Genomic DNA, 115,343 nt, shown 5'->3' on the forward strand with positions numbered 1-115,343 from the left:
AAAACATATATTCATATAATCCATTCTCATTCACATCATCAGGTTCAAACTCGCTAAAGTCGTACTGGTATAGTTCCATGAGATTCCGTAAAGTTGATTTTTGTTGATATGGAGCGGGTTGAATCGTAATCATCTTGTTGTCATCCTTTCCTTACTCTGATAGGCCTAGAATTCACGTCCCACGATTGGATCGCATCCTTTAAAAGCTGCACACCCCAAATAGATGTCCATTCAGATCAACAAACTCCATACCTTTTAAAGGCCCGTATTCATTGATCTCACTTACTTCTACGCCATTTGCTTTCAATTGGCTATGCGTATAGTAAATATCGCTTGTATAGAAATTAATAACAGGATGCTCGCGATGATCAAATGAGAATGTTAATGGAACAACTTCATCAACTTGAACCAGCGTGATCATCGCTTGGCCTAAAACAATATTCCCTTGTCCTTCTTTGGGTTGATTCATGGTTACGTTTAATGCAGCATAACCACCATCATGCCACATGAACTTACAGCCGAGTTTATTTACATACCAATCTATGGATTCTGATATATTATTCACCGGAATAAAGTTACAGTCAATGCGACTTAAGATATCAGGCATAACCAGTCTCCTTCTATTCATGGATATGACACAAGTTCACGCATCTGCTTATCGCTTGGTATACTTCATAATGTCTTGGGGTTGGTCAAATCTATATTTGGCCTTGATCCCCTCATGAGCCTTACATCCCCAGAGCGCTAATCCAAAATCTATTCCCGCTTCCCTCGCGCATTCATAATCATACCGAGTGTCTCCAATATAAATAGCTCTATTTGGTTCAGCATTCGAGATTTCCATAAATTTCAGCAACGGTTCAGGATGAGGCTTATGCCTTACCGTGTCATCCGCACATACCATATGCGATAAGTATTTGGATAATCCAAAAGGGATAAAATCAGCGATTAATTCTTCTCTAGTTTTTGAGGTTACAATTCCTAAATTAATATTATTGGAGTTCAACTCCTCTACTAATTCATGAATCCCATGAAATACGTGAATAGATTCAAAGTAATCCTTCATCAAATCATTCCAGCGATCATTGGCATGTTCAATATCCGATATTCCCAATTGGTGCAACGCGTCAGCTCCTGGGATTCCCAGGACGAATCGCAGATCCTCCATAGCATATTCTTGGTGATAGTCAGCTTTTAACATAGTTTGGAGCGAACTTAAAACCGCCATTTCTGTATCAATTAAAGTGCCATCCACATCAAAAATAATAGTAGAATACATTCTGTTATCCTCCCTCGGTAAAAAATGCAGGAATCGGCTCTGGGCTAGGCTATGGAGTTAATCTCCTATATCTACAAAACGACCCAGCCCTCAATAGCTCTTATCTTAGGCTGGGTCGTTTCTGTCTGGCTTTCTCCCATAATTATACACTTAATTACCGAAGGACGATAGCTTTAATCCTTTACATTCTTAATATCCTATCATCTCTTCTCATTGGCCGGATCTGTTTCTGATGGGAAATACTGATCGTCTAATATCACGATCCTACCAGTAACTACACCTTGCTCGTCCCTGTGAAATATCAGCGCATCATAGGTATTGCCGTCTCCACTGAAGGAGATGCCTCTATCCGTAAATCCAGTTTGCCCTTCATTGAACATGTCCTCAAAGGACATCATTGCTTTCCGGTCACCATAAGTATAAATCAAATTTTTCCCCGAATCGTCATAGGTCACTTCTTTTACGGATTCGGCGATGGTCTCACCGATTGTCTCGCCGTCGCGTATTTTGGCGCGTATATTATCCATCCAGTTTCCCCATTCATCTTCCTCTGCTTCTGCCGAATCTTCTCCTGCTGACGATGGAGCTGACAAGGATTTCAAATATGCTTCTGCCTTTTCATGATCTGCTTTTGTTACGTCGAGTGGGAGATCGAATAACAGCGAGGCGCCAGGATAGTCTTCTCTAGCCTGGATCTCCCCCGTATTTTCATCATATGCAAATGCATCATTGCTATAGAAAGAGGAGCCGCTGCTGATCGCTAAATACACACCTTGGTCCGAAAATATCTCCACATCATCGCATGCAATGAGTCTGTACATGACACCATCTATCACAGTCTCACTGTAGCCTCCGTTCATTGAAAGGATATTAACCTGCCATGGCTTCTGTCCTTTGATCAAGGGCGATATAAAAAACGAGTCTTCTCCATACTCTGGGTCTGATGTTGCCGGCATTGGCTTGCCATCTTGTCTGGTAATAGATACGACCGCATAGGTTCTGTCGGGATATATCTCCTCTGAGGAGAATTTAAACTCACTAAGGCCTGCTCCGGAAACGAGGCCATGCAATGTAAAGTGATAGTCACCTGAGGTTTTGGTTTGATTAATCTGAACCGCATCCTTGCTCTCGAATGCCTCTGCTAACAACTGATCACTTAAATGCTCAGCGACCTGCTTGGCACTGAAATGCTGAACCGCCGCATAAGCGGATACAGACAGCACTAATAGAAATACAACTGCTAAAAGTCCGACGGACAACCTTTTTCTATACCTAGTCTTCAATTGACGACGCTCCCTTATGTGATCTATTAACATCTGATTCAACTTGTCTTCGGGTTCTGCATCAGAAGCCAAAGATTTCCTGAGTAAACTTTCCCAGTCCATGTCCTTCATGGGGAATCAACCTCCAATACGCTTCTCATTGTTTGGCGAGCCTTATGAAGCCTGCTCTTTACCGTTCCCTGCGGAATTCTCAGTGCCGAAGCAATCTCCTCAACGGTCATATCCGCTGTATAAAACATATAAAGAGGAAGCTTCAGCTTGTCGTCCAGATGATGCGCAGCATCCTGAATCATGGTGCGAAGTTCGAGCGACAGCACTGCTTCTTCCGGCGTCGCTTCCCTTGAGATCGAAGCGGTCTTGTTAGCCGCCGCATCATCAAGTACAACCGTCGGCGCAATTCTTTGTCTCCAAGCATGCTTGCGACGATGATTTTTGTGCAGACGAACGGCGATCGCTATGAGAAAAGCTTTGGGATTACGTGACCCGTCCATCTTATGTCGAAGTTCCACGGCCTTGAGAAATGTTTCTTGATATAAATCGTCCGTTTCTTCCTTGGTCCCTGTTAACTTGTAGCAAAAACCATAGATCGACTTGCCATGCAGCTGCACAAGCTCAATTAACTCATCAATATCCAAGTAACTTCTCCTTCCTGAATGGCCATTCAACTATATATTGTCATGACTAGAGAATTGGTTCATCACTTGAGGGAATATTAGGAACTTTCCTCCCTAGACATGAAGAAGACTCGCTATCGGTAGATAACGAGTCTCGCGTTCTATGTATTCCTGATTGGCTAACCTCTTTGAAAACCGCCTTCTGAATGGATGATTTGCCCGGTGATCCACTCAGCCCCAAGGCATCTCTTGATCGTAAGCAGTCCAATATGTAAACAAGACGTCTATTCCTTTACTCGCTAAAGTAGTACATATGGCTGCACCGATGCCATCAAGGCGGGAAGCACCCGTTACGATGGCTATTCTTCTATCTGAAGATACATGTTTCCCCTGCATGGATTACACCTCATTTTTTGTTGTTTCATCGTTCTTTAAATGATTTGACCCAAGCTTTCTTATTTTTCTCAGCATGAGAGCAAATCCTTCTGCCTTAAACAATAAGATAAGACCTAACAGAAATCGAATCACCTGTTCAACTAAGGAATAAATAGAGCCCAGTCTATCCGAAACAATTCCCTGGTTCATCAGGTTTATATAGTTCAGAACCATTCTGGCAATACTAGTAAAGGATAGTACGAAGAGAATGAGTCCTATGACTGATAATATAAACCCCTCTATTTCTTCGGATTTCAAAGATATCCCTTTAGAATCGCTGGAGCTTTTGGGTATGATAAATCTTGAGAGCTTGTCCGCTAGAAACCATAAAACAACACTGCTTATCAGCAAAATAAACGTAGGAATCCCAATAACAAAGAATACTTCTGTATACGTTGTCTCATAATCAATTACTTGCATATATGTAGGTAATACAAATTCAAGAATGTTCACAAGATGATTAAGCCCCAAAATAAATAGATAGATCGACAGAATTCTTACAGCCATAAAGGCTAAATCCCTTATTTTCATAACCTTTCCCCTCACTTTCCATGCAACGCCGCTTCAATACACCGGTTTCATAAATGCATTGTTATGATGCAACAAGCCTCCAACACTTCCTAACATTATAGTTTATTACCCACATTATTCCAAACTTACGAGCTAGTGTTATACCTTTATGAACGGAATCGTATGGTTAGGAATTCTCTGTATCAGATAATAAAAAGGCCTTAGTCCGGTATCTTCTACCGAACTAAGACCTTGATCGCTATTTATATCCTTATTGATTGATTTGACCTCCATCCACGGTATAAATGGATTGAGATACATAGGATGCATCGTCGGATAACAAGAAGACTGCTACATTTGCGACTTCATCCGCTTCTCCATATCTTCCTAGCGGTACGGCCGCACCAAATGCTTTTCTTGCGCCTTCTGCATCTTCAGGAACCGTATTTTTTTCAATTTGACGCATCATGCGGGTATTGATCACGCCGGGAGCTACCGCGTTCACTCTCACGCCAAACGGAGCTGCTTCCAATGCCACTACTTTCGTCATACCAATTACGGCATGCTTGGAACTATTGTATCCAACAAATCCCGGGGAACCGATAAGGCCTGCACCAGAAGAAGTATTCACGATACTGCCATACCCTTGTTTCTTCATCACAGGGACAACATATTTCAGCCCAAGGAATGCACCCTTCACATTGACATTCAAGACCATCTCAAATGTTTCCGTTGGATAATCTTCTACATTCGCCGTGATTCCTTCGATACCGGCATTATTGAAAAAGCCATCGATTTTGCCGAATTTCTCAACTGTAGCATCTACATAGGCTTTAACTTCTTCTTCTTTCGCAACATTGGCTTGCAGTGCAATCGCTCTGGTATCATCCAGCCCCAAATCGGAGATTACTCCCTTGACGGCCTCCAGATTCAAATCGACCAGGGCAAGCTTGGCCCCCTGTTCTGCCAGCTTTCTTGCTGTAGCTGTTCCGATTCCACCTGCTGCACCAGTAATCACAATTACTTTTCCATCAAATTTGCTCATTGTAAATGCCTCCCGATCTCAGTTAAGATTCTCTAGATGCTTAAGTTCTACTATTACTGGGCAGTATATCCACCGTCAACCGTTAGGGTATTTCCTGTCATAAATGAAGAGTCTTCCGAAGCCATAAACAGAACGGCTTTTGCCATTTCCTCTGCTTGTCCCAGACGTTTCATTGGAGTGACTGCTGCCAAAGCTTGTTTGCTCTCCTCCGGAATAATCGGTGTATCAATGAAGCCAGGGCAAAGTGCATTGATGCGGATATTTTGCTCGGCATACTCCAGTGCCAGGGAACGGGTTAGGTTGATTACCCCACCTTTAGCCGCGTTATACGCAGCGGAACCTGGTGAGCCGACCCAGCCGTACATCGATGCAGTATTGACAATGGTCCCACCGCCTCCTTTTAACATTTCACGGATGGCTTCACGTGCCACTAAGAATACGCCGTCCAAGTCCACGTTTACGGTATTGCGCCACTCAGAATACTCCAGATCATGCGAAGAATGCACACGTCCGATACCAGCGTTGTTAAATACAACATCAACTTTGCCAAAGACGTCAATCGCTTGCTTGAAGATGCTCGCCACTTCTTCTTCGCTCGTTATATTTGCTTTAATGAATAGCGCTTCGTGATGAAGCTCCTTCAATTCAGCCTCAAATGCCTTTCCTTTTTCTTCATTTAAATCAACAAGTACGACTTTAGCTCCCTCTTCAACGAAAAGACGTGCTGTCGCAGCTCCAATGCCGGATGCTCCACCAGTAATTACAGCAACCTTATTTTGTAATTTGCCCATCTTGGATACCCCCGTTATAGTGATTAAAATAGCACTATATTAATAGAAATCAATTTAAGATATTTAATTTAGTACTATTTTGTCTACAATTCAATTGTACTATTCTGTTCACATTTAACAATCATTAACCTGTTATGAAGTGTCGATCTAGTCAACACTTACAACAATTCTGTCTATTTAGGGGGCGTTTTTTTAGTGAATCATGAACAAAACGTGACAACTGGAAGAAAAAACCGTACTAAAGAACATTTAAAATCAGCCTTTATTAAGCTTGTAAAAGAGAAGGGATATCATGCCGTAACAGTGAAGGACATTGTCGATACAGCTGCTTACAATCGCAGCACCTTTTACGTCCATTATCAAGATAAAATTGAGTTAGCAGAGGATCTGCGGTGTTCCATGCTTCAGGGTCTGGAGGAGTCGGTGGGCAAGCCGTACACACCCGGGCACAAAGTATACACAGCGAATCTTCATGCACCATCTTTCAATATCGTTTCCTACATTTATGAACACCGAGATTTCTTCGAGCTTATAAAATATGAGGATACTTTACCGGGATTACATACAGAATTCCCACAGACCATCTTGAAAATTTATAAAGAACAGTTTATTTTTGAGACCATTAACGACATGCCGGTCAACATGGATTATTTTAAAAGGTACACAGCTTATGGTTTCCATGGATTGCTTATTCATTGGATCCGTCAGGGTTTCAGGGAATCTCAGGAGGATTTTATTAAAGAGGTCATTGAATTAACGAGAACACATATTTACTCGGTACAGTACGTAAAGGAATAAAGCAGTTCGCAGAGTAAGTATTATTGAGCCGAATACTCATAAAAAAGACTGCTCCTAAGAGCAGTCTATATTTGTAGTTATATATTTATTTGCTGGCAGAAAGAATAAACTTCTCCAGAGATGCTGTGTCTGTAATACTCTGATTGCACCCTTGGCTGTCCAGACAAACGTAATGACTAATGGCAGAGAGATTATCAATTGAAGCGCCGGCCGGCTTGGTTTTCACGGAGAACAACGCAAGCTCTTGATGCCGATTGCAGAACAGACAATATCCCTTCTTGTGGATCGGAGTCAATCTTCCCTCAATCCCGATGAAGCGTCCCTCATACGGATATACGATAAATAACTTGTTGCTGGCGATGTCAATCCAGCCTAAATACGTCATATATCGAAAATCGATCGATGAAAGATCTGGCATTTTCAGCTTCTTATTTTTAGGAAATAACTTCTGAATCTGTTTCGGCGTAATCGTCGGGAAAGGCTCCATATAAGGTTCCATGGTGTTAAGATATCTCTGGAAATCTTCTGCCTTCTCCATGGATGCAATTTCCCCCAGCATCTGTTTCTGATCTTCCGTCAGAGATGAGAATGCCTCCACAATATTCGCACCTGCACGGTATCTAACAGTCTCCACGACTTTTCTGTCCGCGACGGTTCGCAGTGTTTTCAGAAGGAATTCCGATTGTTTTTTAATTACGTTAAACTGGTGGTTTCTAATAAATGTTGTACTCATAGCTTTCAGCCCCTTATATATATTGAAAATCCATAACATAAGGTGCAAAGCCTGTTATTAGAAACGATAATGTTAAGTTTGGGCGATCGAATTCATCCTATCGCACCCCACGCAAAGTATCGCCCCAGATCAGGCTTTGCATGAGGAAATCCTAGCTAATGAGCAATTCAGCGTTGCCATCGATAAAACCTCCAATCATCATATCCTAAGCAAAATTATATCAGCTAGTTCATGAGGTGGCAATTTCCTTCTGCTAATATATCCCCGTTCGTTTGTTTCTCCAGCACAATGATTTTATAACTCCCATTCAAAACTGAGCTTGCCTGGCGACTTAGTTTCAGTTGTTCTTATGGGTTGTTGTTAGTGATCTAATTAGAGTGAATCCACTAACGATTCCAAGTAACATGCTCCCCTGACGTGTAGTAGCAAATATATAGAGTTTTACATTTTCGATACGAAAATACATGACTAAGATTGGATAAATAAACAGTAAAAAACAAGGTAGAAACACTAGCAACAGTAAGGGCCATTTGACTTTGAAGGCTTTTGGGAAGCCTTCCAATAAAGAGAGATGTAATCCATAGGTAAAGGGAACCAAGGCCGATACCCATAATATGGAATCTATATCAAATCTCCTCTGTGCTTCCTTCGTGTAATACTCCATGATCAAGTTTCCATAACGTAATAAGAGCCACCCTATGATCATCCAAACCAAATAATATATAAACTTCGAATATTTCAACTTCATGGTACCCCTCCATTCATTTCACGATCAGTCTTGTGCGACAAAATGTTGTTAGCTGATGTCTATGTCGGCAGGTTGATTCTTTAGTTCGTCTTGTTCGTAATCCATTGCTCCACATTCTTTGTATTCGTCTTCTGTTCGACTGTACCATGTGTGGACTCTAAATTTATGATATCCGCATATGATACTCCATCCACATTCCCCCACGTTTTCCATGGGATTAAGTCATATAGATTATGCTTGTAATATTTGATGGGATTTAATGAGCCAGGGGCGTAATTGTAAGTTCCCATATTAACCGGATCTGTGACAATTGCTGCAGTCTCTGTATTGTAAACAGCCTCAAATCTACCATCTGCCGAGATAAACTTGACATTGTAGGCCGAATTTATTCCCTCATAATTATAACGATGAAATTTCGCACTGAATAACTTCCACTTATGCTCTGAAGCTAAGGTAATCATCTCGTCCATACTTTCAGGGGCACCACTGTATGAGTTCAATGTGTTTCTAAAATAGTGCATTTCCTTCGTAATTCGATTTAGCTTTCTAATGTTATGATCAAATGTCTCAAAATAACGATCATAATTTTCATGATGGAATAAAGCCTCCGGGTTATTTTCCAAGTCTTTCATCATTTTGTTTATGACGGCTTTGGCTGCAATTTTGCTAGAACCATCAAATACATACCACTTTTCATTTTCCCATTTCACTCGTCTATATATGTTATCAAGTTCATGGAAATATGGTTCAGATAAAAATACCGTATGACATTCGTCCAAATTTTCAAGCCACGCTTGATTCGATATTGTCTTGTAATGATGGCAGCCTACTAACAAGATCGTAATAACCAGGCCTATACAAGTGGCTATAATTCTCTTCTTTTTCATCAGATGCCCTCCTTGAACGAGATGCACTATGATCTCCTTCTGCCAATTAAAAAACCGTATCAACAATCTACCATTTCCTTGAACCCACTACGGCTCCATAACCAAAGTGGTGTATGAAGGTCAATTAATGATAGCTCAGTTTCGCTTAAAATATTTTTCCAAATCTTATTTACAAGGAGTTGAATATTAGTCTCGTTCATATGCTTTTCTTCAATCAATCCGAAACGAGCCGTTGCTTGTATTACATGGGTATCTGGTGCAATGGATAATTCTTCTTTCCCAGACAGTTTAGCAGCAGTATAGTTACTGATCACATAAAGCCAGTAGTTACAGATCTTAGGGCCGCATAGATACGGAAAGTCCTTCTTGTACCTCTTTTGCACATAATTGAGGATGTTCGGTATATTCCAGTCACAGTCTATGAACAAGTTTCGGATATCACCTTCAAAATGTGTATTTATCGTCAAACATAATGTTCTCCAGGTAGCCGTATGTTTATTGGGCTGGAGCGCTACCTTATACTTTAATAGTAGTTCTCTCAATCTATCCTCATGTAGCGCTGCTACAAATCCCGGATGAAATATCCCCACCGTTTCAACATCCGCATATGCTTGTTGAGCAGACATCCATAATGTGTATGAATTACGCTGGTAATTCAATGCCATTGGTAAAGTGAAATAGAGATAATTCATTGCAGAATCCGGTGGCAAACTGGGGTTTGCATCTTCCGGCATGACTTCTCCACCCAACAGACCCGTCAAATACATTTGTCTCAGGACTCTGACTTTATGTAAAACTTCACTTGTGTCTATTAAATTTAGTGGCAATATACTCACTTCTTTTCATCTTAAGATCTCTTTAGTCTGGTAGGTTTGTCTGATGCAATTTCGAAAACATAAGCGCATCTATAAATCTATTATTCTTATAATAGTATCCTTTTAGGATTCCTTCTTCACAAAATCCAGTCTTCTCAAGAAGCCGTCTGGAGGCCGCATTATCAGGAAAAATTACAGCACCGATTCGATTTAGTCCCATTTCTTCCGTTCCATAACTAATGATTTTATTGAGTGCTTCCGTCATCATTCCATGCCCCCAATATTCAAGGGATAATTCATACCCAACTTCAGCCTTTCGGTGTTTCTTAGACCAATTATGGAAACCACATGTGCCAATTATTCGATCTTCCTCTTGAAAGGATATTGCCCATCTTATTCCCTGTTGGTTGTTATATCTTTCTTGCCAGCTAATAATAAGACTTTCAGCTTGGGCGGGGTCTGTAAAAGTATCAAGGTCATAATATTTAGTAACTTCATCCGTTGAGAAGTAACTAAAAATATGCTCCGAGTCCTGTGTTTGTAATTGTCGCAGAACTAATCTTTCGGTTCTAAGTGTTGGAAATGTCTGCATTGTTTGTGCTACCTCTCTTTCGGTACCTCGCATGTTCATGGTTGGTTATCATATATATCATCTTCTTCTCTGCGAAGCCCACTCCTCTTTCCCCATCTAATATCTTTTAACTTCTTTATTAAACCACTGTATATAACCACAGCGTTCACATGTTAATATACTCGCGGATTTGTTTGCAAAATCTAAATTCAAAAAAGTCATAAGTGACGTATTTAATTGAGCATATCCATGTTCAAACTTATCATGCCTGCAATGAACACAAGTAATGCTCAAGCCGTTGGAATGATATCTACCTGGTCCCATTGATTCCTTAAATTTTTTTACAAATAATTTCAATAATCCTCTTCGTTTTTGCAATTGTTTTTCTCCTTACTTATTAAGCAATGGAGACTGCATTTCGCAGTCCCATGATGATTTTGTTTCTGTAATTCACTTATTACATCCAGTCATTAAAATGCTGTTCAAGAAATTCAAGCTCTCTCATGTAATGAGATAAATGCCCTTCTTCAACAAGCTTTATAAATGCAGGTTCACCAGATGCAGCACGATCGGTCAGTGTCGTACACATAAATTGAATACGTGAAATGACCCACTGCTTAAGGTCACTCGGCATATCGATCCCGTAGGCGTTAAAAAATATCTCAATACGTTTTTTACGAGTGGCTGCATGACTCTCTTTGTTATAGTCTATAATAACTCGATCCTCTTCACCTGGAGAGAAGGCTGTAAGTGGAACGCATGTATACAATGTGTAAACAATATCCCATATGCGAGGTCCCGGCCCTGCCATGTCAAAGTCAATGATGCCAACAGGGCGCTGGTTTTTAAACACAATGTTATACAATGCAGCGTCATTATGGCATATCACTTCATGAAGAGAAGACTTCGGATACTGATTACTTGATGCCACAGATGGAGTGAACCCTATGGTCGCATCATGATAACTTCTTAAGAGCTTAGCTAGCTGAGCCAACACCTCATCTGACCACATATACCTATCAACCTCAGGATAATCATTTCCTGGCACGATGCCATCAAGATAAGAAAGGATTTCTCGCCCCTTCTCATCGATTCCAATGAATCTAGGTGAGTAGGCGAAACCAACCTCTTCTAGATGTTTAAGTAACTCATGTACATAAGGATTGGATTCAGCTTTACGTCGAACCGTCTCTCCCACTTTAACTACATCGTTTATATTTCCTCCAGACAGGATTGTTTCCTCATGTTCTGACATGGTTTCTTCACCTCTCTTACATATGTTTCTCAAACCAATCCCAGCCGGTACCTACGTCTTCAGGTTTATGAGCATCCGAGCCATAGACGCAGGAAATCCCTCTTTTCGTGCATTCAGCTAAAAACCAATCGGGAACATAAGGCTTTCCACAAGTACTGACTCGTAGCCCTGCTGTGTTCACGTCAACTCCTACATTGGTTTTTATTAGAAGTGGAATTATTCCTTCCAGACGACTTCTAACCTGGTTTTCATCTATTGGGGGCAATTCACTTGCAAATTTTTCTATTAGATTGATATGCCCAATTCGTTTTCGAATAGGAAGCTGAGCGATCCAAATAATAGCTGCTTCTACGTAATCATAGTATTCGTTCACGACATTCTCCATGGAGCCGTAATAACCCATGATATTTTCTCTAAAGCTTTCTACTGAGTTATCTATACAATGCATTCCTCCATCACCCGGCAAATAGTGCACAGAGTAAATAACATCCTCCAATTCCCCATACCAGTCATTTAGGATATGCTCAGTGAATATCATGTGGGTTGGCAAGTAATCAAGTTCAAGACCAACCGTAATATCTACTTTATCTGCATATTGTGACTTTATCCTCTTCGCATACTGAATATAAAATGGCAATTCCTCTATGGGCATAGCTAGTCTCTTAAACAGATCAGCATCTTTAATCAAACCAGTAGGTAAAGGAGAATGCTCGCTAAGTGTATATCTATCAAATCCTAGCTCGATCGCCTGATCTATATATCTTTCGAGAGGTTCATCGCTTCCATGGTAACAATAAGGAGTATGCGTATGTCCGTCCCATTTCAATAACTCTTTCACTCCCTTCTGTGTTTTACAACCGGGCATTATGAAAATTATAAGGATACTATTCAATTCTTTGAACGAAGTAAAGATATAAGTTCTTCATAAATACCAGGATTAGCGCAGACTATTTCTTCTCCATATATTTCAGGTGGATGACCCTTAGGTACCTCCCCCACATGGCCCGTAATGGCTCCAGCTTCACGAGCGATGAGTCCTGCTGCTGCAACATCCCAGGGAGCCAAACTTTCCGTATGCGCATCCAGAAGTCCAGATGCTACATAACAGATATCTACTGAAGGAGCAGCAAAACGCCGGATGTCTCTGCAGTGGCTAGTTAAGAGATTGACTCTGGCGAGAGCCGGTTGCACTTTTTCTTTATCGTGTGGGAAACCAGTACCAATTATCGAATCTGACAAGGAAGCGCAACGGGGAACTTGAAGCTTTTCACCATTACAAAAAGCACCTTCTCCTCGGATACCTATGTAGGTAACACCCAAAGCAGGAGCGTGCACAACTCCCGCCCAAACCATGCCATCAACTACAATGGCCATGGATATAGCAAAATGCGGAAGGCTGTGTGCATAATTTACCGTTCCATCCAAAGGGTCAATAATCCAAAGAGGACCTTTAAAGATTTCATTGGACCATAATCCATCGGTCGCTTCTTCCGAGAGAATACTATGTTCTGGGTAAGTATTTGCAATGGCCTCACGAATGAACTGGTCAGAGGCATAATCAGCGGAAGTTACAAGTTCTCCAGCGTCTTTATATGTAACTGTTATATGAGACTCTCTACGTAATTCGGTGATTTTTTCGCCTGCCAGACGCACTACCTTTTCGGCGAAAAGGGCCCATTCACGAGCTTTATCTTTCATTCGCTGATAGCCTCCTCTTTCCAAGCAATTTCCGGCGGTAAATCAGTGTTTTATGAAGGAAATGCTAACACCAAGCTACTAAAAAGTCATTGTTTCTTTCATCGTTGTCCAATGAACCAGTGCTTCTGCTTCATGGTTAGCCGTTACTGTGGCAACTAGAATATCATCATGATCTGGATTCTCTAAATATTGTTCAATCGTAAATGTAATGAGCTTTGAAGTATGTAAATCTAACAGTTCACTTTTATGTATCCAAAATAATTCCCCTTCATCAGAAGAAATAAAGTTCATATGCTTCGTTTCTCCAAAATATACATACTGCTGTCGTATTTCCCCGCTGTTATTCTCAATCAGTATGTACTTCAGTTTAAAGTTTTCAATCTCACTCTGTTTAAACCCTGTTTCCTCTTCAATCTCCCGATAGCTGGCCTGCATTGGAAAATTCAGCTCTTCACATTCAAGATGCCCTCCAATGCCTCCCCAAAATTCAAAATCAAAGATTTTACTCCTTGCTTTTTTCATCATCAATACTTTGTCACCATGACATAAAAATGCTGTTGCCATTTGTCTGACTTCCATGAATCCCCCTCCTTGCGATCATTAGCAGTTAAGTTATTATCAGCTGTTCTTATTTCAATACTTCTCTGTATATATCTACAACAACTTTTAAATGGTTAAGGTTCTCTTCCACATCCCCTGTTTCTAAGCCGTGATCTGCTCTAGCGATTTCAACAACCTTTCGACTACTTTCAATTTGCGCTGCATCCTCTTTTGTAAATGCCGGATCGTTTGAGCCGTAGATGATCGTTCCTTCTGATGAATTAATATAAGGAATGGTTTTCACCAAAGGGGTTAGGAAGACATGTTTAATATTCGATTGGAGTCTTCTATGTACTTCGCCAGCAACAATCGTTCCCAAGCTTTTACTAATAAAAATGACTTGTTCATAATTGTTTATTACCTTTTGTACTGATTCACAGCATTCATCTATGACACTGGGTAACTGATTTATGTCTAAGTCGGTTCTTGCAGCTTGATAACCGTACTCTAATTTTAATACATCATAGTTATGTTGAATTGCCGTATTACCAGCATAGTAGAGCAGCGGAAGGTCACAAGGATAATTTTTACCCGGAAAAAGTACGACTAACTTATGATTCTGTTCCCGAACTGTGATGTGTTTTTGTTTTAATTCCGTTCCCCATACCGATGGGACAGGAATAACATCCATTTTCTTTGTCATGTTCATTTCATCCTCTCCTGTTTCAGGTGAACGCATTGTTCTTCATGGGAATAGCAAGACAGTCCCTGACTGTCCTACCCATGATTTCAACAACTTCTTCAAAATCCAGAATTTCTAGCTCTTGTTCTTTCGCTTCATCTTTCATTATAAAATCAACTTCTAAATCCTTTATCAATTCCGGCAAGTATCTATAATCAATCTCTTCGACTTCTATTGGGGTGACTTTCATCGGTTGATATTCAATGGAATAATAATCAATTAGCTTTCCATTCAATCTCCAAAAATCTCGATAATACTTTAGATGGGCTTCTTTTATCTTGGACTGAGGTAATCCCTTTATTTTCTTTGTGTACCTCTTTGAATGTTACATATCAGTTTAACTCATGAATGTCTTTTGGAGGAGTTGTTCGTCATCCTTAAAATAGCTTAATCTTTCATATGTTTTGATGGCTGCTCCATTCTTCTTACCTGTTAGCACTTTCACCGACTTTACGCCTTGTCTTATAAGTTCTTCTTCAATAAATCTTACTAACATTGTTGCTATGCCTTTTCTTCGTGCATCATGCCTAATATATAATTCAGTAAGTTCAGCATACGGATCAGGATAGCATATGGATCTATAAATCTGAGCACATGCAAATCCTACTGGGTATTCCTCTATTAAAGCCAGAGCAACAAGCTCTTTGGGATTAGATAGATTTTTTCTAACTTCTTCTTCAGTGATTCCTACTCCATTAAATTCATCATTCAGTGTAACCAGAGCTTGAGCATCATTGCCCACTGCCCATCGATAATCTACATTTGATCCGATCAAGATATTCCCTCCATTGATAGGCAACTAAAGTCATTCATCATCTAATTTGATTTCATCAATAACTTCAAGATCTATGGTTTCAGTGTGCATTTCTCCATCGTTATCATTCCATGTAATGGTCATTGTTGTGCTCTCAAATGAAGTCTTATCCTTATTTACCTCTCCATCTGAGTATGAACTTGAAATGGCACCTGTACTATTTAAGTTACTTAATAATGACACCGATCCGTTGTTTGAGCTGCCTGCAGTAGTGTATACTACTTCATCCTTATTATTGATTCTTTCTTTAAATTGCAGTGAATAATATGTGCTATTATCAATTTCGCTTGGGTCTCCTCTGAATATTAATTTTGCATCCCCCCGTAAAATTTTGTGTGGAGAAATTAATATTTTATACCCTACAACGTCCCATTGTTTTCCCGAACCATCCAGTGTGAATAAGTGAACATCTGTGTTTACGTTTAGCTTATTAAAATACATGTAACTCCAAATTCCATTCGACAGTATGATTATCCCTAAGCAGATTACAATAATCTTTTTCATTTCTATTCCTTTCTTTGGTTACCCATTTGACAATTATCATCTATGGCATAAGATGTTTCTGCATCAATTTGTTATTTCTATATCGATTTTCTTCCTGAACTTTTCGTTATTATTCTCTCGATAAAATAATCCAACACTTGAAACAGAGAAAACGTGCTCTGAGCGGAAGTAGGGGGATATAGCTTTTCTTATTTCTTCAATTGCACTTTCTGACAGCCTTGATTTTCTTGCGATTGTAATATGAGGCTTATAATACTGTAGTTCAAAACACTTCTTAATCTGCTCCTCATCCGCGTCAAATACAGAGACTAGACCTTTATGAAGCTCTATCAATTCCTCAGATATGATTTCTAAGTATAATACATCTTTATTTCCAAAATAATTCGGTAACCCAACTGTTATTTGGAAATTCCCAAAACTAGATATTATGCTCTGGCATGCAGGTAACCACTTCATATCATCTGAAATACCACAAGACGCCTTCACCGTTATGTGAGGTTCAGAGCTACTTACATACTGATATTTTTCCCTTACCGCTATAATCTTTTCGCAAATATCAAAGGATGGAACAATAGCAAATGTATACTCCTCCATCTGTCATTCCTCCTAAAATGATAGCCATTTTTTGTATCCAAGCGGATCTTCAGCATGAATATGTCATTATAAAAGGTACCTGCCTAAACAAACTGAACTCATCTTAGTCTCACTTCAGTTTACCTTTTTGTCTGCAACTTTTTTGATAATGTAATAAGTAATATTAATTATTATCCCTATAAAGATTAAGATCATTGGATGACAAAATTGACTAACTACTCCCGAGTCGGTATGTATTTCGAAAGACAGTTTATTAAATTCAACATCTTTAATAATCGATCCCTTAAGTTGTATAAGTTTAAAATCACTAGTAATATTATTAACAAAGTTGTAGGTCATATTTATAAGACTAATAAACGTTATAAAATTAAGAGTAATAATATATGTATTTATAGCATTAATATTAATTTTCATAGCTTACTCCTTATCGGAAATAACGTTTTGTATAACTGATTCCACATACTTTTTAGAAAATAGCTATATCAGTGTTCCTTTGTAGGGTAAACCCTAACTATAATCTTCTATCATAATTAGCTTGTTATTTTTCATTCGAAAGATAGATTTGCCCTTAAGCTTTATTGTTTCACCAGCCTTCAAACCATTAGGTAGGTCTGTTGCCAAAGTCCCTTCATAATCGACTTCAATTTCTGTTCTATCATCATGAGTTATAATTTGCGTGATCGTTTGGCGCCTTTGTGTGAAAATCTTTAACGATTGTTTTGCTAACTCGCGAAATTGATCAATGCCCTTTGTTTCAGTATCAACTATTCCTTTGGAGATATTTAGAAATTCAACTTCTTCATCCAGGAGTTTTATCATTCCATCAACATCAAAAGTGTTATATGCATCTATGTAATTTCTAATCAGCGTATTAATTTCAATGTCCTTCATAAATGCCTTTCTCCCCTTGTGGATCTTTTTAAAATCTGTGATACCAGAATACTGCTTTTTCATGTGCTGATGGAAACTTCGAGTACAACATAGTATCTACCGCTCCAATAACAAAGTTGTGCTTCGCATAAAATCGGCAGGCCAATAAATTAACATCTTGCGTTTCAAGCATCAGACCAATTAACTGATTTTGCTTTGCCCACTCTTCAGCTTGGTTTAATAAAGCAGTCCCAATCCCCTTATGTCTACTACCTTTTGCCACATAAATTTCTTCTATAAGTCCAAAGCCGTTCCAATTTGTATTAAGCCTAATCTGACCAGTACATCTATTATCTTCGTAGTAAAAGTAAACTGCTCTATCCTTATCTTCTATGTAGCTGTCATCCATGTCGTCTAGTTCATATTGTTTGGTATAGTGTTCTTTAAATATCTCTTCAGTATATGACCAGATACCATCATCATACCTGGGTACAATCCTTCCAATTATTGCGAATTCGTCGCTTGATTTGTTGTAATCGGTAATATTTGCTTTGGTCATTTTTCTTATCATAGTAACTCCCTATTGTTGTTGAATTATTTATACATAGCCTTCTTTATTGAGTTTTTATATCCTTCTGCAGCATTCAGTTGCTCGATCTCAGCTAAACTAAACCACCCCATATCTATATGTTCTTCATTCAATCGAATTACTTCTGCTGACTCATACGCTACCTCAAAGGTTATAATCAATATGTACCGTTCTTTCTGTACTTCATAAATCCATGTATCATTTAGCCTCTTTATAGTTACTTCAATCCCAAGTTCCTCTTGTACTTCTCGTTTTAATGCATCCTCTGGTTGTTCCCCTTCTTCAATTCTACCTCCAGGTAGTTCCCATAACTCTCTTTCATTCTTAAGAAGTAAAATCTTACCTTGTGAATCAACCATGATCCCTTTAACTGAAATAGGAATTTCTAAAACCATGAAACAAGCTCCTTTTCTGCTATTCACGAAACGACCCTACCTTAGATAGTTTTTATCCAATGCTGGGTCGTTTGTTAATTCATTGTTATGCTATTTTTCTATTATTACTAATGAAATCGATGCATTATTCTGCCCGTTACTCATGGGATTTTGGCTAATTACTTTCCATCCTTCGGCTAACAGATGATTTAATTCTTCCAGATTATTTTTCTTTTCTGATAGAAAATATAGGATTACTGCTTTTTGCATTGTAGTTATCCTCCATTATTCGTAAAATTGTTGTTACCAGACGTTAAGCACATCTCAAAAAAAGCTAGCCTTTAATTTTCCTTACTGGAAACATTAAATCCATGTATTGCGTCCCCGGTTCATCACTACCTAGATATTGTTCGATTCCGTATGTATCTGCTAATTCATAACCTTCCGATTCATTAACCCATTTGTACAAAAAATCATAAGCACGGTAGGTTGCATCCTTAGTACCTTTGTATGTTGTACTTGCATACGTATTAGCTGAAAATGTAAAAAGCTCCATCCCATCAGGAATATCATTACTATTCAGAACTTCTACACCTGCAATCCATCTAAACTTATCTGTCTCATGATTGTAGTTCGGCGGGTCAATAAATATGCCTATAGAATGGTCGCTACTTCTGTTTTTGACTTCTTCTATCCTGTCTTCAAATGTTTGAAATAACTTTGGTATATTCCTTTGTTCCCGCTCATCTTTAAGCAGTGTTTCTAAAGTCATTCCTACTACATGAAATGCTTGTTTCTCAATGATTCTTGCCTCCATAATTTCACGCTCCTAATTCATTATTTGCCTTATCAACTATCTGTCAATTTTCAAACTCATATACTTTATACTTGCCATTGTTTGACGAGTACTTAAGTAAATCCCCATCTTGTGGTTCGCCAAGAAAATAAGCACCCATGCATCCTGTTGTACACCGATGTCCAGAGATCAATATATTTATTTGTTCTTTAGGATATCTCCTCTCTTCAAGTTCAGACATAAAATGAAATACCCTCTTTATAAAATCTTTCATGTTCTCTACACCTTTATATATGGTGGGATCAGGTACCGGACCTTTCATTATCACTTCTTCTCTTCGTAATCGATCTGCTTCGCCTAAGTCAAATACATCAAGTCTTACATCCGGGATTGCTTCTAATCCACTCACAATCTCGGCGGTTTGAATAGCCCTCTCTTGTGGAGATGAAAAGACATAGTCGAATTTAACTTCCTTGAGCTCTTCTCTTAGAATCTCGGCCTGTTTAATCCCTTCTTCATTTAAAGGCATTCCTTGTCTACCTTGTAATCTTTTTTCCTTATTCAAATCCGTTTGTCCATGTCTGACCACATAGATCATTCAAGTTCCCTCCTTTGACTTATAGTCATTCTTAAGAATCGCATATATCTCCAAATCAACAATTCCCTTGCCGGACCAGATATTTGCTTGTCTTAAGGTTCCTTCCTTAGAGAATCCATTCTTAAGTAAAACACGTTTAGAAGCATCGTTTCCTGGCATCACTTCAGCTTGGATTCTATTGATATTTATTGTTTCAAAGAAATAGGAAGTTAGAAGTCTTACAGCTTCTGAGGCAACACCTCTCCCCCAGTATGATTGCTCTAAGAAGTATCCAATGGTAACCATATTTACTTTCTGGTTAAAAGCACATGCTTCAATTATCCCAACAAGTTTATTGGATGAATCATTTAACAAGATGCCCCACTTTACCCGTGACCGCTTATTATAATCGCGTTCAAAATGACCTATCATATTCTTTACAGTTACTTTATTGTGTTTAGGGATAATCCCACAGTACTCAAATACTAGATCGTTATCATAAATAGAAAACACATCGTCAAGATGGGTTGTCTCAATTTTACTTAAACTAATTGTGTCTCCATTGATAATAGGGAATTTTTCAAACAATACATCTATGCTCATGTTACTGACTCCTTTTTAGTCCGATGACGACTTGATTTAAACCTAATTGCCAGGTAATTGAATGCCATGCCAGCTGCTTACATCACATTGGCCAGATTTATTATCGCCCACAGCAACCACTGTTCCATCCGTTTTAAGGCCGATGGTATGAGTGCAACCTGCAGAAATCGCCACTATATTACGCCAGCCACTTACATTACATTGACCATGCTCATTACAACCCACAGCTGTCACCGTTCCGTTAGATCTGAGGCCGATGGTATGATAACTACCTGCCGATATCGCAACTATATCGTACCAACTAGTTACATCGCATTGTTCGTGTTTATTCCCGCCTACAGCCACTACCGTACCATTCGATTTAAGACCGACAGTATGAAGATAACCAGCCGAAACCGCTACAATACTGTACCAGTTCTTTACATCGCATAGACCATATCGATTATTACCTGCAAATGTCACCTTGCCGTTTGATTTAAGCCCAACGGTATGCCAGTCACCCGCTGAAACAGCCACGATATCACGCCAACCGCTTACATTGCATTGGCCTTCATTATTTCGGCCCACAGCCACCACCGTGCCATCTGATTTAACCCCGAGAGTATAACGCCACCCAGCCGAAACTGCCACGATATCGCTCCAGTTTTGTACATCGCATTGGCCATTTGTATTCCAACCCAGAGCCACCACGGTTCCATCCGATTTAAGACCGATGGTATGAGCATTTCCCGTATTCGTCGCCATATGAACATTTCCGACCGAAACCGCAACAATATTTTTCCAGCTGTTTACATCACATTGGCCAGATTTATTATCACCTACAGCAACCGCTGTTCCGTCCGATTTAAGAGCAACGGTATGACGGCGTCCCGCCGCAATAATATATCTAGACTGCGGTTTAACCTTGAACCCTGCTTCAATCTCTGAAGTGTAATCCATGTATTACCTCCTTGAAAATTAACCAGTTTTCAGAGTGCTCCTCTTGGATCAAGTTCTCCGAGTAAATAATTATTTTCTTCATTCGCCTGCATCAATGTTCTAATTTCATATGATTTGTACCCTGATGCAATAAATGGATCAGAATTTGCAATGTTGGTTGCTTCATTTAAATCTTCTGCTAAACAATAACCATCCCTCCAGGATAATCAGTAAAAGGACCACAGAGAATTAGTTCGCCTTGAGTTTCTAGACCTCTTAGGTACTCCACATGACTCGAGATTATTTCTTCATTTAAAGGTTTCTGGTTATTCATTAAATAAACGAAAATCATCTGTCCCCTCTCCTCATTTACATAGCAATTGAGCAAAATACTTCCTTCTAACATTAAGTTCTTAATAATGTGTTATGACCATTCTTTAAATCTTCAAATACACCTCTTTGTACAGTACTTATATCTTCTATTTCTATTTCTTCTATTGATTTAAATTCTAATCTTAATGATTCTTGGTTTTCATCTTTGTAAATTAGAGTTTTATTATCATCAGCAATTCTTCCTTCTAAATCTGCTCTGGCATTAAATATAAACATTACAAATACAACTTCATTTCCATCTGGATATCTATACTTCATTCGTGATCCACTATAGACAGTATAAAGTTCATATTGTGTTACCTCTAACCCTGTCTCCTCATACACTTCTCGTATCATCGTTTCTTCAATAGATTCACCCGCGTTCATTCCCCCTCCAGGAAGTCCCCAATCACCATAATCTGATCTCCGTTGGAGTAGTATCCTGCCTTCATTGTCTCGTATGATCGCCCCACCAGTTACTATTATTTTCATCACTATAAACAACCTTTCCTTATGACCAAAGTATTTATGAATAGGTATAGCCAAAATACCCCAGCCTTAGATGCTCTTATCTTAGGGCTGGGGTGTATGTTGTCTGAGCTCCTTCCATGATTATACATCTAAAACCAATGTTGATAACCATGAATCTTTAATATAGTAGCTCTACTCATCGAATTATTAATTCGTTTGTTTTATACCAGTCATCTTCTCCTATATAGCTTAATATGGTTGACCGATCTTTTTCTTGGAACGTATCAAAACGATTTAATTTTCTTAAAGTTTCAGCTGAAATCTGATGAATCAACACATCATTATTTTGGTCTGTCACATATGCTAGTATTTTTTGTTCTTCTGTATTATTTAATCCTTGATAAATGAACTTATAAAGAAATATTGAATTGGTTGATGAGGGAATGGATGTCGTCGCATTTGTTGTATTCATAATCCAACTTTTTATAATATCGATATCAGATTGCTCATAATATACATTTATTAACTCGGGTTGACCTCTTACAGAATTGGTTACATACATACTGACCTCAACTGATTTTATGGAATTGTTACTGTAACTTATAATTGAATTATGATTCTGATCATTGTTTGTATGACTGACATCCGAGTTACTATTACTACATAGAAAAGAAATCAACAATAACATAAAAGTGATTTGTTTCAAAAGCTATACCTTCCTCCTATTCATTTTAAGAGTTTCCTCGGTATCTAATAATGTCCTTATTTATGATGAGCCGACCATAGATAGCTCCTATCTGAGGCCGACTCATATATTCCGTAATCATACATCGCACTACCAAGGGGTGTAAGCCCGGCAGCAAGAGTATGAGTGTTATGTTATGTGATCTCACTATGGCATTCTTGACTCACCTTCATATTCCTAAGGTCTTCCGGTATCTGCTATGTACGTTCGGCAACTTTAGTTTATATATAATCTCGCCATCTTGATTATCTTTATCTTGATTGACAAATCCTAACTTCTCGTAAAGCTTTCTAGCATGATTATTACTTTTTTCAACTGTTAAAGAGATTACTTCGCATTCTCTGTGTCTTTTCTGAATAAACTCTAATATTCTTTTAAGCGATTGTGTTCCTAATCCCAACCCTTGATATTCTTTGTCTATTTGGAAACCACCGATCCAGTAATTATTGGTACTATTAGGTGTATAGGAAAGATAAAAAAATCCGAAAGTTTTACCATCCTTGCGCAATATATATGGATCAAAAGCCTCGTCCCACGGTTTTATATAAGCCCAGGCTAGAGATTCGATTACAGAAGGCACTATCTTCTCTTGTGATTTGAGTAAAGATATCGAGTAAGCTTCTTCCCAGTTATTTTTATCAATGGGTTCTATGTTGATTAGGTTCATTATGGATATTCCTTTCGATTTTGCATTATAAATTCGTTTCCTCTTAATAATATTTCAATAATTCCTCATCAATTTCACATATGTAACCAATATCATCTGTTCCATCCCAAAATACGATCTTATTAGCTTCCTCGTTTATTTTAAATGCTCTTTCATCATTTATATCCGAACTGTAAAGGCCACCATATTCGATTTTTCTGCTTTTGAGCTTAATTTTCATAAGCCCTTTAAATTCAATCCTATCGGGTATTTGATTTGTTTCCTCAAGCAGCTCCCGCAATGCACACTCTCTTAATGATTCTCCATTCTCTCTAATCCACCAGGTACCTCCCAATGATTCTTCCAAGTATTATATAGAAGCAGAAATCCATTCTTATTCTTTGCTACTACTAATGCATGTGTAATTTGATAATCTAATTGGATTTGGTTCGCCTCATCTTCAGAGATGGTTAGTAATTCTTCAAAAATATCACCATTTCGGTTTATACAAATTGTCATCACTGAATACTCCTTCAATATAGAGCATATTGTTTCTATCTTATAACGTCCCCGTAATCACGACGTCCTACCAAATAAAAAGAACACTAACTAAAACAAGTACAAATCATTAATAAATTCCCATCTGGATCTTTAAATGTGAACTCCGATAAATCAGAGTAGGTTTGAATGTTAGTTACAAGCTCTGCGTTCAAATCCTTTACAAACTGAAACGCTGCATCGATATCAACGGCACTCAAATTAAATAATGGTTGATTCGAGGTTTTCAATTCGTAATCCTCATCAAAACAATGATTATCAAGTGTTATTCCTGGACGTCCAGGTCCCATGTCGAATGTATAAATTGGTCCTTGGATTTCACTTTTCACTTCGATTCCAAGAAGCTTGCTGTACCAGTGCACAGACTTCTCTAAATCTCGTACATGAATAAAGATGGTATCTACCCTGTTTGCAATTGGACTTTGCATTAATACGCCCTCCTACCTTCTATTGAATTATCATCCAAGAGCGAGGGAACGGTGTGACCGATCCGTTGAGTGAACATTTTGTTATCTGATATCGTCTCGTCTGCTCTTCAAAAATTGCTATGCTCTTAACTCATTATTTATTCTGTTTTAATCCCAAGCATATCCCCACTGGATCTACAATGTAAGCAAGGTAAAAGTTATCAAAATCCATCTTTTCTCTAATAATCTGCGCACCATTTTCTTTGGCTTTTTCTAAGGCGTCATCGATAGAATCAACTTCTAATATTAATCTTGTACCATGAGGGTAGTCTGCTGGACCCTTGCTAATTCCTCCATCAATTCCACCTGGCTCTTCTTCTTTACTCGTCTTTACTGGCCAGTAACCCCAATTTGGTTCAAATATTTCCCATCCAAATACATTCGTATAAAATTCATTTGCCTTCTCTGGGTTTTGACTACTCATTTCAAAAGATACCACTCGTCCCATTGCTAACCCTCCTACTTATATATTTAGTTTTGTGCTTTGATCTCGCCGATTTTCTGATAGCCAGATGCACGTATATCCTATGTTATCTGATGTTTGAAACTCTTCTGATTTACAAGTGTTTAGCTTTTCTTAGAGTTGGTTTAATGTTTTTATTATTTCATTATGCAAGCCCTCAGTTCCACTGATATCCAATAATCTGAAGTATACACTTCGCAAAAGATTCTTAATATTGCCTCTCATGATGTCATATTGAGGATATGCAAATCTTTCAATACATCCAAGCTGCTGCACCCATTTAATTAATATATCTTCCTCTAGAATATTACGCTTTACAATTTGAATAACTACTGCTGCCATTCTCTCGTCTTCATCATTTATAAAATAATAATTACTAACACAAGCCTTTTCCCTTATTAACTCTAAAATAACTAATAAATGTTCTTGAGAATAATAGAATGATGATGAAATAGAATGTAGACCATCAGCTGCATGTGCGATCGAATGGGCCCATCCCTTTTCTAATACATATCCTCTAAAATCTTTCTCAAGTTCAAAATACAATCTCATCCTAGAGTAGATATATTCATATTCCTGTTCAGTAAGATAATTAAAGATATCATTATAATGAAAAGCAAGCGGAATGAATAGGGCAGAAAATGATCGTGTAAATACTGTATCTTGGTCAACATCTCCTATTCCATAGAATAAGTGATCATCATCTAAGGTCAGGTGCAATACTTGTCTGACTAATTCTATACTTAGTTCTTGATTCATTATCCATCGATGTAAAGTTCCATAAATCAGCTTATCCCTTAATTCGTTATCAATCGATCCAATGTTTATGATCATTTCATGAACGACCTGATCAATGTCGGTCTTCAGGAATTTTATAATTATTATCTCTTACATCTCTCAAAAAACCTTTAAGATTGTTCATTTATTCCTCCTTATATTCCCCCTGAACGTGCTATCTGAAGATAGTATTATCGCATCCAACTGTCGGATATCTGAAAGAACAGGGAATTCACTTTGTATATTCTCCAAGTAAGTCTATTTTCCTTTGAAAAAGTGATGTCAAAAGAACAGCTTCCCTCTTGGAGCAAGCTCCAGGCATCAGCACCATGTTCCCAACCTTCCGGGTAACGCTGGACTCGAACAGCTGAAGCATCGTAGTCTAGGGGGACGCACAAAAAAATCCGCAAGGAGAGGAATTCCTCCCTGCGGAACATGATCTATCTTATAAATTACTTGGAAGTTCTATCGAATTAACGTCCATTGCCTGTACATAGTATCAACTACATGTGATCCAACACAACGACCTGATTCTTTCCTCCATTTTTGGCCAGCCTGAGAGCTCTCTCAGCATGTCGGACCAGCTCATCTGGATTTCCATGCTCCGGAACTGCGGCCGTAGCCACACCCACACTGGCGGTAATAAATTCTCCAATCTCCGGCATATTCAGCGGGATTTGCACATCCAGCACCCCTTGGCGGATCTGCTCTGCCAACGCCCCGGTGCCAGCAGCCAGATCCCCAAATGCATACATGGAAAAGCTTCCTCCAATATACCGTGCTGTGAAGGCACCATGCTGGGCTCCGTATGCTTTCACAACCTCCGCTACCCACTGAAGGCATATATCGCCTGTCTGAAGGCCAAACATTGCATTATACAGCTTGAAATTATCAATGTCTATAATTAACAGTGATGCCGCCTCTCCAACTGGAGCCTTGGCCCATTCTTCGGTGAGCACATCTTTGAAATAGTCACGGTTCGGCAGCTCTGTCACAGGGTCTGTCGTCAGGAAACTCTGCAGCTGCTTCGTAACCTCCAAGTAGCTGCTGCCCCCTGACACCTGGTCTTCCCGCTCACGCGCAATGACATACAGCGCGTCATTACCCTGAAAAATCACCTGAGCAATGGTCATTTCCAGCATCTGTAGAGAGCCATCCAGGAGGTGGAATCTCGCTTGTACAGAGATTAAAGGGGTTTTGAAATTGTCTGCACCGCTGAGATAGGAGCAAACCTCATCCCGGGATTCCTCATGCACCAAACTCATGAAATCCACTCTTTCGAGCCCTGCTGCATTCTCATCGCTAGCGCGGAATAATACAGATGCCTGCTGGTTATTGAACACAATCTGTCCACCAGTCACAACAAGAAAGGCTACGGGCGACGTCTCCATCAGCTGCAGATAACGCTTCTCATTTTCTCGGGAAATGCGAAGGTTAATCAGTGCCTTCTCCTCCGTCTGACGGAGCTGGTTCTTGGTCTCTTTCAGCACGATGGTCTTCAGGTCTGACAGAGCCCTTAGCTCCCTTGTTTTCCAAGGCTGTGAAGTGCACTCCACAATTTGCTTCCATTTTTCAAAGGACTTTCGAGGCGAGATACGAAGCCCATCCTCTTCCTGCGTAACCGGCTTGTTGGGATCCCCGCCCCATTCCACCACCTGCACAGCTTCAGGTCTGAACCACATGATATAGCTCTCGTGATTCTGGGATAATCCCAGATATACAACTCCGGAGGCTGTATCCTTGTACAGCTTGGCCGGCTCATATTCAAGGCTGAGTTTTGAGGTATGGTAGTTGAGATCAACGGCCTTTCCTGACATCCATGCAGCCAGATCCTGTACCTGGTCCTGGGTTGGCGTTCGTCCGAACAGAACCAGCCTGTCCTGATACAGGACAGCAGCCCCCTTCGCATCCATTACTTCCAGCAGGGATTGCTGCTCTTCATGCAGCTGTTCAAGGATCTGGGAAGCCGCGGAGTTGCCGATGAAAATCCCAACGATCCGATTAAGATGTTCCTTGGCCTGCAGCTCGGCATCATAATCGTCAAGCCGCTGGCGCTGATAAAGCTCGCTCGAGAAGAAGGACCCCAGGAAATTGCACAAATTCCTTAGACGATGGGGTACATATTTAGGCACGGAATGATGACAGGCAATTAACCCCCACAGCTGATTGTCATGAATGAGAGAGATGGTCATCGATGCGCCAACTCCCATATTCCTCATATATTCCAGATGTACGGGAGATACACTGCGAAGGATCGACAGGCTCAAATTCAGAGGCTTGTTTGTAAGCGGATTGAGAGGAGGCACGATATCCACGGGGATATAGTTCGCATTCACAATCGTACGCAGCCAGTTACGAAGGTACAGTTCCCTTGCCTGTTTGGGAATATCGCTTGCCGGGTAATGCTGACCCACATAAGCTGTAATCTCTGGATTTTTAGCCTCCGCGATCACCTTTCCGTTCCACTCTTCATCAAATTCATAAATCATGACCCGGTCATAACCTAGAATATCCCTGACCTGCTCGGCCGCGATCTGACTGGCCTCCTTGCGGTTTCCCGTCAACTTAACCCTGCTGAAGAAAGACTGCATCCACTCAAAATCGTTAATGTTGGGCCCCTCCTCTGCAAAGACAGGCTCCAGCTCCAGAATAACCATACCCTCACTCTCATGCACAATACTGCAGAAGGGCTTGGGTTCCCCCCGTACCTCAATGCTAAGATCCACATAATGGAGCTTCAGAGGATCCTCCTTAAATTCTGCTCCGAACACAAGTGCAACCTGTTCTCCTCCAAGCAGAGATTCAAGAGGACGACCCAACAGATCTTCTGGCGGGATACCCAGAAGATCCTCTGTATTCCGGCTGCACTGCGCCACCGAGTTGATGTCATCTTGAAATACAGATAACAACACACCATGAGGCTGAATCATGCCGGGAATATGAATCGGTTCTTTCTCACAATTGGTAAGATCCGCTTTGCCACTAATGTAATCATCTTGTGTAGGTAGAAGCGATCGGTCCAGCAGATCATTAGATTTTGGTTCCTTATTATTTCCCATGATGCAGATTCCCCCTAGTTAACATATTCATGTTCCAGGTGTATTTTTATCTTGCCTATCCGTCAATTAAGGCTTGAACCATTGATCCAGCTTTCTAAAAGTTTCCTTCGCAGCTTCAATGATCTGGTCTTCCCGGGTTGTTGAGTCTGCTGCTGTCTCCACAAGCAGCTGCTGAAACGCCTTCCATCGGTCTCGCACCTTGTCACCATAACTATTAAAGTAATGGCCATTTATGTCTGGTTGAACGCCGAGAGCCCGATTCAACATGCGGATCACCATCTGTCCGCCAAGGATCGAGCCCTCAAGCACATACATTACCCCTGCAGCCTGTGTAAAAATTTTCTGTTCCGGCAGATCAGGGCACTCGGAAAGCTCCCCAATCTCCTGCATGGACAGACCCAGGCTTAGAAGATCTTTCTCCAGCAAGCCGGTCTTTTGGGTAGTCTCATAGTCGAAATTGTAGACTTTCCACTCAGCGTGCTGCGCCAGTCGAGCTTCCACTGGTCTGACAAACCCGTAGAATTTCTCAAGATAATTCTTATATTGCGACAATGTTATTGTTCCGTCTGTGATAGCAGCAGCATAAGGATTCTGCTCTGTCTGAATATGATATGGTGCCGTCTCTTCCCTCAACCGGGTCAATATAGATACTTTCACGTAACGAGAACCTCCACCCACGGAATCTAGGACTCTATTGCTTTCCCACATCTACCAGCATAACACTTCTTAATACTGTGTCCTAATTTTTTTCAATGTTTCCCTATAATATGCCTTGCAGAAATGTGCATCAAAGAGCCTGTTTATCCTTGTATATCCGCTCCATACCAATAGTTTTAGTTCATATTCAAGTGCCTGTGCCCTGGAAAGTGACTCACCATGTCGCCTGATCTCGAATATCTCTCAAAAAACTAAACCAACACTATTTATTTCATAGACTCCATCGCTAATCTTATCTTTCATCAATTTATGTAAATTATTCTCTTTCTTCATCAAATACTCCTCGAAATAAGTAGAAATGTACTTAGTAATAGTCGAATGCTTTAGTTTAATCCCAGCTTCCTTGTAATGTATTGGGATATCGCTAAATGTCATATGGTGAGCTCCTTGCAGCTTAATAAATGTACTATTTATATCACTCGATTTATACAGAGCGTTATAACCACTCAAAAACATAGATAACAAATCTGGGGAAAGTTCGTTTTCTAATTCTTCAATTGAACATTTCTCTTGTCGAACTACCAATAATGGAACCGATACTTTTTCTTCTAAACCTGCCTTTAATAAGTGGAAACTAGGATCTAATAGGACACTAGCTGTAACTACTTTTTCTCTTTTTAGTACTTCATACGCAGCAGCGCCACCTAATGAATGACCAATTATCCCTATTTCATTGTCATCAACTACTGCCATGAGGTCCTTATCGGAATTCAGGACTTCCTCAAGATTACTCATAACATACCTAATATCATCAACTCTAAGTTCTAATAATTGATTCCAATAATGTATATCCAAACTGTCAATTTCGGATATCTCTCTCGATTGTTGAATAAAACGACCATCTGGGAAAATTGAAAATATCGATTCATGAGTGGCACCAATCGTAATAACAATAAAACCTTGCTTTACTAAGTGTTCCACACAAAAGGAATACATATCTCTAACTACACCAAAAGCAGGAGTTATAAAAATAATGGGACAGTTCCTAACGCTCATATTAACATTTGCATTATTATATATTACTGTTTCTAGATTACTAATATATTCTTTGTTTACTCCCATACTACTGAGCATATCAACAGCCAACAGGGCACAAGGTTCAAATAAAGTAGTGTACTTCTCCTTATTCCCCGTGGGTTCTGAAGGATAATATATGCTGGTGAGAATTTCTCTTGGCTCTTTACTTATTGGATCGATACGAGTTTTATCTGTAAATGTTAAGACCCTTCTCCCAATTGTCATTACTCTCATCCTTATACTCTTACTGTTAATTGAATCCTTTTATCTTGCTCCAATAACTAACTTTCACCTATTGCTATTTAATCCATATCCTAAGTTTCAATTAAATTATGTATGAGCCAGAATGTTTACAAGCTTACAAAATGGATCGCGGACAAAAAAACGCCGAACTCCCCAAGGCTCATCTACAGGACCATATTCAATTGAAAATCCGGCACTCTTCATCCGATCATAACAAATATCCACATTATCAACTTCAATCGAGAGATCAGGTGTAGGAGTATGTGAGCCGCCTTCTGAAGCGAAACTAATTTGGACACTCATTTCATCACTTGATCCATAAGTTACTATCCAGCCGTGGTCCATCAATAAATCGAGTCCTAGTACATCCTGATAGAATAATTTAGCCGCACTTATATTCCTTGTATCTATATTCGGAACAATTCGCTTAACCTTCATTTGCTACCTCCACAACTAAATGTTTTTGATTTGAATGTAGGAATCGAACTCACTTTCAGGATCTTCCCCCTTAAATCTTTCATCATAAACTTCAAAACATACGATATCGTACTGTTCATAATTACTTGATGCTAACCAATTTATCAGTGTCTGAAATGATTCATTTATTTTACTAATTGGTCCTTTATGAGTCATGCCAACATACATTCCAGCAGGTATTACATATGAAAACATCCCATCTGGAACCTCTGCCATTTGATCTACTTCAACTCCAGCCATATAACCATGTTCATTCCTCTTGATAACACCAAGGGTTTCAGAGCTAACCTTACGGTTTTTAATTTCTTCAATTCTAGTAAATAGTTCGCCCCATACTTCTTGCGGATTTGTTTGCTTTCCTATACAACCGGCCCCTACTACTTTTTTTGCTTGGAACTCGAAAATCTCTGGTTTCACCTTTGCTCCTCCCATAATTTTCAAATTTCAAATATCTTTTTTTAAATAGTAATGTGTATGCCTTCCAGCATTCTCAATAGTTCCATAAATCTGAAACCCTTCCTTCGAATAAAAATCCAGTGCTTGAAAACTCAATGTATCCAGTTTAATAAAATCACATTTTCTTTCTATAGCTATCTTTTCTGCTTCCCTTAGAAGTGCTCTTCCATACCCAAATTTCCGATACTCTTCTTCAACGAATAGATAATGAATTTCAAGCCAATTCCAGCAAAACTCCCCCACAACACCTCCAATTATCGCCCCACCATCATAAACTAAATGTAGTTTCAATTCTTGATAACGACCTTTCAGATCATCTGGAAAGTGTTTAAGATTAAACTCGATCATCTTGTTCCTTACATAATCCTTATTATCAGTATCAATATTAGTAGTGATCTCAATCGACAACATCATCACTCCGATCCCTCAATAAACAAGATCTTCTCGCACTTCTATTCCCATCTCGTGACAATGATCTCTATATTTCTTAAGTACTGTATAAATATCATCTTGACCAATAACTACGTTATCTTTATCGAAGTACTGCAATGCTCCTGCAAGAATGAATAAAGTAATTACCTCTTCATCCTCAGTAATTAGAGTATGGATATCCCCAGGCGGTTCAAAAATAAAACTTCCTGGTTTCGCGATCCAATCACGTCCTTCATATCTCCATTGCCCTTTAATGTTATATCCTATAACAGATCCACCAGTATGTCGGTGGCGCGTCAACACTTGATTACTCTTTATCTTAAAAAGGTATATCCAGGTACCCGTTGCAAGATCAAATCTAAGAGGTTTGAAATAACAATTGGCCTCTTCTCCGTCGTCAAAAGGAACCCATGGTAAATCATCGATATCAATCACCCTTTCGGGTAGTTGAAGATCTTCGGCTAGTTTTACTACAGAATCTTTAATCAATCTATTCATGCTATAGTCTCCTCTTCAATACACAGTTTGGTGAAGCTATCTGTGTTGATTACAATAATCTTTCAAGCACCATTGCAACCCCGTCATTATCATTTGTATCTGTAACTTCCTTAGAAATCTCTTTTAAAGGGTTTACAGCATTCCCCATTGCTACTGGCCAACCACAGATTTTAAATAATCCAATATCATTATAATCGTCACCAAACACAATTACTTTTTCGAGGGGAACTCCAAGTTTCTCACACAATAATGTTACTGCCTTTTCTTTAGAAGCCTTTTCTGATGAAATTTGAACAAGTTCTCCGTTATCAGTAATGACAATATTCATTTTGCTTGAAAATCTTTCTCTCAAAGATTCCAAATCTATCTTCCCGGAAAAAAGGACCTTTGTTGCTTCTTGACTCTTAAGCTCGTCTAATGATTTAACAACAGGGAACTCTTTAACCTTCGTTATCGATGCATATTCATATTCCCTCAGACTCATCCACTCATCTTTCACTTCAAGATTTATATCCAGCTCTGGATTGCAAGTTAAACAGTAATCTAATAATTCAGCAGTAAGCTCAGAACTAATCAGCTCATGATGATTTATACCTGTTAGTGGACACGCGAGATAAGCTCCGTTGTAATAAATGAAGGAGCCTATATTTCTCAAGTCTTCTGATAAAAAGTGATTTACTGACCTTGGTGGTCGTGCTGTAGCAAATATAATTTTCATCCCTTGCTGATAGCACTTCAAAACAGCATTGTAATTTCTTTCTGATACCTGCTTTTCTGAATTTAAAAAGGTTCCATCCAGGTCTAAAACAACGATTGAATACATCATCCATTTCTCCTTATCTATTTGATTCCGCTCTACTATACACACCACCAATTAATGATTATCCATTTATAGCTTAAACCTATCAACACTATCATTTCCAAATATTAGTTTTTAACTTGTCATTAATATATCATTTAATTATGAAATTAATAGGGGGAGGATTATTAAAATGGAGTTTAACCGTCTTGATATCAAAGAACAATTTAATGAAGTTGCTCAAAAATATGACAAACAAAGAGCAATGCTTATTCCTTGTTTTGACGATTTTTATAAAATAGCTACTGATTTAGCTTCCTTGGAGACTGATTCTCCCAATGTCTTAGATTTAGGTGCAGGCACTGGATTATTCTCGAGCTATATCCTTACCAAATATCCCAAAGCAACATTAACACTGATTGATTTATCCGAGAATATGCTGGATATTGCGAAGACCCGTTTTCAAAACAATCCAAATATTCAATACATAGCAGGTGATTACACCCAATTCGAATATCATGAACAATTTGATTTAGTCATATCGTCTCTCTCTATCCATCACTTAAATGATTCCGAGAAGAAATATCTATATCAGAAGGTTTATTCAATAATGAAAAGCAACGGTATATTTATAAATGCTGATCAAATCCTAGGGAATACCGAATTCTTAGATTCCTTGTACAAATCAGATTGGAGAAACTACATAGAGCATAGTGGGCTGGATCAAGTTGAAATCTCTTCCGCAATTGAGAGAACTAAACTGGATAAGATGACTACCCTAGACCAGCAATTAAGATGGCTAAATGAAACTGGATTTACTGATGTGGATTGTATTTATAAGTACTACAATTTTGTTGTCATGTTTGCTAGGAAAAGAGATAACTAGATTATCATTATGTATTATGTGAATTCTTGTTCCATGGAAAAATCCCGGGGACCTTTATTAACATCATGGTTTCTGTTTATTTCCTTCTCCAGCTGTAAAAGGTCCCCAAAAACAACTGTAACTTGTACAGTGTTATGCGATATATATCCATCTCAAAATTGCTATTAATATGTTTTTTGCACTACCAATGTGAGCACTTCGCTTTCGAGAAGGATTCTTCGGTCATCTCTCTTTATTTCTACAGCGTAAGGTTTTATTGTATGTTTCAATAACTTCCAGCCTTCATACATCGATTCAAACTTATCTATTAAATAATGAGTGTCAAATATCAACTCGTACATTGGATCAAGACTTTCACCGGTATCAAGTATCGTCTCCTTGATTTTATTTCTTTTCCTCTTCTCTAATCATCGTCAGACGATCCACGGTATCAACTCTCTTTCAAGAATAATGGCAGCGCAGACTTTGAAAGGGGATGTGCTCGCAGTCCATACCATAAAATTCATTCTATTACTAACTCCATAGGCTCTTTACAGAGTTTATAGCCACTACGTTCGTAGAATTCAATGCTCCAATCACTCGGCCAAACGATTATAAATTCATATTTATTGGTCTTGGACCACTCTTCTAATTCCTTTAGTAACCGACTCCCTATTCCCTTCCCCCTATGAATCGGCGATGTGTAAACATTTGTCATGTACGCAAACGGTGACGTCTTCTTACCTGGTCTGGGGACTTTTGTTATAAGTTCTATGTATATATGGGATATAATTCTACCTTCCGCTTCAGCAACCCAGATGAACCAGCGATCTCCGCTTAAAGCCTCTTGAAGAAATGACTGACATTCTAAAAAGAAATCTTGATACTGATCTTCATCAATCTTTTTATCATTATATTCATTTGTAAAATCCCATCTCATCCTTACGAGTTGCTCAATATCAGTTTTATTAGCTAGTCGAATATGCATGACGTCACCTCACTTATATAAAAAAAGAAACAGACCACCCTGCTTAAGGGAACGGTCTGTTTCACACACCACTTAACGGTAGACTGCTCTTTATGCTGATAATGTACACTGGTTTCGTGTTCCCTTACGAACTCTAACCACTTCTCACCTCAGTATATCTCATTATATAACGCTTTTATAGAGATTATTTCTTTGCTGTTCATTGTTAGTTTGATTAGGTTTTATTCATCAGTTATCCGATATTGGGCTGGTCCAAGAAAGTTACCGCGGCGTCTGAAGTGCCATGCAGCTCAAAAATCATAATTTCATTATCACCTTGCTTCAATAAAGGACCGGGCACATACAATGTTTTCTGCGGTCCGATATTCCAATAACGTCCGAGGTTAAATCCATTGATGAATACAACCCCTTTTGTCCACCCTTCCAGGCTTAAGAATGTATCAGAAGGTTCATCAACAACCAAAGTTGCGCGGAAAAAGCTAGGTTCTGTTTGTTCGGATAATCCTTCGAAATTCAGGCCAGTTAAATCCGTTAATGGCAGCGGGTGCATCGTCCATTCCGATAGAAACTGTCGTCCGAAACGAACGCCCTCGGTAATGCCTTTACATTCTCTCATAAAAGGTCCGTAGTTAATGCGCCCTAAATTCTCCACAAGTATACTGACATGTAACCCTTCGTTTGGTACCCCGAACTCCAGTTTAACGTCTGGGTTGATCCGATCCAGCGTTGCTGCCAGCTGCCCATTCAGATAAACTTGTGCACGGTCACGCACATCCTGGATGACCAGTTCATCTTTTGGTCTCGGTCCTGAAATATACGTACTATAATGAATAAACCCATAAGCTTGACCCAGTTTCTCCATGGTTTCAGGGTATGCAGAGGCAATTGGGGCTGAGATCCGGTCCAAATTAGCCTTTAGTGAAGCTTGCTCCATCATCTGTAGTTTTCCGTACGCTTTCTTAGGGATCGGAGATGGCAGCTCGCAGGGTCCAAGATCCACATATTTTGAGATAACCTCACGAATAGCGAAATATTTCTCTGTGGGCTCCCCTGATTCATTTAATGGTGAGTCATAGTCATAGCTCGTAATGGTTGGTTCATACGCGTCAAGTGAATGAGCATTGGCCCCATTATAGAATCCAAAGTTGGTGCCTCCATGAAACATATAAAAATTTACGGATCCGTTCAGGCTTAATATTTCATCCAATACATGCGCAGCATCCTCCGCAGAACGCGTATGATGCTCCTCACCCCAGTGATCAAACCATCCGTTCCAATATTCCATACACATAACCGGCGCATCGGGTTGGTATTCAAGCAGTTTATCGAAGGCCTCTTTTGTCCGGGAGCCAAAGTTTACGGTTGCCAAGACACCAGGGACCATTCCCCCCTGCAGCATGGCGTCTTCAGGACCATCAGACGTGAATAAGAGAACATCCATACCGCGGGATATCATGCTTTCTTTCAAGTGATTCAAATAGCGTTTATCGTTACCGTAACTTCCGTATTCGTTCTCAATCTGCAATGCAATGATCGGGCCACCTTCTGTACATAACAATGGCTTTAATTTAGGAAGCAATACATCATAATAAGCATCCACATGATCGAGAAACGGCTGATGGTAGCATCTCAAACGCATATCCGGATCAAATAACAGCCAGTAAGGCAGACCTCCAAATTCCCATTCAGCGCAAATATAAGGCGAAGGACGAACGATTACATACAGCTCTAATTCCGCTGCAAGTTCAATAAACCGAACGATATCCGCTATACCCTCAAAACAAAACTCTCCTTTTTGCGGCTCGTGTAAATTCCATGGCACATAGGTTTCTACCGTGTTTAGGCCGCAGGCTTTCAATTTTAAGAGACGGTCCCGCCAGTACTCCGGTACAACCCGGAAATAATGGATGGCTCCCGAAATAATGGTTACAGGCTGATCATTGTAATAAAATGTGGATCCTGAATAATGAAAAGTCGCCATGTTCTCTGCTCCCCACGATAATGTGTTTTAAGTATCTTGATTTGCTAAAACCTGGTTACGGCTCTCTTGCTGTTCATCGTCATGCGTCCATACAACATTAAAACCACAGCTATAAACTACTGCGGCTTTAGTGTTTATTGCTTCGCAAAACTATACATTAGAAATACGGTCCACCGAACCAGAGCTCCTGTTCTAACAGCGGAATTCTCATCGGAGAGACATTCATCGTTCAACTCACCACTTCATCATGGAATACACTTTGGGCAAAATCTTTCAGGTCAATAATCTTACCTTCAATACGGGATTGCTCCGCTGCAAATGCAATAAGATGACTTTGAACGGAATGATGGGCCGAAGTAAGGCCTTGAAGCTTCCCATCCGCTCGGACCAGCTTAACGAAATCTTTAATTAACCCCATATCGCCGCCGCCATGACCAACATGACCTCCCGCATTTTCGAAAGAGATTCTCTCCACCTTACCGCTGCCAAAATGAAGAACCTCAATTTCATTCTTCTCCATAGCGCCGCGGATTTCACCTTTGGTACCCATAAGCTTGATTGTGCGGCTTACATCTTTGGTAAATGCACTCATCGTAAAAGATATCGTTACGGAATTAGCGAATTCCAGATTCACAACCTGGTGATCAACGACATCATTGTCACAATGATAGACGCATCTTCCATATGGACCCTCTTGCAGAGCCTTCAAACGAGCTTCGTAACTAGGGGCATCACTAATTGCCGAAGTAGGCCAATCCGTATTTTCTGTTAAATATATATTGGGAGCATAATAGAGACATTGATCAGCAACCGGACATCCGTCTGTGCAGCGTAGAGGCGCTCCCACTGGTGCCTCGCTTGATTTAAAATGAGATAGTGAACCGAAAGAGGACACACGTTCACATTCCGAATCGGCTAACCAAGATAGAATATCAAGGTCATGACAAGACTTGGCGAGGATCATGGGACTGGATTCATCCTTTCTCCGCCAGTTCCCTCTTACAAAGCTGTGGGCTTGATGCCAGTAACCTACATTCTCATTATGTTGAATAGACATTAATTGCCCGATTGCTCCGCGATCCAGCAGTTCTTTAATCGTAGTGAAGAAATTGGTGTATCTTAGTACGTGACAGATCGAGAAGACGCGATTGGATTCTTTAGCCATTTGTCCCATGAGTACGCATTCTTTGGCATCAGGGGACATGGGTTTTTCCAGGAGCACATGATATCCCGCTTCCAGCGCCTTCATGGTCGGTTCGTAATGCTGATTATCCTGCGTGCAGATGAATACGGCATCCGCTACTTTAGGTGAGGCAAAAAAATCATCCCAACTAGCGAAACATGCCTCTTCCCCCAGTTCATGTCTTTCTTTAAATTTATTTCGTCGTTCTAAGTTCGGCTCCGCAACCGCTACAACTTGAAGTTCATTGGGATGCTGAATCGCATACTCAGAATAATTTATGCCTCGCAGACCCGCTCCAATTAATGCAACAGTAACTTTCTTCATCTCACTCTGCCCCTTCGCGCATGCTTGTTTTTGATGGAAGAATCTTCGTTCTACTCTTTTACACTTCCAACTGTCATCCCTTTAACAAAATACTTTTGCAAGAACGGGTACACGACCATGATCGGTAATGCCCCCATAAAAATCTGCGCCATACGAATCGTCTTCTCACTCAGGTTCTCCATAACCTTGAGCTGCTCCACGGACATCGATGACATCTGAGCATTCAGAGACATAATTAATGTTGAGAGATAGGTCTGGAGCGGATATTTATCCGGTGAGTTCAAGTACAGAATCCCGTCAAACCAGGCGTTCCAGTGACCAACAATGGTAAACAAGCCAATCGTTGCGATGGAAGGAAGGGATATCGGCAAGTAGATTTGCCAGAGCACTCTCCAATGTCCTGCACCATCGATGGTTGCCGCTTCGTCCAGTTCTTTGGGAATACTTCTGAAGAAATTAAGCATTAAGACCATATTCCATACATTTAATGCGCCAGGTAAAATCAGCGCCCATATTGAATCCAGCAAACCTGTGTCCTTTACGATGATATAAGTAGGGATTAGACCTCCTCCGAAAAACATCGTAACTGCAAAGATCCATACATATACCGTTCTGAATCTAAACTGATCGTTCGATTTGGAAAGCGGAAATGCTGTAATAAAAATTAACAGCATGTTGACTGCTGATCCCAGTACCACCCGTTCGACCGATACAACCAAGGAGCGGAAAAACTCAACCTTCTCCCCCAAATATACATAAGCATCCCAAGTAAAATCGACGGGCCACAGCTTGACTTCTCCAGCCATCGCAGCCGTATTGGAGCTAAGCGATATGGATAGTAAATGAACAAACGGGATGATGCCAAGCAAAGTAATGGAAGTTAGGAATAGCACATTAAATACAACAAATAGCTTTCTGTTGAGTGATTGTTTGTGTAACACATCTCCGCCTCCTAGAAAATGCGGTAATTGTTGAATTTATAAGCAGCGTAATAGGTTACTGATACCATGAATAATGAAATGACAGATTTAAATAGCCCTACTGCTGCGGCCGGACCAAATTGTTGGCTAAACATGCCTAACCGATAGACAAAGGTATCGATAATGTCCGCGCCTTCATACACAGTCGGGTTATACATCATAAGGATCTGCTCAAATCCCGCGTTAAGTATCCCGCCCAGACCTAATACGGCTAGCAAAATAATGATCGGTGATATACCCGGAAGCGTGATATGAAGCATTTGCTTCCATTTTCCTGCTCCATCCACTTCCGCTGCTTCGTACAGCGTTGCGTTAATTCCCGTGATTGCAGCAAGCATGATGATCATGTTATAGCCCATGCCTTTCCAGACATCCGACCCGATAATAATGCCTCTAAACCAGCTATTATCAAGCATGAACATGATCGGTTCGAACCCCATCGAAGCAATCAAGCCGTTGATCGGTCCGCTCAGAGAGAATAATTCGATGATAACGCCCCCAAGTACGGTCCAGGAAAGGAAGAACGGAAGGAAAATAGCCGATTGAATAAAGCCCGCAAACCACTTCTTGGTAAGCTCGTTTAGCAATAAGGCCAGAATGAGGGGTACTAGTAGTGACAACACCATTTTGGAAATGGCGATTATAAGCGTATTCCATAGAACTTGTTTGAAATCCGGCAAGTGAAACACATAATTAAAGTTATCCCATCCGACAAAATCGGATTTAAAGAATCCGGATAACGGTTCAAATTGTTGAAATGCCATGACGAGTCCAACCATGGGGCCGTACGCATAAATCAAGGTTACGATCACGCCCGGTATTAACATGATGTGAAGCGGCATTTCCTTTTTCAGCGATTTCATGGATGATCCTCCTCGCAAGCTTACTCATTGAAAAATGGGAGGTGCGCCGATTAACATCGACTCACCTCGCCCACTTAACTGTTCCTATGAATTATTTCTCAGCTTCAGTGTTGTACCATTCATTGACCTCATCGATAATTTGTTTTCCGCCGAGCGCATTCCAGCTATCCACGAATTTATCAAATTCATCTAATGAAGCACCCATGATAATCTTGGTGAAGGATTCCTGCATTAACTTGTCTAACTGGCCGCCTTTTTCAACGATGGTTGGTGTTGGAAGACCATAGAATTCGTTATAAACAAACTGGTCGGTTTCTTTGATTTTCTTGGTTAATCCCCAGCCCCCGTCTTTTGCAGCACGGCTGTAGTATAGGCCCCAGTTTATGCCTTTGGTAGCGTTGGATGTATCATTCGCCAGATAATCCTGTGTTGCTTTAAACGTATCCGCAACGGTCTTGTAGTTGGAATCATTAATATCGATTTCAGTTTGGTTAGCATCAAGCGCTTTATTTACTTCCGTGTAAATGGTATCGATATCAACAGGATTAGCGATCCTTGGGTTAAACCAGTTGTATACATAACCTTCCTCAGCTCGATTTTTGTCCTTAAATTCCTTTTTACCGACTTCGATGTAGAAATTAAGCATCTTGATGGCAGCTTCCGGATTCTTCGCTTTTTTGTTTACAACGAAGATTTTGTTGCTGCGGATTTTTGGAACGAGCGATTTTGCCGGTCCATCCACCCCAGGGAGCTGAATGGCGATCCAATCGGCTTTTGGATCCTTATCAACGCTAGAGTTAAGCGGCCAGTTCGGATACCACCATTCTCCGTAAGATATGCCCACCTTACCTGAAATCAGGTCCTCAACCGCTTTATTCTCATCTTTAAGGGCGAATTCCTTATCGATGATTCCGTCTTTATACCATTGCTGCAGCTTCCCGAGCCCTGTCTTCACTTCTGGCTGGATTAGTCCAGGGATGAGCTTGCCGTCACTGCCTTTGATCCAGGCAGATTGATTATCGCCAACAGATGGGTACGCTCCGAAACCATTGAAGAAACCTCTCACATCAAATCCCCAGAAGAATAAATTCTTTTGCAGGGCTAGGCCATAAGTGTCATTCTTACCGTTCTGATCGGGGTCGTCATTTGTAAACGCCAGTGCAACTTTCTCCAGCTCATCCATGGTCTTTGGTGCTTCTAACCCCAAATTCTTCAGCCAATCCTGGCGAATCCATAGAATTTGTGTGGAAAGGAACGGGTCTTCAAATGCAGGTATTCCCAGCTGTTTACCATCCTCGCTAAATCTTTTCATGGCGAAGCCGCCGTCTGATTCCATGTAACTCCTGAGATCTGGAGATGCATAATTTGCGTATGCTTCCGTCAAATCGGCAAGCATGCCTTGCTTTTTAAGCTTTTCATAGTTTTTCTGATCGACCTCGATCACATCAGGCAAATCTCCGGATGCCATCGCCAGTGAAAATTTTTGTTCATACTGGGCTGAAGGCACCGTCCACTTGTATTTCACCTCAATGTTCATCATCTCTTTGAGATCTTTCAGATAAGCATTCTGCTCCGGCGTTATACCGCTCGGTGTTCTCGGATCCTCCGGCGGATTATATCCAAGCACTTCTGTGACAATAACGGTTTCCGGATACTTTCCTAGCGGATCTGGCGCTGCTTCTCCTGCAGCCGAATTGTTAGTAGTGTTTTCCTTCGGTGCGGATGGGGCGTCGGCTTCCTTCGCCGGACCTCCACAGGCAGATAATAATGACATAATCATGGTTACTGCCAGCATCATTTTCCATGGTCTGATTTTACGCATCTAAACGCTCTCCCCTTCTATGAGCTGTAGTTCAAGGCCAATTCGGTGTACCTGGCTTTAATTCTAGTTTGGTAAGAATGCGCTTTCAATTTTGTTTTTTTTACATTGCTTTCACTTTATTTACTCATTTAGAATTTCGATATTCTTGAGGGGATTGTCCCATCTTGCGTTTAAAAAAGGTTGTAAAATACGATGGTGATTCAAACCCGACCCGGGATGCAATTTCGTTTAGTTTCAAGTTTGTTTTCTCCATCAGTTGAATCGCCACATGCAGTTTTGTTGATTGGATAAACTCCAGTAAATTTTGACCGGTAACTTGTTTATAATATCTTGACAGATAGGACGGATTCAGATGAACCTCTTCAGCAATGGCAGTAAGCGACACGTCTCCAGCCAGGTTATCCTCTACATACTGGTGAATTTGTTCAATAAGAATGGTCTTAAAATCTGCCTGTTCAATCCCCCCGGCTTTATGCAGCGTATCTTCGAGTCGGCTTAATTTCTCGAGCTCCAGAATCAGCATATGCTGTCCCAATAAAGTCCGCTTAACGATCATGGAGCGTATCCCTTCGAATTGAAGATGGATGGATTCCCATTGGTGAAGCAGATCACCCGAAATGCCAAAAGATAGGTTAACACCGAGCAACTCTCCACATTCATTTTGCACAAGCTCCAGGATCCCTCTCATATAAGCAACTATACCTTGCCAATGGATCTCTTCTGCATCTTCATACGTTCCCCGAAAGCGATCTAGCAAGCCCATTTCAGGTTGAAGCAGCCAGACGAATATTCGATCATCGTAACTCACTTCCTCACAAGAAATGGACGCGGGTAGGTGATTACGAAAAATGCGCTGAACAGACAGGGGAAGCTTAAATTTGTGCTCATCTACCCGATCTGCAACGCCTACCACAAAGAACGAGGTGAGGTCCAGCGCAATGCCGAAATCAATATCCTGATAGCGTTCATCTTCCAAGAGTGAAATAATGGACTCTCCACCAATCACTCTCTTCATCAGCTCTTCTTTCAGGAAGGAATTCGCGATATCCAGATGCAGTTGCGCCCGTTCCAGCTGAAGTCTTCGAAGATTCTCTTCTTCCAGCTTGCGGGTTGCCTCTTTTACGGCCTCAAAAATCGGTTCTATTCCCTCTGTTTTCAGTATGTAATTGTCCACATTTTTACGGATCGCCTCATATACAAAATCAAACTCACTGTATCCCGTCAGGAAAATCACCCGGCACGACGGCCAATAGTAGACGATTTCGTCCACAAGCTGAAGCCCGTTTTTCTGAGGCATGCGAATATCGCTTATCATAATATCCAATTTGGTTTTCCTGGCGATTTCAAGTGCCTCCATGGAGGAATATGCTTTCCGTATATCCAGTTCCAAATCGGTTTGTTCCTGAAACAACTGCACCAAGCCATTCACAATCACAGGCTCGTCATCAACGATCAGTATTCTGTACATAGTTTTCATCCTCGCTCCTGTAATTTTATGATGAGTACTGCCTTTAACCCTCCGTATTGACTTCGGGATACGAACAAGCCGCTGCCTGGCCCATATTTTAATTGGAGTCTGTTATTTACATTGATTAGTCCTGTCTTCTCAACATGCTTCAAGCCCATGGCAAGCTTTCTCTGCAGTGCCTCTATATCCTCATCTGTTAAAAGAGTGCCATTATCTTCGACCGTGATCCGAATCGTGTCTTGCCCGCATTCAGCGCTGATATAGACAACCCCACGCTGGGTACCATCCTCAAATGCGTGTTCAAATACATTCTCCACGATCGGTTGAATAATCAATCTCGGTACTAATACCGTGTTCAACGAATCTGAAACTTCCTCGTATTCATATGAAATCCGGTTGGAGAAGCGTATACACTGAATCTCGCAATAATCCAATGCATGTTGATATTCTTTAAATAACGGAACCTCATCTGAGCCGCTTCTCGTAATGTACTGATAATAGTTTCCCAGCTTCTGTGAAAGCTCGGCTGCACTGTCTGCATCCCCCACTTTACACATCATATAAATATTGAAGAAGCTGTTATACAGAAAATGCGGATTGATCTGCGATTGCAGCTGCTTTAATTCCGAATGCTGAAGCGCTATTTTCTGTTCATAATTTTCTTCAATCGAATGCTTCAGCCTGGAAACCATCCGATTAAAGCTTTGGAATATGTAAGAGAACTCGTCCCTTCTCTTTGGTTCAGCCACCAGATCAAGATTATCTGTCTCAACCGTGCGGAAGGTCCTGACTAGCTTAGACAGAGGTCTGTGAATCATTAAATTAAGCGAATAAGAATAAAGAATCATTACTGCAATGGCGATAAAAAACGAGATATAGAGAAGGGTATTAAACTGGCTTAAAGGACGTATGATTTCGTTCTCGTTCACGTACATAATCAAAGAAAGATTTAAGGAACTGATGAAGTTATGGGCAATAAAGTAACTTTTGCCGTTTATTTTATTGATCTCGGGAATGTCCGAATAATTCGGGTCATGTTCTGAAATTAGCTTAAGAACTGCCGAAGAAACGATGCGGTCCTCCGAAGTCGAAAGGACATTTCCCAGATCACTGCTCCCGAGAAAGACCTCTGAACCCTGATAAAGACTCGAAATTTGATTTAATGCCTCCAATAGCTTATCCCTGGAGATTTCGATATACGACCATAACTCCCCGTTCCCTCCGGTTTCAATAAGATAAATTGAATTTCCATCCCTGTAGAAGGAGGGCTTCTCCTTCGTATTAAGCAATGAGGCAATGGTTTCGAATTCCGTATTGGGTGTGGCCGTAATCCCTGTTTTGCCCGAGATGGTTTTTTTCAGAGATTTAACGTATACCCCCGCATTGACTACATAATCACTTGAGTCAATCATTTGATTCAACAGATAATAAGCGTTATCAATCATTTCTATCTGATCGAATCCCTCCAGACTGCCGCCCCGAAAGCTTAGTTTCTGGATATTCTTATCTTCTTGAAATTGCAATTGCTGATTGCGTATGAAATAAATCTCTTTATCCAATTGTTTGGAATAGAAAGATGCCCCTGCCAGAGAAGAATCCAGGATTGCGTTTTTGGTAAACGACATCCCTTTATAATTCACCCAAATATTTACCGAGATCAGCGGGATCAGCATGACGATAAACACAATAACGACTTTCTGATAGACAAACCATTTTACCTTCCCTGTATCTCGAAGCTTCATGTTCTCCCCCCTAATTGCTAGCTCTTACTTCCTCTCTATTTCAAAGCCTTAAGGAAAAATAAAAAACACGTGACCTGCCTGGATTTCCCCTGCAAAATCATCGTGCTTTTTGGCTTGCTCCAGTTAATGGAGCTGTCTTCCAGGTTAGCCGTTAAAGTTATTATTAATCACAGTATTGATGTGTTCGCGTTTGCGGATATACCACTCCGAGTTACGCGGATAAACGGTTAACGATATCTCTTCCTGGAGATCTTCTTCTAATAGGGCAATGACTCCTTCACGGCCCAGCTTTGTCTCCAACAACTCAAGGGCTCGCAAGTCCTGGAGCGCTTCGGTTAGCACTTCCAGACGGATCGATTCAATCGGTCCTTCATCACCCGGATACACCAGGAACGGATCACCTGCCGGAAATCCCCCTCCTGCATCCGTAACCTGGAACGGGTTAATGGGGTATTTGGAAAACTGCGAATACCAAAAATTATATCCCCAATGTAAAAAGCCTTTTAAATTCAGTTTATAAAGCTGGATGCCCAGCGCACGATTGAGCGCGGATGGCATATGGAAGAAGCGGTTAGACACTTTCTTATACTGTGCACAGCAATAATAAGTCCATAACCCCTCCACTCCGTGGTCTAGAAACGGCTGGATATCGTTGCTGGCGGGGATCGGATGTTCGATTAACCCGCTTCGATAAAAATCGTAATCCGATAGCGCATCAATAATAGGAAAATCCTTCAAGATAGGCTTAACTAGCTCACTAGCTGCGCGATAAATGTCCAAATCCCCGATACCTGGTTCATCAGACAGATGGAAAAACACACGCTCCCGAAGTTCATGGTCATCGATAAACCGAATTAACGCATGCAGAAATGAAGTGATAAATGCGGTATATTCCGGATCCCGTGAATCGGTATCCCATCCATAAAGCTGCTTGAATTGTCCGTCTACGGTCGCCATAATCTTTGGAGCATGCTTCGCCCCCCATTGCGTAAACAAATGTGAGAACTCCACATATTTCACGCCGCAGCGATTGCATAAATCTACCCAGCGTTCCAACCGGTCAAATGAAAAATGATAGTTTCCGGATGACAACTCTACATCCACAAGCTGAACCGTCGGACGCTCCCCTCCAATTTCCGTATCCAGAGGCGGCGTAAACAACGGTGTCAAAATCATATTCATTCCGTGGTTGACAGCTGTTCGTATGTACTGTTCAATCCGTTCCCAGTGCGGCTCACTAAACACATCCACCCCGTAGTGTGTCGACAAGCAGTCCACATGAAACCACTCCGTATGTATCAATGTCTGTTCCGGTAGCGCAGCCGCGATCACTTCCAGTTTAAATGTTTCTAGGGCCAATGAGTTTCCTTGACTGTCGGTGATCTTCACCGCGATATCAAAAGCTCCTGCTGCAGCATCAACGGGAATATCCACGGAAACCCATATGGACCGCCATTGATGCGGATAGCCGGTCAGTCCTCTTTCATTATTCAGCGGAACGAGTGGATCGGGATATAATCCCGGCGTCGTTCGCAGCACGAACTCGTCGGCATCATGATAGTTGATAAACTCTGCAGGGGCCAGTTCCACCGTACGAAGAGAGATAAACGCCTGAAGCTCTGACTCCACATGGACCTGTAGCGATCTCATATGAACTTGAGTGCGATAAGCCACCTGAAATGAATAGGTTTCTCCACGCAAACAGGAACCTGAAGCTTGAGGCGGTGCCTCTAATTCTTCATCCGCAAACACTTTTATCAATGAACTGACGATTCTCGTTTCCAATGGATCTGCCAATGGTTTTGTCTGCAATTAAATCTCCTCCATAAGTACGAATAGTAAACTAGTATTCATTAGGTGTGTCCCCATCCACCACCAGCCCAGAGTCAACCCATAACGAGGAAGAAGAGCCGAGCCAGCTAACGAGACTGTCCGTTCTTTAAATATCAGGCGAATGGACCGGCAATTCTGCAATTCGTCCATCATTTTGACGAATCCAGGTCTCGAATTGCCGCTCCCCTGCCTTTAACCGAATGACTCTTGCGCCTGTCGGGAATTTATCTTTACGTATGCTGCCCTCATAACTAACATAACGCGTTGAACGACCATAGCATAGACGTATGCCGTGCAGTGTGCCACAGTAATCATTCGCATGATCATGACCAACGAATGTGCCCATGACATCGCCCATTTCCAGCATGGCAGCAAAAAAGCCCGAATTTACCTGCGGAGAACTAATCCCTTCATAGCAGTGGCCTTCACATACTTCTGTCTTCCACACTTCTGCATACTCGGGCAGAGGAATATGGAAAAACGCCAGCGCGGGCAGAGATGTTCCGCTATTTTGCTCGGCTAACTTCCGGGATTCGGACACATACCACTCGATCTGATCACGACGAATCCAGTCATAGCCTCCAACCGCTTCAATGGGGGAGTAATCGCCGCTATCGAGGAAAAATAATGCAGCCGCCGGCTTCCCAGACAAATCTTCTACCGTCAGCACATAATTCCCCGCTCCGCTCACCCCCGGAGGATCTTCTTTTGCAACGCAATAGGAATGAAGCAGCTGCTCCTCATGCACTTTCTTGCGAGGTATGCGCCCTTCTGAATCATGGTTGCCAAACACCGCCGCCCAGGGCACCCGCTTTTCTTCCGCGACAGCGACCGCACTGCGTAACGATTGAAGTGGATCTTTGCTCCTTGCACTTGCCGTCAAATCACCAGCAAAAACAACAAGATCCGGCTGCTCAAGCGAAATAATCCTCTCCATGGTCGCCTTCGTTATCGAATCAAGAAGCGGCGTCTCCGGATCATGATCCTCATCGTCAATAAACTCCATATCCGAAAACTGTACAATGACAAATGTTCCGTCATCACGAAATTTCAGCTTGTTTTCCAAAGTTATTCGCACCTCTTTCACAGAATCTTTCCAATCCCCTGAGCAAAATAGACGTAGCAAAGAACGGCAGCACAATCCCTAACACTGAGATCTATCGCTGATTTATGGATCTAGACGCTCGTCATTAAATCAACGATGAAGCCATCATTAGTAACACAAATACTGAAGAATTGAAAGCGTATTCAATAGTGTAATGCAGAAAATCTATTTTGTGTTGAGTGATATGATTTCATATTTGGTTGTGTGTTTTCGTGTGGTTTTCTGTTGTTGTTAGGCTAGTTTATATTTGAAGTCTTTGATTGTCAATCCACTAAATATCACAGTTTTTGTTTTTGTTTGCGTTTAACCATTCTATTGACGAAAGAAACGGCAAGATATGCAATCAGATTGCAACAATTATATATTCACTTGTTATATCCTAATACTTTACCTCTAATTTCTGATATATAGTTATCAGTTGTCTTTGCATCCTTCAACAAACGTTCTCAATTCCTTATCCGTATTAGCCCTATTAATTATTCCTTTAATAAAATCAGCCTTACCATCCGTATATCCCACTCTATCATGTTTAAATTGTTCTGCGAGTTTCTTTTTAAGAGTATAATACTCATTCTTTATTTCAGGATTTTTCTTTAAAAACTCTCTAAATAATATGTTATCGTTCCAATTCTTTTCCTGATATTTATAAACATGTAGATGATGCGTTCCTGCTCTCCACTGTCCTCTTCTAAAAAATAACCGCTCAGGAAATTCTGGTTTGTTGACATACTCATAACCGATGTCGTATAAGTTTCTTATACAAGTTTCGTCAATTAATTCTAGACTAGAAACTCCGGCCATAATGTCAATTATCGGCTTTGAACCCAGCCCCTGAATAGAAGTACTCCCTATATGTTCGATAACCACTTGAAGATCACTTAAGGCTTTAATTATTTTTATCTTTTCCTCTTCAAACTCATGGCTCCAATTTGGATTGTATTCTTCCACAATGACTTCTTCCATTCTCTTCAACTCCAACTTTCTTGAATTTGTTGACCCTGTTACAACTTTTCCTGATCAAGTATTTGTATTCACCAAATAACCCTGCCCTAGATAACTCTTATCTAAAGCAGGGTCACTGTCACCGGAAGCGGATTTTGGATAAAATGGGTAAGGTCTTATATTGCAATGGTTTCCTCACTGGCTTATGCACACTAGCGCTTGTCCGGCAGGCTTAACCAGTGCAAGGTTGTCGTATTATGAACTTAAACCCTGCTTAATTTTTCACTAGCCTCGTCCTCATTAGACAAGAAAAATATATCCTTTCCCTTATTGCTTTCATATATAAAATCCTTCAAGCTTGTACTTGTATAACTTGAGAAATCACCAATTATCGCAATTTTTGTTTGATAATTAATGAACTTTTGAAGGATTTCTCCAGCAAGGCGCGTTTTTAAGTCGAAAAAATCTTCACATATTGCTAATTTGTCTAACACGATTCGATTGCAGCCTACTTCATAACTAACAGACGCCATTAGATCCAAAGCTGACTGGACATCGGTAATAAGTACGTCATTGCTTGTAACAACGGCAATCTCTATTCCATTCTGTTCAATTTTTCTTATATTCATAGTCGTCCTCCAATTGATATTAATTTAGCAAGTGTATTTTTGGCTTAGATCACCATTCACTTTTCGGCATAGAAACCGTGTTAAGTTTAGTTCCAATTCTCCTTCACTAACCTCATCTCAATATTATTCCATTGACGTCCCGTTTTATCTTGATACACATTCTCCAAATGATTCATCTTCTTAAAACCAATACTCTCATAACATCTTATCGCCGATTCATTAATATCAAAAACGTTCAAATTTATTGCCTTTAATCCAAACTGTTTAAATCCAATCTCTACGATTTCTTTTAATGCCTTTCTTCCAATTCCTCTTCCCTGATTTTGCGTTTCGCCAATTAAAAATCTTCCAATCACAGCTTCTTCAAGTTCTTTATTAAACCTACATAATTGTATGGTCCCGACAAATCGACTTCCTTCCTTGATCTTATAAATAAATACATCAGACTCTATAGAATTGATTCCTTTACTATAATGCTCTTTCATCTGTTCTACAGTTAGCGGGTAAGTATATGTTAAACCAGCCCACTGTACAATGAAATCTTCATCTTGTTGATTTATCCATTCTATTATCGTCGTAAAATCTTGTTCGGATAAGGTTTCTAGATAAATCTTCATTGGACCGTACCTCCAAAACAGCAGCACCTTTAATTTTTGTGTTCACGACCACTTTCAATTACTGTTCATATAAGTTTATATTTTCGGGATTAAAATCTTTTAGTTTTATGAGCTCTTTCTTTCCTTTATTTCCATGAGTTGTTTTTTGCTTGCCACTTTCATCGGTCTTTTTAATAATATAATCCCCGGTTAAAAAGTTATAATCTTGTTCATTAGCTTCTTCCTCCGTTGCGCTACCAGTAAAGTATTCGCCTGTCGTTGCTCCAATTAAATACCAATCATTATCTTGATATCTAAATCGATAGGTATTAAACCATCTCCAGTTACTTCCACCGTAATGACTAACAACCAATGATCCACGATCAATGGATATCGAATCAAATGGGTCTCCCCAGACCCCTCCTTCGTCTGCCTTCAGTATGACATGGTCAGCTATAATGGAAAGCCTGTAGTTATTGTCTTCATTTCCGAATGCAATTAAGAGTGCTCTTTGTGGAGCCTCATCCGTTTGGGATTTAATTTCTTCTATTACAGCTCCTACGTCATTAAATCCGTCCTTATTTAAATCTCCTTCAACTAATGTTTGTTTCTCTTCTTTATTCAATACTTTCCATCCCGAAGGGATCAAGGAATAAATATCATTCGTTTCTTTTGGAATACCTTCTGCATCAGTAACTACAGAATCTGGGTTTGGATTGGGATTTGAGTTGCTAACAGTTTTACAAGAAGAAATAGATAACAATAGACAAGTTGCCAATAGAATGTATGCTAATTTCCTCATGATGACTCCTCATTAATATAGATTTATGTATCATATACCATTTCTATTTGGAACATTTAGGTTGCTTCCTATATTCATGTTTCAAAATACTCATCAGTATTCGATCGACATATTGACCATTTTTATAGACTTCATCTCTTAATATGCCATCCTTGTTGAAACCAGATTTTTCATAAGTTCGAATAGCACCAGGATTATCAGCATCCACCGTCAAATACACTTTATGAAGATTTAAACGCTCAAACGCAAAATCTAGTACGACACCTGTCACTTCTGTAGCATAACCTTTTCCCCATACCTTTTTGTCCCCAATCCAAATGCCAAATTCAGCGTGCTTGGACCAAGGATGGATGTTAAACAACTGGGTATTACCAATCGGAATGCCGTCTTCTCTTATTATAGTAAAATAGGCAGCCGATTGATCTGCTTGCGCGTACCTTCTTGTACGTTCTCTGACCACTTCAGGTGTTAAGGGCATACCACTTCCAGAGGGTAACGTTTGGTTAACTACAGGATCGATCAGCCATTCATATCGCAGTTCCCAATCTTCCTCGATCACAGGCCTTAATGTCACTCGTTTTCCGTATAACATATTTTCCTCCGTATACCTCATTAGTACTTATTATTAATCTTTGAATATTAACCCTATTTCCTCCAAAGCCGTCCTTAGTTTAGGTAAAGATGCAGGCCCCATACCGTGGAATTGCAAAATCTCCTTTTCGCTATATTTCGAGAGGGTTTGCAAAGTGGTTATCCCGTTGTTTTCCAATGCCCGTCTTGCTGGTGCCGAAAGAAGTGAAAGAAATCCGCTATCGGGTTTGCTTTCTTGCTCACAGATCGGGCAGGTCGGACAATCACTGCTTTTATAAAATTTGTGACCTAAGCTGCAAGTTCTTAATTCTTTATTCGAAGTTGCCATTTTAACTATTCACCTTCTTTTTAAATTAGGAGTCAACTTACTATGATTTATAATTTGACTTCATTGTCTTTTTTAAATAAACTGCCGACTCATCATAACCAATGGACTTATAAAATCCGCTAGCTCTTCTTGTAGCAAGTGCAACAAGTTTTGAACCACGTTCTTGAGCTTTCTCTTCAATTATATCCATCAAATTCTTTCCTATCTTCATTCCTCTAAATTCATCAAGAATTATCAACTCTTCCACCCAACTTATCAAACCATTTGCATAAAAAGTTGAGTGGTGAAATGCCAATACATACCCTATTACTCTTGAATTCTTTTCTGCTATTACTAAGTCGGCATTTTCATCACGCAAGATTTCTGCATAAACCCTTGAAAAATCAGCCTTATTAAGGATATAACTTGTCGCCAGTTTCATCGCTAAAACAAACAATTCCTCTTCATCTTGTAGTTCAGCGTACCGGTAGTTAATATTCACAATTCATCTGCCCTCTCAAACAAATAGTATTGTGGGGATTCAAACTGATTTCTGCTCCCATATTGCAAATTCACCATAACCTAAATATTCACGCACCTCTAGAACTTTACTGTCCCGAATGATAATCTCCATCCCATTTTCAGAGTCCCATTCTGTGCCTCCACTCAGAATTGCACCAAATGTATTATCATTTCTATCGAAAGGATTTCGATAAAGATTAACTTCCCCCACGGACATGAATCCCAAAATGTCCCTACCGTAAGCTTCGGCCAATCCACTAGGGTAGTCGACCGTATCACTGGTCATTTTAATGGTTTTCCATTCACATGCTTTCTTGCATATTTCATTAATGGTTTCAGCCGGTAATTGATTCAAGACATTATGAATATATAACTCTGCTTCCTCCAAACTCATGTCTTCAGTACTGAAGTGATATTCTACAATACATTGAAATAAAGGAAGTAACCCAAAACCAGATATACTGTTTTCATCTAAAGCATCTTCTATTCCAACATTTTTCAAATGAAACCTTTCAGTCACAACTGCCCCTCCTAAATAATTGTATCTTTGTTTAAAAATCATATCCACGTGATCACTCGCGACTGCCGTTAGGTGGTGGCAGGGTTGTCTGCCTGGGCTTACACCCCAATGATACCTCCGTCAAACCGAGGAGTGGCGCCAGACGAGCCAAAGATGAAAACGTTGTTATGCGCAGTTACTATCTTGACCAAGAGTATTTTCAAAATCATTTTATAAATGTTCCTTTGACTCTCTTTGACACAAGCAGATATGGAATGAGAATTGCACTGATAATTAAGCTTCTATATATCACTTTCCGATACGGTGCATTAAATGTTTCAGCGATTTCTGGGGTAGCATAGTTAGCAAATAAATTAAACAAGAAGTAATCCACTATAAGAAACAGACTATAATACCCCAATAAACAAACCATTATCTTCGGGAATTTAACCTTCTTCTTAAAAAAGAAAATTATACTTGAAACCAACAAATAGAATAGAGCAATTATGGAAACAACTTCGAATAATGCAACAAGAATCATACCAGGGTTCATTTGAAGATATAATCCAAGTGCTTTAACATTCGGTAAGATATCTCTTTTAAACTGTGCCAAAAAATAGATCGGTAGAAGCAAAAATAATACCGGTACTACAAACAAGCCCCCGCCGATTTTCCGATATACCTTTCCTTCATTTAGTACTATTTCAGTTTTCACTTCCCGATATCACTCCTATGTTACATGTCCATTTTGTGCTAAAATCCTAATTTTCCCCTCTAACTTCTACTGCCACATCGCGAGCTCGCATCTGATGCTAAGTAATAATAGACATTTTTAATCATAAATTCTATTTGAGCACATTACTGATTAATTCTCTTACTTCTGGCAATCTTTTTTCTTCAAAATTCGGATGATCCTTAAACCACTTTATATTCAACGGAGAAGGATGCGGCAATACTATGGCTGGCTTATCGTTAAGCGAATTACTTGAAAAAACAAGTTCTACGAAATCTCTGTTGGGATATAAAAATTTCGCAGCTTTCGCTCCAATTATTATATTTAGCTTATTTTGCACCAAATCTAGTTCTTGTTTTAACCATTTTTTTGCACAAGCTAAAGGGGGAGGTTGTCTCCTCCTTTATTGTTCTTACTTGGAAAACAATGCGATAGAGATGTAATGTAAAAGTTATCTTCATTGTAAAAGACTTCGTCGGATATTTGATACCATTTGTATTTTAGCTTTGCTCCACTTGGATCATTAAAAGGTCTTTTTGTTATGTGGACATTGTATGAAGGAGCTTGACTGATCTGCATAATTTTAGAATATTGATTTCCATGAATAATTGGAACAGGTGTAAATCCAAACTTATCTTTGCAGTCTTGACATAACAATATTTTTTCTTTTACTTCATTGAAATTCATTATTCTCTCTATCTTTGTGTTACCTACACTGAATTCACTATTGAATCTCTGAACTTCTCAATAATTAAAGGCATCTAAATACCACCATATTACTTTGTGATGTCCAATTAATTTATTTGAGATTTCATCTATGCTTGTAATTGTAGTATCAAAAAAATATGTATTCTCTCGCTGATATAAATGATATGTTCCATCTAGAGGGATCTGGTCCCTAAATTTATAAAGTGCGACTACATACCGATCTTCTACACTTTGATTATCTATTAAATTATTCTTGTAAGCTCTACTAAGACCTAATTCCATTTCTGAGATACGATCATATTCCTTTATTGTAGAAATACTATTACCTATTTGTTTGAACACATGGGGATCATGTTCTTGAGGATACATTGCAATTGAAAGAAACATTGTTAGTAATATGGCTAACATCCATGTGATTATCCTTATAGGTTTCTTTAATGAATATGATTTAGCCATTACAATAAAAATAATCGTAGAATTTATGATAAATATAGCTGGTAATGCAACTATTCTCTCAAGTCCCGTGTATGGAAATAAATATAGTAGTACACATAAAAGAGAAATCGTAGGGATTACCGCAAAAAAATAATATATGAAATTTTAAAAAATTGCTTTCGAGACATACTCCATGGATTTTTTGAAAAGTACATGTCTCATAAACACAATCTAACCTCGGCATCTTTATTCTGGCACTTCAATATATTCTGATACCCTTGACTTCAATAAATCAATTAATTCTTCGTCCATAAATTGATAATCATCTGGGATATCAAGACAGATTAATCGTTTAGTCATTAGACTGATTGGAAATTTATCTTTAAGCCTTCTTGTATGCTTTCTCTCCATTACAAGCTCCGACCATCCAATATGTCCTTCAGTAACCTTAATTCTTGCTCCTTGCTCAGTTCCTGCTGATCTAACTTCATAACCATTGTATCCATTAAAAATCTTCTCAGCAGTTAAGCTACGCCATTTATTTCGACTACAAATAAAAAGTACTTTAGTGTTATGACACCATCCCTATTTATGTATGGTTATTAATATCCTTACTGCCAAAATCGAAGGCATACGCCCGATGCGTGAACATTATGTTAGATTGTGTTGGTGGCTAATTTTTATAACTCGGGATATGCTCTTGAGGCCTCTATCAATTTATCTTCTTCATCGAAAACCATTAATACTCTGTCAATATCACTTATTTCATAGCTTCTAACTACTATAAGCTGTTGCATATGTAAACCAGGTGGATCTATGTTTGGTCTGGACAAGTTATTTAACAGTCTTTCTGGTGTATATAAAATACTCCATCTTTTTGAACCCTCCGTGAAATGCATCGTAATTTCTATCCAATTCCATTCATCTAGATTATTAGCCTCAACATCATCATCGAACTGCCAACTTAAAAGCCTTGGTCTTGAAATTGGATCTTTCCCCATTTTTCTACCTCTCTTTGTAATCAAGTAATTAGATTTATCCTTGTTATATCTTCGAACGTTAGAGGCTTATGTTTTTATCATCATTTTATCCTTAGGCTAAATCTCTTTGTAATAGATTACCGTGTCATCTAGATCCCCGGTTGAAGATTTCGAATACCTCGGTATTCGACCAACTTCTTTATAGTCCATCGACTTGTAGAGTTTATTAGAAGAATCTCCGGCTCTAGTATCTAAAACAAGTAAAGATATCCCTTTGGCTAATGCTTTATTCTCAAGATGCTTCATAAGTAAATATGCAATTCCTTTTCTTCTATAGCCAGGGTGCACCATTAACTTAGCTACTTCTGCCCTGTGGGAGGCATTTGGCTTCATCGCCAATTGTAACTGCACCGTTCCTACAACGAGCCCATTACATTGCGCAATCCAAAGTGTTACCCCTGGTTGTAAAGCATCTTTCCAGTATTGAGTTGCTTTCTCTTTACTAAGAGGCGATAAAAATCCAACTGAGGCACCGTCATCTACTACGTTGATCAATAAATCAGATAATTTTTCAAGCATTATGGGCTCGATTAAATCAAGCTCATGAATAGTTATTGCATCACTCATAGTCTCATCCCTTCATTTTTGAATTGCATCTATCATCAAACGTTTTTATATTCAAGACGCCCACCGACTTAAGGCTCTACCTGAAGCCAGCAACGGTGCGGTTTGTCGTTGTGATTATTCTTTAATATCCCATTGAGGATTCCATACTACTTCCCACAAATGTCCGTCTGGATCTTGAAAATAACCCGAATAGCCACCCCAAAATGTGCTGTGGGCCGGTACTGTGATTGTCGCACCAGCTTTTTTAGCATGTTCCATTACTAAATCAACTTCTTCTTTGGTTCCTACATTATGACCTATCGTGAATTCCGTAGGACTAGTCATAGTTTGATTAAGTTTAGTATCAAACGCAATATCTCTACGTTTCCAAATCGCCATGCGTAATCCTTCCTGTAAATCGAAGAACGCAACAGCACCATGTTCAAATTCTGTACCCACGATGCCTTCTGTCGGAAAACCAAGTCCATCTCGATAAAACTTCAATGCTCTTTCTAAATCATCTACACCCAAAGTTATTACAGTAATTCTTGGCTTCATAAATTACCTCCCGCTTTATAATTGAATTTCTAATTCCAATAATACTAAGCTAAACTATTTCTCTTCTTCCAGCTTTCGATTTGCTTTTTAAACTCCAATGAATTAAATAAGCATTCCACTTTGTCTACCTGACTAACATCTATTTCATCTGATTTGATTGCACTAATTACCCTGCTTTCTAATGCAAGATAATGTTCCATTTTATAAATATTAATTAGTTGATCAAGCATCTCATCAGACCAAGATAATTTATAAAAATGAAACCAAATGATATGCTCCTTTACACTAGAAGCAATATTGATTTTGTCCTTTTGTTCAGTAATTACTTCAATTGTTCTTTCATTCAATAAGCTATGTAATTCATGTTGAGCACTAATGTCCAATATATTAATTAGTTTTTCTATCTCTTTATAATCCTGTTGAATTGCTGCAGTATCAATCATTTTAATTACCGAACTAATGTCTGACATTCAGGTTCACCTTCAATTCCGCACTATTCCCCGTCAGGTTAAATGCTTTATACACTGTTATATGATGTATCGGCCTTCTTCGAATATACAAAGAGCCATTCTTAAAATTCATCCTTTATCTCATTAATTTGCTTAATATGTCTTTGTTCATGCAAGTACAGTGATCTAACCCATTCAATTAATAGCATTTCTTTAAAGACTGGGTGTGTAAAATGTCTTCTACTCAGAATCGAAGGATCTTCTAGTGTGTTTAATATTTCGTTTAACTTCTCCCTCGAGTTATTTAGTTTTTCAATAATTTCTTCATTTTCTAATTTTTCATTAGTTGGTTTAGCAATATCTGGCGCTTCTAACTTATTACTTCTATCTAGTAAGAATTCCAGTGGTTTATGCTCTAGGGATGAATCTTCCTTGCTCTTTAATCCTCTCTTAATCGCTACGACGTATAGTTCCTCTGTTTTAATTAAGTGTTGACACACCTGACTAATACTCCAACTGTGGGGGTCTTTTCGTCGGTTTAATTGATCCCCGTTCAATCCATTAATAATTCCTAGTAATTCATCTCTTGTTTCCTTTAACTTTTGGTTGATTTCCTGAAGTTCCATGTATAACTCCCTTTCTTTTTGTTTTTCGTGGGTATTACATTCTTACTGCTTCGAATTAAAAAATATCCCTTTTCCTTAGCTAGAAAGTGCTTAGAAAAAGGGTCTGTCGCGTAAAAAGATTATTATAATCGTTGATAAGTCGTAAATATGTTATCTCTTATAGTCTGGCTGTTCCATAGTGATAGGATTTGGATTGCTGAGTACCCAAATCACTGCCAGTTCGCACAGTCTCGCAGGTTCATCATTGCCATTTCCACTGTTAAGTTCTTTGGCTAATGCTGCTGCCTCCTGAAGTAAAGGTGGATTTAACGGTGTACCCAAGCTAAAGTAGTGTATCAAACTTTTGAGCATTTTACGAAATTGATTATCCCAGTTGATACCGCCATTATCTAAAATTTCGTATGATACTTTACCGGTAATCCGGATCACCTCACCCTGTACGGTTTTGGCATGGCCTTTTGAAGGCACTAGTAAACTCCAGAGTTCATGATGCTGCGCCTGCCATTCCTCACTTGATACAGTTATTGGAGAGGCCCCGTCAAACGTCTTTCGCTTCTCAACCGGAGGAGCATCAAATAGCTCATATAAACGTAAAAGTGCCTCATCGGTTTGAATTAAATATTCTTTATTAAAACCTTCTCTGTGAAATTCAAAGTTGTTTCCGATTCGCTTAATAGAATCTTTCATTTCCGATGTTACCTCGGTTCCAGCGTTAAGCATCATATCGGCAACTTCCGCCATATTAACAATATCCGCGTTCCTGCACATCGCCAAAGCTTTTTCTAATGGAGTCTGTCCCATCTTATTTTTCGCACTGATATTTGCGCCTCTAGTCACCAACGTGTGAACTGCTTTTGGTTTAAATGATCCTGCTGCAGCAAATAAAGGTGTCTCGTTTTGATAATCAACGGCTTCTATATCTGCACCCAAATCAAGCAGCAACTCCGTATTCCCACACCAGCTCATTGCATGTTTGTGCAGAGGCGTTGCTCCGTAATTGTCTCTAGCATTTATATCAGCACCCTGTTCCACGAGCCAGCGAACCAATTCATCCGGTACTTGATAAAAGCTCAAGGCTGTAGATTTACTGTAACCGCCACGGGCATCCAATTCACATTGAGTAAACACCTCTTTTAATGCAGATATATCTCCTGCTTCAATGAGTTCATCAAAATTTTTCGGTAAGGTTTTTCTCTTCTTGCCCATATGTACTTTCTCTCCTTACGTCAGAGTTAACAAATTTATCCATCACCATATAGACTCTATATTTTACCATCTTATTAATTTTTGTTGGTTCTTACAAGGTTCTTCAGGCCCCACCGATAACAAAAAAAAGCTCCACACAAGCTTGAACTCGTGTGAAGCCTCTCATTTACTTCATGTTTCCTACGACTTTCACTCTCAGTCTTGTCGCATTTCCCGGATGATAAGCCAGCGGGGTTTCTTCCACTTCGACCAGCTCAACCGTCGCCGGATCAGCGCCAGCAAGGACCGCCTGTTTTACGGCTTTTTCCCGTGCATCTTTTAATGATTCCTCACGGGGCTCTGTAGAATAGATGTAAATTTGCTCATATTGTCCGCTGATTTGGGCAATACACGCGCCAATGGCATTAGCCACGCCCCCGTTCTCAGGCTTGATCATATGAGATACTCCGCGAATGGTGTCCGGAATCACGACACTGCCTCCGCCTACCAACACAAGCTCAACATCGCCTGAAGAGGTTTTCATTTTATCAATAGCCTGCTCAACGATGGATGCAATCTCAGCCTGCACCTGTTTAGCAAAGCCTTCATCCAGATGCGCTACAAGGCTCTGATCCCCGACATCCGCAAGACCCAGTCGAACAGCAATGTCCGTTGTTGTGAGCGTATTGCCGCCAAAAACCAGCGCCTCTTCTCGAATCCTGTACCCTACGCTGTCCGGGCCAACCGTAATTTTGCCATTCTCTGAGCGCACGATGCTTCCACCGCCCAGCCCCACGGAGATAATATCCGGCATGCGGAAATTTGTGCGAATATCGCCAACCTCAACTGCAACCGACGATTCCCTCGGGAAGCCGTCCTGCAAAACGCCAATGTCCGATGTTGTGCCTCCCACATCGAGAACCATCGTATCTTTGATCTTCGCCAAGTAAGAAGCACCGCGAATACTGTTTGTCGGTCCGCATGCAATGGTCAGGATCGGAAACTGTTTGGCATAATCAATCGACATTAAGGTACCGTCATTTTGGCATAAGAACACGGCTGCATCCGAGATGCCTTCTTCTTCTAACGCCTGCACAAACCCTTCAGTTGTTGTTTCAATAACCTTGCACAAAGCCGCGTTAAGGATGGTCGCATTTTCTCGTTCAATTAAACCGACCGAACCAATCAATGAAGAACAAGAAACAGGGAACTCTGGTCCGTACATTTGATGGATGAGATCGCGGACTTGGAACTCCTGGTCATTTTTAAGGGATGAAAATACGCCGATGACTGCAATGGATTCAATACTGCCGCGCCACTCCTCCAGAAGAGCTGTAATTTCGGCTTCATCGACTTCTCCAAGCAGTTGGCCATCGTATTCGTATCCGCCATGCACGAGTGCATATTTACCCGACAGTTTCTGAACCATATCCTCAGGCCAGGACGTGTACGGCGTAACGGATGCTGTTGCCGGGTAACCCAGACGAATGACACCGACTTGAGCCAGCTTTTTGCGTTCTACAATGGCATTTGTACACTGTGTTGTGCCTAACATGGCATGCGTGATTTGATTTTTATCAATATTCGCCCCCTGCAGCAGCTGCCGGAGCGAGGTTTCAATCCCTGTGCGAATATCCAGGCTTGTCGGTGATTTCACCGCATGGATCAACTGATGATTCTCGTCCAAAATGATGGCATCCGTGTTGGTGCCGCCTACATCGATCCCAATTCTAAACATTCTCGGTCACCGCCTTTTTCACCAGTTCCTCAATGGGAACATAATCGTAATCATATCCGAAGTATTTTGGCCCTGCCGTCTGGATCCCTTTTTCTGTTCTCCACTTTTCATGAGCAGGCAATCCGATCACCCGAACTCGTTTACCGTATTTCAGACTTTCCGTGGTCACAGGTAACAAGGTTTCGTAATCGACCAGACAGATCAAATCCGGGGTCATCGCTGCCACCTGACCGTTCAGCTCAGCAACCAGGTTTTCATTTTGAAAATGAACCTTCATCTCCCCGGCTTTAAACGCCTCGATACCTTCAAGATGCATGCGGCCGAGATTGAATCCGCCCTTGGTTTCACGGATAACGTCGACGATTTTACCTTGAAAAAGCTCATAGCCGGAAACTAGTTTCAGCAGTTCCTGAAGCTTATCCTTGGCATCCCGGTTCTTCGAGGTAATGATTTCTCCGATCTGCTGGGAGAGGGTCACAATATGATGAACGCCGCTTCTCTTAATTTGTGCGCCCGTTGCCGGATAGAGGCTGACTAATGCACTGGCACCCATTTCGACCGTAGCTACCCTAGCGAGCCGTTCCGTCCATTTGTTATCAATAGTCTCAAAGATGCCGATGTTCCCTTTCTCGTCCGTAATAGCCATCGGTGTTGCAGAAATACCATCCAGGTTAAACGTCACCATTTGCAGCTCGGGGAATGCACGTCCCATACCGTCACAGTCGATCAGAGGCAATCCTAGCTGCGCTGCAACAACGATGGGAATCATGGAATTGACACCCCCCGCTTCCATCGGAAACGTACCGGCGATCTTGTCTTTTCCCAAGTAATTCGCTAACTTTTGAAAAACCTTCACAAACTCATCTCCGCGTGGGAATTTCTCCACTAATACGGAAGGCGCCCCCATCATCGCGGCTGGAATGAAAAAGTCCTCATCTCCAATCTCGTCGACAGAATATAGTTTGACAGGTCCAAACTTCTTAATGGCCGAGAGAGCCATCAATTTTCCGATATAAGGGTCTCCCCCTCCGCCGGTTCCCAGAAATGCTGCCCCGACGGCAATATGTTCAACAGCTATTTGATCTATATATCTCATTTACGATTCCTCCAATATAACAGTCTTCTGAGCCGATAAACGATAGCCGATATAATACACGACAAAAGAAATGACGATCCCGGTTAACGGCTGGTTCGGTAGCTGCGGCAAGCTTGGGAACAAGGACAACACCACAGGTGTGCAGGCAATGACTGCGCCCACAAGCCAGGAGACAACGCCTAACACATTCACGCCTTCAACCTCTTGCCAGCGTCTCTTATCCCCTTTGCCCAGCACCCAATACGAAGCGATCATTACGCCTGCCACCGGCGGAATCATAGCCGACAGAATGGACATGATTGGCGTAAAATAGTTAAGTATACCGACCACAGCCAATAAGGTCCCGATAGTTCCTGCGATGCCGACAGCCCACTTTTCTTTCTCCTTCGAAACGTTGAACACGTTAATTAAGGCAAAACCGCCTGAAATTACATTCACAAGATTCGTCTTCCAGGTAGCCAGAATCAAAATCACACCGCCAATAAACGGTGTCGTGATGCTCAAAAAGGTTGCCGTGATATCGCTGGCTTGGTAAGCAATCGTCAGGACGGCTCCTGCACCGATCATCAGTAGACCTGCCGGAATAATCCCGAAAAGTGCGGCTTTCAGCACATCGGACCGTTTTCTCGAAAATTGCGAATAGTCTCCTGCGATGACTGCCCCCAGCGCAAATGAGCCAAGTGTTACTGCCAGCCCATCGGTAAAATTCATAACAGCCGCAGGTTTATAATTTTGAATGATCTGCAGAGAGTCCCCAGTTAAAGCTTCGATCAGACCATACACGCTGATTCCGATCAATAAAGGAACGGCAATATAACTGATTACCCGCAGCACTTTGACGCCATACATGGCCGAAACCACCATTACGAGACCGCAGATGAGAGATGCCAGCGGCACCGGAAGATGTATGCCGATCTCGGCTAGCAGATTGGCGAGGGCTTCGCCGCACACATTCGCCTGTATTCCGAACCAGCCAAGACACGCAATAGCGAGGATGATTGACAGAATCGTTCGGGAACCTGTTTTGCCAAACACCTGACCCGCAACCTGAACCGTCGGCTTTCCTAAATCCGTGCTTTGAATCCCCTGCAAAATCATGAGTAGTACAATGATGGCATAGCCCGCCAACGTGACGAGCAAAGCCGTGGATAATCCCATGCCTGCTACAAGCGCATTCCCTACCAACAAACTCGGGATGCTAATGACCGCGCCAGCCCAGATGATTCCGAGACTGAACCAGGATTGATATTCTTTAGCGGTTTTCATATGATCCCTCCTCAAGCTTGTTTGTTCGAATTGTTTTTCTAATTGTAAAAGATGAAGCAGGGAAGCGTCTTTTTCAGAAAATAAAAAAAATCCCGATGTTTTTGTCTGAATTGACAAACATCAGGATTTTTTCAGTTGTGGATCAGACGGTAGACCATGCAGGCGGTATAAACATCGTACGACTCCGAGTTGACGGTGACATCATATCCGATGACCTCGCTTATTTTTTTAATACGATATTTCACCGTGTTTTTATGGACGAACAGCAGCTTGCTGCAGTCATCCATACTCCCCTTCGCATCCAGCAGAAAAGTCATCAGCGTTTCCAAAGTATCCGGATCGTCCATCAACGGTTCTATGGCGGACAGACATTCTTCCGTAGTCTCTTCCCCCTGTTTACTGAGATCTATGGCCCGTTTCATCGAACGGATTTCAGCTGCGGTATATAACTTGCGGTGATGATAGATGCGGTGAACCTCTTTTTCCACACTGTTGACGAGCTGATACATCCGCCTTACGTCCTGCGTGTTCCGCATTCTCGGAGAATATACGATGCTTGATATTTCAGCCACGAGATCTGTCGTTTCCATAAACTCGGCTGCGATTTCATACTCATTGTATTTATATGAGCAATTCCCCAGCAAGACGACAATGCTATGATCGATCATTTGAATAACCGCGGTTTTATAATATTGGGAGAGATACGCTTTTAAATCTTCCCTGATCCTTTTTTCCTCCGATAAATCCTGGATGTACACGAGCCACATCATTTGGATGGCAGATACGTCGATATGAAGCAGATTGGCCAATCTGCGCATTTTTTCGCTTTCATCGTTTACGATGGCCTTAACCAAAGCGTACTCGCTGACCTCGTTATGCTTGTCTCCCCACAAATTAATAGCCACCTGCACGACCTCGCTGATTTGATCCATTGTCTTCGGTGGCAGCTTGGTATTCTCTTTAATGAGAAAGAGATACAACGTTTCCCCGTTTTTTTGATGAACACGTTTGTATTCAACGAAGCAGGACGCATCCATCTCTCCTTCTCCCGTTCTGCCGTTCAAAATGGAAGGGGCCATAGACTGGATTAGACTCGCAACATCGAGCGATGAATTGCGCGGCCACATGACACGATTGATGATATCGAGGTTGCTGTTTGTCAAAACGATGTTCGCTTTCATCCGGTCCGACAGCAGCTTAAGGGTAATTTCCACGCTCCGCAAATGTTCCGGCAGCAGCGATACCTTTTCCAGCGATTCATTCACGAAATGCTCATTTACATTCTGATTGCTGACGATTGCCTCCATGACTTCATAAATGACTTCATTATACCTAAGAGAGTAATCGTTTCTCGGCATGCAAATGATAATAAAATTCAGCGACTCCGCCAACTCGAGCACTTCATCGGCTATATCCGGCATGACAATGCCAACATAGTACAGAATCAATCCGACTTCACCAAGGTCATGCAAATATTGAACCGTTTGACATTGCTGCTCCACGCTGTCCTTAATGGAATAAAAAGAGCTAATGACCAGCTCTTCGGCATACCACTCTTCTTGAACGGTTTGAATAATTTGCGAAAAGAAATTGACATCCGCCACCTCTAAAACAGATAAAGAGGAAACGGTCTGATGAAGCCTGCTTGTTCCGGTGACCACCTGAGCTCCCCTAAAAGAGGGCAGCTGTAGTAAATCTTTAACGGTTACCCCAATTCAACCACCACTTTTTTGTTCGATTCATGCTGCTCCTACTAGTATAACCCTCGTACTGATAAGCAACCAAATAAGTTTGATTAACTACTTACCTCTTTAACTCTAAATAATTCATATTATAATCTTCGTCTAAAAAATTCATCACTCCAGAAAATCCATTTAATTCCCAGTCACCCTGTTCATTTGGAGTAAAAATGTATTCTCGCTGCCAATCCTTTAACTTCTCATCGTCACCAACATATTCTTCCTTAATGCTTAATCTAGTTTGATTAAAGAACTCGTTCTCGAAGTAACTCTTATAAAGGACCGCATTTGTTACAGTTATTCCTTTATGAAAAACAGTAGGGTATAGTGTGTTCTGTTGTACATACCTATCTGCCTCGGGACCAGCATCCATATTATGGACAAATAATATAGATAGAATGTTCTTAGCATACTCTCCAAACTCTTCGGTAAAAGATTTCTCTAATTCCTTGTACTCCACTTTGGTTACCTTTTCTCTCAGTGCTACATCAATAATCATTTTTTCTTTCTTCTCAACCATTTCCATTGCTGTGTTTAAGTCGAAATCCATGGTTTCTTCTTTTATTGGTTTTAATTGTTTGGATGATTGACAGGCTGATAAAATCAAAATAACGAATATAAGCAGAAGCAGGTGGAATCTCCTCATAATTAGCTGCTCTCCTCTACAATGACACCCTTTTTATGTATAGATTATAGTTTGTAAATCACTTATATTCTCTTAACCTTAATTCTTCAATTAGTGAGCTACTATCCGATATTCTAATAGTCTGTCTTTCTAGTAGTGGATTCCAACCTTTTGTTATTGCGTACTTAATTAAGCTAGCGCGTACACCTGGCAAATACAGATTAATATAATAAGTTTCCTTCCAATCAAAAAAAATTTCCACAAATGATGTTTTATGCACACCTGAATAGACGCGAAATGCAACATCATAACTTCTTTCATCGACAACACAAAGAAATAAATGATTATCTACAGTTATTGGTTTAATCCTCTTTCGGAAAACTTTCATTTGCTCTCCCTACTCATTGAGTTCTTAAAACTAAATTTGTTTAGACGGCGCGTCTTGGCTTCATTGCAATTTCCCACAAAACCTTTTTGTTTGTATATCTTGTAATTTCATATTCTTCATTATGAATACAATCCCACATAACATTAGAGAAAAAGCGATTGATCTGGCTCTGATCAAAAAATCTCCTATATATTCCTTCGCTCTCCATTAAATAAACTTCTTGAGTTTCTTTTGTCTCTCCTATATTTATGATTTCGTTAACTGAGTTCAATCTGCATAATAACACTCCATCGTCCTTCAAAACTCTATGGATGTCATTAATGATTGACCTAGTCGTGTGCTCATCGAAGTAATGTAAGCTTAAATCGGCTATTATTATTTTGACTGTTTCACTTTCGAAGGGGAGTCCATCTGACATATCGAAACATCGAGTATTTATGTTTGGAATAAATCCTTTTAGTTTCATCAATGCTTCTTCAGAAATATCACACGCAATCGGTTGCAACCCTCTCTCAAATAAATATCTAGAATTATTACCAATACCACAGCCTAGATCAATAATAAGTTCATTATAATCAGCTAAGTAATTAGTATATTTTTGGAGCCAATTATCATATAACGGCTCTAGACCTGGTCTTTGGAATGATTCATTCCAATATTCCTTTAAGGTTTTCATTGTTTCCTCCATTCAAAGTGCCACCCAAGGGTCGAACGGCCCGCAACATTGATACACTCACAAATATTTACTCAAAAATCCTGTATAGACTATAAATTCCGAATCCTAATAAAATGAAACTAGATATCAGATAATTAATTTCATTGTTCTTAAACTAATCATTCTTCTAAATAATCCAACAAAAAAACTTAATAATAACCACCATGTTGCTGAGCCTATAAATACCCCAAGGACTGAATAAACTGAAGATCCCGGCACTGGTCCGATATTCATTCCAGCGAATATCCCTATGAACGAAACAATAGTTAAAGGATTTGTAAGTGTTAGAAATAATGTTGTTCCAAATGTCTTGTAATAATTATTCCTCGCATGATTTTTCTCAATACTATTTCTCACTGGGACCCTAAATGTAACGTACGCTAAATATAATAAAAAAACAGCTCCAAGTAGGTTAATCCAATTAGATTGTCTTAGTAAAAATTGCGAAATGATGGTAAGCCCAAATGCAGCAATACATCCATAGATGGCGTCTGCGGTTGCTGCACCCAAACCCGCTATGAATCCATATGATCGTCCTTGGCTTAACGTTTTCTTAATGCACAATACCCCAATCGGACCGACTGGTGCTGCTATGGAAAATCCAAGTATAATCCCCTTCATTAACGGTGTCATGTCACTACCTCGTATTCTTGGTATAGAAAGATCATTTGCAAAAACAGCGTTAACTCATTGTTATGTGTATAGTCTTGCTTCTGAGATTACTGTTCTGTCCTATTTTAAGTATAACTATCTATTTCTTCTATTCGCATAAAAATTCTTGAATAAAGCTCTTCTATGTTTTCATCGGTTTTTTCATCATTATACAAACCTAATTCCCAGTATTTTAGTGTATCATCTTCATTTGATTTATAAATGCTGACAGCATAACTAGTACCAGGAGACCAATCCCAAGTCGCATCATATTTAACATCCTTTTCGGTAAAAGGAACATGACTTGTAGTTGAAATAAAAAAGAATGGGATCTGCGAATTTGTATAGATATCTGTATATTGTCTTTCTGCTGCTTGATTAAGATTTTCTCTCATAACCAAAACAGCATCATATTTGTCTAAGTCTTCTTCATTCAAATCATTAAATGATATTTTATTAAAGCTAACTTGCTTCTCTTTTATTTGCGGTGGCTCTCCAACAACGGCGATATTTAAAAACTTTCCTTCATATAGATCTAATTTAGTACTCGTGCAGGCTGAAATGACAAACAATATACTTAACAAAATACAAACTATATATTGTTTTCTAATATTTATCATATAACCTCTCCTATACTCTTTGTATGATCATGGGGCCTTCCTTTAGTTACCCAGAATCATATTTTTGAGAGTTCTTTTAATGCATCTTGAGCAACTCTCTGTACAATTTGATTCTCATGATGCTCATAATTAATGAGCAAAGGAACATATTTCTTGTTGTATGTAAGACCTATAGCATAGAGCGCATCAGCCAAATAATGAGTATCAACCTTATCAATATGTTCCGCAAGATAATCTAACTGACCTTTTGAGTAATCAGTAAGTAATTGAAATATATCATCCTTTATATCTTTATCCTGTTCTTTAAACAGTTGTTCCTGTAAAAGAAGGATTATTTCATCAAAAAACGGTAGATTATACCCGAAGTATGGATCAAGATATCTATCCAAACTGAATAAAAGGCTTCGCTTCTCACCATATTCTGATTCACTTAAGTACTTTTTAATCGCTTCTGGACCACTCTCAACAATTTCACAGTGCTTTTGAGAATATGATGTATAGCTTACTTCATTGTCTTCCATTAAGTTACCTCTCTACTTCTCAAATTTCTTGTTACATCATTTGCATCAATTTCATAAAACGTTCTTTAATCTTTTATTATTTTATCTGTTTGTGATGTATACCCGTAAATATAAATCGAATCATTACTCCGGTAATATGGAATTGAATATTCTTTCAATATCCCTATAAATTCCTCAGTAATATCAATTAATTCAGGTGGAATTAATCTCCCTGTATTTACAACCCGTCTTGGTCTAACCCTAATCCATTCAACAGCATAAAACGGCATCAGTCCTTCAACCCAATCCCCAAAATACCACACATCATCTTCAAATTCATTTGGAGACGGAGATTCGGTTAATACATACTTTGCTTGAAAAGGCGGTGGAAATGGCAAGGTGTTATGAACAGCGGTTTGCAGCTCTGTCCACTTCGTTGTATTCATAACTGAGGCTAATTGCCTTTCCGAAACTGCCTCCATAACTTTTTCTTTGTAACGATCACGTTCCAATTAAATTACCGCCTTTAGGAATCAATAGTGTTTACCCTCACCGGCTTTATGCCCACAACGGTACAGCCCACAATGCTGGTAAATCGATGCAGGGGCCGGCTAATTCTACTTCCCTGATGATTGCTGTTTTCTTTGGGTTACTTAACATTTCGCTTCTTAAGCTCATCTATTATTTTGTCCGTAATCTCATCGACGGGTTCAAGACCAGATACAAATAAATCACAAACGGCCATAACATTTGAGTTAATAGCTTGGTATAGATTTCGCACTACAATTAGATACTGAGACAAATATTCTTCAAAGCTTTTTAAAGTTTCGCTAGGAGTGGATTCAGTATTTTGTATCCCTCTTAAAATCCTACGAGCGAGTGCTACCTCTAAAGGAATATCAATACAGACTACAAAATCAATTAATTCATCCATTCCTTCCCGACCTCTACCGAAAGGTTCTTCAACTATGATGTATTTTTCTGACTTTATCATTTGATTGTTAGGTAGTTTTATCGATCTTCCTTGAACTAACTCATATAAGTCTCTATTAAATTCTGGATTATGAACTAATTTAGGATCGGCTCCTTTTTCCAACCAATCCAAATAATCATCTGGATATTTATTAGTTGAAGCATAGTCATCAAAGTGGAAGGATATTGCATCGACAAGTTTATCACTTAATTGCTTTGTTAAGGTACTCTTACCTGAACCAGATGGTCCACTCACTGCAATTATGTACGCAGATTTCTTCATTGTCTTTTGATCCTTTCTTATCCACTAATACAGCATTTTCAGCAAACGTTGACTTATTCCCGACGTCCATTCTACTTAGATAGGGCAATTGCCCTTAGCGTGAATACGATATTATCAGAAGTCTGCGTCCTTATTGATTTACTTATTTTCCATTCAATTTGAGCGAAATGAAATATTTGTATTTATAATCATATTTATATTGTTAGCAGCCGATAAAGATTGTAAAGAAATATTACCATTATATAGGGGGAGTGTTCAAATGGCACAAATTTCAAGCGTATCAAGCAAAGCACAATCTACACCGCCTGTGAAGTCTAGAGCGAATATGATGTCACCCATTGACCGAGAGATTGAGCAATTAATGAAACAAAAGGGAATTCTTAATGAAAAAATCGCTAGTATTAAATCAAATGAAAAAATGAGCTCTAAACAAAAAGATGAAAGAATTAAACTATTAACCACGGATTTGCAGTTACTTGAATCTCAAATTATGCAGAAAAGAATGGAGAAGGCTGAGAGTGATAAAAGTAATTCCTCAAAAAAGGAGGATCCCATTAAAAACAGCAATATGGAAACAAGTAAGCAAGAAATATCAGGCATATCGATGGAAAAGTTATTAGAGACCAGCAATCTACATGACCAATTGACCAAAATGGCAAGTGTACGTAGATCAATGAAAGCGGACGCTGACAATCTTAGGCATGAAGTAAGAAAGGGAAGAGCTATTCTTGGAGGTGAGAATGAGCCCGGCGACCCAGGTAAATCAGAAATGAGGAAAAATCTTGAGTTGACAGTTAATAAATCAAAAAACGAACAAGCACTGGAAATAGATAAAAAAATTACTGAATTGGATCGTAAAATAAGTGAAAAGATCGAAGGCGCTATAGAGAGTATTCAGAACGATGACAAGAAAGTGAACGTCGTCACTGAAGAGGTTGATGATCGGGAGGATCAGTCCATATCTGATCGACCTGTAAGCGCTGCTGATACGCAAAATCAGGATACTGACAAGGACAAGAAAAATAACTTACAAACTCAACGGAATATTAGTATTGGTATTGACATTCGCGTGTAGAAGAGAACTATTCCTTAAAAATATACATAAGTATTTATCATAACAATAGAACACATATAGAAATCCGAATAAATGATCTACGACACGACCCGGCTTTGATAGCTCATATCTTAGTCCGGGTCGTGTGCTGTCTGTATTAATGCATCTACCTATACTTCTGATAATCAGGCTCTAATTTCTTTTAATATTCTTCTGCTTCGTTTATCATTTCCTCGGTAAAGAGCCGGACGCAACGGGCTGTTATCAAATGTTAGATTCATCTGATTACTTAATAGTGGGTTGTAGGTATATCATGATTTCTTCTGCATTTATAATAACTTGATCTCCCACTGACGCCACTCCTCTTCCTACTACAAATCCACGCTTGTTTTTAATAATCTCATAGTATAAATCTATCTTATCTCCCGAAAATGCTTGACCCATCACTTCAATGCCTTTAAGTGAAGAAAGAAATCCTACACCATTCTCTTCTGAGAAAACGGCAAAAGCACCCAACTGAGCCAAAGCCTCTATTATCAATGTACTAGGAATAGCAGTATTCCGTTCATTCATATACCACTCATTACTTGAAACATTTTTATATCCCTTAGCCCATTTGTTTTTTTCGACTTCCAGTACTTTATCAATTAACAAAAATGGATACCTATGAGGCAGAATATCTTGAATATTAATCATTTAAGTGACTCCTTTTTTATTAACTGCAACAATTCCTGATAACGTTACCTGGATTCAGCATGTTCGTCTTTCCTTAGATAGCTCTTAAATATACTCTCACATGACTTTCCAGAATCTCATTGTTACAGATTGACCTTATAATTTAGTGTTAATTCATCACCAGGTATACCTCTTATTCCCCAGTTACTCTTCAGTGTTTCAAAAATAGTTATTTCAATATCACTTACCTCAAAACCAATTGCTTGTGTTCTCTCAAAAATCAATCTAATTAGCTTCTTTTTTACTTCTTCCGATCTACCTTCAAACATACTTATTTCAATTATTGTGTACCTCTCTGATCGATCATCAGGATAAATAAAATCATCTTTTTCCATGTAAATAAAACGATGAAACCTTTTATCTTCAGGTAATTTCAAAGAGTCCATAAGGCAAGAATGTAAAATATCTGAAAATTGTTTCTGGATTGGTTTTAAGGATTCAAAGAATCCATAAATCTTTACCTGCGCCATATAAGTTCCTCCCCTCCCACTTCAACCATGTATGATTCTTTTCAATTTCGGCCATTTCTTTCTTATAACGTTCAGGCACTCACGAACCCTCACTGGCTTAAGCTGCCGGCCGATCAAGTGCAGCAATCGTTCCGCTGGGTTGTCCGCTGAATCTATTCCCCTAAAAATTATGAGCTGTGGGTCGAGGGGCGAATGTCCAATACGTCAATTTGGAAAAAACATATTGAGTTACTTAAGCAAATGAAATTTCAAGAAGTCTATTAATTCTGTAAATGCAACTTGCACCTGTTGATCTTTGAAATTGTGATCAAAAACATGATCCGCCCCATCAATTGTGATTAACTTGCAATTTATCCCCATATCTTTTAGTTTTCCATACATAATTACAGATTGTTCGTAAGGTACATCCGTGTCCTGAGTGCCATGTAGCAATAAAGTAGGTGGATATCCTTCGGTTATATTATCAATTGGATTGTAATGTTTTATTTTATCTGCATCTAATTTAGGATCCATCTTTAATACTTCTTGAATCCAGCTTCCTTGTTGGCGACAATATACGTAATAGTCAAATCTATCCCATTTACCATTTGTAACCTCAGAAGTCCCAAATTTATTTAAAGCATTTTCCCTATCAACTATAGGTTTCTTACAGTAGTACTCACTCGGTTGTGTATACCAACTTCCTAAAATGTCCCCATATCCATAGAAAGAAATAATAACATTCGGCTTATAATTCATTATCCCTGTTAATAAACTAAGATAGCCACCTGCTGATCCTCCCATAACCGCAATTTTATTAATATCAAAGTCGTACCATTGCGTTGCTTCCGTTCGTACCCAATTAATTGCATCCCTTATATCTTCAATAATAAGTTCAAAATTAGTTTCCGGTGCAAGACGATAATCTATATTGACCACACTAAATCCATTGTTATTAAAATATTCAATCTGCTCATTTGGTAACCATTCTCTTGTTCCAAAAATTAAAGCCCCACTATGTATATATATAATTACAGGAGTTCCGGCGCCTTGATAATATATATCGGCACTAATAGAACAATTCTCAATTTGCTTATAGATCCTTGTTTCTTTCACTAATTCCCCTCCAAATAGTGTTTATTCCAGGATTTTGTCAAAAGCAAGACGAAGTATGTTCCGTTCCGCTGGATTCTCGCTGTTACACCATTGATTAATCAATCGAAAGTCAGTATTATCTGTTTTCTGATCAATTTCCTTTGCTTCTTCAAATGTCATCCACTTATAACGAATACAGGAGCAGTATATATGTACTCTTCAGTTGGTGAATAGTATTTGTTCAAATTTATTAGAATCAACTACATCTGACAAACTAAGGGCGTAAGCGCATAGCGTAAATACGATGTTATATGCTATCCATACCTCTTCGAATAATACCGCATAGTGTTCACATAGTTAATCAATACCTCTCACTTACTAACCAGTCTTTAGCTTGATCCATACTAGAAAAATATTTGATACCTAAGCTTCGCCTCGTCGATTCATGAGTTAAACATTTATTAATATTATTCTTACCACTTCTAGTTGTTCCAACTATTGCAATCTTCAATATATTTTGTTTAGTCCTAACTAGGCTTTCCATTATATAGTCTGCAATTTCATATATGACATCTGTTCCATCTAAATGGTATAGTACACGATATTGTTTATTAGTAGTTCTCATTAAGTCTTCATTCTTTTTTACTTTTTCTTTAATTAATTGCACATCCGAGCCAAGATTATCTATACACGAAATCCATACCTCTCCTCCATTATGATAGAGGGAAAATGATGCTCTTAAGTCAGGTACACTTTTGATTCGCTTAAAAAATTTAGATCCAAGCCATTTCTGGAATCCCATATATTCATTCTCCATTCATGAACTCGCAAAATCATGGTTTCATATTCCATGGGGTTAACGTTCCTACTACATATGTTTTCTTATTAAATTTTATTGCATTAATTACTCCTTTTGAAATCTCATCGTCTGTTAACCATCTTGATATATTATTTTCAATAACAAATCCTAATTGAACTTGATGATATCTGCAATTCTTTATGTTGCCCAGCTCTTTCATTATTTCTTGAAGATTTGAACTACTACCTAGAACATGAAATAGACTCCATTCATTATTAGATACTTTACTTATTTCATGACTGACAATATCAATGATCTTCTCATCATCGTGATGAATCCATGCAACAACTGCATCATAAGGACCATTGGCTGCAATTGAGTTATGAATTTCGGATCTAAATTGTTTTTCATTGTTATAATCAACCGATATACATATTATATTTTCATTATCTTCAGCTAACTTATTTAGTTTATATCGGTCTCTTCCAACAACGGATACTTTATAACCGTTATCAGTCAACCAAATTGAAGTCTTTGCAAGCATTCCTGTACCACCTATTACTAATGCATGCTTCATTGATATCCTCCCAAAAAAACAATTCCATTCCCGACTTAAACGACCAACAGGAGTTGGCCGCGATGCGGTTAGTCGTTGCGGATGTATCCGCTGGATCCATTTTCCTGCCGATTGCTTCTCTCGGACTGAAGGCCGCCAGGCTCCGTAGTGTGAATACAATGTTATATGATGTACTTGTCTTCTTGAGATTACTGACAAACTCCTGTGTGAATGCGTTAATAAATGGTTATCCGATTGTAGGTGTTTTTCAAACTACAGTACAATTCTATATTTCTGCTTTAATCAGCTTATAATCATGGTTAAAATAGGCATGGATTCTGTGTCCCCCAAATAGATCTCCATCCAAGTATTCACAGTAAATTTCATTGGATCGAATCTCTACTATTAACAAACTTATTAATTCAACAAATTCATCAGTTGTTAAGTCATACTCACCTGCATCTACAGCATCCCAGTCTAGCTCAACATCATTTTCATCATATTCTGGCCAGAAATCATTTTTATAATCTATTAAACCCTCAGCTATTTCTACTTTTGCTGCTTGCTCGAATCTCTCAAATTCAATAAACAGTAATTCGGCTTTACTTACTAATATATCAACATCGGTAATCTCATCCTCAAGTTTCAATATCCAATGCACATTTCCCTCATTATGGATATATGACTTTATTTCACTACTATAATTAAAGTGTCCTATTCCATTAACCCTTACGATCTTTTCCATTTAGGAAGTTCCCTTCATATTAATCTTTCAAAACCAGTGCTACCAATTGTTTAATTCACAACGCCGGAAAACCGTCTTTTATTATTGAATACAATTTCACATCCTGAAATGCTCCCTTTGCCCAGATATGCCTTCTCAATATCCCCTCAAATTGCATTCCAGTCTTTTCCATCACTCTGGCGGATCCGATATTATCCAGATGACATCTGGCTTCAATTCGAACTAATCCTAATTCATTAAATCCAAACTCTATAATCCTTTTAATTACCTCGGTCATGTATCCTTGATTCCAATATTCATTTGATAATACATAACCAAGCTCTGCTCTTTTATTTCGATTATCCCAACTTACAAAACTACAACTACCAATTAGTTTCTTTGCTTGTTTGTGCTCAATTCCCCAAGGTCCTACTTTCTGTGTGTTATAACGATTTAATACAAATTCAATAAATGCTCTTGTATCATCAAGTGACTGATGAGTGTCCCAAACGGTATATCTCGATACCATCGGAAATCTACAATAACTATATATATCCTCCTGATCCGAGTAACTTATCTTTCTTAATCTTGTTCGTTCAGTTTCAAGAACAGGAAACTCCTGAAAATGTTCTTCAATATGCGTCATTGCAGCCACCACCGTATGAAATATAATGTCCACCTTTCAGATAACGTCGTGTCCGCATGATTCCCTCTACCCACTAAATCCTGACGGATCGAGGGAGCTTGTCAGCGAAGCATGAATGTGCTGTTAGGCGTAGTTGCTGACTTCCTGTTTTCCTTTCAGATTCAATTTCTTTTCAACTTTATGTCTGAAAAAAATCAATAATAAGACTAAAACTACCATAATTAAGGTATTAAAAAGATTCATTAAATATAAGTATCTAATAAAATGAGTTGGTGCGATAATCCCTATATCATCCCATGAATTAAGTCCCTCTTGAGACTTTCCGAGCATGGTATTTAATACATATTTCAATAAGTTTTCTTGTGGTTTTTCAGTTATTTTATAAGCAATTGCAACCCATAAAAAGCTAATTAATGAATAAAACAAATCGAACAATGCAAGTCGCAGTACAACTTTGTTAAATTTTCGATGATTTTTAATTATTAAAAAAAGACATACAAGAATACCTATTAGATTAACTATAATAAATATAAATTTGAACAATTGAAAAGGCATACCTAAATAAGAAATGCGAACTTCCATTCCGCTATTTAATACTTCAAAAAAACTTCTATGTAAGTAAACAGCAATAAATAAGAGAATCAAAAAAGCCAATCCATATGAAGTATGTCTTAAATTTATCCTCATTGAAGCCTCCTAATAATAGTTGTTAGACGATTGATTACTCCTCCTTGAACAATCTATCGGAAGAATTCCTCCAATAATTCACTACTGATGGACTATAAAATGTTGAATCTTATTTTGATCTTTCCACTTCATTAGTTCTGTTTTTAATATTTCCGGATATACATTCAAACCTTTTAATTCATCCAATGAGAACCATTTAAATATTAACTTTCCATTGTCTTCGATTCCCTTAAATTCTCCATCCTTCTTTACAACTTCGTGTCCCTCCGGGAAATCAATTAAGTAATAAAATCCAATCTCATGATAATGTTTATCTTCATAATCAAAAAAATCCTCATTCACAAATAGTAACTTATTCATTTGTACCTCTATGTCGAGTTCTTCTTTAATTTCCCTTATTATCGTCTGATCTGTTGATTCATTAAATTCTACTCGGCCTCCTGGAAGGTTCCAAAAATCATCCTTTTCCGTCGTGTGCAATAATATTCGATTATTATGAATAGCAATACCTGCAACTCTGAAATTGAATTTATTATGATCTCTTTCAAATGTTATCATAGGTCACCTTTAATCGTTGTATTTTTGATTCTTCATGATCTGCAGCCATTTCAGCTAACGTTCCCTTATAGTTCTTTTATTAGATATAAAAGCAAGTCATCATCCACCGACACTTGCTCCCCAGATTTTACTTCAATGTTCTTATAGAATATCCCATGACCATCCATCACATAACCACGCTTGTTATACATTCTTTGAGCATTCCCATAATCTTTATAAAGCCCCACTGCCAAACCAATTTGCCTGGATCTCTTTGATGCTATTCTTTCAAACTCATCAAACATCTTACTTGCGATTCCCTTTCTCCAGAACTCCGGAAAAACATTTAAGTCATTTATCTCTGGAATGTTATCGCTTTTAAAATTTGGATATTCCGAAGTAATTAATAAGTGACAGCAACCTGCCAATGTTCCTTCATAGTAGGCCAGTAAAGTAACTCTACTGCCTTGTATATTTTCTTCTAGACACTTATAAAAATAGTCCTTCGATGTATACCAAGGATATCTTCTTGAAAATTCAATATCCAATAAAGATGCTTCTTCACGATTTGAAAGTTGTTTTAATGATATTGGGTTTGTCATTTTACTCCTCTTTCTATCGATTTCAGTTAACATTCCAGATGAATCTTTGTCATAACCAATTATGTTCATAAAAGGCATGGGTATCACTGCGTTTGACTCCACTACATAAGATTATCCTTGAATTCCTTTCCTTTTGGAATATTCGTCCACATATAAGCAGTTTTGTTCCTATTCCATTATTCAACTACCTCGATATAATCATTTACTTCTATCTCGCGCTTTTTATAATTCGTCACCTACTTATTTGTTACCGAGTTGTTCCGCCAATCCGATTAGAAGTCCTTCGATTCCTCGAATGTAACAGAGCCGATACGAGTCCCCGTACTGAACCACTTCGCCTACGAGCTCCGCACCATATTTAGTGAGTCTGGATACCATTTCGTCAATGTCTTGAACTGTAAACATAACGCGTAGATAACCGAGGGAGTTTACAGGAGCAGTCCTGTGATCGGATATAGTAGGTGGGGTAAGAAATTTCGAAAGTTCGATTCGGCTGTGCCCATCCGGGGTGACCATCATAGCAATCTCTACGCACTGAGAACCTAGTCCGGTCACGCGACCAGCCCATTCACCTTCAACAGTGGCTCGCCCCTCGAGTTTCAAGCCAATCTCCTCGAAGAATGAGATTGCGTCATCAAGGGATTCTACAACGATGCCGACATTGTCCATTCTTAATAATTTGTTTTTTATCATAGTTTTATCTCCTCGTGTACAGTCGATCTCCTCACGCTAACGCGATTCACATTTTCCCGCCATAGAGTTAAATACATCAAAGCTCAGCTTGCATCAATGCCAAGCTGAGCCCCAAACATAATGAACTCTCGCCCATTTGTAACCTCGCTATGAAAAACCTGTATCAGATAAGAAGTTCGAATGTTTTTTGCCTAAAGTTTGTTTATTCCCCTTCAACCAGTGCTAATGACTGTGCCGTAAAATGATAGAACGCCATGGCATCCTCTCCGTTGGCAAAACCGGCTTGGGCCATCTTGTCATTACCTCCGCCTTTGCCGCGATAATCGGCCAGATGCTGTTTAAAGAACGCTCCACAAGCGGGGCCGCTCTCTCCCCCTTGGGCAAGGAGCAACTTACTGTCCGCGCTCGATACAAAGAGAACGATAACGTCTCGTTGGTCGGTGAGCTTGGCTGCCAGGTTCTGCATATCCTTCAAAGGCTTGTCCGCAAATACATGCTTGATCAGGCTACCTTGACGATCCGCCAATAACTTCTCTGCCAGGTAAGCGTCATTCTCGGCCTTCACGGCGTTTAATTCAGCCAGGAGTTGCTTTTGCTCTTGATCCCATTTTGCAATTCGGTCCAAAATCTCTTCTTTAGAGGTATTAAACTTGGCCGATAAGCTGTTTAGTATCTCGATGCCGGCATTAAATTCATTCAATGCACGATAGCCGCATTTAAAATAGATGCGCATATGCCCCTTCTGTTTCTCTGCTCTGAGTAGTTTGATCATTCCAATCTCACCCGTCTGAGAAACATGAGTGCCCCCGCAAGCGTTATATTCGACTCCTTCAATTTCAACGATCCGAATATCGTCAGTTACCTTCGGCTGCTTTACCAGGGGGAGGTTGGAAGCCTTATCTCGTGTCACAAAATAACTCGTTACCTTTCGGTTAAGATAAATCTGATCATTGACTTCGAGTTCCAGTATCATCCACTGGTCCAAAGGCATATCCGATCGAGCGATATCGATAGTGGCGTAATCCTGGCCAAGGTGGAAGCTGAGCGTCTCTGCCTCGCATACTTCCAGACATATAGCTGACAGCAAATGCTGGCCGCTATGATGCTGCATATGGTCAAACCTTCTGCCCCAATCCAACCGGCAGCTAACCTTTTCCTTCTCAGGGAAACGCTCAACTTTATGTAGAATTTCTCCTTCTTCCAGAACCACATCAAGTACCGGAATTGAATCGATCCATCCGAGATCACATGGCTGCCCTCCACCATGGGGATAAAAGGCCGTCTCCTCCATTACCATATATGTTCCATCTTCCCGCTCCAGTTTACGCGTGATTTTTGTCTCCCACTCCCGGGTATAAACGGAATCGTAATAAAGCTTCTTTGTCATCGTCATGTCCTCACTGTTCCTGGTTATTCATTCATTTTTCAGTCTTAGTTTACTATCAAAAGATTTGGCTGTCGAAATCACTTCTTGCAGACCAAGATCGGACTGGAGACCTTCATTTTATTACCTCTTAGGATCAACATAATATATATTTATAGTTCTTTATTCAATTTGTCATAAGCACGTATTTCAATACTTTCCCTGTTATCAGTCTTAATATGAACATACCATAGCTTCTTGCCCTTAGTTTCTTCACCTTCGATATATAAATCTAAAGGTATTAATTTTGCCTGTATGTTATTAACTTCAAACCTATCGACTTGTTCAGTCGTTAATCCAAATAACAAATCACCACTTCCAGTATATCCATTAGTTGGTTCTGAAATTTCATCATTAATATTTAATCCACTACCAGTACTTAAGGAACCAGATCTCCAACCAAACCATCCTTTAGATAATTGAACCGCCACAATATTATTCGAATTAGTTATATAAAAATAATCCGCACGATTATTCACTTCTGAACTGGCAAATACTTTTTTTACAGTAAACCCTTCCTTGTTATCCGTTTGATGATAAATAGCTTCTAATGGAGTCGAAAAAGATCTTTTATTATCTTCATATAGATAAAAAATACCTACCAATACAATAAAAATTGCAACTCTAATTATTCTCCTTCTCATAATCTCTCCCTCAGTCAAATAGGATTTGCAAACTTTACTCATTGGTTCCTTCAATGAAGAAGTTGTTTTTTACTCATTCATCATGATATCTGCAGCTCTTCCAGCTAACGTTCTTGTATCTGAGAACCCAAAAAGGCTTAAAGGAGCGTCAACGACTGGGTCCGGCGGATTTAGCCACCTAAAGTTCCCTTATTTACGTACCCTCACCGGTATAGACAGCTCCTATCTTCATTATTTCCTGATTATACCACCAAAGTCCTTTTTTCCTTCTTATCAAATCAGTTATCTCTAAGAAAGATATCATCAATATTTCGCTTTGCATTTATGTTTTGGGTTATTACTTTCTTACAAAAAAAACCGGTTGAAGCGTGTAGTTCTATCGCTTCGGCCGGTTTTTGTTCAGTTTAGGATCAAGTTCACTGCGCTTTATGGGTTCGAACTTTCGCTTTCGCCATCTAGTCCCATCGACGGACCCAGTATGGATACTATGAGCTGAATGCCATCCCGTAACCCCTGCATGTACAGAAGTTCATTCTGTATCCCTATGCTTATAATATGACGATTTTCCCACTCTGCATATTCAGGCATCCGTACTCCGTCCTTGCCAGTGAACAAAGCTTCAAATGCCTCATCTGTTTCCTCACGAATCTGCCTTAGTTTACAATCATGTTCAATCTGCGCAGAAACATCGTCCAGCCTTAGTTAAAGCCGATTACTCTGAGATCAGTGCAACCGGCTTTTAGAATAGTGTCTATATCAAAGGCTTGTTGTCGCCTCCCCCACTAAAGACCTCCATACTTTTACTATTCATATATTAAGACCCAATACTTCTCCCCGGGCTTTCCTTCTTCAACAACTTTCTTCCATCCACTTTTTTCATAGAAACTCAATGCTTTATGATTTTCAGATACACACTTTAATCTTACTGGCTTACCCATTTTTTCTATAGCATTCTTAACTAACTGAGTACCAACCCCTTTACCGCAAAAATCGGGGTGTACAAATAAGTTATGAATAAAACGATCAGGTAAATATAAAGATGCGAATCCAAGGATGCGCGAATTTTCCTCAGCTAATAGTATATATTCTTCAGTTGTATCTTTATCAAAATCATTTAAATTCAATTCTTCTGTGTTCGCCCAGTGAAAGCTCTTACGACGCGATTCAAGATATATTTGTCTTAACTCAGGGTAGTCTATTTTACTTGCTTCTCTGATAATAATAAGATCAATCCCCTATCCACAAAAAATTATGAGTTATAAACATAATAAAGGATTCGGTGAAACTCCTTCAAGTAACAGGATGTCAGCTCTGCATTAGCACGCAATGAAGCTTGGAAAGCCATTCGGGTACGTCTGTTTGTTACCGCCGACATTACGGATCGTCATGGTGGTACTTTTTATCCTTCAAATCCTTTTTTGAGGAGAAACCATATTTGTTGCCTGCAGCGTAGATATTATGTTAGGTGATGCTCTCACTTCTATGAATTACTTCCAAATACATGGTCGTTATAAAACTTTTCGTTATCTTAATTAACGTTTCTTTTCTCTCGTTCAATCATTATTAAAAGGTTGTACAACACCTCCATCATTTTGTACACGATCAATATTCGTTTTTGCCTGCAGATAAATAAATTTAAATAAAAACAAACAAAAAGGGTTAGTGCCTAATGCACTAACCCTTTTTGCAATACTATGACGGCATAGCCGCCCAACAGCGTGAATACTATGATGCGATATCAGCATCCCTTTCAAATTACTATCAGGCTCTTTCAATACTATATACAACCTGCTCTGCTCCAAAGCTCATTAATCTATTCTCTAGTTTCATGCCAACCCTTTCTAGCAACTTACAGGATGAAGCATTGGCAATTTGAGTTTCAGACACTAACTTAGGTAGATCTATTACCGTGAATGAATAATGAATCATTCTTCTTACAACTTCTGTAGCATACCCATTACCCCAATGTTGAGGAAGGAATTCATAAGATAACTCGATGTTCTTTCCGTCATGATAACGGTCTAACGAAACTAAACCAATAAATTGATCATTTTCGATTAACCGAACACACCAAAAATAAACTTCTGGTATCTTTGATTTACTTAATACCTCTTCAAACTTATTCTTAAGAAGTAACTCATCGTCTGTGGTTCCTCCTAAGTATCTTCTTACCAGAGGATCTTTATAAATTTGTATAACATCATCGAGATCTCCCGAAACCAATTTCATTAGTTTACATCTTGAAGTAACTATCATAAAGTTCTCCGATTTTCTTTAATATTAGGTTTTTTATTGATTTCACTTAACGTTGGTACATTCCCGGTGTTGATTTCCCTTAGACAGCTCTTATCTCATGGTAATCAGTGTGTCACTGTTAGGTGATGTGGTCAGACATCATTGAATTAGCTACCAAAAAATCTATTGTTCTTTCATTAGATTGCTCCCATAAATAATCTTTGTTTTCAATAATTAATTTTGGTATCTCCGTGTGAATATGTTGTGTATGACGTAATTACCTCCCTGAATCCACCTCTATATACTTGTTAACCCATGTATTATAAAATGTTTCTGCATTCCAAAATAGATATACTCCAAATATAATAAATATAGCTCCTATGATTTTTATTATTATAATAGTAGAATTTTTAGGTTTCTTATATTCGATGTTCTCTTCAAATTCATAATTCGGTTTCATCGTTCTATAAATAGAGAAGGTCCATATCTTAGTAACCCAGTCAGGAAACCCAAAAATAAAAATACCCACTAGAGCCAATGGAACTGAAATCATTCCTAGATCCATTGGTAACCACTCCATCTTTTCCTCTACTATCGTTCTAGCTATTAAAATCATCATATTGTAATCCCCTGTGCTCAAAATCAATCTGTATCCAAGTATTTTTCCCATTCTCTTTTTTGAGAGTGGATAGATCCATCAAATTCTATTTTTGCTATGCCCTTCAATTCTTCATAAATCTGTTCCTCAAATCTGTTTTTCTGTATAAAAATCATTGCAAGAGATTCTCCGCAGCTTGCTTTAATCATGTCATCAGCCGAATCATCATTTATTGTTATCACTAATGCTTCGATAACTGCTTCATGACTATATTCACTTAGATCCATCGCAGCATCATCCCGCTCTGCATCTGAAGCACTTTCATCTAGCATTATTTCAATGAGTCTTTCCCATTGCTCCATAGAAATCCCCCGAAAGTTAATGTATCTTTCTTTTTGAACTATTTTCTCAATCTCGGCGTAACTTTCAAAGAACGTTCAGAAATTCACGAACCCTCACTGGCTTAAGCGACCAAAGGGAGCAGCCGAGATGTGGTTAAGCAGTGCGGGGTTGTCCGGTTGCATGTATTTCAAAAATCTCTCTGCCGGACCGAGAGCCGAATGACCCAACGCGTGAATATGGTGTTATAGGATTCAAGCACCTTCTTTGGAAACCTGCCACTTCATTATTATTAGCTAAACGCCAAACTGTTTTAAATGATGATCTAGGTGCTTGTAAATGCATTTCCCCCACTCTTCAGAAATAAGTTTACCGAAATTTTGCCCCATTTCGGAAGTGAATCTGGACGTAATTGATCGATACGGTCTAGAATTTCATTTGTATTCAATGGATTGAAAATGTTTTTCATAACAACAACGCCCCTGTTAAGCAAATCTATTATATTCACGATATCCAACGAAGTCGGAGGAGTCCGGCTGATGCAGCTTCCCTGCCAGTATCATCTACCAGATCGAGGCGGTTTTGACGGGGTTAGGTTCACAGTATTAAGTCCTTTTTAAAGTAATAATGATTACTTCCAAGTGGAGCATTCTCAATAATTGCAATTTCTTTATAACCATATTTCTTATAAAACTCAGGAGCTTGAAAGCTGAATGTATTCAACTTAATAAATGTACACTTTTTTGATCTCGCTATCTTTTCTGCTTCTGCTAAAAGTCTTTTACCAAGTCCGTTTTTTCGATTATTCTCTTCAACCCATAGAATATCAATCTCCATCCAATTCCAACAGACTGCACTATTAAGACCTGCAATTATATCTCCGTTATCGTTCTTCAAACATAGAGTGATTTCTTCGTAGATGCCATTTGGAACATGTTCTGAATTATATTCAATGAGTTTTTTTCTTACATAACCGGCTTCTTCATTTGTTCCAATATGTATTTGGGGGTTATAGGGCATAATTGTCCTCCTACAATTTTTGTTTGTACTACTCCTTGCATTAATGTCGTCTAACGTTCTTGCATTCACGACGCGAGCCGGCCTTAGATAGCTCTTATCTTAGGCACTTTTATTAAAAAACGATCTTTAGAAGAAATTCTTTTAATTTCATTCCAATTCCCATCAACAAGTTGCAAACGGTAATGCCCATTAATATCTCTTCTCTTTCAGGAATGTACCATTTCCCATTGTTGATTTTCAGTTTAACTATTTGTAAAAAGTCTTCTGTGAAGAATCCCCAGTTCTCAATAAAGTAATCATTGTCTTCACTACGAATAGGGTCTACATCTCCGGAATGCCTCGGGCAGACCATGGAGCGTCAGCACGCAGTGTGAATACGGAGTTATACGAAGGATCGGCCTTCCTAGATAAACTTTCATAATTTGCTTTATTAGATATTTGATTAATTCGTTTTAATATGCTTGCTTTAATAATATTTTATGGTCCAGTGCCACTTGTAGTTACGTACCAGCCTATAGAATTTTTCTTTACATAAATAAATGACTTTTCTATTTCATTAATAATATATAAATCTCCATACATAGGATCATTCTTTATTTTTCCTTCATGAACCTTCGATGTTATTGCCTTGATTGGATTTGAAACAAAGACATAGCTTCTGACCGCTAATTCAGGAGATGGCAGTGGAAAGATTATAAGATAGATAAACAAAGCAGATATTATTATTAAAAGTAACCTAGTTTTCTTTTTCATGTTTTTCTCCCAGTATGTTGAATGCTCCGTGAGTAAGCACTCTGCTTATTACAAATCAATTAATTGCCGATCTTTCGTATAGCCTTCTCGTATCTACGAACCCGAAAGGCTTAAGGGAGCACCAGCGACCGGGTCCGACGGACTTAGCCTCGCAGGATTGTTCGATGAATCCACTTCTCTGCTTCCCAGCGTAGATATGGTGTTAACTGATGTTACTGCCTTCTTCGAATTATCTGAATTCAACCTCATTGCTAATCTTTGTTGCAATCTATCATGTAAGTTTGCCTTCTATTCATCTCGTTCTACCTTTTCAAATCATCTCCGTATAACAACTAGAACTTTGTGAGTTTTAAAATACGAACATATGCTATCTTTCACTCGTTACCAACGCTTTATCTCTTTTTTCAATTCTTCAATAGATTGAAAGGTTTTTAGTTTATCATGTTCAATAGAAAGAATAGCGGTCTTGGACATCCCGTTTGGCTGTTTCTCCTTACCATCAGCAGCCCTTACGAATACATTCATGGATTGGGAGGTGTTCACCATATCATTAATCACCTGACGCAATTGTTCCAACAGATGATCACCGAAATCAATCGTCTTCAATTGTATTTTCAATTCTGGAGCATACTTAGGCTTTGCTGGAATAAGCACTCCATGTTGATCCTTATCACCGCTGAGTCCTCTTTCAAGCGATAATGTGTAATAGGTGTATTCAATCTGAATCGTATCGATATCCTGATGTTTGAATAGATCATGATATTTTTTTTGAAGACGATCCCGAATATGTGCGGACCAATATACTAGCGAATAGTCATCTTGTAATTGCTTCCCAACAAAACTGCCATAGTCGTCGAAGTTCACATCATCCTCCACATGAATTATGGCTTTACTCGCATCCTTCACATTATATACTTTCGCTGTGTATACTTTGAATTTAAAATTATAAGAACTCCCTGCTGCAGCAACATCCATATTGTATTTTTGTTTCATATATACGATTGCATTTCGCTTTACTTCAGCATGCTTCCACGGCAAACCGTTCATTTCAGTATAGAGGTAATACACAAAGGAGGTAAACAACAAAACAACAACCGCAATTGAGATTTTTATTTTCATATAGCTCCCATCCAATTAATCTATTTTTCCAAGCATCCGTTATCCAACCTCATTATAGGAAATTGCTTCGGGCAGACGAAGGGGGCTTGTCCCCCGCAGCGTGAATACTCTATTATGTGATGTCACAGTCCTCTTCGGTAAGCCTTATAAAATCTAATCATTCCACAATCTTGTTACTTCTTTTAATTCTAAGTCTTCAAATAGCATTTTATAAATATCCGGTTTCTTTAATTGATTCAAAAATTCTAAGCCATAAGCTGGATCAAAATGATTCATCATCAAAGTCATTACAAGACCATGAGTCCCGACTGCTATCTTCCTCCCTTTATGCTCTTTCAGTATGGGTTTTAGAACTGCGATGGCTCTCTTCTGACAATCAGCATTTGACTCTCCACCCGGCAAGGTATAATCAGGGTCATTAAAACTCTCTCTGATACTAGACATTAACTCAGCATTTTCAATAATATCAGCTGCAAAATGCCGCTCTCTAAGATCTTCAAATATATTAATATCTATGTTTAAGTGAGTTGCCAAACCCTCAACACTCAGAATTGCTCGAGTATAAGGACTAGATATAATCATGTCTATTCCTTCACCTATAAGTATCTGGGTTGCTTTTTCAATATCGGCCTTTCCTTTTGGCGTAAGCCCTCTTGTCCTTTCATCTCCTTCAGTGTATGGTGATTCTCCATGCCTAACCATATAGATAGTTGTCTTCATACAGGCCTCCTTGAGAAGCTTTCATTAAATATGCAACGTGATTGGATTTGCAGTTCCGCCATTTTACCCAATATACACCATATGTAAATTTGAGGAAACTGAAAAAAGAGCCTACCACACTATGGGCGCCAGACTCTCGAGCAACTCACTCCAACCCATGTTAACAAAAACGCCCCAGCCTTAGATATCTCTGATCTTTGGCTGGGACGTTTATTGTGAGCTTTGTGTTCTTATTTGGAAGATTGAGCTTGAAGTACGTTGAGCAAAACGGTTACCGCCTCTGCGCGCGTTGCCTGCGCCGTTGGAGCAAAGCGATGATTGCCGCGTCCTTGGAGAAGACCTTCGTTCACGGCGGAGGAGATCCAGCCTCTAGCCCATACCGGAATTTCGCCGGCATCAGCAAAGGTCAGCCCGGTTTGCGAACCGTTAGTAAGACCCCGCGCTTTAGCGGCCATCGTTGCAAGTTCCATGCGAGTTATTGCTTGATTCGGACGGAAGGTATTGTCGGCGTAGCCGGTAATGAATCCTTGATGAATTCCCTTGGCAATATCCGATGCCGCCCACTGCGGAAGACGGTCCGCATCCGCGAATGCAAGCTTGGTTTCTTCACGCAAATCGAGTCCTCTTGAGAGTAAAGCTGTAAACTCGGCGCGAGTGATTGGCTTGTCGGGAGCGAATGTTCCGTCCGCATACCCTTTAATCAATCCTTTTTGAGCCGCAGCCTCAATTTTTGCTTGAGACCAGTGTCCTTGAATATCGCTGAAAACTACGGCTGTCTGATCCTCAGGTTTACCGATTTGTACGGACTTGCCGACAGCAATGTCTTGCGCAGAAAGCTTGTGATCGACTGTGATCATCGCATCTAAGCGAACTTCGGTTTCTCCAGTCTTTTTCACCTTAAACGTAAAACCGCTAATTTCAATATCGCCCTCTTTCCCAGCAATATCGCCCGTCATTGTATGAAGGAACTTAATCACTCCGTCCTTCACAATCGGTGAAACGGTAAAACCGTCCAATGCCGAAGCAGCTCCGGTGAATTCTAAATATTCAGGGTCAAAGCTCAATTTCACTTCATAAGCGTATAAATCCCGTACGTTTTTCCCTGTCAAAGTCAGTTTAACGGTATCCCCTTCCTTCCAGCTTCCTGATTTCGCACTGAGATGGAAAGATTCCGGACCTTGGGGGGAATTACGTTTAGGAGTATCGCTCGAACCAGCAATTTTCCGGGCAATCGTGGCCAGATCGATCACGTCAATTTTACCGTCACCGTTAACATCGAGCGCTTTGATCTGCTCCCACTCTACGCTAGTTTTGTTAAGACCAAGAAGCTTGGCGAGCTGCTCCAAATCGCTTAATTTTGCCTTATTTACTTCGCTTGCATTAGAACCAGACGTGCTGCTTGAACCGCCGCTAATCTCTGAGCCGTGACCCGGCTGTTGTGGCTGACCGGGCTCGCTAGGTCTCCCCGGTTCGCTAGGTTCACCAGGTCCGCCAGGTTCACCAGGTTCACTAGGTTCGCCGGGTTCGCCCGGTTCGCCTGATTCTTCAGCATTTGCTTTCAATGTGTACTTGAAAGGATTGGAAACCGCCTCTACCTCATCGCCTCGAACATCTCCGATCCGCGCCCCGACGATATCGATGCTGCTTTCCGTTGTCTTTTCAACCTTATTCGTGTCAAAAGTCAACTTGATCAAATCTTGATTGCCTTGTAACGGCTGGCCTTTGCCGGCGAGAATGAGCCGCAGCTGCCCGGAATCATTCCGAGTGTCCAGAATGGCTACCCCTTCCTGCAGCGATTCGGCGGAGACGAACGTCAACAAATTCGCATCGTATTGCAGAGTCAGGTCATGTGCATACATATCCTTTACGGCCGATTTGATTCCGTAATTGACAGTCAACGGTTCGCCGCCCGTCACTACATTAGGTCCACCAATTCCAACCGTCGGCTGTGTAATTGAAACGACAATACTTTGCGTATCTTCCACATTGCCCGCTTTATCGACGGAGCGGTATTCAATCGTATGAACGCCCTGCTCTTGAATAACCACTTTACCGTCTTTCACCGTTTTCCACTTGCCCCCGCCGATCCGGTATTCCGTACGCAGTAAGCCCCAGCCGTTAGGGTTATCCTTCGCAGAGAAGTGAAGAACGACTTCTTTATAATGTTCCCCTTCCGTCTCGCCGCCTCCTTCCATTTGAACGTTTGTCGTCGGCGCTGTCGTATCTTTAAGAAGAATATCCAGGTAAGCTTGGTATTTTCCGCTTTCATTTTTACGACTGCGGATTTCCGCATGCAAATTGCGGCCGATTTGCTGCAGGGCTACGCTTACCGTTTTGTTGTCCTGCAGTTTAGTTTGTACGAATGGCGTTACATTGAATGTCCACCATTGATCCGGCGACGCCATCGTTGTCAAATCGATTTGTTCGTCTGCGTCCGGCTTATTTTTATAGGTGATCGTGTCTTCCTTCCAACTGTCGTCATGGACCGCGAACACGCCGATGTCGGATTGAGTTCCATTATTATCATTCGTTTTGCCGTAGACGTGAAGCACGGCCCGTTCAATATCGTCGGAAATTTGCGGAAGATCAAACTTCAGGAATACGCGGCGGTCATAGTTCCCGCTTCCGTTACGGATATTGAGAAAGCCTCTCGTTCCGAAGTTTGTATTCTCTTCGCTGCCTCCGTTCACAAACGTGTCTTCAGATACGTTAATGCGAATTTTGGCCGAATCGTCCGGCTCAAGCGCGCCTTCTTCGGGAAGCTCTGTTTCCGCTCCGGAATTGACTCTGAACTTCACGACATGGCTGCGGCCTTTTGTCCCTCCTGTGGCAATCTCCAGTTGAACTGAAGGAGATGTCCGTAATACGGTCACAGTCGGATCCTTGGCTAACTCCTCAAGCGCTTCTGCGGCAACCTCCACTTTCACCTTCGATTGCGTTTGCGTCGGATCGGACACGGATACGGTCAATTCATCACCTTGCTCCTTTACCATCACGGAAGCAGGTTGATAAGCGCGCACGCGGCCCAATTCGCCCGTCTGCCAAAAGTTGATGCCTGTCAAGCCAAGCTTTGTATCTTCCACCGCCTGCATTTGCGCCGTATTGCTCAGGATGCGAATGTCCGGATTCTCACTGTACGCTCTTGTCGCATCTGCCGATAACGTCGGCAGCAGCACATAGGAATACGCAGCGTCCGTCGGCTTCTTCCCATGCTCTACAGCCAAGCTGACATAATTGCGCGTAATCAGATCAGCAGGACCCGACGTGTTAATGTCTTTCCAAGAACCGGTTCTAGATTCGCGTAATGCATGAATATCACTACTCTCCGGGAAATAGTAGCCAATATCGGCTCCATCCGCCGTACCCGCCAGATGTGCCCAGTTCACTCCCTTTAGTTCATCGGACCAGCCCAGCTGGCTTGGCATCGCTTGACCGTTTACGGTCAATGAATTGGAGCCAGCCGCATTAATCATCCGGTTCTCTACAATCGTTTCGACTTGGCGTCCGTCCTTCCGCTCGTCGGGCGTAGTGATGCCCGCTCCCAGCGCGACGATTTCATTGTCGAACATAAACCACGACTTCTTGCCGGTCAATTTGCTTCCGGGCGGAGCCAGATCCATCCCTGCGATCCCGTACAGATTGTCCATAGATGAACCGCCGACCCAAGTTTTCCCCGTCGTTTTGATCATCGAGCGCTCCATGCCGTCGGACGTCGTACCCGGCATCCGGTGGGAATCAACCGTCGGCCAGAACGCATCACGGAACTGCCCCGAATCGTGATTATATAAATACGTCATCCCATCACCGGTATACCAGCCTCTTGAATGTTCGCCATTCATTCCCTCGAAGTTGGCAATGCGGGAAGAGGACATGCTAATGCCAAGAGTGTAGCCCGGCCGCGAATGAACGATCCGATCCATTGCAGAAAATTGGCGATGCGAAATCAAGTCTCCTCGGGGAACGATCGAAGTGTCGCTCATCAGCTTTTTAAACAAAACGATGTCTCGAATTTGCATACCTTCGTACATGTTCGGCATCGTCTTATCAGAAACGACCCAATCCTTGACCATGCTCTTATAGTAGGCAGCTTGTTCCGGTGGAGCGTATTGCGCCAATCGCAGGATCGTCCATACTGCTCCCCGGGTGTTGTTATTGTAGCGGGAGACCGCTCTGCCGCTGACCATTTCCATAATGTGACCATCATAAATAACCGGTTCAAATGAATGGGTAACCCAATCCCATACATGATCAAAGTTAGGATCCTCGATCGGCCACGAAGAGCCGCTTAAGACCGTCAGCAGCTTTGAGATATCCCCTAACAGTACGCTACCGTAGCTGCCGGTATACGCAATATTATTATGCTGAATGAACGAACCATCTTCATAAAATCCATCCCCGCTGGTCACATACGGGAAGGCGGAACCGATTGCATTGCGCGCCTGCACGATTTTCGTCTCGTTCTGATCGAGTACGCCCCGCAGCAGAACAGCCAGTGATTTATCCAAAAGATTGGCCCCCGTCTCTTTCAGACCTGGAGCGCCGATCAATCTTTTGGTCGGATCAGGTAAAAATCGGTCAATCGTGCGGGTATACCCCGCGATTTGTTCTGGGCTTAAATGATCGTACATCAGTGTGATGATGTCGGCTAATGAGAGCGGCGAGCCGATCTCCCACTCCCACCAGTTGCCGTAACTGCTTTTCGTTTCGTTATAACGATATTCATACATCCAATCCAAGCCTGCGATAATATCGTTCTTTAAAGCCTCATTCTGATACAACGATGTACCGGGAGTTGCGAAGGCAATCGCCATATCCTTCAGGCGGTTGTACGACAAAGTGATGTGGTTCGGAGCGGTGGTACTGTTATAATCCGCCCATAAATAGGTACGGTCAGCCGCTTTATTGAGCGTATCCCATACCCCGGTATGACTGTCGTTTGTTACCTTTTGGACATTCGCCTCAACCGCATTGCGGATGTCCGCATCATTAAGGTCAATTTGCGAACCGCCCGTCAAATAATCGAACCATCTCATGCGTAGCGCTTCGAAATCATTCGCCTGAGGCGCCGCCGCGGCTGCCGGGACAGCCGGGAAAGACGTAGTAATAAGTGAAAAGATCAGCAAAGAAAGGACGAGAAGCTTGACGCTGTATTTTTTCAAGATGAAATAACACCCCTTCCAACAATTTGCGAGAGGGACCGGATATCAGTCCCCTTCGCTAAATTCAAACAGTCGCTAAAAAGTCATTCAGACCTATCCCCTTGATAAGAACACAATTTTCTTACTCCGCGATCATTATTTCGGCATACCACTTCAAATCATCTTCATCAATGGTACCATTGCCGTTGATATCGGCTGCCATAATCAAATCCCAATCTGGACTACCGGACGTCTTGCCAAAATGAGCGGAGGCGACCGCCAAATCGCCAACTCCAATGCTGCCGTCCCCATTCAGATCGCCGATGGTACTCGTAAGCGTAATGTTAATGAGGCAGGTTGCAACAAATGCGCCCTCCTCGGTCGTTACGGTCACTTGCACGCGGCCTGGTTTCAATGCGGTGATCGTCGCCTGGCGGCTTTCCGTCTTCAACTCTGCGATATCGCTGTGGTCGATGGTCCACGCTACATTGGTGTTCGTCGCATTTTCCGGAACGATGGTCGCCTCCAGATTCACGCTGCCACCAACGGTGAGAGCCGCTTGCTCCTTGTTTAATTGAACGCCCTTCACCGGAACTGCGGGTTTCATGGTCACTTCCAAATACGACTTGTAAATCCCGCCCTCGTTTTCTTTGCTTCTCACCTCTACCGTCAAATCGGTTTCGCCTTGGAGCGCAATGCTCAATTGCTTATCTTCGGCCATCCGCGCTTTGGCGTAAGCGGTAAGGTCAAATTGGCGCCATTGATTATCTGCGTTAAAAGGCACTTTATCGATTAAACTTCCAACTTGAGGCATGTTATTCCAAGTGAGCGTATTTTCTGTCCAAACATTGCTCCCTACTTCATATGCGCCAATGCTCTCCGTCACTCCCCGGGTGTCGTTCTTCTTACCATAAACATGTAGTTTCACCGACTCAATTTCACCGGAAAGTCCGCTCAAATCGTATTTCAGGAATGTTTTGCGCAAGTAGTCGTTGACGCCGTTCTTTACATTGAGATAACCGACGCCGCCGAAGTTTTGGCCAGCTTTAGTGCCGGCGTTTACATAAGCGTCTTCAGCTACGTATACAGTGACTATTTCCTCTTGGCCCGGTTCTGTAGCAGGACCATCCAACTCCAGCGTTTGGCTTGGATCATATTGGAATTGAATCGTTTGGGTTGTTCCTATCGCGCCTTTCGTGTCAATTTCCAATTTGAGATAAGGCGATGTTTGGATCACCGTAACGGAAGGGTCCTTCGTAATTTCCTGCAACACGGCTTTGCCGAGATCTACCGTCACTTTCTCTTGCTTCTGGGTCGGATCGGAAACCGCGATGGTCAATTGATCGCCCTGTTCCTTGACCATAATCGATGAAGGTTGATACGCTCGAACAAATTCCAAACGATCTGCTTCCCAGAAGTTGAATGCGGTAATGCCCAGCTTCTTCTCTTGGACAGCATGAACTTTGTTCGTCTGGCTCAATACTTGAATATCGGGTTGCTGGTTGTAATGCTCAGTCGCTGCACTATCCTTGTTCGGCAATAGAACATAGGCATAAGAGCCATTCTGCTGTGCAGTACCGTGATCGAACGCCAAGCTAAGATAGTTTTTCGTCACCGGAGTGGACGAGCCTCCGCCATTGATCTCTCTCCAGGAGCCCGTTCTCGCTTCGCGTTTCCCTGTGATGTCAGCTTTGTTCGGAAAATAATACCCGATGTCGGAGCCGGCCACATTTCCTTCTAAATGAGCCCAACCGATCCCTTTCATCGGCTCCTCCCATCCGAGGGCGTCAGATTTCACTTGGCCGTCCACCGTAAGCTTATTCGAGCCGCTATCTGTCAATTGACGATTCTCCACAATCGTCTCCACTTTACGGTTGTCCGTGCTTGCAATTCCTGAGCCTAGCGCGACAATCTCATCATCGAACATAAACCATGATTTTTTGCCGCTTAGTTTGCTGCCCGTACTTTTATCCAGTGCAAAACTCATCCCTGCCGCGCCGTACTGTCCGTCCATAACCGAACCGCCGACCCAGGTTTTCGAATTGTAATAAGCAGCCCAATCTTTCGGAGCCGGAGCATAGCCGTCTGTTGTCGTTCCCGGCAAGCGGTACATATCCACCGTTGGCCAATATTGATTGCTGTATTGAGATAAATCGTTATTATATAAGGCAGTCATCCCGATTCCGGTGTACCAGCCTTTTATGTTCTCGTTATTACCGAATTCAAAAGCCGAGATCCGGTCGGAGAACATGCTGAGTCCGAAGCCGAAGCCCGGACGCAGATGAACGACCCGATCCATCGCAGCGAAATTCTGATGCTTCACCAGCTCTCCGCGCGGCTGGATCGCAGCGTCGCCTACAATGGCCTTAATCAAATTCATTTCATATATCGGCATATTTTCGTAATAGCTCGGGAATGTCGTATCGGATAATACCCATTCCTTAATCATACTCTTCATCTGGGCGGCTTTCTCCGGCGGGGCTCCCTCGGCTAACCGTGCCAGCGTGCGAATAATTGCACGGCCTGTTAGATGATCGGAGTCTGTCTCACGGGAGATGCTGCGCCCCTTCACCATGTCCATGATTGCCCCTTTGTAGATCAAGGCCTCGAACGAATCCTCCACCCACTCATATACATTTCCTGCGTTTGGATCGTCTAGCTCCCATGAGGAAGAGTTGAACAAATACATTAAATCGGCCATACGTCCGATCAATACGCTGCCATAGGCTCCCGTATAAGCAATGTTGGAATGCTGGATTAAAGAGCCGTCTTCATAAATCCCGTCACCGCTCTTCGCATATTGGAATTCCCCGGGCATCGCATGTTGGCCTTGTTCGATCTTCGATCCGTTTTTGCCGACAATGCCGCGCAGCACAACGACCAGCGCTTTATCAAGCAGGTTTGCGCCCGTTTCTGTGACGCCTGCATTCTGCACTCTTTTTGTCGGATCTGGAACGAATCTATCAATGACATTCAAGTATTTCTCAACTTGCTCTGCGGGTATGTCTTCATACATCAGCACGAGAATGTCCATGATCGCTTGCGGCGTTCCGATCTCCCAATCCCACCAGTTCGGGACACTGTTCTTGCTTTGGTTATATTGGTAAGTATGCATCCATTTCAAAGCCGCGAGGATATCGTCACGCAGGGCCTCATTATGGTACACAGCAGTGCCCTTGGTCGAATAGGCAAGCGCCATATCCCTGATCATCCCGTACGCTCGTGTAATTCGGGCCGAATCGGTATTGCTCTGATTGATAACATCATCCCATAGCGCACCTGCATCCGGCATGTTGTTCATCCGATCCCAAATCCCGGTGCCTCCAGCGTGGGACACTTTATCCGATAATGACTGGATATAAGCAGCCACATCTGGGTCAGACGAGTCCATGGAAGCTCCGCCGATGAGTTTGTCATACCATTTCAACCTTAACTCGTCATAACCGGTCAGCGTTGCCGCAGACTCCACGGTTACGTAAGATTGGGCGCTGACCAGACCGTCCGACGTCGTCACGGTAATGATAGCGGTTCCATAATCAAGCGCAGTCACGGTTCCGTCATCCACCGACGCAATCGTCGAATCGGAAGAACTCCACACGACGGGTTGATCCGATGCGTCTTCCGGCATGTAGGTTGGAGTTAACGCTGCCGTTTGGCCTTTTTCCAGGGAAAGCAATTTCGGTTCCAAAGACAGCCCGATTATCCCTTGGCGCGATTTTATTGTCACATCATCAAACCAAGCGATCCCCGTTCCCGTTTCAAAAAACGGTTCGATTCGGACATAGTTCGATTCGGCCGGTGCCGACAATACCGCTTCCTTCAATGTCCAATCGTTGGTTCCGTCCAGCTTCGCGGTCGAAGGGCCGTCTCCGACTTTTTCGGTCTTTGAGCTGTTATCCACCCCTGCAATGCTTTTATAAAAATTCGTTCTCACAAATACACCGCCGCTCGATACAACATCAGTCGTTTTGATTCGGGCGCTGAATTCATATGTAGCTCCGCCGACAATCGGCACATCCAGACTAAGTCCTGTCCGGTCTATCGCGCTCAGATGCTCGATCTGTACCGAGTAGTCTCCGGAATAGTAAACGGCATCACTAACAGATACTTTGCCTTGTCCCTTAGCAAGCCACGCGCCCCACCCTTGCGGTTGAATCCCATCTATCCAGGATGCGTTCCCCGTTGATCCGACAAGCTCAAATCCCCCATTAGGAACAAGATTGTCTCCCGAGTCGCTCGCATTCGCCGCGTTCGTCGACCAAGTCGGAAGTACCGGCAGCAAATTCAATGTCATACATACAACCAAAACCACGGATATTCTTTTGTACAGCGCTTTCAAAAATATTCCTCCTCCCAGAATTTGAAATCGCTTTCCATAATCTTTTTCCATGATAAAACGGAGAGAGGAGGTTAGAGCAGGGTTAATTTTTGCCTTCCGGTGAATTATTTTGACCTATATATGGAAATGCAAGTAAAGAACTTTCACAATAGTGCTCATAGCTACTGTTTTACGGAACCATTCCAAAAAAATAGCAAGCCCATGCCGATCGCATGAGCTTGCTGCTGATTCTTGACCTTTATTATGATTCTATTTTATGTATGGAGTTAATCAACCCCTTGATTGAACTTTATAATAATGTATCTATTCACTAATGAAACTATTATGAAGATAAAGGCAAAGGCTTTGAATCCCTCACTTAGTAAACATAGAAATGCGGTTCCAAAGATCAATAATTCAATTCCTATGATCCCTATCATTGGCAACCTAATTGTCGCTTTCGGTGATATGGTCTTCCCCCAGATTATTGCAATAATCAGTGGCAATCCAACTCCTAAAACAATTTGAATTATTAAATTAGAATCAAAATGAAATCCCCAATAACCTAGCGCAAACAGTATAACTAGTTCTAAAAGAAATCGTACTGCAAGATTAATAGCTTTAAACATGGAGCACTTCCTTCTTTAGAACTTAATGAATTGTCTTCCGTTACCGAATCACCTTAAATGACAAGGTCATCTTACCCTCTGATAAACGAGACCTAAGGCTCCAGAATCAAAGCTTTTGTTTTCGATAAGTTTAAGATTGATCTTCTCCTTGAGACCTTGGAATAACGGCAATCCGCTGCCAATCAGGACGGGAGAAACTGTAATTTTAAACTCATCAATTAAATCAAGCTGCATAAGATAGTGTGCCAACCTAGGACTGCCGAGGATGACCATATCCTTGCCTGGCTGCTGTTTGAGGTTCTTGATCTCTTCCTCGACATCTTCTTTCACGAGTCTGGAATTATTCCATTCGACTTTCTCCAGCGTCGTGGAAAAAACGATTTTGGTTGTCTTTTCGATCCACTCTGCATGATTCCGTTCATACTCCGAAGCTGATGGGTTCGAAGGAACAGAAGGCCAGTAACTGTGCATCATCTGATAAGTCCCGCGTCCCCAAATGACAGTGTCGGCAGTACTCAGAATTTCTCGCGCGTGTTTCTCCAAATCAGCATCGTAGGAAACCCAGCCAATGTCCATTTCACCGTTCGGCCCTTCTACAAAACCGTCAAGCGATGCGTGCAGAAATAGAACGAGTTTTCTCATTTTCAGTTCTCCTTTGTTTATGAGGGATATCTACATTATACTTTAATTACCTTTTAGTATCATTCAACTTGATTAATATATTTATTTCGTTTCCTATGTTTATTTGGTTCTAGTGTGTTCCACTCTGCTTGTTCTCTCCGATTGATTCGATAATAATAAGTCTAGCAAACCATCTGGAACTAACTTCTCTTGAGTATTATTCAGGAAGTCAGAAATTGATTTCCAAACAGCTTTATAGGGAATTGATCCTTCAATGCCTTCTATTTAATCTCTACTATATAAGCTCCTATCCACAAAACTTGATTCATATATGAAGTCCACTTCATGCCCTATATCATCCAAATAAGTAAATATATTCTCTATAACGAAAAGTAATTTCGTGTCCTCTATCTCAGCATTTATTTCTTCATTCACTTCTCTAATTATTGTTTCATTACTGTTCTCACCATACTTAACAGTTCCTCCAACTGGTCTATAAAAAGCTTGTTTACTGCTTTATCATATGTTTCTACGACTAATAGTTGTTGACCCTTTCTTATTAGGCATAGTGAAACAGTTCTGATCTTCATTTGAAATGTCCTTTCTTTAAAACATTAAGAGACTGTCGTATAACGTTGTTCTCGTCGTCCGACGGAGTTTGATGTGTCCAGATGACTATGTTTCCCTGTCAAAATACTTCTCCTGAACCGAGGGCGAATGCCAAATGCGCAAACATTATCTTTTACAAAGTAACCGGCTTCATTGAAATATGCTAGAGATCAGTATTTTTTTGTTAAATCCCTAAATGTATTACACATTGATTTGTTTCTAGGGCATTTTCTATAACTTCTATTAATTTGTTTAGCGATTCTATTAATTCAGTCCTATTAAATGGAATCTTTTCATATCTTCCAACATCAGAGTCTACTTCCCAACCATAATTCCCAGTTAGAATAATATCTTTAGGTGCGTTACTAAATAAATCCCTCCAAGAAGTGATAATATTCTTAAAAGTATTTAGACTCTCTGTCCCTTGAATAATTGTATATCCATATCGATCTAATCCATTTCCCGAAAAGGACTCACTAGGACCTCTTGATTTGATCCAGTCCAATGAATCATTGAAGTAATTAATCAGCTCATCATCTATTGATGCCTGAGGCGTAAACTCAAGTCCATTTATCTGAACTCCATTTTCATTCCATAACACATGAGCTAATAAAAACTGTGCTTCACCAACTATGAACTCATGAGATGGCATTTAATCATTCCCTTCAGGTTATTTCGTATAACGTTCTTGTATCTACGAACCCGAGAGGCTTAAGGCAGCGTAGCTGCCGGCTACGCTTGCGCAGTTAACCTCGAAGGGTTGTTCGCCTGATTTAGCTCATCCGTATTTCCTCGGGCGGACTAAGGGCCGCAAGGCCTGCAGTGTGAATACGTTGTTATCTGATGGTGCATTGAGTTGCCCACAAAATTCATTCATCTATCCGACAAGTCTTAAATTGAATACTGTTTTTGAACCTTTGGTAATAAAGTTACTACTTGTATAGTTAATCCAAATATTATATAAATCAAATGAATTATTGAAAACATATTCAGAATATAAATCTGAATTGTAATCCAAATGATTAATTCAAATCCAGAATATAATGAAAATGTCCATGACCAATGTTTATCCGGAAATATATTAAGTCTGTCGGCCATTTTCCATTTCCACTTTCTGAGTAGGCCTGAAGCGATTATGAAAGGAATTATTCCTAATGCGCAAATCAATAAGATTCCAGGTATAAGATAATTATGAAAAGTAGAATGTTCTAACTGCGAGCGGGACATACCCATCAATTCTCCACTTGGATCGATAATAAATGCTATTCCACCAAATATTGCTCCTATCCCTAAAAGTATTTGAAGTACGATTAATATTATTGATAGATTACTCAGTCTCTTATTCATGTAAGAACCTTCTTTCAACATGATTTATTTCAGAACTTCGCACTTCCACATAACGTCCCCGTATTGACGACGTGAGCCGGCCTTAGATAACTCTTATCTTAGGCCGGCTCGTGTGTCGTCTGATTATGCCCATAATTATACATCGGACGATCAAGAGACGTAAGTTCCGCAGCGTAAATACAATGTTTTATGATGTGGGGAGGGCTTCTTGAGTTGCCTTCAAGATTTTTCCACCTTATCTTCTCCAAAATAAAAACCTTTGAGTTGTTTATCAAAGAAATTCTTTAAGCCTTCTTGCTTGATTGTATAAATGACTTGGCCAGTCCTTATATTTGTTCTTGTTATATAAATCTTTTCAAGATCATATTGAATTCTTATTTCTTTTCTGGTCTTTAATCTAAAAACAATCCCTGCGCTAATGCTTGTGTTTGATGGTATTTGTTTCAACTCTATAATATCTGAATCAGGTACTGAATTAACCCAATTAACAATGTTATTAATTTCATTTTGATCTAATTCTACTCTTATCCAATCGATATATGCAGCTGGTCCTTTTCTAGTGTATTGTGCTTTGCACATCTCGGTGCTGGAGATTTGTTTTACTTGAATTTCTTTATTTAACTTTGACTTACTCATGAAACTATTCATATCACCTAGAAAAAAATATAATGTGCCTGTAACAAGTATGAGGATAATAAATGTTCTTCTACTCTTTAGATTATTTAAAATCGCACTCTCCCCCCATGTCATATAACGTTGTTGTATTCACGAACCCTCGCTGGCTTAAGGGGTGCAAGCCCCGGGTCCAACGGACTTAGCCAGTGCAGGGTTATCTGCTGATTCCACTTCTTTGAAAAGACTCTGCAAACCAAGGGCCGAAACGCCCGCAGTGTAGATACGATGTTATCTGATGGCGATGCCCTCTTCGAAGTACTTTCATTATCTGCTTATATGTCTTTTCTACATTATTTTTTATTCAATTAGTTCTTTGATACATCTTTTCAAAATACAATTGGCTTGGATGGGTAATCCCTTCTTAGTCAATTACGATCGGAAACCCACCTTCGGCGGTCAATCTTAGGGTGGGTTTTTACTTTCTCTTGTTGTTATTATTAATGTAAGTTAAAAGTGCAAGAATGAATGATCCAAATAGGAACATAATCGTCAGTGCATCTTTCACTTCCATGGCTTCACCGTGAACAGGATGTTATACGAATCCAGTGATCTCATTGAATTACAATCAAATGTATTCTTTATTTAAATATTCAAGTAATTTAACTTTGATTTCTTTCCATTCAGATCTCAAGACACTATAAACATTAGTATCTCTGGAATGTCCATCGTGTAATATCATGTCTTCCCTCAAAGTCCCTTCAAACCGAGCCCCTATTCGGATAATTGCTTGATTTGACTTTTCATTTCTTTTATCTGTTTTTAATTGTATTCGATTATAATTTAAGTCTTCGAATCCGTATTTCAGCAATAAGTACTTACACTCTGTATTTATTTTGGTTCTCCATACCTTGGGGTCTAGCCATGTCCCTCCAATCTCGAGTTTTTTAAATGGTACTGAGATATCTAAGTAACTTGTACTACCAACAATTTCGTTTGATAACTTATCAATTATTAAAAAAGGATATCTTAGTCCCTGTTGCTTTAATCTCATCCAGGTATCCATTGTAGTAGTCATATCTTCGAATGTATTGATAGATGATGGACTGTATCTCCAAAGCTCTTTGTTAAGACTCACTTTGAACAAGTCTTCTATATGTTCATGAGAAGCTGGTATCAGTTTTACCCTTTCTCCCTCAAGAATTAAATAAATGTCTTTCATCTTTTAACACCTCTTTCTTGATCATTAGATGTTTGATCTTAGTCACGCACTTGCACTGGTTTGGTATAACGTTTATGCATTCACGAACCCGAGAGGCTTAAGGTGCTTTAGCGTCGGGTGGCTTCGCCACTTAGCCTTGCAGGGTTGTCTGCCTGATTCAACTTCCTTAAAAAAGCTTCGGGCAGACCAAGGAGCGAACGCGACGCGGTGTAGATATGTTGTTAGCTGAGGTACACCGCTTCTTTGTTCAGAGAGCGCCACGGATGGCGCTCCCTAAGTATACCTAGCTTATACTAAATATTTTATTCATAGCTTCGAGATCACTTTTGCCAATACCCTGTTTACTTAAAACTTTTACTGAATTTGAGAGTCTCCAAACCAAGTAATTATCGTTTCTATCGAAACTAATTATATCGTCTGGAAAGTCCTCAATTTTCTTTAATCCGAAATACTTACATAATTCCCTATATTTATAATCATCGATAATATCATATGTATCTCTAGTCCTTATATCTAATTCATATTCAAAAACCGTATCCCATTTTTCTTTATTTAACACTTTCAATATAGCTGCTTCTTCAATATGTGTCTCAAAGTTATTGCATTGGATCTCATATCCTAGATAGAATCTACCCTGCTCGTCAATCGAAAATGTCTCCTGGTATAATGTATCTGCACAAACATAATGACGCACAATGATATCATCTTCAGGTTCAATGATAATAAGACCCTTCTCATTAACAAAGTCTCCTCGACAAGGTTCCTCTTGGAGAATACCAAACGCAATCGGCTCCAAATATGCATACTCTACATACCCCCCAAATCTCTTTTGAAAATCAATAAGTGTGAATGTAGGTTGAATTTTTAGAGCCTCAAAAGCTTTTAATATTTCTTTTTCGTCTTTCACAGAGTCTTTCCATTTACATTTAGCAAGATACTCTAAACCTCTCTTAGATAATGTCACTTCTCGTCATCCTTAATATTTTTATTTAAAATATCCGCGCACGGATGCGCGGGGTTTTCGGTGTATTTCGGCTAACGTTTGGGGGTTCACGACGTCCCACCACCCTAAAGGAACGAAGTGACTGGCCGCGATGCAATTGGGTGGTGCAGATGTGTCCCTGCAATCGCTTCGTCGACTTATCTTCCGGGACCAAGGCTGCTTGTCCGCCGATGCGTGAACATATTCTTATAGGATGTCAGCTCCTTCTTCGAATGACTTACTCCAAATGAATTGTTATATTATTGTTTCTGTACAAATGGGCGACCAAAACGAACCAATATATGCCACATGTATTTTAATTCCTGAAGGACTTCCTCATAGCTTCCTCGATCTTTCCATAATTCCGGATTACGTCTCAAATCTTTGACGGCTTCCCCTATGACACTTGCATAAATATAACCATTTACTGCTATCCGCTTTGCTAAGGAAGGCATGGTTGGTCCCCTAAAATCTGAAGGTATTTCATCAACGTGCATAGCGAATCCCATATGCCAATAAAGTTCAATCGAATACTTTAAACATATTTGTTCAAATAATGCTCCTATGTAAGTACCTTTGAACGAAGGGTCTGCAACAAGAACTTCAACGTCTTCCCTTAACGAAATATCTCCATGAACCTGGGCTTCAATATAGTGATTAAGATTTCGATTGGATTTATGATTAGAAGGATCCTTTAATGGTCGTTCAAGATTAAGCAGTAAATGATCGATCAACTTCTTCGGAGTCAGATTCTTTTCACCTATCGCATCATTTCGAAAAAAAGCATCTTTAAAGATAGCTGCTAATATAGCATCAAACTCTTTATAAGTGCCTTTTTCCTTTGGATCTTGGTGTGAGTCCAAATATGTGTATGTACAGCGATATGACACCTTTGGTTCTAGAAGAAAGTAACATGATCCAAAACGAGGGGCCGGTCCATCTGGGTGTAACATTAGATTGAGCGCCCCATACTTGGGGCGTTGACTATCGGTCACTCCATCCAACTGGTAAGCACCACAAAACAACTTTTTCTCCCAAAGATCCCTAGCACCGCCAGGATAGGCAGATACACTCCCATTCGAGATTTGAGTTTCGAACTGACTTTTATATAATCCCTGCTGAAGCAATGATTCAGCCACACTTTTATTGTTCGCGTTTGGTCGGTCAGGATGAAAATGCAACGCTACCCTTGCATTCAAAAATATCTTAGTACGAGCATCTTCAAAGGTGTCCCATGAAATATTTGACATCTGGAGAACTTCAATTAGTGAGTTTTGGGCTTCCATTTTTCGGGCTCTGGCATACTGAGTAATATTATCAAATGCTAGGAACTGTGAGTATGTTAGCTCATCTTTCATTAAAGTCACCTACCCCAAAATCTATAACACTTGATGCTAATATGAGACCAGAGAAGGTTTACTTTCCCCTTCCTGATCATTGTATAATTTGCGCTGATTTCCTATAACGTTTGGGTATCTACGAAACGCCTCAGCCTTAGATAGCTCTTATCTTAGGCTGAGGCGTTTGTTGTCTGATCTCCTTCCATGATTATACATCTGACAACCAAGAGATGGTAGCTCCGCAGCGTGAATATGATGTTATGCGATGCTAGTGCCTTCCTGAGTTTTCTTTCACTCAGTGTTGTTATTCTTTGGATTTTTGATTGCTTCTTTAAATAATTCTATTGGTTCCTTGTAATCTATTGGTTTATAAATCATTCTGTTCAGCCATTTCAATCGTTCATGATTATCTTGAAAGTCATCTTCAGTAAAAAACGTAACTTCCTTCATCGTTCCGAGTACACTTCTACTACTTGTCTTTGAGATAATAATGTTCTCACCAAACTCTAAATATGTATTTATCTGACTCTCTTTCACTCCTTCTAGGAGTAAATATTCTCGAAGAGTTACTAAGAATTTTTCTTTCAGTCGCTCTAATTGTCCTGTTCTTATTCCATCAATGATCACAGCTAATCTGGTTAAATCATTTACAACGACGATGTGTTTACGTTTGTTCAAATTGTAAATATTCACATGCCAGCTTAAGAGCAACGACATATTGATGTCTTCTTTAGGAATCGCTTTCATGTCTTTTAATAAATCTTTAGTAAGTCTTAAAGTAATCAATTTAATTTTCCTTTCTCGCACTGGTTTGGCATAACGTTTCCCGCATCTATGACGCGCCCCGGCCTTAGATAGCTCTTATCTGTTTGACGAGGGGTCACTCTTCTTTGAATATTCTATCAAAATATTCTCTCCAGTAATCAACAATCCAATGATTATAATCAATATATAGCTTTTCTAAATCATCTTTTGATCTAGCGCATATAATACACCCTCGATCATCATACATATGAAATACAATGTTTTTATCTCTATTAATGAAATAAACGCTTTGACCAATAGAAGGTTCTTTGCCTTGTTCATAATTACATATTCCTTCGAGTATCTTCTTATATGGAAACGAAGAAACCATCCCTAAAAGTAATTTCACTTGAAACTCTCGTTTTATTTGAATCGAATTTCCTTCATCATCTTCATCCTCATCTAATTCAAACAAAGTTTCCTCTTCCATGGACTTATCTTTCAACAGTTCATAAATATAATAAGGTGTGGTATTACCAAACATAATATCTTCTTTATTTCCCCAGTCTTTAATATATAGAACAATTTCATCACTATCTTTGAACACTTGCTCAAATATAGTTGTTACTCTCTTATTCACTTGTTTAATCCGTCTATTGGAGCCATTCCGATATGGTTCGCCTAATTCAAATCTAACATTTATGTCACTCCAAAATTCGGGGAAATTATCATTTAGGTATTTAAAAATTTCTTCCTTCATTGTACCTCCAAAAATCAATCATTATTGATGTGAAGTGGTTGATGTATAGTGATCTTTCGTCTAACGTTCTTGTATTCACGAAACGACCCAGCCTTAGATAGCTCTTATCTCAGGCTGGGTCTTTGTTGTCTGAGTGTTCTTCCATGATTATACATCTGACAACCAAGGGGTGGTATCGCAGCAGCGTGAATACAGTGTTATGCGCCGTTACTGTCTTCGAAGCATCGCCTAAAAACCTTTGAACAAGATTCCAACTCTATTTTTTACTTTGGTATAAAAACTCAACTTCACCATCTAGCAAATATCGATATTCAAATAATTGCATTGTTCTTTCCCTTATTCTCTCCTTTATATCCGTGGCTAGGCTTACCGATCCTCGTGATCCAAGGTAACCATTATCAATAAATGTCTTCTCTACAAATTTTGTTTCCCTTAAGTGATACTTTAACCATTCTTTCTGCGATTCAATTAGTGCTTCTCTTGGTTCTCTATCCAACTTAGAACGAAGCTTTTTATATATTTGATTCAACTCTTTATCCCAAATCTCTGTATATTTGCCTTCCAACGCCCCCCATCCCAATGTTGTATTAATCTCTTTGGAATTTTGAAATTCATTAAATTCCACTTCATAATCATGATCTATAGGATTTCGAAGCATTTCATCATAAAATTCTCCTTTCAATTCATAGTTCCCAATGCTCATGGATAACACTTCATTGTTAGAATGATCTGATCGACCTTCAGTTATTTCTTTCGATTCTGTTCCATTACCTGTACTCACTACATCAGGTTGACTAATATTTTGACAAGATGAAAACACTATCGTAATAAAAAATAATAAGAGTATCTTACCTTTCATAAATTATCTCCTTAAATATTATCTTTAATAATTACTGGTAATGGGCATTACGTTCCCGCATTCCTGACGTTCAAGCAGCTTAAGGCAACAAAGTTGCCGGGTCGATAGACTTAGCTGGTTGAATGTGTCGCCTGAATAAGCCTCTCCGATATCCCTCTTGGCGACCAAGGAGCGTCAGCGACGAAGTAGGAATGTAATGTTATCCGATGTCTCTGCCTTCCTGATTTACTTGCATTAATTCTTTCCTACCATACAGAAAGGCTTGTTCTGAAATCATTCTCGTCAGTTATGTATTTTATATTTGTATAGGCCTGTTTTTTTGCGTTAGAATACATCCCTTCTACTAACTCGGCATTTTTGCAATAGATTGTTGTATAAGAACTATCTACAACTAATAATGCCAATTCGCAGTTACTTCTGAGAAAATCATCGTAAGTTTTTATTTCAATTGGTTGACTGCCTTTAGGAAAAGCTTTAAGGTCTTGGAATATTAAATAATAATCGTTGTTCTTTATAACGTTTCTTAGTGTTTCACCATCCATACATTCAATTAACCCTGAAAAAAGTGCATCTAGTTCGCCATCCAGTATAATGTATGACTCTTCCCCACCAATCCACCAATTATGATCTTCTACTTTAAAAGGTTTTAAAATATCTTCGAGAAATCTTCCGTATTCATTTGGAATTTCAAAACTAATTCCTCTTGCCATCTACTCTTCTCCTTATTCTTTTCTTGTAGAGATTTGGGATAACTCCATATTCACGAACTTCGTGAATACTTCCATGTTACGCAAGTTGCTGTACTTCGTAAATACCTTCCAAACAAGAAGTTTTGCGAACTGACAACAAGCTCATGACATGTCTGGATACGATATCATATGAGCTCATAAAACTATACCGTTTGAGTGCGTCATAGCTCCTTGTCTATAGCTCACTTCAAAATGGTAAAAGCCGGTTAATAATGCACCCAACAAGGTCCAACAAATACTGCAAATAGATAAAATTTAACTCGCTTCACTGAACCCTCTATCCCCAAACTTCCATGAAAATAGAATAGACCGCCCTCGCTAAAGTAACGGTCTATCCCAGGCCTAACAGACTACAAATGAATGATCATGCCATCATAAGCGACTTTGATGTTGTACGGGTCAAAAATCTCGGTCAAATCCTGATGCAGCAGGCCAATGTTATGGGAGAAATGAGTCACCACGACGGTTCCATCCTTATACAGCGTTCCCCTCTCTAACAGCCGGTTCCGGATATCCAGCACGGCTTCAATGTTCAGATGACCGCCTGTAAACGGAAGCAGTCCGTTCGTACAGTCAAGAATCACGGCATCAAGCTGGGTCCGCTCGATCCATTCCCATGTTTCATCCGGGAGGAGCCCCGTATCGTGGCCGTAAAAAAGCCGCTTGCCGTTCTTCTCGATCAGGTACAAAAGGCAGGTCTCATTCGGATCGTGATTGGCTGGCAGCGCGGTTACCTTCGCTGAACCCGTATCCACGGTTTGAAAAGGAACAATCCGGCGAAATGAAACTCTGGACGAATCTTCATTCCCTGCAGCCCCCCTGCAGATACGAATTACATTGTCATGCCCATATACCCTGAGCGGATGATCCAGGCCATGCGCATACACGGGAAGTCTCATCGCCAAGTCCTCTGCCCGGAGATGATCGGAATGGGAATGTGTAACAAACAGATCCTTGACTAGGCCAAGATCAATTCCATCACGCAGCACGTGAAGAAGAGTATCCGGCGGAAAGTCCACCTTTAGCTCATCATCAATGATAACTGAACTGCGAGTTCGAATATTCTGTGCACCTGCCTGCCTAGCCTTTAAGCAATGCTCACAGCGGCAAAATAGCGCCGGAAATCCTTCAGCGGCAGCGGTGCCCAAAAAATGAATCTTCACAGTAATCCTCCTATAGGTTCGATATCCCCAAATACAATGCTTCTCAGCCCTACTGCAATCCTATCCGACCAAGCCGGTACGTTCAACACTCTCCACAAAGTATTTCTGTGCAAACAGATACAGGACAAAGATCGGCAGAATGCCAAGCAGCGTACCGGTGTTCAAATACAGCGACAAATGGGCTGCTCCGCCGCCCGTCTCAGGGCGCACCGTTCCCGGGAGAAGATCAAGCATACGCGACAGAAGCGTATAGTTTGGGGCAAACAAGTTGACGAAATAACTGTCATTCCACTGCCAAATGAAGGAGAACAGCATCACGGTGGCAATGGCAGGTACCGCATTCGGCAGCATCACCCGGGCAAAGGTCTTCAGAATCCCTGCGCCGTCCACATAAGCGGCTTCCTCCAGATCCTTCGGCAATGAACGGAAAAACTGCCGGAATATAAAAATATACAGCCCGTTCTTCAGCCCCATGGCGAGACCTGACGATATAAAAAACGGCCAGAAGCTTTCCAGCAAATTAACCCCATGCTTGCCGGTAAACAGTTCATACAGACCAAACACATCAAAGAAACGGTAATGCAGATAGGTCGGGACCATAATGGTCTGAGGCGGCACAATGATCGTGAAAATGACAACACCGAACAGAATGCCGCTACCTTTAAATTTTAGCCTTGCAAATCCATATCCGGCCAGCGCGCAGGAGATAAGCTGAAGCACGGAGGTGCCCAAGCTTAGGATCAACGTATTGCGGACCGCTTCCGGATATTTCAGATAACCAAATACCACCTTGATATTATCCAAGGTCAGATTCCGCGGAATCCAGACGACGGTCGAGTCAAACAGATCCTGCTTATCGCGTAGTGCGATGGAAAGCTTGGTCATGATCGGATACAGGATAATAAAACAAATGCCGAGCAGCAACACCGTGCGGGTTGCAATCCACAGCCAGTGCTTCGCTTTCTCAACCGGATTATACCGGTGATACCACTCGCCGAGCGCAAGAACCGATGCGGCAGTTCCATTCTTTATCTTTGTTATGGGTTTCATGGAGGAAGCCTCCTAAAGTTTTTTTGAAGCCTAGACTTTGTATTGGTATCGCAACAAAAGTCACCATTATCCTTACGCATATCAGTCTTGATAGAAGACTCTTTTCGAAATGATATAAGCCGAAATGACCAAAATGATCGTGATGACCAGAAAATAAACCCACGACATCGCGGCGCTAATGCCGAAGTTAAGATTCACAAACGCCGTATTCTGAATCATTTCTGTCATCTTGTTGTTATAGAAAGAATCAATGATCGTATACACAACATTGGTAAAGATCAGGGGCGAAATCATCGGAAACGTAATTTTCCAAAATGCCTCGTAGCCGGTTGCCCCTTCCATTTTGGCGGCTTCATACAATGAACCGGATATCGACTGAAGACCTGCCAGAAATATGAGGATCTGGACGCCTGAGGAGCTAATGATCTGATAGATCCGTTCCACGGCTCCGGTCAAGTAATTGACAATTTCCACACTTAAACCGGCTTGCAGCAGAAGTGGCCTTAGCTCAATACTCCTTAATCCAGAGTAATTGCTCTCCAGGTCGGTCGAAGAGGCCCCCATAACCTGTGCAAGAAAGTTGCCGCTGTCCAGCTTGGCAATAACGCCTGAAGCAAGTACGACAGGGAGAAATATAATCGCTCTGGCCAGCATTCGTCCCCGGAATTTTTGTGACAGCAGCATTGCCGTAAACAAACTAAAAAAAATGATCAGCGGAACATTAAGCGCCATCGTCGTCACAGCTTCGGTCAGATTGCGAACATACCATGCGTCTGTAAATAATATGTTTTTAAAATTGTCCATACCTACGTACTCAAGGTCGTATCCCTCCGCTGTCAGCGTTAATTTGTTAAAGCTGAACTGCAGGGATTGGAAGAACGGCACCGCCATCAACAGAATGAAGCCGAGCAACCAGGGAGTTATGAATAGCACGCCAAACCACGATTTTTTCTGCTCCAAGCTTAATTTTCGTTTCCGCGACATGCTCAGCCCTCCTCAACGATATAGCCCTTACTTGGAATGGTTCTGCCATCCACTGTAACGGCTTCATTTCGATAGTTGACAATCACGTGAACACCGTTTTCGTAAGTGGTTCTGTAGACGCGTTCCGACAGCTCATCATGGTTTGTAATGACAGCGCCCCGAACCTTCTTTAACACCGCATTGACTTCGGTGTATGCCGCAATCGCATCTTGAATCCATCTCTTATAATCGTTCGAGTACATATCATTGAACCTGGTCTCTTTCAAAATGGACGGATCTTCATAAATCCAGCTGAAATACACATTCGAGCCTGTTTCAAGCGATTGAAGGATGCTGAACCGTACGTCTTGATCATCTCTCATATTAAATGGAACACCTGCATACTCCACATAACCATGAAGCACCATCTGGTTAAAGGGAACCGATCTCCCGGCGAGCTGATATTCATTACTGCTAACAGGTACGTGAAGTACGTGGGAAGCATAAGGAAGAGCGTAGGCATTACCGCCGTTGATCATGAGGTCCGGCACCTGTTCATGTATTTGTTCCAGCTGGGTGGTGATGATCCGCTTGGACTGCTCGCGTGTCACTTCAAGGCTTCTCCGGAAGTCGGAATACAGCTCGGATCCGAGATCCCGAAGGGACAAGCTGCCAGGACTCCATTGTTCATAATCCGAAAGATAGCCCTCTACAGTTCCACCCAGCTTACCGGGAGATAATAAATAATGCTGGAGCAGATCAGATTGCCGGAAGAAGGCAGCACGATCAAACTCATGAATTTTGGCATACCTTCGAGAAATGTTTTGTACCGAATCTTTGCTTGGACGGAATCCTCCGCCCGAGTGATATACGTGCTGAAAGGCTGTATCAGGATAAAATCCCCCGCCGCTCCGCTGCAGCCGCTCCGTAAGCCGCTTCCAATCTTTCTTGCTGCCGATTACGGAATCCATATCAATATCATCAGGGAATTCATGATTCAAACCGCCGTTAAACCATCCTTTGTAATTAAGACGGACGTTATGGATCTGACTGGCCTCCAGTTCTTTCACAATTTCCTCGGCTTGACTGAGGGTAGTGAGAGGAACTAATGCTTCGTAAGGAAACCCTAGCATATTCTTCATCTTGGGAATGCTGCCGGTCAGCTCAAGGTAGAATGGAGCATCCCCATCACTCTGAATTTTGGTCAACCCGAACGCCTTCTCCAGATAGGCACGGTAGCTTCCGGCCATCCCTGCATAATTGGCCTGCTCTCCATTCAAAAAGGCATAACGTATGCTTAGCCGCCCCTGATACGTGTTGTTAGGCGTTTTATTCATGAACTCATTTGTACTCAATCGAACCTCATCTTTAGGCAAAATGATGAACTGGCTGGAAACGGTGTTGAATTCGTGCAGCTTGCCGCTTATGTCGGCAGACAGCCAAGCTAAAGCGTCACCCTCCTCAATAATAGCCAGAAACGCAGCATCATTCTTCTTCATACCGAACACCGGCAGTCGGCTCGGCTGTAACGTATTGAACTTTTCCTTCATATATTTAGCCGAATCCTCGCCGTAAACCGGAATTTGAATCGGTTGTGCCATTTTCTTGCCATTATTGAACGCGATTAGCGTACCAGAGCCGTCCGGCAAAAACATGTAGCCTTCGTCCCCAGCACCGGCCGCCCCAAAGTTCTCAAGCAGACTCATGCTATGAATCCGGTAAGGAGGCGTATCCTCCTTTAGGGTATTCGTGTCCACCGAGGCTACTAAGTACTCTCCATCAAGTCTATAAGTCAACTCGAGAGAGAACTTCGGATTCCCGGCAATGTCGCCTTCCTCTCCGCCCTCGCCGTCTTCTCCATTGTCAATGGCCAGGTCCTGCTCGTTGTATTCCATCTTCTCAAACAGAGCAAGCAGCCGTTTGACGACCGCCTTCGGAATGTCACGCCGTTCGTAAATGTTAAGGCTTTCGTTGAATTTATAACGAATTTTCAGCTGTTCTTGATCGGCGGGATCTTCCAGCCGTCCAAGCAGCCGTTCTTCGAACCTCTCCTTGCTCACCGTAACGGGAACAGATTCCAGCCCCTTCTCGGGATTGCCGAATTGATAGGCGACCGTTACTTGCTCGGATGAAGGCTTGATTTCGAATTGTTCAAATTTAACGCTGTCATTATAGCTGTCATAATTCTTGCTCTGTCCGTTTCGGGTTAGATATACGAACGAGATTTGAGAAGACAGCTTCCCTTTCAGATAGGGAGATGCCAGCTTATCATTTGAACTGTCGGGATTAGAGCGCCATATCTGCCCGCTCCTCTTATCGAGGACCGCGATCTCGGCCGTCTTGGGGCTGATGTATAGACGAAGGAAATCGTTCTCTAAGACCGGGTCAAGTCCATCAATCCGAGGGGCAACCGAATCTGTAGCGGATAACGCCTTGACCGTCGTATCAGAGCTTAGTTTCAATAACACATCACGGCCAACATCCAAAGGCTGTACCGAAGCTTTTTCAGCTCGTGATGCACAAGCAGTAACCGAGATCATAGCCAGCAGAAGGACTAATACCGTCAGATGGCGCCATCCAATAACCTTACTCATGGTATTAACCCTCCCCCACTCGGAACATGATTTCTTTATAAATCGTCGTAAAGAAAGACAGCATTTGCTGTGCAAGACTGAAGAACAGCAACCCTAGGAAGATGATTATGCCAATAACAATGACGGTCAGAAACATGGTTGCGATCGTCTTGGACACACTGTATTGGTGAACCGTCAGCATGCCCACGAACAACAAGGCAAAGAACCAAAGAAATCCTATCGTTTCGATTAGTGAATAAAAGGCTCCCTCCTGCATCGTCATGATATTCGATAACAGAATTAGAGGGATCTGCAGTAAGATCAGCGGTACCAGTGCATATGCCGATACGATCACGATTTCCTTGAACTTGCCTTCGCCATCCATCAGCGTCGTCAAGGACCAATTCGCAATGCAATACAAGAGGAATGGAATGACGATGAATTTAATCTCCTCAAGCAGGTTTACACTGACAGCGCTTCCTGCTACTGGATTGAAGATAAACCCGGTAAACTGCCTCTTGAGCACATAAGCCAGAGAGAGCAGGAGAAGAAGCACAAGCGCAAACCAGGTTCGGCCTTTCTTCTCAAACTTTAATTCCCAGAATCCATTAAACGGATGGAAGATCGTATACCACGCCATGCCGACTACTCCCGGCTCACCCTGTCTTCGCTTTATAAAGAACCGGACTGCAGTGATTGCAAGCACCGCACCGATGATAGCCGTAACAATGAGGCCAAAATTTTCCCACATAAAATCCTTGCGGTATCGTTCAAAAGCTCTGGAATAATACTCCCTGTGCATGCCTAGCTCGAAATTTGCCATCGCCTCGGCATTGTTGCCCTGCCTCAGTTCTGCCTTGCCGATACCGAGGTAAGCGAGTTCCAGATTGCTGTTCAGGTTGAGCGCATCACGCCACTTTTTAACGGCCCGTTCCTCCTCGCCCGTGTCATTATAAATCACCGCATCCCGGATGACCTGACCGTAACGGGTTGGTTCAAATACAACAAGATGATTTAAACCTTTATCGAGCACCACCATCTGATCTCCGAGCATATCGATATCTACCGGTGCCCTAAAGGTACCTACTTGTTCGCCGAGAAGACCATAAATATACATCAGCTTTCCTTCGCGATCATACGTAAAGATCCGTCCACGGGTGTTATCGAGAATGCTGTAAATGCCATTACGATCAACAGCTACGCTGACGATGGATGAGCTCCCGCTTCTCGTGCCCTCGTCATGGATTCGGATATCCCCCTTGGGCGGGTGATATCCCGTTCGTTTGAGGACATCATTGCCGGAAGGATTCAACCGCTTGACTGGCGCATCCGAGAATGCCTCACGGGTCGTTGCATAGATAAAACCTTCGTCATCAATATCGACGTTGCCGAACTCTACCGGGATAAAGAGCACCATTTTGGAACGCTGCTCCTTGGTCATGATCCGTTTCCAGAACAACTCGGCCGGACTGTATTGGACCTTGTTAACTCCAATAAATCCGGTAAACTTGCCGCCGGAATCAAATTGCATAATGCCGTTGAAGACGCCCTTCCCCACGACATATAATCTGCCCGCCGTGTCAACCACCAGCTTGCTTGGCTCGTATACGAATTCATTGCCCAGCACGTCACTCTCAGGTGCCCCGATTATGCGAACCAGGTCGCCTTCCTTCGAGAGCTCCACCACACGCTTATGTCCCGTGTCCGCTACAAACAGATGACCGTTCGGATGAACAAACAG

At 40.6% G+C, this 115,343-nt stretch carries 130 protein-coding genes and 2 pseudogenes (2 of these 132 cut by a window edge); 3 read left to right on the top strand and 129 right to left on the bottom strand.

The features are described from left to right. The 9 genes from ABEQ74_RS06400 to ABEQ74_RS06440 all read right to left on the bottom strand — a co-directional run. On the bottom strand, positions 1–133 hold the start of the coding sequence (locus ABEQ74_RS06400; protein WP_430120547.1) for a GNAT family N-acetyltransferase. The gene continues 374 nt to the left of window position 1, outside the view; the window shows 133 of its 507 coding nt (coding positions 1–133); it begins with the start codon at positions 131–133; its stop codon lies beyond the left edge, outside the window. Positions 134–199: 66 nt separating this feature from the next. Beyond that, positions 200–607, bottom strand: coding sequence for a VOC family protein (locus ABEQ74_RS06405; protein WP_430120549.1), 408 nt, complete (start codon positions 605–607; stop codon positions 200–202). Positions 608–655: 48 nt separating this feature from the next. Further along, complete coding sequence (locus ABEQ74_RS06410; protein WP_430120551.1) at positions 656–1,279, bottom strand: HAD family hydrolase; 624 nt, start codon at positions 1,277–1,279, stop codon at positions 656–658. Between the two features lie 200 nt (positions 1,280–1,479). Continuing rightward, positions 1,480–2,562, bottom strand: coding sequence for a hypothetical protein (locus ABEQ74_RS06415; protein WP_430120553.1), 1,083 nt, complete (start codon positions 2,560–2,562; stop codon positions 1,480–1,482). 107 nt (positions 2,563–2,669) lie between these two features. Beyond that, a complete protein-coding gene (locus ABEQ74_RS06420; RefSeq protein ID WP_430120555.1) occupies positions 2,670–3,197 on the bottom strand; it encodes an RNA polymerase sigma factor in 528 nt (175 codons plus the stop codon). Positions 3,198–3,407: 210 nt separating this feature from the next. Then, complete coding sequence (locus tag ABEQ74_RS06425) at positions 3,408–3,572, bottom strand: hypothetical protein (protein ID WP_430120963.1); 165 nt, start codon at positions 3,570–3,572, stop codon at positions 3,408–3,410. Positions 3,573–3,575: 3 nt separating this feature from the next. Beyond that, positions 3,576–4,142 carry a hypothetical protein gene (locus tag ABEQ74_RS06430; RefSeq protein WP_430120557.1) on the bottom strand — a complete coding sequence of 189 codons (567 nt, stop codon included), beginning with the start codon at positions 4,140–4,142 and terminating at the stop codon, positions 3,576–3,578. A 250-nt stretch (positions 4,143–4,392) separates the two neighbouring features. Continuing rightward, positions 4,393–5,166, bottom strand: a complete 774-nt coding sequence (locus ABEQ74_RS06435) for an SDR family NAD(P)-dependent oxidoreductase (RefSeq protein ID WP_430120559.1) — start codon at positions 5,164–5,166, stop codon at positions 4,393–4,395. Positions 5,167–5,219: 53 nt separating this feature from the next. Next, positions 5,220–5,957, bottom strand: a complete 738-nt coding sequence (locus tag ABEQ74_RS06440; RefSeq protein WP_430120561.1) for an SDR family NAD(P)-dependent oxidoreductase — start codon at positions 5,955–5,957, stop codon at positions 5,220–5,222. Positions 5,958–6,152: 195 nt separating this feature from the next. On the opposite strand from ABEQ74_RS06440, the gene ABEQ74_RS06445 reads away from it, so the two are divergent. Then, positions 6,153–6,755 (top strand): TetR/AcrR family transcriptional regulator, encoded by a 603-nt coding sequence (locus ABEQ74_RS06445; RefSeq protein WP_430120563.1) that lies wholly within the window; start codon positions 6,153–6,155, stop codon positions 6,753–6,755. A gap of 85 nt (positions 6,756–6,840) precedes the next feature. Here the strand turns inward: ABEQ74_RS06445 and ABEQ74_RS06450 are convergent, their stop codons facing one another. The 37 genes from ABEQ74_RS06450 to ABEQ74_RS06630 all read right to left on the bottom strand — a co-directional run bounded on the left by ABEQ74_RS06450 (position 6,841) and on the right by ABEQ74_RS06630 (position 33,604). Then, positions 6,841–7,488: a FusB/FusC family EF-G-binding protein gene (locus ABEQ74_RS06450; RefSeq protein WP_430120565.1), complete on the bottom strand. Its 648-nt coding sequence runs from the start codon at positions 7,486–7,488 to the stop codon at positions 6,841–6,843. Between the two features lie 828 nt (positions 7,489–8,316). Then, positions 8,317–9,123: a hypothetical protein gene (locus tag ABEQ74_RS06455; RefSeq protein ID WP_430120567.1), complete on the bottom strand. Its 807-nt coding sequence runs from the start codon at positions 9,121–9,123 to the stop codon at positions 8,317–8,319. Positions 9,124–9,182: 59 nt separating this feature from the next. Next, a complete protein-coding gene (locus ABEQ74_RS06460; RefSeq protein WP_430120569.1) occupies positions 9,183–9,857 on the bottom strand; it encodes a hypothetical protein in 675 nt (224 codons plus the stop codon). A gap of 124 nt (positions 9,858–9,981) precedes the next feature. Continuing rightward, positions 9,982–10,530 (bottom strand): GNAT family N-acetyltransferase, encoded by a 549-nt coding sequence (locus tag ABEQ74_RS06465; protein WP_430120571.1) that lies wholly within the window; start codon positions 10,528–10,530, stop codon positions 9,982–9,984. 96 nt (positions 10,531–10,626) lie between these two features. Next, positions 10,627–10,887 (bottom strand): hypothetical protein, encoded by a 261-nt coding sequence (locus ABEQ74_RS06470; protein WP_430120573.1) that lies wholly within the window; start codon positions 10,885–10,887, stop codon positions 10,627–10,629. Positions 10,888–10,966: 79 nt separating this feature from the next. Then, on the bottom strand, positions 10,967–11,764 hold the full coding sequence (locus ABEQ74_RS06475; RefSeq protein ID WP_430120575.1) for an aminoglycoside phosphotransferase family protein: 798 nt from the start codon (positions 11,762–11,764) through the stop codon (positions 10,967–10,969). A 16-nt stretch (positions 11,765–11,780) separates the two neighbouring features. Beyond that, the gene (gene hisJ / locus ABEQ74_RS06480; protein WP_430120577.1) at positions 11,781–12,590 is read right to left on the bottom strand and encodes a histidinol-phosphatase HisJ; all 810 of its coding nucleotides are present in this window, start codon (positions 12,588–12,590) and stop codon (positions 11,781–11,783) included. A 62-nt stretch (positions 12,591–12,652) separates the two neighbouring features. Beyond that, positions 12,653–13,462 (bottom strand): inositol monophosphatase family protein, encoded by an 810-nt coding sequence (locus ABEQ74_RS06485; RefSeq protein WP_430120579.1) that lies wholly within the window; start codon positions 13,460–13,462, stop codon positions 12,653–12,655. Between the two features lie 78 nt (positions 13,463–13,540). Beyond that, positions 13,541–14,041, bottom strand: coding sequence for an NUDIX domain-containing protein (locus tag ABEQ74_RS06490; protein WP_430120581.1), 501 nt, complete (start codon positions 14,039–14,041; stop codon positions 13,541–13,543). 49 nt (positions 14,042–14,090) lie between these two features. After that, complete coding sequence (locus tag ABEQ74_RS06495; protein WP_430120583.1) at positions 14,091–14,705, bottom strand: alpha/beta hydrolase; 615 nt, start codon at positions 14,703–14,705, stop codon at positions 14,091–14,093. A gap of 22 nt (positions 14,706–14,727) precedes the next feature. Beyond that, entirely contained in the window at positions 14,728–14,979 is a 252-nt protein-coding gene (locus ABEQ74_RS06500) for a hypothetical protein (RefSeq protein WP_430120585.1), read from the bottom strand. A 102-nt stretch (positions 14,980–15,081) separates the two neighbouring features. Further along, positions 15,082–15,519 carry an N-acetyltransferase family protein gene (locus ABEQ74_RS06505; RefSeq protein ID WP_430120587.1) on the bottom strand — a complete coding sequence of 146 codons (438 nt, stop codon included), beginning with the start codon at positions 15,517–15,519 and terminating at the stop codon, positions 15,082–15,084. Positions 15,520–15,549: 30 nt separating this feature from the next. Further along, the gene (locus ABEQ74_RS06510) at positions 15,550–16,062 is read right to left on the bottom strand and encodes a hypothetical protein (RefSeq protein ID WP_430120589.1); all 513 of its coding nucleotides are present in this window, start codon (positions 16,060–16,062) and stop codon (positions 15,550–15,552) included. Positions 16,063–16,125: 63 nt separating this feature from the next. Next, positions 16,126–16,656 carry a 2'-5' RNA ligase family protein gene (locus ABEQ74_RS06515; protein ID WP_430120591.1) on the bottom strand — a complete coding sequence of 177 codons (531 nt, stop codon included), beginning with the start codon at positions 16,654–16,656 and terminating at the stop codon, positions 16,126–16,128. A 507-nt stretch (positions 16,657–17,163) separates the two neighbouring features. Then, on the bottom strand, positions 17,164–17,547 hold the full coding sequence (locus ABEQ74_RS06520; RefSeq protein ID WP_430120593.1) for a nuclear transport factor 2 family protein: 384 nt from the start codon (positions 17,545–17,547) through the stop codon (positions 17,164–17,166). 28 nt (positions 17,548–17,575) lie between these two features. Further along, on the bottom strand, positions 17,576–18,097 hold the full coding sequence (locus tag ABEQ74_RS06525) for a GNAT family N-acetyltransferase (RefSeq protein ID WP_430120595.1): 522 nt from the start codon (positions 18,095–18,097) through the stop codon (positions 17,576–17,578). Between the two features lie 23 nt (positions 18,098–18,120). Continuing rightward, positions 18,121–18,510 (bottom strand): NUDIX hydrolase, encoded by a 390-nt coding sequence (locus ABEQ74_RS06530; protein WP_430120597.1) that lies wholly within the window; start codon positions 18,508–18,510, stop codon positions 18,121–18,123. Between the two features lie 90 nt (positions 18,511–18,600). Then, on the bottom strand, positions 18,601–18,759 hold the full coding sequence (locus tag ABEQ74_RS06535; protein ID WP_430120599.1) for a hypothetical protein: 159 nt from the start codon (positions 18,757–18,759) through the stop codon (positions 18,601–18,603). Between the two features lie 64 nt (positions 18,760–18,823). After that, the gene (locus tag ABEQ74_RS06540; RefSeq protein ID WP_430120601.1) at positions 18,824–19,306 is read right to left on the bottom strand and encodes a GyrI-like domain-containing protein; all 483 of its coding nucleotides are present in this window, start codon (positions 19,304–19,306) and stop codon (positions 18,824–18,826) included. Positions 19,307–19,349: 43 nt separating this feature from the next. Then, positions 19,350–19,883: a histidine phosphatase family protein gene (locus ABEQ74_RS06545; RefSeq protein ID WP_430120603.1), complete on the bottom strand. Its 534-nt coding sequence runs from the start codon at positions 19,881–19,883 to the stop codon at positions 19,350–19,352. Then, complete coding sequence (locus tag ABEQ74_RS06550; RefSeq protein WP_430120605.1) at positions 19,884–20,465, bottom strand: GNAT family N-acetyltransferase; 582 nt, start codon at positions 20,463–20,465, stop codon at positions 19,884–19,886. Positions 20,466–20,507: 42 nt separating this feature from the next. Continuing rightward, positions 20,508–21,404, bottom strand: coding sequence for an RCC1 domain-containing protein (locus tag ABEQ74_RS06555; protein ID WP_430120607.1), 897 nt, complete (start codon positions 21,402–21,404; stop codon positions 20,508–20,510). A gap of 384 nt (positions 21,405–21,788) precedes the next feature. Then, entirely contained in the window at positions 21,789–22,247 is a 459-nt protein-coding gene (locus ABEQ74_RS06560) for an NUDIX domain-containing protein (RefSeq protein WP_430120609.1), read from the bottom strand. Positions 22,248–22,422: 175 nt separating this feature from the next. After that, positions 22,423–22,932, bottom strand: coding sequence for a hypothetical protein (locus ABEQ74_RS06565; RefSeq protein ID WP_430120611.1), 510 nt, complete (start codon positions 22,930–22,932; stop codon positions 22,423–22,425). A 208-nt stretch (positions 22,933–23,140) separates the two neighbouring features. After that, a complete protein-coding gene (locus ABEQ74_RS06570) occupies positions 23,141–23,638 on the bottom strand; it encodes a GNAT family N-acetyltransferase (RefSeq protein ID WP_430120613.1) in 498 nt (165 codons plus the stop codon). Positions 23,639–23,681: 43 nt separating this feature from the next. Continuing rightward, entirely contained in the window at positions 23,682–23,972 is a 291-nt protein-coding gene (locus ABEQ74_RS06575; RefSeq protein WP_430120615.1) for an NUDIX hydrolase, read from the bottom strand. Positions 23,973–24,222: 250 nt separating this feature from the next. Further along, positions 24,223–24,603: a VOC family protein gene (locus tag ABEQ74_RS06580; protein ID WP_430120617.1), complete on the bottom strand. Its 381-nt coding sequence runs from the start codon at positions 24,601–24,603 to the stop codon at positions 24,223–24,225. A 133-nt stretch (positions 24,604–24,736) separates the two neighbouring features. Further along, on the bottom strand, positions 24,737–25,090 hold the full coding sequence (locus ABEQ74_RS06585) for a VOC family protein (protein ID WP_430120619.1): 354 nt from the start codon (positions 25,088–25,090) through the stop codon (positions 24,737–24,739). Between the two features lie 129 nt (positions 25,091–25,219). Continuing rightward, complete coding sequence (locus tag ABEQ74_RS06590; protein WP_430120621.1) at positions 25,220–25,939, bottom strand: DUF2785 domain-containing protein; 720 nt, start codon at positions 25,937–25,939, stop codon at positions 25,220–25,222. Between the two features lie 446 nt (positions 25,940–26,385). Beyond that, entirely contained in the window at positions 26,386–28,941 is a 2,556-nt protein-coding gene (locus ABEQ74_RS06595) for a diguanylate cyclase domain-containing protein (RefSeq protein ID WP_430120623.1), read from the bottom strand. Between the two features lie 66 nt (positions 28,942–29,007). Beyond that, complete coding sequence (locus ABEQ74_RS06600; RefSeq protein WP_430120625.1) at positions 29,008–29,598, bottom strand: biliverdin-producing heme oxygenase; 591 nt, start codon at positions 29,596–29,598, stop codon at positions 29,008–29,010. 243 nt (positions 29,599–29,841) lie between these two features. Then, positions 29,842–30,900, bottom strand: coding sequence for a hypothetical protein (locus ABEQ74_RS06605; RefSeq protein WP_430120627.1), 1,059 nt, complete (start codon positions 30,898–30,900; stop codon positions 29,842–29,844). A gap of 105 nt (positions 30,901–31,005) precedes the next feature. After that, complete coding sequence (locus ABEQ74_RS06610) at positions 31,006–31,356, bottom strand: VOC family protein (RefSeq protein ID WP_430120629.1); 351 nt, start codon at positions 31,354–31,356, stop codon at positions 31,006–31,008. 15 nt (positions 31,357–31,371) lie between these two features. Further along, positions 31,372–31,812: a GyrI-like domain-containing protein gene (locus tag ABEQ74_RS06615; protein ID WP_430120631.1), complete on the bottom strand. Its 441-nt coding sequence runs from the start codon at positions 31,810–31,812 to the stop codon at positions 31,372–31,374. A 27-nt stretch (positions 31,813–31,839) separates the two neighbouring features. Then, positions 31,840–32,259, bottom strand: coding sequence for a GNAT family N-acetyltransferase (locus tag ABEQ74_RS06620; protein ID WP_430120953.1), 420 nt, complete (start codon positions 32,257–32,259; stop codon positions 31,840–31,842). Between the two features lie 18 nt (positions 32,260–32,277). Beyond that, entirely contained in the window at positions 32,278–32,781 is a 504-nt protein-coding gene (locus ABEQ74_RS06625; RefSeq protein WP_430120633.1) for a 2,4'-dihydroxyacetophenone dioxygenase family protein, read from the bottom strand. Positions 32,782–32,830: 49 nt separating this feature from the next. Beyond that, positions 32,831–33,604, bottom strand: coding sequence for a Cof-type HAD-IIB family hydrolase (locus tag ABEQ74_RS06630; RefSeq protein ID WP_430120635.1), 774 nt, complete (start codon positions 33,602–33,604; stop codon positions 32,831–32,833). Between the two features lie 169 nt (positions 33,605–33,773). On the opposite strand from ABEQ74_RS06630, the gene ABEQ74_RS06635 reads away from it, so the two are divergent. Then, positions 33,774–34,466, top strand: coding sequence for a class I SAM-dependent methyltransferase (locus ABEQ74_RS06635; RefSeq protein ID WP_430120637.1), 693 nt, complete (start codon positions 33,774–33,776; stop codon positions 34,464–34,466). 502 nt (positions 34,467–34,968) lie between these two features. Here ABEQ74_RS06635 and ABEQ74_RS06640 read toward each other — a convergent pair. The 40 genes from ABEQ74_RS06640 to ABEQ74_RS06835 form a co-directional block, all read right to left on the bottom strand. Continuing rightward, the gene (locus ABEQ74_RS06640; protein ID WP_430120639.1) at positions 34,969–35,433 is read right to left on the bottom strand and encodes an N-acetyltransferase family protein; all 465 of its coding nucleotides are present in this window, start codon (positions 35,431–35,433) and stop codon (positions 34,969–34,971) included. Positions 35,434–35,665: 232 nt separating this feature from the next. Next, positions 35,666–37,414 carry a beta-galactosidase gene (locus ABEQ74_RS06645; protein WP_430120641.1) on the bottom strand — a complete coding sequence of 583 codons (1,749 nt, stop codon included), beginning with the start codon at positions 37,412–37,414 and terminating at the stop codon, positions 35,666–35,668. A gap of 229 nt (positions 37,415–37,643) precedes the next feature. After that, positions 37,644–38,921 carry a Gfo/Idh/MocA family protein gene (locus ABEQ74_RS06650; protein ID WP_430120643.1) on the bottom strand — a complete coding sequence of 426 codons (1,278 nt, stop codon included), beginning with the start codon at positions 38,919–38,921 and terminating at the stop codon, positions 37,644–37,646. 50 nt (positions 38,922–38,971) lie between these two features. Beyond that, positions 38,972–39,862, bottom strand: coding sequence for a carbohydrate ABC transporter permease (locus ABEQ74_RS06655; protein ID WP_430120645.1), 891 nt, complete (start codon positions 39,860–39,862; stop codon positions 38,972–38,974). Between the two features lie 11 nt (positions 39,863–39,873). Then, positions 39,874–40,764 (bottom strand): ABC transporter permease, encoded by an 891-nt coding sequence (locus ABEQ74_RS06660; protein ID WP_054403223.1) that lies wholly within the window; start codon positions 40,762–40,764, stop codon positions 39,874–39,876. A 91-nt stretch (positions 40,765–40,855) separates the two neighbouring features. After that, positions 40,856–42,586 (bottom strand): extracellular solute-binding protein, encoded by a 1,731-nt coding sequence (locus ABEQ74_RS06665; protein ID WP_430120648.1) that lies wholly within the window; start codon positions 42,584–42,586, stop codon positions 40,856–40,858. A 124-nt stretch (positions 42,587–42,710) separates the two neighbouring features. Then, the gene (locus tag ABEQ74_RS06670; protein ID WP_430120650.1) at positions 42,711–44,054 is read right to left on the bottom strand and encodes a response regulator transcription factor; all 1,344 of its coding nucleotides are present in this window, start codon (positions 44,052–44,054) and stop codon (positions 42,711–42,713) included. Positions 44,055–44,059: 5 nt separating this feature from the next. Beyond that, positions 44,060–45,796, bottom strand: coding sequence for a sensor histidine kinase (locus ABEQ74_RS06675; protein WP_430120652.1), 1,737 nt, complete (start codon positions 45,794–45,796; stop codon positions 44,060–44,062). A 144-nt stretch (positions 45,797–45,940) separates the two neighbouring features. After that, positions 45,941–47,608 (bottom strand): DUF4091 domain-containing protein, encoded by a 1,668-nt coding sequence (locus ABEQ74_RS06680; protein WP_430120654.1) that lies wholly within the window; start codon positions 47,606–47,608, stop codon positions 45,941–45,943. Positions 47,609–47,735: 127 nt separating this feature from the next. Further along, a complete protein-coding gene (locus ABEQ74_RS06685) occupies positions 47,736–48,695 on the bottom strand; it encodes a metallophosphoesterase family protein (protein WP_430120656.1) in 960 nt (319 codons plus the stop codon). Positions 48,696–49,148: 453 nt separating this feature from the next. Next, a complete protein-coding gene (locus tag ABEQ74_RS06690; protein WP_430120658.1) occupies positions 49,149–49,697 on the bottom strand; it encodes a GrpB family protein in 549 nt (182 codons plus the stop codon). 242 nt (positions 49,698–49,939) lie between these two features. Then, positions 49,940–50,305, bottom strand: coding sequence for a DUF4180 domain-containing protein (locus ABEQ74_RS06695; RefSeq protein ID WP_430120660.1), 366 nt, complete (start codon positions 50,303–50,305; stop codon positions 49,940–49,942). Between the two features lie 86 nt (positions 50,306–50,391). Then, complete coding sequence (locus ABEQ74_RS06700; protein ID WP_430120662.1) at positions 50,392–50,922, bottom strand: GNAT family N-acetyltransferase; 531 nt, start codon at positions 50,920–50,922, stop codon at positions 50,392–50,394. Between the two features lie 58 nt (positions 50,923–50,980). Next, the gene (locus ABEQ74_RS06705) at positions 50,981–51,703 is read right to left on the bottom strand and encodes a hypothetical protein (RefSeq protein WP_430120664.1); all 723 of its coding nucleotides are present in this window, start codon (positions 51,701–51,703) and stop codon (positions 50,981–50,983) included. A gap of 43 nt (positions 51,704–51,746) precedes the next feature. Further along, positions 51,747–52,295 (bottom strand): GNAT family N-acetyltransferase, encoded by a 549-nt coding sequence (locus ABEQ74_RS06710; protein ID WP_430120666.1) that lies wholly within the window; start codon positions 52,293–52,295, stop codon positions 51,747–51,749. 33 nt (positions 52,296–52,328) lie between these two features. Continuing rightward, entirely contained in the window at positions 52,329–52,622 is a 294-nt protein-coding gene (locus ABEQ74_RS06715; protein ID WP_430120668.1) for an RNA polymerase alpha subunit C-terminal domain-containing protein, read from the bottom strand. A 40-nt stretch (positions 52,623–52,662) separates the two neighbouring features. Next, a complete protein-coding gene (locus ABEQ74_RS06720) occupies positions 52,663–53,103 on the bottom strand; it encodes a GNAT family N-acetyltransferase (RefSeq protein WP_430120670.1) in 441 nt (146 codons plus the stop codon). A gap of 39 nt (positions 53,104–53,142) precedes the next feature. Continuing rightward, complete coding sequence (locus ABEQ74_RS06725) at positions 53,143–53,643, bottom strand: DUF6985 domain-containing protein (RefSeq protein WP_430120672.1); 501 nt, start codon at positions 53,641–53,643, stop codon at positions 53,143–53,145. Positions 53,644–53,848: 205 nt separating this feature from the next. After that, entirely contained in the window at positions 53,849–54,337 is a 489-nt protein-coding gene (locus tag ABEQ74_RS06730; RefSeq protein WP_430120674.1) for a DUF2569 family protein, read from the bottom strand. Positions 54,338–54,467: 130 nt separating this feature from the next. Continuing rightward, entirely contained in the window at positions 54,468–54,695 is a 228-nt protein-coding gene (locus ABEQ74_RS06735) for a uracil-DNA glycosylase family protein (protein ID WP_430120676.1), read from the bottom strand. A gap of 38 nt (positions 54,696–54,733) precedes the next feature. Continuing rightward, the gene (locus ABEQ74_RS06740) at positions 54,734–55,042 is read right to left on the bottom strand and encodes a uracil-DNA glycosylase family protein (RefSeq protein ID WP_430120678.1); all 309 of its coding nucleotides are present in this window, start codon (positions 55,040–55,042) and stop codon (positions 54,734–54,736) included. A 57-nt stretch (positions 55,043–55,099) separates the two neighbouring features. Then, positions 55,100–55,471 carry a hypothetical protein gene (locus ABEQ74_RS06745; RefSeq protein WP_430120680.1) on the bottom strand — a complete coding sequence of 124 codons (372 nt, stop codon included), beginning with the start codon at positions 55,469–55,471 and terminating at the stop codon, positions 55,100–55,102. Positions 55,472–55,744: 273 nt separating this feature from the next. Continuing rightward, positions 55,745–56,011 (bottom strand): protein tyrosine phosphatase, encoded by a 267-nt coding sequence (locus ABEQ74_RS06750; RefSeq protein ID WP_430120955.1) that lies wholly within the window; start codon positions 56,009–56,011, stop codon positions 55,745–55,747. A 167-nt stretch (positions 56,012–56,178) separates the two neighbouring features. Next, positions 56,179–56,499, bottom strand: coding sequence for a hypothetical protein (locus ABEQ74_RS06755; RefSeq protein WP_430120682.1), 321 nt, complete (start codon positions 56,497–56,499; stop codon positions 56,179–56,181). 96 nt (positions 56,500–56,595) lie between these two features. Continuing rightward, positions 56,596–57,105, bottom strand: coding sequence for an N-acetyltransferase family protein (locus ABEQ74_RS06760; protein ID WP_430120684.1), 510 nt, complete (start codon positions 57,103–57,105; stop codon positions 56,596–56,598). A gap of 114 nt (positions 57,106–57,219) precedes the next feature. Beyond that, positions 57,220–57,642 carry a VOC family protein gene (locus tag ABEQ74_RS06765; protein WP_430120686.1) on the bottom strand — a complete coding sequence of 141 codons (423 nt, stop codon included), beginning with the start codon at positions 57,640–57,642 and terminating at the stop codon, positions 57,220–57,222. Between the two features lie 44 nt (positions 57,643–57,686). Continuing rightward, positions 57,687–58,112: a hypothetical protein gene (locus ABEQ74_RS06770; protein ID WP_430120688.1), complete on the bottom strand. Its 426-nt coding sequence runs from the start codon at positions 58,110–58,112 to the stop codon at positions 57,687–57,689. Positions 58,113–58,213: 101 nt separating this feature from the next. Continuing rightward, entirely contained in the window at positions 58,214–58,717 is a 504-nt protein-coding gene (locus tag ABEQ74_RS06775) for a DinB family protein (protein ID WP_430120690.1), read from the bottom strand. 150 nt (positions 58,718–58,867) lie between these two features. Beyond that, positions 58,868–59,923 carry an ankyrin repeat domain-containing protein gene (locus ABEQ74_RS06780; RefSeq protein WP_430120692.1) on the bottom strand — a complete coding sequence of 352 codons (1,056 nt, stop codon included), beginning with the start codon at positions 59,921–59,923 and terminating at the stop codon, positions 58,868–58,870. A gap of 166 nt (positions 59,924–60,089) precedes the next feature. Then, a complete protein-coding gene (locus tag ABEQ74_RS06785; RefSeq protein WP_430120694.1) occupies positions 60,090–61,640 on the bottom strand; it encodes a hydantoinase/oxoprolinase N-terminal domain-containing protein in 1,551 nt (516 codons plus the stop codon). Next, a complete protein-coding gene (locus ABEQ74_RS06790; protein ID WP_430120696.1) occupies positions 61,633–62,736 on the bottom strand; it encodes a DUF917 domain-containing protein in 1,104 nt (367 codons plus the stop codon). Before ABEQ74_RS06790 ends, ABEQ74_RS06785 begins: the two co-directional genes overlap by 8 nt. Continuing rightward, a complete protein-coding gene (locus ABEQ74_RS06795) occupies positions 62,737–64,002 on the bottom strand; it encodes a cytosine permease (protein ID WP_430120698.1) in 1,266 nt (421 codons plus the stop codon). Between the two features lie 131 nt (positions 64,003–64,133). Next, positions 64,134–65,663, bottom strand: a complete 1,530-nt coding sequence (locus ABEQ74_RS06800; RefSeq protein WP_430120700.1) for a PucR family transcriptional regulator — start codon at positions 65,661–65,663, stop codon at positions 64,134–64,136. Positions 65,664–65,805: 142 nt separating this feature from the next. Further along, positions 65,806–66,387 carry a hypothetical protein gene (locus ABEQ74_RS06805; protein ID WP_430120702.1) on the bottom strand — a complete coding sequence of 194 codons (582 nt, stop codon included), beginning with the start codon at positions 66,385–66,387 and terminating at the stop codon, positions 65,806–65,808. A 407-nt stretch (positions 66,388–66,794) separates the two neighbouring features. Then, a complete protein-coding gene (locus ABEQ74_RS06810) occupies positions 66,795–67,442 on the bottom strand; it encodes a class I SAM-dependent methyltransferase (RefSeq protein WP_430120704.1) in 648 nt (215 codons plus the stop codon). Between the two features lie 114 nt (positions 67,443–67,556). Further along, the gene (locus ABEQ74_RS06815) at positions 67,557–68,102 is read right to left on the bottom strand and encodes a LysE/ArgO family amino acid transporter (RefSeq protein ID WP_430120706.1); all 546 of its coding nucleotides are present in this window, start codon (positions 68,100–68,102) and stop codon (positions 67,557–67,559) included. Between the two features lie 104 nt (positions 68,103–68,206). Then, positions 68,207–68,740, bottom strand: a complete 534-nt coding sequence (locus ABEQ74_RS06820; RefSeq protein ID WP_430120708.1) for a hypothetical protein — start codon at positions 68,738–68,740, stop codon at positions 68,207–68,209. Positions 68,741–68,796: 56 nt separating this feature from the next. Further along, positions 68,797–69,261 (bottom strand): hypothetical protein, encoded by a 465-nt coding sequence (locus ABEQ74_RS06825; RefSeq protein WP_430120710.1) that lies wholly within the window; start codon positions 69,259–69,261, stop codon positions 68,797–68,799. 65 nt (positions 69,262–69,326) lie between these two features. Beyond that, the gene (locus ABEQ74_RS06830; protein WP_430120712.1) at positions 69,327–69,752 is read right to left on the bottom strand and encodes a DUF6678 family protein; all 426 of its coding nucleotides are present in this window, start codon (positions 69,750–69,752) and stop codon (positions 69,327–69,329) included. 137 nt (positions 69,753–69,889) lie between these two features. Next, on the bottom strand, positions 69,890–70,495 hold the full coding sequence (locus ABEQ74_RS06835) for a hypothetical protein (protein WP_430120714.1): 606 nt from the start codon (positions 70,493–70,495) through the stop codon (positions 69,890–69,892). Positions 70,496–70,754: 259 nt separating this feature from the next. Between ABEQ74_RS06835 and ABEQ74_RS06840 the strand changes: the two genes are divergently transcribed. Then, entirely contained in the window at positions 70,755–71,570 is an 816-nt protein-coding gene (locus ABEQ74_RS06840) for a FlxA-like family protein (RefSeq protein WP_430120716.1), read from the top strand. 264 nt (positions 71,571–71,834) lie between these two features. On the opposite strand, the gene ABEQ74_RS06845 is transcribed toward ABEQ74_RS06840, so the two are convergent. From ABEQ74_RS06845 to ABEQ74_RS07055, 43 genes and pseudogenes are all read right to left on the bottom strand, one after another. Continuing rightward, a complete protein-coding gene (locus tag ABEQ74_RS06845; RefSeq protein ID WP_430120718.1) occupies positions 71,835–72,245 on the bottom strand; it encodes a 3-hydroxyacyl-ACP dehydratase FabZ family protein in 411 nt (136 codons plus the stop codon). Between the two features lie 122 nt (positions 72,246–72,367). Beyond that, positions 72,368–72,754: a tautomerase family protein gene (locus ABEQ74_RS06850; RefSeq protein ID WP_430120720.1), complete on the bottom strand. Its 387-nt coding sequence runs from the start codon at positions 72,752–72,754 to the stop codon at positions 72,368–72,370. Between the two features lie 228 nt (positions 72,755–72,982). Further along, positions 72,983–73,849 (bottom strand): alpha/beta hydrolase fold domain-containing protein, encoded by an 867-nt coding sequence (locus ABEQ74_RS06855; protein ID WP_430120722.1) that lies wholly within the window; start codon positions 73,847–73,849, stop codon positions 72,983–72,985. Between the two features lie 340 nt (positions 73,850–74,189). Beyond that, positions 74,190–74,630, bottom strand: a complete 441-nt coding sequence (locus tag ABEQ74_RS06860) for a hypothetical protein (protein WP_430120724.1) — start codon at positions 74,628–74,630, stop codon at positions 74,190–74,192. 31 nt (positions 74,631–74,661) lie between these two features. After that, positions 74,662–75,204 (bottom strand): short-chain dehydrogenase, encoded by a 543-nt coding sequence (locus tag ABEQ74_RS06865; RefSeq protein ID WP_430120726.1) that lies wholly within the window; start codon positions 75,202–75,204, stop codon positions 74,662–74,664. A gap of 265 nt (positions 75,205–75,469) precedes the next feature. Next, entirely contained in the window at positions 75,470–75,928 is a 459-nt protein-coding gene (locus tag ABEQ74_RS06870; protein WP_430120728.1) for a DUF2262 domain-containing protein, read from the bottom strand. A 55-nt stretch (positions 75,929–75,983) separates the two neighbouring features. Continuing rightward, entirely contained in the window at positions 75,984–76,553 is a 570-nt protein-coding gene (locus ABEQ74_RS06875; RefSeq protein WP_430120730.1) for a GNAT family N-acetyltransferase, read from the bottom strand. A 123-nt stretch (positions 76,554–76,676) separates the two neighbouring features. Further along, positions 76,677–77,240: a hypothetical protein gene (locus tag ABEQ74_RS06880; protein WP_430120732.1), complete on the bottom strand. Its 564-nt coding sequence runs from the start codon at positions 77,238–77,240 to the stop codon at positions 76,677–76,679. Positions 77,241–77,321: 81 nt separating this feature from the next. Then, positions 77,322–77,798 carry an NUDIX hydrolase gene (locus tag ABEQ74_RS06885; protein WP_430120734.1) on the bottom strand — a complete coding sequence of 159 codons (477 nt, stop codon included), beginning with the start codon at positions 77,796–77,798 and terminating at the stop codon, positions 77,322–77,324. Between the two features lie 65 nt (positions 77,799–77,863). After that, a complete protein-coding gene (locus ABEQ74_RS06890) occupies positions 77,864–78,457 on the bottom strand; it encodes a GNAT family N-acetyltransferase (protein ID WP_430120957.1) in 594 nt (197 codons plus the stop codon). Positions 78,458–78,619: 162 nt separating this feature from the next. Continuing rightward, complete coding sequence (locus ABEQ74_RS06895; RefSeq protein ID WP_430120736.1) at positions 78,620–79,072, bottom strand: VOC family protein; 453 nt, start codon at positions 79,070–79,072, stop codon at positions 78,620–78,622. Between the two features lie 202 nt (positions 79,073–79,274). Beyond that, positions 79,275–80,459 carry an alanyl-tRNA editing protein gene (locus ABEQ74_RS06900; RefSeq protein WP_430120738.1) on the bottom strand — a complete coding sequence of 395 codons (1,185 nt, stop codon included), beginning with the start codon at positions 80,457–80,459 and terminating at the stop codon, positions 79,275–79,277. A 149-nt stretch (positions 80,460–80,608) separates the two neighbouring features. Continuing rightward, positions 80,609–81,139 carry a hypothetical protein gene (locus ABEQ74_RS06905; RefSeq protein ID WP_430120740.1) on the bottom strand — a complete coding sequence of 177 codons (531 nt, stop codon included), beginning with the start codon at positions 81,137–81,139 and terminating at the stop codon, positions 80,609–80,611. Positions 81,140–81,942: 803 nt separating this feature from the next. Next, positions 81,943–82,362, bottom strand: coding sequence for an N-acetyltransferase family protein (locus ABEQ74_RS06910; protein WP_430120959.1), 420 nt, complete (start codon positions 82,360–82,362; stop codon positions 81,943–81,945). Positions 82,363–82,900: 538 nt separating this feature from the next. Continuing rightward, positions 82,901–83,368, bottom strand: a complete 468-nt coding sequence (locus ABEQ74_RS06915) for a GNAT family N-acetyltransferase (RefSeq protein ID WP_430120742.1) — start codon at positions 83,366–83,368, stop codon at positions 82,901–82,903. A 283-nt stretch (positions 83,369–83,651) separates the two neighbouring features. After that, entirely contained in the window at positions 83,652–83,993 is a 342-nt protein-coding gene (locus tag ABEQ74_RS06920; protein WP_430120744.1) for a hypothetical protein, read from the bottom strand. Positions 83,994–84,016: 23 nt separating this feature from the next. After that, positions 84,017–84,334: a hypothetical protein gene (locus tag ABEQ74_RS06925; protein ID WP_430120746.1), complete on the bottom strand. Its 318-nt coding sequence runs from the start codon at positions 84,332–84,334 to the stop codon at positions 84,017–84,019. A gap of 273 nt (positions 84,335–84,607) precedes the next feature. Continuing rightward, positions 84,608–84,688, bottom strand: a pseudogene (locus tag ABEQ74_RS06930) (DUF1569 domain-containing protein); the annotation flags it as partial. Positions 84,689–84,908: 220 nt separating this feature from the next. After that, positions 84,909–85,331 (bottom strand): GNAT family N-acetyltransferase, encoded by a 423-nt coding sequence (locus tag ABEQ74_RS06935; protein ID WP_430120748.1) that lies wholly within the window; start codon positions 85,329–85,331, stop codon positions 84,909–84,911. A 477-nt stretch (positions 85,332–85,808) separates the two neighbouring features. Continuing rightward, positions 85,809–86,084 carry a hypothetical protein gene (locus tag ABEQ74_RS06940; RefSeq protein ID WP_430120750.1) on the bottom strand — a complete coding sequence of 92 codons (276 nt, stop codon included), beginning with the start codon at positions 86,082–86,084 and terminating at the stop codon, positions 85,809–85,811. A gap of 381 nt (positions 86,085–86,465) precedes the next feature. Then, the gene (locus tag ABEQ74_RS06945; protein ID WP_430120752.1) at positions 86,466–87,203 is read right to left on the bottom strand and encodes a hypothetical protein; all 738 of its coding nucleotides are present in this window, start codon (positions 87,201–87,203) and stop codon (positions 86,466–86,468) included. Positions 87,204–87,356: 153 nt separating this feature from the next. Next, a complete protein-coding gene (locus ABEQ74_RS06950) occupies positions 87,357–87,923 on the bottom strand; it encodes a histidine phosphatase family protein (RefSeq protein WP_430120754.1) in 567 nt (188 codons plus the stop codon). 230 nt (positions 87,924–88,153) lie between these two features. Then, a complete protein-coding gene (locus ABEQ74_RS06955; protein WP_430120756.1) occupies positions 88,154–93,082 on the bottom strand; it encodes a polysaccharide lyase family 8 super-sandwich domain-containing protein in 4,929 nt (1,642 codons plus the stop codon). A gap of 121 nt (positions 93,083–93,203) precedes the next feature. Further along, positions 93,204–97,400 carry a polysaccharide lyase family 8 super-sandwich domain-containing protein gene (locus ABEQ74_RS06960; RefSeq protein WP_430120758.1) on the bottom strand — a complete coding sequence of 1,399 codons (4,197 nt, stop codon included), beginning with the start codon at positions 97,398–97,400 and terminating at the stop codon, positions 93,204–93,206. Positions 97,401–97,666: 266 nt separating this feature from the next. Then, the gene (locus tag ABEQ74_RS06965; protein WP_430120760.1) at positions 97,667–98,008 is read right to left on the bottom strand and encodes a YrdB family protein; all 342 of its coding nucleotides are present in this window, start codon (positions 98,006–98,008) and stop codon (positions 97,667–97,669) included. Between the two features lie 66 nt (positions 98,009–98,074). Beyond that, positions 98,075–98,650, bottom strand: coding sequence for a dihydrofolate reductase family protein (locus ABEQ74_RS06970; protein WP_430120762.1), 576 nt, complete (start codon positions 98,648–98,650; stop codon positions 98,075–98,077). Positions 98,651–98,914: 264 nt separating this feature from the next. Then, positions 98,915–99,109 (bottom strand): annotated as a pseudogene (locus ABEQ74_RS06975) (NUDIX domain-containing protein); the annotation flags it as partial. A 313-nt stretch (positions 99,110–99,422) separates the two neighbouring features. Next, positions 99,423–99,890: a hypothetical protein gene (locus ABEQ74_RS06980; RefSeq protein WP_430120764.1), complete on the bottom strand. Its 468-nt coding sequence runs from the start codon at positions 99,888–99,890 to the stop codon at positions 99,423–99,425. 239 nt (positions 99,891–100,129) lie between these two features. After that, positions 100,130–100,585: a hypothetical protein gene (locus ABEQ74_RS06985; protein ID WP_430120766.1), complete on the bottom strand. Its 456-nt coding sequence runs from the start codon at positions 100,583–100,585 to the stop codon at positions 100,130–100,132. Positions 100,586–100,804: 219 nt separating this feature from the next. Further along, positions 100,805–101,221 (bottom strand): hypothetical protein, encoded by a 417-nt coding sequence (locus tag ABEQ74_RS06990; protein ID WP_430120768.1) that lies wholly within the window; start codon positions 101,219–101,221, stop codon positions 100,805–100,807. A 454-nt stretch (positions 101,222–101,675) separates the two neighbouring features. Continuing rightward, complete coding sequence (locus tag ABEQ74_RS06995; protein WP_227011709.1) at positions 101,676–101,771, bottom strand: putative holin-like toxin; 96 nt, start codon at positions 101,769–101,771, stop codon at positions 101,676–101,678. A 54-nt stretch (positions 101,772–101,825) separates the two neighbouring features. Then, a complete protein-coding gene (locus tag ABEQ74_RS07000; protein WP_430120770.1) occupies positions 101,826–102,419 on the bottom strand; it encodes a GNAT family N-acetyltransferase in 594 nt (197 codons plus the stop codon). A 283-nt stretch (positions 102,420–102,702) separates the two neighbouring features. Beyond that, positions 102,703–103,383, bottom strand: a complete 681-nt coding sequence (locus tag ABEQ74_RS07005) for a hypothetical protein (protein WP_430120772.1) — start codon at positions 103,381–103,383, stop codon at positions 102,703–102,705. Positions 103,384–103,661: 278 nt separating this feature from the next. Continuing rightward, positions 103,662–104,759, bottom strand: coding sequence for a DUF3626 domain-containing protein (locus ABEQ74_RS07010; RefSeq protein ID WP_430120774.1), 1,098 nt, complete (start codon positions 104,757–104,759; stop codon positions 103,662–103,664). Between the two features lie 273 nt (positions 104,760–105,032). Beyond that, entirely contained in the window at positions 105,033–105,527 is a 495-nt protein-coding gene (locus tag ABEQ74_RS07015; protein ID WP_430120776.1) for a DUF6933 domain-containing protein, read from the bottom strand. Positions 105,528–105,621: 94 nt separating this feature from the next. Beyond that, complete coding sequence (locus tag ABEQ74_RS07020) at positions 105,622–106,245, bottom strand: DUF3885 domain-containing protein (protein ID WP_430120778.1); 624 nt, start codon at positions 106,243–106,245, stop codon at positions 105,622–105,624. Positions 106,246–106,501: 256 nt separating this feature from the next. Beyond that, positions 106,502–107,104, bottom strand: coding sequence for a lysozyme inhibitor LprI family protein (locus tag ABEQ74_RS07025; protein ID WP_430120780.1), 603 nt, complete (start codon positions 107,102–107,104; stop codon positions 106,502–106,504). Positions 107,105–107,349: 245 nt separating this feature from the next. Next, complete coding sequence (locus tag ABEQ74_RS07030) at positions 107,350–107,814, bottom strand: DUF2691 family protein (protein WP_430120782.1); 465 nt, start codon at positions 107,812–107,814, stop codon at positions 107,350–107,352. A 389-nt stretch (positions 107,815–108,203) separates the two neighbouring features. Then, the gene (locus tag ABEQ74_RS07035; protein WP_430120784.1) at positions 108,204–109,016 is read right to left on the bottom strand and encodes an MBL fold metallo-hydrolase; all 813 of its coding nucleotides are present in this window, start codon (positions 109,014–109,016) and stop codon (positions 108,204–108,206) included. 60 nt (positions 109,017–109,076) lie between these two features. Then, a complete protein-coding gene (locus ABEQ74_RS07040; RefSeq protein WP_430120786.1) occupies positions 109,077–110,066 on the bottom strand; it encodes a carbohydrate ABC transporter permease in 990 nt (329 codons plus the stop codon). Positions 110,067–110,147: 81 nt separating this feature from the next. Then, the gene (locus ABEQ74_RS07045; protein WP_430120788.1) at positions 110,148–111,050 is read right to left on the bottom strand and encodes a carbohydrate ABC transporter permease; all 903 of its coding nucleotides are present in this window, start codon (positions 111,048–111,050) and stop codon (positions 110,148–110,150) included. A gap of 2 nt (positions 111,051–111,052) precedes the next feature. Further along, positions 111,053–113,623, bottom strand: coding sequence for a DUF5696 domain-containing protein (locus tag ABEQ74_RS07050; RefSeq protein WP_430120790.1), 2,571 nt, complete (start codon positions 113,621–113,623; stop codon positions 111,053–111,055). Between the two features lie 4 nt (positions 113,624–113,627). Continuing rightward, positions 113,628–115,343 carry the 3' portion of a YIP1 family protein gene (locus ABEQ74_RS07055; protein ID WP_430120792.1) on the bottom strand. The gene runs 348 nt beyond the window's last position, so the window shows 1,716 of its 2,064 coding nt (coding positions 349–2,064); its start codon lies off the right edge, out of view; it ends in the stop codon at positions 113,628–113,630.

Origin of the sequence: Paenibacillus solani, assembly GCF_050475945.1 — a bacterium.
Classification (GTDB): Bacteria; Bacillota; Bacilli; order Paenibacillales; family Paenibacillaceae; genus Paenibacillus_AQ; species Paenibacillus_AQ solani_A.

Coding starts and splice junctions, on each gene's coding strand:
- ABEQ74_RS06405 (WP_430120549.1), bottom strand. CDS start 607: ATGCCTGATATCTTAAGTCGCATTGACTGTAACTTTATTCCGGTGAAT.
- ABEQ74_RS06410 (WP_430120551.1), bottom strand. CDS start 1,279: ATGTATTCTACTATTATTTTTGATGTGGATGGCACTTTAATTGATACA.
- ABEQ74_RS06425 (WP_430120963.1), bottom strand. CDS start 3,572: ATGCAGGGGAAACATGTATCTTCAGATAGAAGAATAGCCATCGTAACG.
- ABEQ74_RS06430 (WP_430120557.1), bottom strand. CDS start 4,142: ATGAAAATAAGGGATTTAGCCTTTATGGCTGTAAGAATTCTGTCGATC.
- ABEQ74_RS06435 (WP_430120559.1), bottom strand. CDS start 5,166: ATGAGCAAATTTGATGGAAAAGTAATTGTGATTACTGGTGCAGCAGGT.
- ABEQ74_RS06440 (WP_430120561.1), bottom strand. CDS start 5,957: ATGGGCAAATTACAAAATAAGGTTGCTGTAATTACTGGTGGAGCATCC.
- ABEQ74_RS06450 (WP_430120565.1), bottom strand. CDS start 7,488: ATGAGTACAACATTTATTAGAAACCACCAGTTTAACGTAATTAAAAAA.
- ABEQ74_RS06455 (WP_430120567.1), bottom strand. CDS start 9,123: ATGAAAAAGAAGAGAATTATAGCCACTTGTATAGGCCTGGTTATTACG.
- ABEQ74_RS06460 (WP_430120569.1), bottom strand. CDS start 9,857: ATGCCGGAAGATGCAAACCCCAGTTTGCCACCGGATTCTGCAATGAAT.
- ABEQ74_RS06465 (WP_430120571.1), bottom strand. CDS start 10,530: ATGCAGACATTTCCAACACTTAGAACCGAAAGATTAGTTCTGCGACAA.
- ABEQ74_RS06475 (WP_430120575.1), bottom strand. CDS start 11,764: ATGTCAGAACATGAGGAAACAATCCTGTCTGGAGGAAATATAAACGAT.
- ABEQ74_RS06485 (WP_430120579.1), bottom strand. CDS start 13,462: ATGAAAGATAAAGCTCGTGAATGGGCCCTTTTCGCCGAAAAGGTAGTG.
- ABEQ74_RS06490 (WP_430120581.1), bottom strand. CDS start 14,041: ATGGAAGTCAGACAAATGGCAACAGCATTTTTATGTCATGGTGACAAA.
- ABEQ74_RS06495 (WP_430120583.1), bottom strand. CDS start 14,705: ATGACAAAGAAAATGGATGTTATTCCTGTCCCATCGGTATGGGGAACG.
- ABEQ74_RS06510 (WP_430120589.1), bottom strand. CDS start 16,062: ATGAAAAAGATTATTGTAATCTGCTTAGGGATAATCATACTGTCGAAT.
- ABEQ74_RS06515 (WP_430120591.1), bottom strand. CDS start 16,656: ATGGAGGAGTATACATTTGCTATTGTTCCATCCTTTGATATTTGCGAA.
- ABEQ74_RS06520 (WP_430120593.1), bottom strand. CDS start 17,547: ATGAAGGACATTGAAATTAATACGCTGATTAGAAATTACATAGATGCA.
- ABEQ74_RS06525 (WP_430120595.1), bottom strand. CDS start 18,097: ATGATAAGAAAAATGACCAAAGCAAATATTACCGATTACAACAAATCA.
- ABEQ74_RS06530 (WP_430120597.1), bottom strand. CDS start 18,510: ATGGTTTTAGAAATTCCTATTTCAGTTAAAGGGATCATGGTTGATTCA.
- ABEQ74_RS06535 (WP_430120599.1), bottom strand. CDS start 18,759: ATGCAAAAAGCAGTAATCCTATATTTTCTATCAGAAAAGAAAAATAAT.
- ABEQ74_RS06540 (WP_430120601.1), bottom strand. CDS start 19,306: ATGGAGGCAAGAATCATTGAGAAACAAGCATTTCATGTAGTAGGAATG.
- ABEQ74_RS06545 (WP_430120603.1), bottom strand. CDS start 19,883: ATGATCTATGTGGTCAGACATGGACAAACGGATTTGAATAAGGAAAAA.
- ABEQ74_RS06550 (WP_430120605.1), bottom strand. CDS start 20,465: ATGAGCATAGATGTATTGTTTGAAAAATTCCCTATTATCAATGGAGAC.
- ABEQ74_RS06555 (WP_430120607.1), bottom strand. CDS start 21,404: ATGGATTACACTTCAGAGATTGAAGCAGGGTTCAAGGTTAAACCGCAG.
- ABEQ74_RS06560 (WP_430120609.1), bottom strand. CDS start 22,247: ATGAAAATAATAGTAACTGGTGGGGCGATCATACGAGACAATGAAGGC.
- ABEQ74_RS06570 (WP_430120613.1), bottom strand. CDS start 23,638: ATGAACCTAATCAACATAGAACCCATTGATAAAAATAACTGGGAAGAA.
- ABEQ74_RS06580 (WP_430120617.1), bottom strand. CDS start 24,603: ATGCAAAGTCCAATTGCAAACAGGGTAGATACCATCTTTATTCATGTA.
- ABEQ74_RS06585 (WP_430120619.1), bottom strand. CDS start 25,090: ATGGGACGAGTGGTATCTTTTGAAATGAGTAGTCAAAACCCAGAGAAG.
- ABEQ74_RS06590 (WP_430120621.1), bottom strand. CDS start 25,939: ATGATCATAAACATTGGATCGATTGATAACGAATTAAGGGATAAGCTG.
- ABEQ74_RS06595 (WP_430120623.1), bottom strand. CDS start 28,941: ATGGGAAATAATAAGGAACCAAAATCTAATGATCTGCTGGACCGATCG.
- ABEQ74_RS06605 (WP_430120627.1), bottom strand. CDS start 30,900: ATGACAATTGGGAGAAGGGTCTTAACATTTACAGATAAAACTCGTATC.
- ABEQ74_RS06610 (WP_430120629.1), bottom strand. CDS start 31,356: ATGAAGGTTAAGCGAATTGTTCCGAATATAGATACAAGGAATATAAGT.
- ABEQ74_RS06625 (WP_430120633.1), bottom strand. CDS start 32,781: ATGAATAGATTGATTAAAGATTCTGTAGTAAAACTAGCCGAAGATCTT.
- ABEQ74_RS06630 (WP_430120635.1), bottom strand. CDS start 33,604: ATGTATTCAATCGTTGTTTTAGACCTGGATGGAACCTTTTTAAATTCA.
- ABEQ74_RS06635 (WP_430120637.1), top strand. CDS start 33,774: ATGGAGTTTAACCGTCTTGATATCAAAGAACAATTTAATGAAGTTGCT.
- ABEQ74_RS06640 (WP_430120639.1), bottom strand. CDS start 35,433: ATGCATATTCGACTAGCTAATAAAACTGATATTGAGCAACTCGTAAGG.
- ABEQ74_RS06645 (WP_430120641.1), bottom strand. CDS start 37,414: ATGGCGACTTTTCATTATTCAGGATCCACATTTTATTACAATGATCAG.
- ABEQ74_RS06650 (WP_430120643.1), bottom strand. CDS start 38,921: ATGAAGAAAGTTACTGTTGCATTAATTGGAGCGGGTCTGCGAGGCATA.
- ABEQ74_RS06660 (WP_054403223.1), bottom strand. CDS start 40,764: ATGAAATCGCTGAAAAAGGAAATGCCGCTTCACATCATGTTAATACCG.
- ABEQ74_RS06665 (WP_430120648.1), bottom strand. CDS start 42,586: ATGCGTAAAATCAGACCATGGAAAATGATGCTGGCAGTAACCATGATT.
- ABEQ74_RS06670 (WP_430120650.1), bottom strand. CDS start 44,054: ATGTACAGAATACTGATCGTTGATGACGAGCCTGTGATTGTGAATGGC.
- ABEQ74_RS06675 (WP_430120652.1), bottom strand. CDS start 45,796: ATGAAGCTTCGAGATACAGGGAAGGTAAAATGGTTTGTCTATCAGAAA.
- ABEQ74_RS06690 (WP_430120658.1), bottom strand. CDS start 49,697: ATGGAAGAAGTCATTGTGGAAGAATACAATCCAAATTGGAGCCATGAG.
- ABEQ74_RS06695 (WP_430120660.1), bottom strand. CDS start 50,305: ATGAATATAAGAAAAATTGAACAGAATGGAATAGAGATTGCCGTTGTT.
- ABEQ74_RS06700 (WP_430120662.1), bottom strand. CDS start 50,922: ATGAAGATTTATCTAGAAACCTTATCCGAACAAGATTTTACGACGATA.
- ABEQ74_RS06705 (WP_430120664.1), bottom strand. CDS start 51,703: ATGAGGAAATTAGCATACATTCTATTGGCAACTTGTCTATTGTTATCT.
- ABEQ74_RS06710 (WP_430120666.1), bottom strand. CDS start 52,295: ATGTTATACGGAAAACGAGTGACATTAAGGCCTGTGATCGAGGAAGAT.
- ABEQ74_RS06715 (WP_430120668.1), bottom strand. CDS start 52,622: ATGGCAACTTCGAATAAAGAATTAAGAACTTGCAGCTTAGGTCACAAA.
- ABEQ74_RS06740 (WP_430120678.1), bottom strand. CDS start 55,042: ATGAATTTCAATGAAGTAAAAGAAAAAATATTGTTATGTCAAGACTGC.
- ABEQ74_RS06745 (WP_430120680.1), bottom strand. CDS start 55,471: ATGTTAGCCATATTACTAACAATGTTTCTTTCAATTGCAATGTATCCT.
- ABEQ74_RS06755 (WP_430120682.1), bottom strand. CDS start 56,499: ATGGGGAAAGATCCAATTTCAAGACCAAGGCTTTTAAGTTGGCAGTTC.
- ABEQ74_RS06760 (WP_430120684.1), bottom strand. CDS start 57,105: ATGAGTGATGCAATAACTATTCATGAGCTTGATTTAATCGAGCCCATA.
- ABEQ74_RS06765 (WP_430120686.1), bottom strand. CDS start 57,642: ATGAAGCCAAGAATTACTGTAATAACTTTGGGTGTAGATGATTTAGAA.
- ABEQ74_RS06770 (WP_430120688.1), bottom strand. CDS start 58,112: ATGTCAGACATTAGTTCGGTAATTAAAATGATTGATACTGCAGCAATT.
- ABEQ74_RS06775 (WP_430120690.1), bottom strand. CDS start 58,717: ATGGAACTTCAGGAAATCAACCAAAAGTTAAAGGAAACAAGAGATGAA.
- ABEQ74_RS06780 (WP_430120692.1), bottom strand. CDS start 59,923: ATGGGCAAGAAGAGAAAAACCTTACCGAAAAATTTTGATGAACTCATT.
- ABEQ74_RS06785 (WP_430120694.1), bottom strand. CDS start 61,640: ATGTTTAGAATTGGGATCGATGTAGGCGGCACCAACACGGATGCCATC.
- ABEQ74_RS06790 (WP_430120696.1), bottom strand. CDS start 62,736: ATGAGATATATAGATCAAATAGCTGTTGAACATATTGCCGTCGGGGCA.
- ABEQ74_RS06795 (WP_430120698.1), bottom strand. CDS start 64,002: ATGAAAACCGCTAAAGAATATCAATCCTGGTTCAGTCTCGGAATCATC.
- ABEQ74_RS06805 (WP_430120702.1), bottom strand. CDS start 66,387: ATGAGGAGATTCCACCTGCTTCTGCTTATATTCGTTATTTTGATTTTA.
- ABEQ74_RS06810 (WP_430120704.1), bottom strand. CDS start 67,442: ATGGAGGAAACAATGAAAACCTTAAAGGAATATTGGAATGAATCATTC.
- ABEQ74_RS06815 (WP_430120706.1), bottom strand. CDS start 68,102: ATGACACCGTTAATGAAGGGGATTATACTTGGATTTTCCATAGCAGCA.
- ABEQ74_RS06820 (WP_430120708.1), bottom strand. CDS start 68,740: ATGATAAATATTAGAAAACAATATATAGTTTGTATTTTGTTAAGTATA.
- ABEQ74_RS06825 (WP_430120710.1), bottom strand. CDS start 69,261: ATGGAAGACAATGAAGTAAGCTATACATCATATTCTCAAAAGCACTGT.
- ABEQ74_RS06835 (WP_430120714.1), bottom strand. CDS start 70,495: ATGAAGAAATCTGCGTACATAATTGCAGTGAGTGGACCATCTGGTTCA.
- ABEQ74_RS06840 (WP_430120716.1), top strand. CDS start 70,755: ATGGCACAAATTTCAAGCGTATCAAGCAAAGCACAATCTACACCGCCT.
- ABEQ74_RS06845 (WP_430120718.1), bottom strand. CDS start 72,245: ATGATTAATATTCAAGATATTCTGCCTCATAGGTATCCATTTTTGTTA.
- ABEQ74_RS06850 (WP_430120720.1), bottom strand. CDS start 72,754: ATGGCGCAGGTAAAGATTTATGGATTCTTTGAATCCTTAAAACCAATC.
- ABEQ74_RS06860 (WP_430120724.1), bottom strand. CDS start 74,630: ATGGGATTCCAGAAATGGCTTGGATCTAAATTTTTTAAGCGAATCAAA.
- ABEQ74_RS06865 (WP_430120726.1), bottom strand. CDS start 75,204: ATGAAGCATGCATTAGTAATAGGTGGTACAGGAATGCTTGCAAAGACT.
- ABEQ74_RS06870 (WP_430120728.1), bottom strand. CDS start 75,928: ATGGAAAAGATCGTAAGGGTTAATGGAATAGGACACTTTAATTATAGT.
- ABEQ74_RS06875 (WP_430120730.1), bottom strand. CDS start 76,553: ATGACGCATATTGAAGAACATTTTCAGGAGTTTCCTGTTCTTGAAACT.
- ABEQ74_RS06880 (WP_430120732.1), bottom strand. CDS start 77,240: ATGAGGATAAATTTAAGACATACTTCATATGGATTGGCTTTTTTGATT.
- ABEQ74_RS06885 (WP_430120734.1), bottom strand. CDS start 77,798: ATGATAACATTTGAAAGAGATCATAATAAATTCAATTTCAGAGTTGCA.
- ABEQ74_RS06890 (WP_430120957.1), bottom strand. CDS start 78,457: ATGCCTTTTATGAACATAATTGGTTATGACAAAGATTCATCTGGAATG.
- ABEQ74_RS06895 (WP_430120736.1), bottom strand. CDS start 79,072: ATGATAAAAAACAAATTATTAAGAATGGACAATGTCGGCATCGTTGTA.
- ABEQ74_RS06900 (WP_430120738.1), bottom strand. CDS start 80,459: ATGACAAAGAAGCTTTATTACGATTCCGTTTATACCCGGGAGTGGGAG.
- ABEQ74_RS06905 (WP_430120740.1), bottom strand. CDS start 81,139: ATGAGAAGGAGAATAATTAGAGTTGCAATTTTTATTGTATTGGTAGGT.
- ABEQ74_RS06915 (WP_430120742.1), bottom strand. CDS start 83,368: ATGAAATTGGTTTCGGGAGATCTCGATGATGTTATACAAATTTATAAA.
- ABEQ74_RS06920 (WP_430120744.1), bottom strand. CDS start 83,993: ATGATGATTTTAATAGCTAGAACGATAGTAGAGGAAAAGATGGAGTGG.
- ABEQ74_RS06925 (WP_430120746.1), bottom strand. CDS start 84,334: ATGGAGCAATGGGAAAGACTCATTGAAATAATGCTAGATGAAAGTGCT.
- ABEQ74_RS06935 (WP_430120748.1), bottom strand. CDS start 85,331: ATGCCCTATAACCCCCAAATACATATTGGAACAAATGAAGAAGCCGGT.
- ABEQ74_RS06940 (WP_430120750.1), bottom strand. CDS start 86,084: ATGAAAAAGAAAACTAGGTTACTTTTAATAATAATATCTGCTTTGTTT.
- ABEQ74_RS06945 (WP_430120752.1), bottom strand. CDS start 87,203: ATGAAAATAAAAATCTCAATTGCGGTTGTTGTTTTGTTGTTTACCTCC.
- ABEQ74_RS06950 (WP_430120754.1), bottom strand. CDS start 87,923: ATGAAGACAACTATCTATATGGTTAGGCATGGAGAATCACCATACACT.
- ABEQ74_RS06965 (WP_430120760.1), bottom strand. CDS start 98,008: ATGTTTAAAGCTATTAATCTTGCAGTACGATTTCTTTTAGAACTAGTT.
- ABEQ74_RS06970 (WP_430120762.1), bottom strand. CDS start 98,650: ATGAGAAAACTCGTTCTATTTCTGCACGCATCGCTTGACGGTTTTGTA.
- ABEQ74_RS06980 (WP_430120764.1), bottom strand. CDS start 99,890: ATGCCATCTCATGAGTTCATAGTTGGTGAAGCACAGTTTTTATTAGCT.
- ABEQ74_RS06985 (WP_430120766.1), bottom strand. CDS start 100,585: ATGAATAAGAGACTGAGTAATCTATCAATAATATTAATCGTACTTCAA.
- ABEQ74_RS06990 (WP_430120768.1), bottom strand. CDS start 101,221: ATGAGTAAGTCAAAGTTAAATAAAGAAATTCAAGTAAAACAAATCTCC.
- ABEQ74_RS06995 (WP_227011709.1), bottom strand. CDS start 101,771: ATGGAAGTGAAAGATGCACTGACGATTATGTTCCTATTTGGATCATTC.
- ABEQ74_RS07000 (WP_430120770.1), bottom strand. CDS start 102,419: ATGAAAGACATTTATTTAATTCTTGAGGGAGAAAGGGTAAAACTGATA.
- ABEQ74_RS07010 (WP_430120774.1), bottom strand. CDS start 104,759: ATGAAAGATGAGCTAACATACTCACAGTTCCTAGCATTTGATAATATT.
- ABEQ74_RS07020 (WP_430120778.1), bottom strand. CDS start 106,245: ATGAAGGAAGAAATTTTTAAATACCTAAATGATAATTTCCCCGAATTT.
- ABEQ74_RS07025 (WP_430120780.1), bottom strand. CDS start 107,104: ATGAAAGGTAAGATACTCTTATTATTTTTTATTACGATAGTGTTTTCA.
- ABEQ74_RS07030 (WP_430120782.1), bottom strand. CDS start 107,814: ATGGCAAGAGGAATTAGTTTTGAAATTCCAAATGAATACGGAAGATTT.
- ABEQ74_RS07040 (WP_430120786.1), bottom strand. CDS start 110,066: ATGAAACCCATAACAAAGATAAAGAATGGAACTGCCGCATCGGTTCTT.
- ABEQ74_RS07045 (WP_430120788.1), bottom strand. CDS start 111,050: ATGTCGCGGAAACGAAAATTAAGCTTGGAGCAGAAAAAATCGTGGTTT.
- ABEQ74_RS07050 (WP_430120790.1), bottom strand. CDS start 113,623: ATGAGTAAGGTTATTGGATGGCGCCATCTGACGGTATTAGTCCTTCTG.